Source organism: Janthinobacterium sp. SUN211 (genome assembly GCF_030587315.1).
Taxonomy (GTDB): Bacteria; Pseudomonadota; Gammaproteobacteria; order Burkholderiales; family Burkholderiaceae_D; genus Janthinobacterium; species Janthinobacterium kumbetense.
Genome location: NZ_JAPWIC010000002.1, coordinates 574,008 through 688,518, shown reverse-complemented (window position 1 = coordinate 688,518; position 114,511 = coordinate 574,008). Strand labels below are relative to the sequence as shown.

Here is a 114,511-nt window from a genome sequence, read left to right as displayed (position 1 = left end):
GCAACAGGGTCGAGGAGCGCACCACGCCATCGGCATCGGTCAGCGCCGTGAAGATGCCGGCGCCCTGCGCGGCCGCCTGCAGGGGCGCGATATTGGCTTCGTAGCCGCGCGCCACGTAGGCCGTGACGCTGCGCCCGTTCAAATCGGCAACGGTAAAAGCCGGCTTGGGCAGCACGCCCTTTCTTTGCTGCTCCGACACGCTGTAGCCCAGCACCACGGGCTGGCCGCGCATGGCCTCGGCAAACAGGCCATCGTAATCCATCGCCGGGCGCAGTTTTTCCAGCTGCGCCGGCAAGCCGGCCACGCCCGCCAGTTCGCCCCGCGCCAGGCCCTGCAGCACGGCGTAGCCGGAACTGGTGTCCGCTTCCGGAAACGAGATATCGAAGCCCAGCGCGGCCACGCCATAATGGCCGGTGAGCTGGCGCACCAGGCGCGCCTGGATATCGCGGCTCCACGGGAAGCGGCCCACCCGGGCCAGACTTTGCTCGTCGATGTCGACGATGACGATGCGGCGGTCCAGCTGCGGCGTCTCGGCACGCATGCGCCAGTCGCCCAGCATGGCGTCGAGCCGCGCGACAGTATCGTTGCCGGCCAGGCACAGGACGGCCGCCGCCAAGGTCAGCAGTATGCCCAGCAGCGACCGCGCCCCATGCTTGCGCAAGGCCAGCGACAGCTTCAAGGGGTATAGCCCGGAATGGCCGCCTCGTCGACGGCATCGATCTGGCTCGGATGCATGTGCTTTTCAGCGAAGGTCAGATAGACCTTGCTGCGGATGAAAACGTCGAACAGCTCCGGGTCGATATGCCCGTTCAGGCTGAAATTGCCAAGGATGCGCAGGGATTCGGACAGCGGCTTGCCCTTTTTGTAGGGCCGGTCGCGCGCCGTCAGCGCCTCGAAAATATCGGCAATCGCCATCAGCCGCGCCGGCACCGACATCTGCTCTTTCGTCAGCCCGCGCGGATAGCCCTTGCCATCCATGCGCTCGTGGTGGCCGCCCGCGTATTCCGGCACCTTCTGCAGGTGCTTGGGCCACGGCAGCGCTTCGAGCATGCGGATCGACACGCTGATATGGTTGTTGACGATGGCCCGCTCGGCCGCCGTCAGGGTGCCGGCGCGGATGGTCAGGTTTTCCGTCTCATCGGCGTCGAGGAAATCGCGCAGTTCGCCATCGGCCGCGCGCCAGCGGCGCCTGGCGATCTGCCGCACGCGCTCCTGGTCGGCCTGCGCCATGCTCTCGCCGCCGACGTTGACCGTGCGAATGAAGTCGCGCTCTGCGCGCAACGCCGCCTGCTCCTGCGCCAGCGCGCGGGCGATGGCGTCCTTTTGCTGCGGCTGCGCCGCCTGCTGGCGCAAGGCCGCGATCTCGGCGTCGCGCAGCAGCACTTCGTAGCGCGTGTCGATCAGGGCGATGCGATCAAAAATGGTTTCCAGCTTGGTGGCCTTGTCGACCACGTGCACGGGCGTGGTGATCTTGCCGCAGTCATGCAGCAGCCCGGCCAGCCACAGCTGCTTGCGCTCGTTGTCGCTGAGCCGGAAATCGGCCAGCGGCCCCGTTTGCGTGGCGTGCGCGGCGTCCGCCAGCAGCATCGTCAGCTCGGGCACGAACTGGCAGTGGCGACCCGTGTACGGCGACTTTTCATCGATGCCGATATTGATCAGGGTAACGAGCGATTCGAGCAGCTCTTCCAGCTGCGAAATGAGCAATTGATTCGTCAGCGCCACGCCTGCCTGGGCGGCCAGCGCCTCGATGAAGCGCTGGTCGGTGGAGGAAAAGGCGCGCACCTGGCCCGTCTCGCCATCCTTGGCATTGACCAGTTGCAGTACGCCGATCAGGTCGCCCTCGTGGTCGCTCATGGGCACCGTCAGGATCGATTGCGTGTGGTAACCGTGGTGGCGGTCGAACTCGCGCATGCCGGAAAAATTGAAGCCCTCGTCGCGATACACGTCGGCGATATTCACGCTGCGGCGCAGGTTCGCCGCATACGCGGCCACCGACGCCAGGTTCGGCTGGCCGACATCGTCAAACAGGGGCACGCCAGGCAAGCCCATGTCGGCGCCCTGCGCGATGCCCAGGCTGTCGTTGACGCTGATGTCGAACGCCAGCTGGCGGCCCCCGGCCATGGGCCGGTACAGGGTGGCGCCATCGGCGCCGCTCATGCTTTTTGCCAGCAGCACGATGCGCTGCAACAGCGCGCCGATATCGTGCCCTTCGCCGCCCAGGCCATGGCCAAGCGCGACACTGAGTTCGGTCAATTGCTCCAGTCTGTGGGCGATTTTCTCAGGGTGCAACTGAGGCATGTTGGTGGCAATCAGGTAATGGGCAAGCAAAAAAGGGGAAGTCGGCAAGCGCCAGTGTAACGGCCACCCTGCGCACTGTACATTACTTAGTTGCAACAAATTGAAATAACTTGCCGTATTGCAACACGCATAAATGTTGCCGCCAATCTCATTAATTAGAATAGAATCAACAATAATTACACCGTAACAAGGTACTGAATGAAATTCACGTTCAGGGGCGTGCGCGGCTCCATCCCCTCTCCCGGCCCGCGCACGGCGCGCTATGGCGGCAACACCACGTGCATCGAAGTACGCACCGACAACGATAGCCTGATCATCCTCGATGCGGGCAGCGGCATCTTCTCGCTGGCGCAGCAACTGCCGCCGGGCGAGCCCGTCGACGCGCACGTCTTCATTACGCACAGCCACTGGGACCACATCCACGGCCTGCCCATGTTTTCGCCCCTGTTCGTGGCCGGCAACCGCATGCGCCTGCATGGCGCCTTTGACGCCATCAGCGGGCGCGGCATCGAGCACGTGATGGCGGTGCAGCTGCAAGGCAGCTATTTTCCTGTCAGCGAAGCGGCCATGGCGGCCAGCATCGAGTACCACACCCTGGCGCCCGGCGAAGCCGTCGAGGTGGGTGGCGCGCGCGTGCGCGGCGCGGAAATGAACCACCCTGTCGTCAATCTCGGTTACCGCATCGACTGCGGCGGCGCCGCGCTGTTTTTCAGCGGCGACCATGAACCGTTCTACAACCTGCATCCGCCCGGCCATGCCGAGCACGCGGCCTGCGCGGCGCGCAATGCGCAGCGCCAGGCCGGCATCGACGCGCTGGTCGCCGGCGTCGATGCGCTGATCATGGATTGCTCGTACACGCGCGAGGAATACCCGGGCAAGCAGGGCTGGGGCCACGGCACCTTCGACGCCGCCTTCGACCTCGCCCTGCGCTGCGGCGCGCGGCGCCTGTACTGCACCCACCACGAACCGACCCGCAGCGACGAGCAGCTCGAAGCCGTGTTTGCCGACGTGATGGGGCGCTACAGCAGCCGCCTCAATGGCCTGCAAGTGTTCCTTGCCTACGAGGGGCTGACGGTGGAACTGGCCGGCGCATAAAAAAAGGGAGCCGCGAGGCTCCCTTTTTACTGGCGTTGGCTATCCATTACATGATGTGGTGGCCAATCCACCACGCGACTGCTGCGACGAAGGCCGACGCGGGAATCGTGAAGATCCAGGCCCAGACGATATTGCCCGCCACGCCCCAGCGTACGGCCGACATTTTTTGCGACGAGCCGACGCCGACGATGGCGCCCGTGATGGTGTGCGTGGTCGACACGGGAATGCCCAGCGCCGTCGAGACGAACAGGGTGATCGCGCCGCCCGTTTCGGCGCAGAAGCCGCCGACCGGTTTCAACTTGGTGATCTTCTGACCCATGGTCTTGACGATGCGCCAGCCACCGAACAGGGTGCCGAAGCTGATGGCCGTGTAGCACGAGATGATGACCCACATCGGCGGCATGGCATCGGCCGCGCTCGAGTAGCCGGCGGCGATCAGCAGCATCCAGATGATGCCGATGGTTTTTTGCGCATCGTTGCCGCCGTGACCCAGGCTGTAGGCGGCGGCCGATACCAGCTGCAGGCGGCGGAACCACTTGTCGACCTTGCGCGGCGTCGAACGCACGAAGATCCACGACACGAGCAGCATCATGATGGAACCGAATACAAAGCCCAGCACCGGTGCGATCACGATGAAGGCCACCGTTTTCCACAGGCCGGCCGCGACCAGCGCGCCCGTGCCGGACTTGGCGACGGCGGCGCCCACCAAGCCGCCGATCAGCGCGTGCGAGGACGACGAAGGAATCCCGTAGTACCAGGTAAACAAATTCCAGAAGATGGCGCCCATCAGCGCGCCGAAGATCACGTACTGGTCGATCACCGCCGGGTCAATGGTCCCCTTTCCCACCGTGGCGGCCACGGTCAGCTGGTGGAACACGAAGATGGCGACGAAGTTGAACGTGGCGGCCATGGCAACCGCGGTCTGCGGTTTCAATACGCCCGTCGAGACCACCGTGGCGATCGCGTTGGCGGCATCGTGGAAGCCGTTCATGAAGTCAAACAGCAGTGCGAGGACGATCAACAGGCCTAGCACGTAGATGCTGATTTGTATGGTCATTGTAGTTTCTTTTCTGATTCTGGTTCAGGACAGGCCCAACGCTTACGCGTTTTCGACGATGATGCCTTCGATAATATTGGACACATCTTCGCAACGGTCGGTCACGGTTTCCAGAATTTCGTAGATCGCTTTCAGCTTGATCAGGTTGCGCACGTCCGGCTCGTCGCGGAACAGCTTGGACATGGCGGCGCGCATCACGTGGTCGGCGTCCGATTCCAGGCGGTCGATCTCTTCGCAGATGGCGACGATCTTGCGCGAGTTGTCCATGTTGTGCAGCATGGCGACGGCGTCGCGCACTTTTTCGGTACAGGCCAGTACCAGTTCGGCCAAGCGCTTGGCTTCCGGCGTGACGGCCTTCAGGTCGTACAGCGAGACGGTTTGCGCCGCATCTTCCAGCAGGTCGAGGATATCGTCCTGGCGCGTGATCAGCTGATGGATGTCATCGCGGTCGATCGGCGTGATGAAGGTCTTGTGCAGCATTTCCACGGTGGCGTAGGTGACTTTGTCCGCCTGTTTCTCGATGCTTTCGATCGCATGCACGCGGTTTTCCAGGTCATCGAAATTGGTCATCAGGCCGAGCATCTCTTTGGCGCCCTTGACGCACAATTCCGCGTGCTGGTTAAACAATTCAAAAAACTTGCCCTCAGTGGGCATCAAGCGTCCAAACATGTCATTCTCCGTTAAGCATTGAGTCGTGTTATTTACTACAGAAAGCCGCCCCTTTTGATGAAGGGGCGGCCAATGGAATATCAGTGCTGCTGTGTTAGTCGCCTTGGTAAAGCGCCAGGCCACCACTGTAATTGCCAAATTTGGTGTACTGCCCCATGAAGGTGAGGCGGATGCTGCCGATTGGACCGTTACGTTGTTTACCGATGATGATTTCGGCCGTTCCCTTGTCCGGCGAGTCGGGGTTATACACCTCGTCGCGGTAAATGAACAGGATCACGTCGGCATCCTGCTCAATAGCGCCCGATTCGCGCAAGTCGGACATGACAGGACGTTTGTTCGGGCGTTGCTCCAGCGAGCGGTTCAGCTGGGACAGCGCAATCACGGGGCAACCGAGTTCTTTCGCCAGGCCTTTCAAGCCCCGTGAAATCTCGGAAATCTCCGTGGCGCGGTTGTCGCCCGGCGTATTGGCCGACATCAGCTGCAAGTAATCGACGATGATCAGGCCCAGCTTGCCGCATTGACGCGACAAACGGCGCGATCGGGCGCGCAACTCGATGGAATTCAAGGCCGGCGTTTCATCGATGTACAACTGCGCGTCGTTCATCTTCTGGATCGCATTCGTCAGGCGCGGCCAGTCTTCGTCGTTCAGGCGGCCCGTGCGCAGGCGATGCTGGTCGAGCTGTCCGACGGAGCCCAGCATACGCATGGCCAGCTGGGCGCCGCCCATCTCCATCGAGAACACGGCCACGGGCAAGCCGCTGTCGATGGCCACGTTTTCGCCGATGTTGACGGAAAACGCCGTCTTGCCCATCGACGGACGGCCCGCCACGATCACCAGGTCGCCCGGCTGCAGACCGGAGGTCATGCGGTCGAGGTCGATGAAACCCGTGGGCACGCCCGTGATTTCACTCTGATTGTCGCGGCTGTACAGTTCGTCGATGCGCTCGACCACTTGCGTCAGCAGGGGCTGGATGGCGGTCCAGCCCTGGGCGCCGCGCGCGCCCTCTTCGGCGATGGCGAAAATCTTCGATTCGGCCTCGTCAAGCATCTGCTTGACTTCCTTGCCCTGCGGGCTGAAGGCCGTGCCGGAGATATCGTCGGCGACGGTGATGAGTTTACGCAGCACGCCGCGGTCGCGCACGATCTCGGCGTAGCGCCGGATGTTCGCGGCCGATGGCGTGTTTTGCGCCATGGCGTTCAGGTAAGCGAGTCCGCCCACATCATCGGCCTTGCCGAGCTGGGTCAGGGTTTCAAAAACAGTAATGACATCGGCTGGCTTGGAAGCGTTAACCATCTTGACGATTTGCTCGAAGATGATGCGATGGTCATAGCGATAGAAATCCTCCGCATGCATGAAGTCGGCGATGCGGTCATATGCGGCATTGTCGCGCAGCAGACCACCGATAACGGATTGTTCTGCTTCGATCGAATGCGGCGGAATACGGAGGGAATCCAGTTGCGGATCAGAGGGGGCGTTCATGGCGCGAATTATACCCGCTTCGGCGTGCTGGCAAAAATAAAGGGCTGAAATTGAGCGAAAAAAAGGCCACAAAAAAGCCGGGCGAACCCGGCTTTTCATAGTGCGGCAACGCTTGCGGGCCAGGCCCGCAGACGATTACGCGTTCGCGTCTGGAACGACAGCGATAACAACTTCCACAACCACGTCGGTATGCAGAGCAACCGAAACGTTGTGCTCGCCAACGATCTTCAGCGGGCCGGTAGGCATGCGGATTTGTGCTTTTTCAACAGCAAAACCTTGCTTGGTCAGCGCTTCAGCGATGTCGAAGTTGGTGACGGAACCGAACAGACGGCCATCAACACCAGCTTTTTGAGCAACTTGAACGGTCAGGCCGCTCAGTTTTTCGCCCTGGGCTTGCGATGCGGCCAGTTTAGCGGCAGCAGCTTTTTCCAGTTCGGCGCGCTTGACTTCGAATTCAGCCACAGCGGTTGCCGTAGCACGACGTGCCAGGCGTTGCGGGATCAGGAAGTTACGTGCGTAACCGTCTTTGACTTTGACGACTTCGCCGAGGTTACCGACGTTAACAACTTTTTCTAACAGAATGATTTGCATAGTTCTTCTCCAGGAATATCTGACCGATTAAGCGTGGTGCAGATCGGTGTATGGCAGCAGCGCGAGGAAGCGAGCGCGCTTGATTGCGGTGTCAACTTGGCGCTGGTAGTGCGCTTTGGTACCGGTCAGGCGTGCTGGCATGATCTTGCCGTTTTCTTGGACGAAGTCTTTCAGCGTGTCGACGTCTTTGTAGTCGACTTGCTCAACGTGAGCTGCGGTGAAGCGGCAGAACTTCTTGCGTTTGAACAACGGGTTTTGCTGTTTGCGTTTTTCTTTAAGCTTGAGCTTATTTTTGTCGAACTTTTTACCGAATGCCATGTCAGGCTCCTGTATCTAAAATGCGCTAGTCAGAATTGACTGCACTAAAATCAATGATGTGAAACACCAAACTCTTGCTGTTGCGGCTCTTCCTGGCCAGGAAACCCGTGAACTGATACACCCCGCCCAAGTTTGCCTGACTGAACCGGCCTGAGATTTCGCCAGCGGCTAGCGCGGCAACATCAAACTCGGTCAAACGGGCAATCCCTGCTTCCATCTGCTGCGAACTGTGTTGCAATACTGCATTCACAATCGGCAACCCTGCCGGGGTATAGCGCAATATTTCGCGCTCGGCAATGATGGCGGTTACTTGTAGCTGGTTCAGCGCACGATCCTGGTCAAGAATTAAGCTGCTGCTGCGGCTGGAGCGGCTGCTGGTGCTTCGGTGCGGTGGCTTTTGGCCGCGTCTTCGCGTTGTACCGATTTCATCATCGGCGAAGGAGCTGTTTCAGCTTTCTTCATTTTAACGGTCAGGTGACGCAACACGGCATCATTGAATTTGAATGCTGTTTCCAACTCGACCAGGGTCTCGTTGTCGCATTCGATGTTCAGGCAGATGTAGTGTGCTTTAGGCAGCTTTTGGATCGAGTAAGCCATTTGACGGCGGCCCCAATCTTCCACGCGGTGAACCGAACCGCCGCGGGTGGTTACGCTGGCTTTGTAGCGTTCGATCATCGCGGGCACTTGCTCGCTTTGGTCCGGATGGACGATAAAGACTATTTCATAATGACGCATGCAAACTCCTTCAGGTCGGATTGATAATCGCCCACCCCGGCGTCAAGACGGGTGTGGGAAGGTCAGCCGAAGATTATAACCGCCTTTTGCAAACGTTTCAATCATTCCTTCCACATGGGCCCGAAAAGCCCGCGCGCCACCGTGCTTTCCGCCCGTGGACAAGTATTTCTTGCGAAATTCGCCTAAAACACGGAAATCCCCTTGCATAGTGGGCGATACTGTACAAAAATACAGACTGTTCATATAGACAGCATTTTAGTATGCACCCACCGCTCATGATCAAGCTGACAGCACGACAAGAACAAATCCTGAACCTGATCAAGGACGCGATTGAAAACACGGGCTTCCCTCCCACCCGTGCCGAAATCGCCAATGAACTGGGTTTCAAATCGGCCAACGCGGCCGAAGAGCATTTGCAGGCCCTGGCCCGCAAGGGCGCGATCGAGATTTCACCCGGCACCTCGCGCGGCATCCGCCTGATCGGCGCCGCCGCCGAAGCGCTGCCATCGAAGGTGCCGGCAGCGCTGCTGATGTCGCTGCCCCTGATCGGCCGGGTAGCAGCAGGTTCGCCCATCCTGGCGCAGGAAAACCTGGAAGCGAGCTACAACGTGGACCCGGCCCTGTTTTCGGCCAAGCCCGACTTCCTGCTGAAGGTGCGCGGCTGGTCCATGCGCGACGCCGGCATCATGGATGGCGACTTATTGGCCGTCAAGAAGGTCGACAGCGCCAAGAATGGCCAGATCGTCGTGGCCCGCATCGGCGACGAAGTCACAGTCAAGCGCTACAAGAAGACGGGTTCCGTCATCGAATTGCTGCCGGAAAACCCGGACTTCAAGGTGATTACCGTGTCGCCGGAAGATGAGTTTGCCCTGGAAGGGCTGGCTGTCGGCTTGATGCGCAGCTGGCATTGAACCACCGCATGTAAAAAGGGCCGCAACAGCATGACTGTTGCGGCCCTTTTTATATGCTGCGCGGCTGTTTAGGCGTCCAGCGCGTTTTTGAAGTCGTCCAGCAAATCGGCCTCATCCTCGATGCCGACGGAGACGCGGATCAGCGACTCGGCGATGCCCATGCTGGCGCGCCGCTCGGCACCCATTTCGTAGAAAATCGTGTGGGCGACGGGAATGACGAGGGTGCGCGTGTCGCCGAGGTTGCTGGCGGGAATGGCAAGATTGAGACGATTGAGGAAATCGAAGCAGTCGATGCCGTCCTTTAATTCAAAGCTGAACAGCGAGCCATAGCTGCGGAACAAGTCCGTCGCCAGCGCGTGCTGCGGGTGCGACGCCAGGCCCGGGTAATGCACGGCCGCCACTCTCGGGTCCGCCTGCAGCATGGTGGCCAGCGCCAGGGCGTTCGAACAGGTGCGGTCCATGCGCAAGGCCATGGTTTCCGCGCCGACGGCGATATGGTGCGCCGCTTCCGGCCCCAGGGACGCGCCGAAGTCGCGCAAGGCCTTGGCGCGGATTTGCGCGATGCCCCACTGTGCGGGCGCCGCCTTCTTGTAATTCTCGAAAATGTTCGGATACTGCGTCCAGTCGAACACGCCCGTGTCCGTCAAGCTGCCGCCTAGCGCATTGCCGTGGCCGCCGATGGATTTCGTCAAGGCATTGACCACCAGGCCCGCGCCCACGGCTTTGGGACGGAACAGGTATGGCGTCGTCATCGTATTGTCGACGATGTACAGGATGCCCTTCTCGCGGCACAAGTCACCGATCTTCTTCAGGTCGGCGATCTGCGTGCGCGGATTGGCAATAGTTTCCACGAAAACAATCCGCGTGGCCGGCGTGATTGCGGCCGCCACATTGGCCACATCGGTGGCGTCGACGAACGACACGGCGATGCCCTGCCCCGTCACCGTTTGCCACAGGCTGTTGGTGTTGCCAAACAAAAAGGCCGACGACACGACATGGTCGCCCGCGCGCAGCAAGGATTGCACCACGGCACCGATGGCGCCCATGCCGGTGGCGAAGCACAGGGTCGCCACGCCGTCTTCCATCTTGTTGACCTTGTCTTCCAGCGCGGAAACGGTCGGATTGCCCTGGCGGCCATAGCGGAAACCCGGTTCCTTGCCCTGGAACACGGAAGCGAGCTGGCGCGCATCGGCGTAACCAAAGGCAACGGAAGTGTGCACGGGCTTGTGCAGGGAGCCATGTTCGATGCCCTTGCGGCGGTCGTTATGCAGGATGGTGGTGGTAAAGCCGTAGTTTTTTTTATCGTTCATGATCGCGGAGAAAAAAATGCCCGGCATCGGCCGGGCAGCTTACTTATGCTTCTGTTGTCGCCAGGTTCAGGTTCAGCTGGGAACGCGGCGTATCTTCGGGCGCTGCCGCCTTCGGATGGTGACGCGCATATTCCAGGCGGTCCAGGTATTCCTGCGATACGTCGCCCGTCACGTACACGCCATCGAAGCACGAAGCCTCGAAGTTGGTCAGAGCCGGGTTGACGTCGGCGATAGCCTGTTTCAGCGCGCCGATATCCTGGTACACGAGGTAATCGGCCGTGATTTCACGGCACACTTCTTCCGTCGTGCGGCCGTAGGCGATCAGTTCGTCGCGCGTCGGCATGTCGATGCCGTACACGTTCGGGTAAATCACCGGTGGCGCGGCCGAAGCGAAGATGACCTTCGTCGCGCCCGCTTCGCGCGCCATCTGCACGATTTCACGGCTGGTGGTGCCGCGCACGATGGAATCGTCGACCAGCAGCACCACTTTATCCTTGAATTCGGACGGAATCGCGTTGAGCTTCTGGCGCACGGACTTCTTGCGCGCCGCCTGGCCCGGCATGATGAAGGTGCGGCCGATGTAGCGGTTCTTGATGAAGCCTTCGCGGTATTCGATGTTCAGCGCCATGGCCAGCTGGATGGCGGCCGGACGCGAGGAATCGGGAATCGGCATGACCACGTCGATATGTACGCCAGGCAATTCGGCGCGGATCTTTTCGGCCAGGTATTCGCCCATTTTCAGGCGCGTGGCGTACACGGAGGCGCCGTCGATGACGGAATCGGGACGGGCCAGGTAGACGAATTCGAATACGCACGGGTTCAGGCTGGCATTGTCGGCGCACTGGGCGCTGTGCAATTGCTTGTCAGCATCGATGAAGACGGCTTCGCCGGGACCGATATCGCGCACGAAGCGGAAGCCCATGCCTTCCAGGGCCACGGATTCGGAAGCGATCAGGTATTCGGGACCCTGCTCCGTTTCATTGATGCCCAGGCACAGCGGACGGATGCCGTGCGGGTCGCGGAAGGCCAGCAAGCCCACGCCGGCGATTTGGGCCACGGCAGCGTAGCCGCCCTTGACCCGGCGGTTCAGCACGGTGACAGCCTTGAAGATGGCTTCCGGGTCCAGGTTCAGGCCCGTCGTCGCTTCCTGGATTTCATGCGCCAGCACGTTGAGCAGCACTTCCGAATCGGAATCGGTGTTGATGTGGCGGCGGTCGTTCTTGAACATTTCCAGCTTCAACTGTTCCCAGTTGGTCAGGTTGCCGTTGTGCGCCAGGGTGATGCCGAACGGCGCATTCACATAGAACGGCTGTGCTTCCTCTTCGCTCGACGAACCGGCCGTCGGGTAGCGGCAATGGCCGATGCCCGTCGTGCCTTGCAGCGAACGCATGTTGCGCGTACGGAAGACGTCACGCACGAGGCCATTGGCCTTGTGCATGGAAAACATACTGCTGTGATTGGTCGCAATCCCTGCCGCGTCCTGACCGCGATGTTGCAGGAGCAACAATGCATCATAGAGCAATTGATTGACAGGTTGATGGGAAACGACGCCGACGATGCCACACATGGTGTGCTCCTAAACTGTGCTACTGATTTTAAAAAAATTCAAAATTTCACATGCTGCGCGTAAGCGGCAGGCAGATAAGGCTTGATGGCGCGCGCGCCCTGCTCCGCGAGCGGGCTGAGCTGCGCGTTTTTCCAGAATGGCTGCTGCGGTATGGACGTCATGCCACACAAGATGACGGCGGTCAGCACGATCACAAGGCCCCGCGCCACGCCGAACAGGCTGCCCAGGGTGCGGTCGGCCAGGCTCAGGCCCGTCACCTTGACCAGCGCGTCGACCGTCATGGACAGCAATCCCATCAAAATACGCACACCGATGAACAGCACCACGAAAGCCAGCAACAAACGGATGGCTTCGCCCGGCACGGCTTCCGGCAGGAATTTCGCCAGGGTGGCGCCATAGGCATTGGCAATGACAAAAGCCACGACCCAGCTGACCAGTGACAGTATTTCCTTGACCAGGCCGCGCATCATGCTGATCAGCACGGACGTCACCAGCACGAACAGCACCAGGTAATCGAAGATCGTCACGCCCGTTCAGCCTTGCAACATCACGCCGGTACCAGGCTGCCGCCCAGGCCCAGCTTTTGCAGCTTGGCGCGGGTCTTTTCGGCGTCTTCGCGGCTGCCGAACGGTCCCACGCGCACGCGGATACGTTCGCCCGCCGGGCTGGAGACTTTCTGCGTGTATGACTTGATGCCCGCTTCGCGCAGCTTGTCCTGCAATTCGTCAACCTTGTCCTGCGTCGCCAGCGCCGCCACCTGCACCACGAACTTGCCGCTGCCGGCGTCGTGCGCTTTCTCTTGTGGCTTGTCCTGCGGCTTGCCTTCCAGGATGGCCAGCGCGCGCGCGGCATCGTCGGCCGATTGCGCCGGCTTGGCAGGCTTAGTCTCGGGCTTGGCTTCCGGTTTTACTTCATGCTTGGGTTCAGGCTTGGACTCGTGTTTCGGCTCGGCCTTGGGTTCCGGCTTGGTTTCGTGCTTCGGTTCCGGTTTTGGTTCCACCTTGACCGGCTTGGGCTCGGGTTTCGGTTCCACGTAGGCTGGCTTGACCGGCGCAGGCTGGACGGCGGCCAGCACGGGTGCCGGTGCCTGCGTCGGCTTGGCCGCAGGCGGCAGGGGCGCGTCGACGATTTCCTCGGACTGGTCCAGGCCATTCGATGCGGCCCGGGCCGGAACGGCCGGCACGGGTGCCGGTGCAGGCGCTACGGCCTTTTCCTTCGACGGAATATCGATGGCGATATCGTTGAACGGCGCCTTCGGCTCGGAATCGAGCAGCATCGGCAAGCCGACAGCCACGCCCAGGGCCAGGGCGATGGCCCCGACCAGGCGGCGGCGTGCGCGCTTTTTTTCAGGCAAGACCGGATCCGGCGCTTCCTTGCCGCCACGGCGCGATCCGCCGCCACCGGAGGTGTTGGCGGCGCGTTTGCGGGTCGGCGACTGTGCTTCGCCAGGGACATAAAAGCCGCTGTCTTCGCCAGAGGATTCTTGCTTGTTTTTAAACAGTTTCGAGAACAAGCCCATGCGTGATTTTCAGTCGAGTGCGTTTCAGTGAAGTGAGGATTTTCGGGCCTTCATCACGCCGGCAACGGTGAGGAAAGAACCAAAGACCACAATTCTATCATTCTCACCGGCCCGGCTCATTGCATTTGCAAAAGCTTGTGCCGGATCATCGAAAATAGATACAGTATGCTCACTGCTGTCGGGCTTATCTTCCAGCATGATCTGCACCTTGGCGGCCAGCTCGGAAGCCGTGGCCGCGCGCGGCGAAGGCAAGCCCGTCAGGCACCAGTGGTCGACGTGTTCGCTCATCGCGGCCAATACGCCATCGATATCCTTGTCCAGCATGGAGCCGAACACGGCATAGGTGTACGGGTGGAAACCCATATTGCCCAGGTTCTGGTTCAGCGCCGACGCCGCGTGGGGGTTATGCGCTACATCAAGGATCACGCTGGGGCGGCCAGGCAAGACCTGGAAGCGGCCCGGCAGCTCCACCGTCACGAGGCCCGTGCGCACTTCCTGCGCGCCCACGGGCAGTTTCAGCTTCAGCACTTCCAGCGCGGCCAGCACGGCCGTCGCGTTGAGGATCTGGTTGGCGCCGCGCAAGCTTGGATACGCGAGCGAATTGCGGCGCTGCTCGCGTCCGCCGTAGTTCCACTGCTGCTTGTCGCCCGAATAATTGAAATCGCGGCCCATCAGCCACAGGTCGGCGCCGATGGCCTCGGCATGGTCGATCAGGGATTGCGGCGGCACGGGATCGCTGCAGATGGCCGCCTTGCCCGGGCGGAAGATGCCCGCCTTTTCAAAGCCGATCGCTTCGCGCGTGTCGCCCAGGTAATCCGTGTGGTCGATATCGACGCTGGTGACGATGGCCACGTCCGCATCGATCACGTTGACGGCGTCGAGGCGCCCGCCCAGGCCCACTTCCAGGATGGCCACGTCCAGCTTGGCCTGCGACAGCAGGTGCAGGATGGCCAGGGTGGTGAATTCGAAATACGTGAGCGGCGTGTCGCCCCGCACGGCCTCGACGGCGTTGAAGCTGGCGACGATCTGTTCGTCGCTGGCCATCTCGCCCAGCACGCGGGCGCGTTCGTTAAAATCGAGAAAGTGCGGCTTGATGTACAGCCCCACTTTGTAGCCGGCACGCAACAGCACGGATTCCAGCATGGCGCAGGTGGAACCCTTGCCATTCGTGCCCGCCACCATGATCACGGGGCAAGTAAACGCCAGCTGCATGCGCGCCTTGACGGCTTGCACGCGGTCCAGGCCCATGTTGATCTGGGTTTCCGAATGGCGGGCTTCCAGCATGGCGAGCCAGTCCGGCAAGGTGGTGGGGAGCTTGTGCATGGGAGACTTCTTGATGAGGAGACAGTACGCGAGGCGCGGAGATGGTGTGGCGTGGCAACCGGGCGTGTCCTGCGGACACCGCCCGGCCTGTTACGTTGGCGTTACGCCAAGACTTCGACGGCCTGGTTTTGCAACAAGGCCAGCAGACGAGCGATTTCTTCGCGCATCTTGCGGCGGTCGACGATCATGTCGACGGCGCCCTTGGTGACGAGGAACTCGGCGCGCTGGAAGCCTTCAGGCAGTTTTTCGCGCACGGTGTTTTCAATCACGCGGGGGCCGGCAAAGCCGATCAGCGCTTTCGGTTCAGCAATGACCACGTCGCCCATGAAGGCGAACGAGGCGGACACGCCGCCCATGGTCGGGTCGGTCAGCACGCTGATGAATGGCAATTTCTTTTCCGACAACTTGGTCAGCATGGCCGTGGTTTTCGCCATCTGCATCAGGGACAGCAAGCCTTCCTGCATGCGCGCGCCACCGGTGGCGGTGATGCAAATGAACGGCACTTTCTGTTCCAGCGCGATTTGCGCGCCGCGCACGAAGCGCTCGCCCACGACGGAGCCCATGGAGCCGCCCATGAATTCGAATTCGAAGCACGCCACGACCACTGGCAGGCTCATGATGGCGCCGCCCATGACGACCATCGCATCCGTCTCGCCCGTCGCTTCCATGGCGGATTTCAGGCGGTCCGGATATTTCTTGCTGTCCTTGAACTTCAGGGTATCGACAGGCAGGATTTCCTGGCCGATTTCATAGCGGCCGCCCGCGTCGAGCAGGCTGTCGAGGCGTTCACGCGCGCGGATGCGCATGTGGTGATCGCATTTCGGGCACACGTGCAAATTCGATTCCAGGTCCGTACGGTACAGCACGGCTTCGCACGACGGGCATTTGACCCACAGGCCTTCCGGCATGGTCTTGCGCGCGGCAGCATCAGAACGCTGTATGCGCGGTGGCAGCAGTTTTTCCAACCAACTCATATTTTCTCCTTGGGCCCTTGTAGGGGTAGCGTCGGTGGACGCCCCCGGCAGACGGTAAACGGCGACGTCCCGCAGGGCGCCACCAAAAATTTTATCTATTGCACAATAACAGGCAAATCAGTGGCCGAAGTGTAGCCGTTTATCGCCGGGCTGTCGAACTTTGCCGCCAACGCATATTGCGTAAACGGCAAGCTTGCTCAGGCGTCCAGTGCGGCGCGGATGCCTGCCGTAAAGCTGCGCACGGCGTCGACGGCGCCGCCTTCCGGGGCATTTTCAATCTCCTGGATGATGCGGCTGCCGATCACGACGGCATCGGCCACCTTGGCAACGGCCTTGGCCGTGGCCCCATCGCGGATGCCGAAGCCCACGCCGATAGGCAATTTTACATGCTGGCGGATGGCCGCGAGGCGCTCTGCCACCTGTTCCGTATCAATGTTGCCGGCGCCTGTGACGCCTTTCAGCGACACATAATAGCTGAAGCCGCCGCCAACCTTGGCCACTTGCGCGATGCGCTCTTCGGTCGAGGTGGGCGCCAGCAGGAAGATCAGGTCCAGGCCCGCAGCACGCATGGCGGCCGCGAATTCCTCGCATTCTTCCGGCGGATAGTCGACGACGATGGCGCCATCGGCGCCGGCCGCTTGCGCTGCATCAATAAATGCGGCGCTGCCGATGCGCTCGATGGGATTCGCATAGCCCATCAGCACCACGGGCGTCGTCTGGTTCGTTTCGCGGAACTGGCGCACATAGCCGAACACGTCGTGGATGCCGACATTGAATTTCAAGGCCCGTTCGCAGGCGCGCTGGATGACGGGGCCTTCGGCCATGGGGTCGGAAAACGGCACGCCCAGTTCCAGCACGTCGGCGCCGCCCTCGACGAGCGCGTGCATCAGGGGCACGGTGGCGTCAGGGCCGGGGTCGCCGGCGGTGATGAAAGTGACCAGGGCGGTCTTGTTGTTGGATTTTAAGTTGGCAAAGGTGGCGGAGATACGGGACATGGCGAGCTTTCGTGTTATCGGTGAGAGATGTCGGATGGCGCGCTATGCGCTCATCCGACCTGCGCGGGATTTTTCAGCTGTTTAGCTGAAATTGAGTCCCATGCGTTCCGCCACGGTATGCATGTCCTTGTCGCCGCGGCCCGACAGGTTGGCCAATACAATTTTATCTTTCGGCAAGGTGGCCGCCAGCTTGGCCGCGTAAGCCAGCGCGTGCGACGATTCCAGGGCCGGGATGATGCCTTCGATATGGCAGCAATCGTGGAACGCCTGCAGCGCCTCTTCATCCGTGATCGACACATACTGCGCGCGGCCCGAATCCTTCAGCCACGCATGTTCCGGGCCTACGCCGGGATAGTCGAGGCCGGCCGAGACGGAATGCGTCTCGATGATCTGGCCGTTTTCATCCTGCAGCAGGTAGGTGCGGTTGCCGTGCAGCACGCCCGGGAAACCGGCCGTCAGCGAGGCCGAGTGCTTGCCCGTGTCCAGGCCTTCGCCGGCCGCTTCCACGCCGATCAGTTTCACGTCTTTCTGGTCGATATACGGGTAAAAGATGCCCATGGCGTTCGAGCCGCCGCCGATGCAGGCCAGCACGTAGTCGGGCTGGCGGCCCGTCATTTCAGGCATCTGCACCAGGCATTCCTCGCCGATCACGGACTGGAAGTCGCGCACCATCATCGGATACGGATGAGGGCCGGCCACGGTGCCGATGATATAAAAGGTGTTTTCGATATTCGTGACCCAGTCGCGCATGGCTTCGTTCAGCGCATCCTTGAGGGTCTTGGAGCCGGATTCGACGGGCACGACGGTGGCGCCCAGCAATTTCATGCGGTACACGTTCTGCGCCTGGCGCTTGACGTCTTCGCTGCCCATGTAGACCACGCATTCGAGGCCGAAGCGGGCGCAGATGGTGGCCGTGGCCACGCCGTGCTGGCCGGCGCCCGTCTCGGCGATGATGCGCGGCTTGCCCATGCGCTTAGCCAGCAGGGCCTGGCCGATGACGTTATTGATCTTGTGCGCGCCCGTGTGGTTCAAGTCTTCGCGCTTGAAATAGATTTGCGCGCCACCCGCCAGTTCGGACCAGCGCTTGGCGTGGTAGATCGGCGACGGACGGCCGACGAAATGCTTGAGCTCGTAGCGGAATTCTTCGAGGAATTCCGGATCGACGCTGTAGCGTGCATACGCTTCCTTCAGTTCGGCCAGCGCATGCGTGAGCGTTTCGGCAACGAAGGAACCGCCGTACGGGCCGAAGTGGCCGCGCAGGTCGGGAAACGGGTAATCGGTGGCGTGGAACAATGCGGCGGCTGCGCCGGGCGCGGTGGTGTGGTCATTCATGGTTGTTTCCTCTGGCAATGATGGCATCGGCATCCTGCACCGCGGCGATAAACGCGCGGACACGGGACGCGTCCTTGATGCCCTTGGACGCTTCGACACCACTGCTGATGTCGACGGCGTAAGGGCGCACGCGCACCACTGCGTCAGTCGCGTTTTGTACGCTCAAGCCACCACTTAAAACGACCCGAGGCGCGAGTTCTTTTGGAATGAGGGACCAATCAAATACCTTTCCTGCGCCACCGTAGGCATCCACATAGGTATCGAGCAAAAGACTCGAAAACAAGGGACTGGCGGCGCGATAGCGCTGTTCGTATTCTAGCAAATCTTCAAAGGAGGTGTCGGGTTTGACGCGGAACACTTGCGTAAACGGCGTATTCACGGCGCCAGCGAGCGCGGCGCTGTGTTCGGGCGTCTCGTCGCCATGAAATTGCAGCAGAGACAATGGCGCCACGGCCCTGGTGGCCCTCACCTCGTCCACGGTGGCATTGACGAACAGGCCCACCGTCGTCACGTACGGCGGCATGGCCGCGATCAGGCTGGCCGCCTGCTGCGGCGTGACGTAACGGGGGCTTTTCGGATAAAACACGAAGCCGATGGCGTCGGCGCCCGCCGCCACGACGGCCTGGATGTCTTCGGCGCGGGTCAGGCCGCAGATCTTGATGCGTGTGCGAGGCATGGCTATCCTTTGTTGATGCAGATCAAAACCAAGGCAATGCGCTGCTGCTGTCTTGCGGCAAGGCCCATTTCGGATCGTAATCGATCTGCGCCAGGTACAAGCCGTCCGGCATGAACGTGGGCGCAGCCGCATGACGATCCTTGCTTTCAAGCAAGTGCCCGAGCCAGTCCGGTTTTTCGCGTCCCGTGCCGATGTAGACGAGCGAACCGACCAGGTTGCGCACCATGTGGTGCAGGAAGGCATTGGCTGTAATCGTAAAAATCACGCAATCGCCGCGCCGCTCGATGCGGATGTCATGCATCAGCTTGACAGGCGACTTGGCCTGGCATTGCGCGGCACGGAAGGCCGTGAAATCGTGCCAGCCCAGCAGCGGCTGCACGGCTTGCCGCATCAGTTCCACGTCCAGCGGACGGAAAAAGAAACCGGCACGCCCTTCCACCAGCGGCGAACGGGTAGCGTTGTTATACAACACATAATGATAGGTGCGCGCGCGCGCGCTGAAACGGGCGTGGAAGAAGTCATTGACCGTCGGATCGCCTTCGAGTTCCTTGGCCCAGCGCACGGCGATGGATTTCGGCAGGAAGGCGTTGACGCCGCGCACCCACGAGTGCACGTCGCGGTTCAATTCCGTATCGAAATGCACGACTTGCTCGAGCGCATGCACGCCCGTGTCCGTGCGGCCGGCACAGGTGGTGGCCAGGCGCACGCGGGCAAACTGTTCCAGCGCGTTTTCCAGCTGGTCCTGCACCGTCTGCCCGTCTTCCTGCTTCTGGTATCCGTGCCAGGCCGTGCCGTCGTACTGCAGGCCGAGGACGATACGCTTCAATGGCGTTGCTGTCGTAATATTTTGCATCGAAGCATTATACCGGCGCAAAGGCGGCCCCGCCTTCCGGCCACACAAGCGCCTGAGACGGCGTTCAGGGCAAGGCGCGCGGTCGAAGACAGTACGAATAGTACGGCGAGACCGTGCAACGCAGCCATGGACGTCGTATCAGGTGCTTAGCTCAGCAAAGCTCTCATGGTATTCGCTTTCTTCACCTGCTCTTCGCTGCCACCCTTGATGACCTCATCGATCAGCTCGCGCGCGCCTTCCTTGTCGCCGATTTCCTGGTAAGCGATCGCCAGGTCCAGCTTGGTATCCATTTCCATGTGGATGGCCGACAGCGGGTCGTCCACGCCCACGCTGGCCGTCTTGCCATCGTTGAGGTCCAGGTCGATGCCGGACAGGTCGAATTCCTGCGCCGGCGGTATGGCTTCCGGCAAGGTGGCGGGCGTTTGCGCATCGTCAAACAGGCTGTCGATGGAAGGCTCGGCCGCCGCCACCGGCGCGGCAGCGGGCGCGACAGGCTCGTCGAGGTCGAAATGGGCCAGGTCGACGTCCTTCAGCGGATCAGGCAACGGCGTCAGGCCGGCACCCACGCCGTTCACGGGACCGGCTGGCGGCTCCAGGTCCAGGCCGAAATCCATGCTGGCGTCATAGTGCACATCGTGCGCATCCTGCGCGGCAGAAACAGGCTTGCTGTCCGGCCCCGGCATGACGATCGGGTCGCTGGTGGAAACGGGTTCGAAATCGAGGCTGTCGAGGTCAAAATCGAGCGGATCGCGCGCGTCGCGGGCCGCCACGGAGGACACCGGTTCGGCCGGCGCCAGGTCAGCCAGCGGCGCAGGAGTAGACAAATCGTCCGGCAAGTCCATGCTCTGGCCATGCAAGTCGTCGCCGGCAGCCTTGCTCAGACTGACGACGGCGTCGTCTTCCGTATCGCCATACAAGGGATTGGAAGGATCGAGCGCCAGGCCCAGCGCGGCCGCCTGCGGCCACTCTTCGCCCTGGCCGCGCGTCAGGCTGTACAGCTCGCTGGCCTGGTCTTCAAACGCGCGCACGTCGTTGCGGGCCGAATAGATTTCCAGCAACTTCAAGCGGGCGGCATGGCGCTCGGGGTGGATGCGCAAGGCTTCCTTGAGGATATCTTCCGCCTGGCCATCGCGGCCGTAGGCGATATACACGTCCGCTTCGGCGACGGGATCCGTTTCATTCGCGTCGAGCATGCTGGCACCCGCTGCGGCGGCCACGCCGGCAGCGGCGGCGCCCGTGCCGAACAGGTGGTTGCTCGCTTCGGACTGCTGATCTTCCGGCGCCAGGCCGGCCGGCGGCGCCACTGGCGCTTCCGGCTCGAACACGGGGGCGATATCTTCGGCGGGCGGCGGCGTCTCCTTGCGGCGGCGCGCGATCACCAGCGCGGCCACGGCGGCCAGCAGCGCGGCCAGGCCGATGCCGATGGCGCCCAGGTGGTCGCTGATCTTGTCGGCGAAGGTCGGTTCCAGCGGCGATGGCTTCTTCACCAGCGGCACGGGCTTGGCCTTCGGCACGGGCGGCTGCGCTTCGGCGGGCGCGCTGGCCACGGCACTGGCAGGGGCACTGGCCGCAGCGCTGGCAGCAGTCTCGGCCGGCTTGGCAGGTGCTGGCGCGCTCTTGTCGGCCATGGCCTTGCTCTTGACCGCCATCAACTTTTCCAGGTCGCTGACGTTCTTTTCCAGTTCCTTGACGCGGGCGGCCGCTTCATCGACCTGCTTCGCCTTGGCGATCTTGTCTTCTTCGCTGGCAACGGCGCTCTTGCCAGCCGACTTGGCTGCCGGCTCCGCTTTCGACAGTTTCAGCTTGTCTTGCGACTCGCTCACGGCCGTCGGTTTTTCCTGCACCTTGGTCGGGCCGATCTTGCCGGCCGTGCTTTGCGTCGCTTGCGCGGCCTTGGCCGGCTTGCTTTGCGACACCTGGCCTGCCAGCTTGTTGCGGTAGGCGTCGAAATCGATGGCGTGCGCCGTCACGATGCCCTTCGCTTCAGCCGCGCCGGTGGCGCGCACGGTATCCGCACCCGGCACGGCCAGGATGCGCCCGGCCTGCATGCGGTTCATGTTCTCGCCCTTGAAGGCGTCGGGATTGGCACGGTACAGGGCGACGAGCATCATGTCGAGCGACACGCCCGACGGTTTCAGTTCGCTGGCGATGCGGCTCAGTGTGTCGCCCGCCTTGACCTTGTATTCGCCTGCCGCCTTCTTCGGCGCGGGCGCTTCGGCGGCGGCCGGCTTGGCCTTGCCTGGCTCGACCGGCGCCGTCACTTGCGCGCCGCGCGTCTGGCGCGCTTCGGGCGTGTCGAGCACGAACGCATATTCGCGCACCTGGCGGCCGCTCTTGCTGCTCAGCTCCAGCAGCAGGTCGACCATGGGTTCGGCCACCGGTTGCGCCGAGCTGATGCGGATGAAGGACTTGCCGTTGCGGTTTTCCACGGCAAACGTCAACGCGTTCAGGGCGGGATTGAATTCCACGTTGGCCTGGCGGTAGGCGTCCGGCGGCGCCAGCTTGGCCAGCAGGCTCGAAGCCTCACCTGGCTTGACGGCCGATAATTCGACCTCGGCGCGCAGCGGCTGGCCGGCGGCGGACAGCACCGTGATCTTGCCCAGCTCGGCTGCGGATACCGCCGGTGACAATAACACCGCACAGGCGACAGCGCTGCTGAGTGTTTTAATGGCAAGGGAGGCGACCCGGGGACGAGTGTGTACAGGCATAGTTGGCGGCATCTTAGTTGACATGGGAAAACTGTTACTTTTCCAGAGGTATCAACATATCATCATGCCCAGAGCTATGCAAGCTCCGCATGGTTGAGCCTTGACGGGCTCAGGACGAAAAAAAAGCCGGTAAAACAGCCCCGGCTTGATCTGGATCAGCAATTAATTGCCGTTATGCGTCCAACAAAATACGCAGCATGCGGCGCAGCGGCTCGGCCGCGCCCCACAGCAATTGGTCGCCCACGGTGAACGCGGACAGGTATTCGCCGCCCATGCTCATCTTGCGCACGCGGCCGACGGGAATCGTCAGGCTGCCCGTGACGGCTGCCGGCGACAGGTCGCGCACGGACGCTTCGCGCGTGTTCGGCACGAATTTCACCCATTGGTTGTTGCTGGCGATGATGTCGTTGATTTCATCGAGCGGCACGTCTTTTTTCAGCTTGATGGTCAAGGCTTGCGAATGGCAGCGCATGGCGCCGATGCGCACGCACAGGCCGTCGACCGGGATTTCCTTCGTGCCGAAATCGATGCCGCGGCCCAGGATCTTGTTGGTTTCCGCGCCGGCCTTCCACTCTTCCTTGGACTGGCCGTTGCCCAGGTCCTTGTCGATCCACGGGATCAGGTTGCCGGCCAGCGGCGCGCCGAATTGCTTGATTTCATCCGGGGAGTAGCTGTGCTGGGTGGCCAGCACCTGGCGGTCGATTTCCAGGATGGCGGAAGCGGGGTTGTCCAGCAGCGCCTTGACGGAACCGTTGATGGTGCCGAATTGCGTCAGCAGTTCGCGCATGTGCTGCGCGCCGCCGCCCGATGCCGCCTGGTACGTCATCGACGTCATCCAGTCGATCAGGTCGTGCTGGAACAGGCCACCCAGGCCCATCATCATGCACGACACGGTGCAATTGCCGCCGATATAGTTCTTGACGCCCTTGCCCAGCGCATCCTTGATGACGTGCAGGTTGACGGGGTCGAGCACGATGACGGCGTCTTTTTCCATGCGCAAGGTCGAGGCCGCATCGATCCAGTAGCCATTCCAGCCCGCTGCGCGCAGCTGCGGGAAGACGGCGCTCGTGTAGTCGCCGCCCTGGCAGGAAATGATGATGTCGCACTTGGACAGTTCGGCGATGTTGTTGGCATCCTTGAGGATGGTTTCATTCTTCGCCATGGCCGGCGCCGCGCCGCCCGTGTTCGAGGTGGTGAAAAACACCGGTTCGATGTGGGCGAAATCGCCCTCTTCCTGCATGCGCTGCATCAGGACCGAACCGACCATACCGCGCCAACCTACCAAGCCAACTAATTTCATTACCATTCCTCAAGATGAGACGGCGACTGCCGTCATTAGACTATTTTATCCCAGTGCTTTTACAACTGCATCACCCATGGCCTCGGTACCGACCAAAGTCGTGCCCGCTTCATGGATATCGGCCGTGCGCAAGCCCTGCGCCAGCACCTGCTTCACGGCCGTTTCGATGCGGTTTGCCTGCTCTTCGCGGTTGAGCGAATAGCGCAGCATCATGGCGGCCGACAAGATCGTCGCCAGCGGATTGGCGATGCCCTTGCCCGCGATATCGGGCGCCGAACCGTGCGATGGCTCGTACAGGCCCTTGTTGTTGGCGTCCAGCGAGGCCGACGGCAGCATGCCGATCGAACCCGTCAGCATGGCGGCCGCGTCCGACAAGATGTCGCCGAACATGTTGCCGGTCACCATGACGTCGAATTTCTTCGGCGCCCGCACCAGCTGCATGGCCGCGTTATCGACATACATATGATCGAGCGCAACATCCGGGTATTCCTTGTGCACGTCGATGACGATGTCTTTCCAGAACTGGAACGTTTCCAGCACGTTCGCCTTGTCCACGCTGGTGAGGCGCTTGTCGCGCTTTTGCGCCGCCTGGAAAGCCACGTGGGCGATGCGGCGGATTTCGCCTTCCGCATAGCGCATGGTGTCGTAACCTTCGCGCTGGCCCTTGAACGGGCCGTCCGGGCACTCGCGCACGCCGCGGGGCTGGCCAAAATAAATGTCGCCCGTCAATTCGCGGATGATCAAAATGTCCAGGCCCGACACCACTTCCGGCTTCAGGGTCGAGGCACCCGCCAGTTCCGGGTACAGAATGGCCGGACGCAGGTTGGCGAACAGGCCCAGGTTCTTGCGCAGGCCCAAAATCGCCTGCTCGGGACGGAACTGACGCTCCAGATTGTCGTACTGGTAGTCGCCCACGGCACCGAACAGCACGGCATCGGCCGCCTTGGCCAGCGCCAGCGTGCCTTCCGGCAGCGGGTGGCCATGGGCCGCATAGCCGGCGCCGCCCACGGGCGCGCTTTCCAGCTCGAACGATTCGCCCAGCACATTCAAGACCTTGACGGCTTGCGCGACGATTTCAGGACCGATGCCGTCGCCGGGTAAGATTGCAATTTTCATATTTTTATCGATTAGATGACGTTGGCGAGCCAGGGCTGATTGTTCAAATGACGCTCTTCGAAGGCGCGGATATCGTCCGCGTGGCGCAGGGTCAGGCCGATATCGTCGAGCCCATTCATCAGGCAATATTTGCGGAAGGCGTCGATCTCGAACGGGTACGACACGGAACCGTTGCTGGTGCGCACGCATTGCTGCTCCAGGTCCACCACCAGCTTGAAGCCGGGGAAAGCCTTGACTTCATTGAACAGGTGCTCGACCTGGCTTTCCGACAGCACGATGGGCAGCAAGCCGTTCTTGTAGCAATTATTGAAGAAGATGTCGGCGAACGAGGGCGCGATGATGGCGCGGAAGCCATATTGATCGAGCGCCCACGGCGCGTGTTCGCGCGAAGAACCGCAGCCGAAATTCTTGCGCGTGAGCAAGATCGAGGCGCCCTGGTAGCGCGGCTCGTTGAGCACGAACTCCGGGTTCAGCGGACGGCGGCTGTTGTCCTGGCCCGGTTCGCCATGGTCGAGGTAGCGCCATTCGTCGAACAGGTTGGGGCCGAAGCCGCTGCGGTGGATCGATTTCAGGAATTGCTTCGGGATAATCGCGTCGGTGTCGACGTTGGCGCGGTCCAGCGGGGCGACCAGGCCTTCGTAAATCGTAAATTTATCCATGCTGTTTCTACTCGGTAAGACGCGCGGCGCAGGGCGCCGGCACGTCGCGGTTTATTTTCCGCCGGCGCCAGTGACAACCTGGCCGACTTTCTGCACATCGCGGCCGATGCCGGAGACGGTGTTGCAGCCAGACAAGATGACGGTGGCGATGAGGAGGGCGAAGAGTTTTTTCATGATGATTTCTTGATAGTAAGTAAGGGACTGGGAACGCTAGTGTAAACCAGCGGCACCAGTCCCTGCCGTCATCGCAAGCCCCGCACGTCGACAAAGTGGCCGGCGATACCCGCCGCGGCCGCCATCGCGGGCGACACCAGGTGGGTACGCCCGCCCTGCCCTTGCCGGCCTTCGAAGTTGCGGTTCGACGTGGACGCGCAGCGTTCGCCCGGCTCCAGACGGTCCGCATTCATGGCCAGGCACATGGAGCAGCCCGGCTCGCGCCATTCGAAACCGGCATCCTTGAAGATGCGGTCGAGTCCCTCGCGCTCCGCCTGGTCTTTCACCAGGCCGGAACCGGGCACCACCAGCGCCAGCGAGACGTTCGAGGCGCGGTACTTGCCGCGCACCACGGCCGCGGCCGCGCGCAAATCCTCAATGCGCGAATTGGTGCAGGAACCGATGAAGACCTTGTCGATGCGGATGTCTTCGATGGCCGTGTTCGGCTTGAGGTTCATGTAGACGAGCGCCTTTTCCATCGCATCGCGCTTGACGCTGTCTTTTTCCTGGTCGGGGTCCGGCACGCGGCCATCGACGCCGATCACCATCTCGGGCGACGTGCCCCAGGTCACCTGCGGCACGATGTCTTGCGCGTTCAGGGTGACGACGAGGTCGAAGCGGGCGCCCGGGTCGGAATGCAGGGTGCGCCAGTAGGCCACGGCGCGTTCCCAGTGGGGGCCGGCCGGCGAAAACGGGCGGCCCTTGACATAATTGATGGTGGTGTCGTCCACGCCGATGATGCCGGCGCGCGCGCCCGCCTCAATGGCCATGTTGCACACGGTCATGCGGCCTTCCATCGACAGCGCGCGGATGGCCGAGCCGCCGAACTCGATACAGTAGCCCGTGCCGCCGGCCGTGCCGATCTTGCCGATGATGGCCAGCACGATATCTTTCGCCGTCACGCCGGCCGGCAAGGCGCCGTCGACCTGCACCAGCATGGATTTGGATTTCTTTTGCAACAAGGTTTGCGTGGCCAGCACGTGTTCCACTTCGGACGTGCCGATGCCGTGCGCCAGCGCGCCGAACGCGCCGTGCGTGGACGTGTGCGAATCGCCGCAGACGACCGTCATGCCGGGCAGGGTCGCGCCCTGCTCGGGGCCGATCACATGCACGATACCCTGACGCTTGTCGTTCATGTTGAAGTAGGTCAAGCCATAGTGCCGGGCGTTCTTGTCCAGGGTTTCCACCTGCAGGCGCGAGACCGGGTCGGCAATGCCGTCGACCCGGCTGGTGGTGGGCACGTTATGGTCGGCCACGGCCAGGTTGGCGGAAATGCGCCACGGCTGGCGGCCCGCCACGCTGAGGCCATCGAAGGCTTGCGGGCTGGTGACTTCGTGCAGCAGGTGCCGGTCGATGTACAGAATTGTCGTGCCATCATCTTCGGCCCGAACAACGTGGGATTCCCAAAGTTTGTCGTAAAGCGTCTTCATCATGATTTATGCAGCGTTGCCACAGCCTGTTTAAGTGATCAAGTGATACCAAGTCATACGGTGATCCACAAGGATTATGCCATATATCGGGGAATACAGAACCGAAACAGGCAAAAGCGTGGGATTGGCGATACAAAGTTTGGCCGCATTGTTGGATATGAGCTGGAAATTGCCGATATCGGCATATTGGCGGCATACCGGCCCCATCCGCAGGCGGGCTGCCGAACGAGCCACGGCGCCACCCGAAATGGATATTTTTTCCTCAATCTTTCGTGTATTGTATTTCGACAATAATGACCGGTGCACACGCGCTGGCCCACTTGGAGACCTCGATGAAACTGAACTTGTTGGCACTGGCCGCCCTCACCCTGGCCGCCAGCCATGCGGCGGCTACTACGCCGGGAGACACCTGCGTGCAGGACTTGCGCGCCATAGCACCCTTCCTGCTGGAAAACGACACGGGCGCGCGCCAGCACCTGGAGCAAAAGGGCCAGGCATATTTCGACCTGGCGCTGGCCACGGCCACCACGGCGGCGGCCGGCGCGGCCGACGGCAAGGCCTGCGATGCAATCCTGGAAAACTATGCACGCATGTGGCGCAAGGGCCACCTGCATATCAAGCCAGGCAGCGCGCTCGACATCGCCAAACCGGCGCCGGCGCGCCCCGCCGCGCCGGGACAGGCAGCACTAACGAAGGAGCCGGCGCTGCAGATATTATCGGACTCGACCGTGCTCCTGACCTTACCCAGCTTTCACGGCAGCTACCGCGCCGCCGTGGCCAAGCTGCTCGACACGCACCGCACGGCGCTGGCGGCCCGTCCCAACTGGATCCTCGACGTGCGCCGCAACGGCGGCGGCAGCGACAGCACGTATACGCCGCTGTTGTCCTGGATCATTTCGGACGAAATAGTCACGATGGGTGCCGAATGGCTGTCCACGCCGGCCAATATCGACGGCCAGGAAAAAGTCTGCGCGCTGCTGGCGCCCGGCGACCAGGCGTGCGCCGCCTTTGCGACCCAGGCCGTGACGCAGATGCGCACCGTCAAGCCGGGCCAATACGCGCCGCAGCAAAGCAGCGGCACCGTCAGCTATACGCGCGTGGAAACGCCGGAGCCGCGCCGGCCGGCACGCGTGGCGGTGCTGGTCGACCGCGACTGCGCCAGTTCCTGCGAAGAATTTCTGCTGGCGGCGCGGCAAAGTTTTCATGTGAAATTGATCGGACGCAACAGTTACGGCGCGCTCGATTATTCGAACATGCGCCTGCACATCCTGCCGTCGGGCCAGCGCCACCTGCAATACGCTACCTCCCGCTCTGCCCGCTTGCCGCAGCTGCAGGTGGACCTGGGCGGCATCATGCCCGACATCTATTTGCCGCCGCCGAAGGACGAGGCGGGCCGCGCCCAGGAAATCGTGCGCGTGCAGCGCTGGCTGGAAGGCGGGACTTTGCGCCCGGACAACATTTGACGCCGCTGGCGCCATAAAAAAAGCCCGCTACACATAGCGGGCTTTTTAATGAATAAAGCAATACTTACGACGCCTGACAAAACCGTCGCGAGCGGAAGGGAGAGGTGGCTAAGAAGCGCAACCGTACCCTGGTACGGTGAGCATCGCAGGCCGCCTATGCCGACGCGCAGCAGGTTTGGTCAGGTGTCCTCAGGCCGCAAGACGGACGCTGCTGCGGCAACCGTCCATCAGGAACGACAGGCCGACGACCAGCACCAGCTCGCCTTCGGCCGAGCGGGCCGTGCCCGTGATGCCTTCCACGGTGATGGCCGTCATCGGCTTGATCACGAGGTCGGCCGTGCCATCGACGGCTTCCACGGCGAGAATGTACGGCTGTGGCGCAGCGACAACAATGCCGACGCGCTCGCTGCACGATTCGTAGCCCAGCGAACCGGCCAGCGACCGCACGGGCAATGGACGACCCTGGTCTTTCAGCACGGGCGCGCCGCCCACTTCCATGAAGGTTTCCGGCAATTCGACGACGCGCTGCACCACGGCCATCGGCAGCGCCAGCGCGGCGCCCGAGGTCGACACGAGCATGGTCGGCACGATCGACAGTTCGATCGGCAGGCGGATGGCGAATTTCGTGCCCTTGCCCAGCGCCGACTCGATGTGGATGGCGCCGCGGTTTTTCTCCACGGCCGTTTTCACCACGTCCATGCCGACGCCGCGCCCGGAGACGCTGGAGGCGACTTCCTTGGTCGAGAAGCCCGGCAGGAACACCAGCTGGAAGCATTCGTCGTTGCTCAACTGCGCGTTTTCGCTGATCAAGCCCTTTTGCTGGGCCTTGCTGCGCAGGAAGGCCGGGTCCATGCCCTTGCCGTCATCCTGCAGCACGATCATGACACTGTTGGCTTCCTGCCATGCCTTCAGTGAAATATACGATTTGGCGGGCTTGCCGGCAGCCAGGCGCGCTTCCGGCGATTCGACGCCATGGTCGAGCGAGTTGCGCAGCATGTGCACGAGCGGATCGTACAGGCTGTCGACCACCACGCGGTCGACTTCCGTCTCCGCGCCTTCGATGGTCAGTTCGACATCCTTGCCCAGGTCCTTGGCCAGTTCGCGCACCAGGCGCGGGAATTTCTGGAACAGGCGGCCGACGGGCTGCATGCGCGTGGCCAGGGTGGCCCGCTGCAGTTCCGTCGAGTAACGCGAAGCGCGTTCCAGGGTTTCCGCCAGGGTCGCCATCAAGGTGGCGGCCTGGCCTTCGAATTTGAATTGCAGCAAGCGCTCAAGCAGCACGGCAGCCTGGTTGGCGGCCTGCACGGATTCGCCGGCCACTTCCAGCAATGCGTCGAGCTTGACGGCGTCGACGCGGATGCTGTCTTCCTTGACGGGCGCGGCATGGCGCACTTCCGGACGCTCTTCGCGGCGTTCGGCGCCATCCCAGGCCTTGGCGGCCGGTTTGGCGGCGGCAGCAGCGGCAGGCGCGGCGGCCACGACGGCAGGCGCAGCGGCGACGGCAGACACCGGTGCGGCAGCCACGCGGCTGCCCTCGGGCACGACGGCGTTATACATGCCTTCCCAGTCCAGGCCATCGGCGCTGGCAGTGGCCGCGACAGCGGCAGGCGCGGCTGCAAGCACTTCAGCGACCTCGGCAACAGGTGCGGCCGCTTCCGCCACCACGGCGGCGGCAGGCGCAGGCGCGTCCATGCCCTTGCCTTCGATGGCGTTCGTCAGGATGTGTTCCAGCTCTTCCGGCATGGCCGGCAAGCTTTCCGGTGCGGCGCCGTTCGCCAGTTCCGTCAGCTGGTCGGCCACGAAACCGGACGCTTGCAGCGCCGCCTCGATGGCGATCGGCGTCACGGGCGCGGCGCCCGTGCGCAAGGCGTCGAACAGGTTTTCCGTCAGATGGCAGGCCGCCACCAGCGCAGGCAGGCCCATGAAACCGGCGCCACCCTTGATGGTGTGGAAGGAACGAAACACGGCATTCAGTGTTTCCTTGTTGTCAGGATCACGCTCGAGGCGCAATAAGTGCTCTTCAACATTAACCGCAAGATCCATCGCCTCAACGACGAAATCCTTGAGCATATCGTCCATTAGAATCCCAAATCCGCAAGAAGGTCGTCTACATTATCCTGGTCCAGCGCCACCGACGGCACGGACGGGCCCTGCATCAGCGGCACCGGCTTTTGCGCCAGTTTTTCGCGCACCTCGGCCGGCGCGTTGTCGCGCAGCAGCTGAGCCAGCTCGTTTTCCACCGTCTTGGTGATGTTGACCACTTTTTTGATCAGCTGGCCCGTGATGTCCTGGAAGTCCTGGGCCATCATGATTTCCAGCAAGCGGGCTTTTTCCGCTTCCGTCGCTTCGGCAACGGCTTGCGCGAACTGGCGCGAATCGCCGGCCAGGGCCTTGAATTCTTCCAGGCTCAGCTTGCCGTCGAACAGCGCCGTCCAGCGGCCGTCCATGTCCTTGGCTTTCTTCGACAGCACGTCCTGTGCCGGCATGCCTTCATCGAGCGTGTTCAAGACCTTGTTGGCGGCCTGTTCCGTCAGGGTGGCGACATATTCCAGGCGGTCCTGGGCGTCGACGATCTGCGACGACGCTTCCGTCAACGCCTTGTCGTAGCCCAGTTCGCGCAGCGAATCGTGCAGCAGGCGCACGATGCCGCCCAGGCGCTCGAACATCGGCTTGTCGGACTGGTCGACCGGGTCGGCCGCTTCGCCAGGCGCGTCGGCGCCGGCCACGGGGGCCGCTTCCGCTGCGGCAGCCACCGGCGCCGCTGCGGCCGCCGGTACGGCGGCGCTGGCCGACACGGAGTCGAACAGCGCGTCAAAATCGTCATCCGCGATCACGGCGGGAGCGGGCGCGGCGGCAGGCGCCGGCGTGGCTGCGGCCGCGCTTTGCGCGGATACTTCATCGAATAATGCATCGAAATCATCAGCGGCGTTGGTCATATCCCTGCTTCTCCATAATTTGTCAAAATTCCGCCTGAACTGTGCGTTTTACAGACTGATACCCACAATTTCTCGATTAAGATGATTTGAGGCAATACCGCTGCGATGGTGCGAGTGTAGCAGGGCGCCGCCCTGTTGGTAAATCTCAAAACGCGCTTCCTGGTGCAAAGCGGGTCCGCAAGAGCTTTTCCGCCAGGAAATAAGTGTTCCTGCTGTTGTATTTTGAAATACTACCATTGGCGTGCGTGCAAGACCACGCGCGACACAAGAAATCCTGCTCTCAAGCGCCTGTACAACGGCGCCAGGCGGACCCTGCCGCAGCTAAACACGATCTTTCTGCCAATGTTGTCTATACTGAAGGTGCAGTAGTATTGATAATTATCAAGTCTTTACATGAATACAATGCTGCCGCGACGTCTACAATAAGAGGCGTTGCGCGCGCTGAGTCACTGCCAAAGGACCTGCCATGTATAAGAAAATTCTGATCGCCACGGACGGCTCCACCGTCTCCAACTTGACGGCCTGTGCCGGCGTTGCCTTTGCCGAACAAATGCACGCCGACATCCTTGCCGTGTATGTGGCGCCCGAGTACCAGTACCCGGTGTACATCGAAATCATTCCGCCGAGCTATCCCAGCGAAGAGGAATACCGCGTCGCCATGCGCAAGGCGGGCGCCGACCACTGGCAACCCGTGCTCGACGCGGCTGCCAAGCGGGGCTTGCAAGCGACGGGATTGACGGCCTTTTCCGACAGTCCCGCCCTGAAAATCGTGGAAGTGGCGCAATTGCAGCAATGCGACCTGATTTTCATGGGTTCGCATGGCCGCAGCGGCTGGGGTCAGCTGCTGCTGGGCAGCGTGACCAACAAGGTGCTGTCGCACTCGAAATTGCCCGTACTGGTGCATAGGCTGATCAAGGAACCCCTGACGAAATAAGGGGTCACATGGCCACGGGGGCCGCCGCACCGGCACATCGCAAGAAAAGGCACAGTGCGGCCGCTTCAGTTAAAATGACAACGTTTCTCGTTTCTCAACATTTGATTGTCCGGTGACGGACAGAGCAGATTACACGCCACCAGATTGCCCGCCTATGATACGTATTGTGATTGCCGACGACCACACCATCATGCGTGAAGGATTGAAGCGCATCCTTGACGGCGCGCCGGATATCGACATCGTGGGTGAAGCCATCGACGGTTTTGAAGTACTCAACCATGTGCGCCAGGGCGGCTTCGACCTGTTGCTGCTCGACCTGTCGATGCCGGGCCGCAGCGGCGTCGACCTGATCCGGCAAATCCGCAGCGAGGCGCCCAAGCTGTCCATCCTGATCCTCACCATGCACGAGGAAGAGCAATATGCGGTGCGCGCCATCCGTGCCGGCGCGCAAGGCTATCTGACCAAGGAAAGCGCGGGCACCCAGCTCGTGGGCGCCATCCACAAGGTGGCGTCGGGACGTCCCTACATCAGCGCCGAGGTAGCGGAGCAGCTCGTGCTCAACATCATGATGCCGAATGAAAGCTTGCTGCATAAACAGTTGTCGGACCGCGAATTCGAAGTCTTTTCCCTGCTGGTGGCAGGCAAGTCGATCACGGAAATTGCCAACAACCTGCATCTGAGCGTCAAGACGGTGAGTACGCACAAGACGCGCATCATGCAAAAGATGGGCATGAGTTCGCTGTCTGAAATGGTCCAGTATGCCGTGGCGCACCGCCTGCTCTCCCCCTTCAAGACCTGAATACGGCGGCGCGCGCCCGCGCGTCGACTGTAGGAACAATCCTACTTCATCTACCACAGCTCCTACTGCCATATTCAGCCACTGCTGATATTAATTGCATACGCTTGTTGGCATACTGAAACCAGTAATCAAGTTGCTGGAAAGTTATTTCATCACACAGCAAGTCTTCAGCGAATTGAGCATTACCTGCCCGAACGCGCGCCGCCGGCCCACGCCTGCCCGCCGTCCCGTGCACCCCGTCATTCAACTCTGAACTACCTGTCACCAGGAGATGAACATGCTGTCCACGCAAATGCCCGACACCCGCGCCGCCTCACCATCGCTGGCCCCCTCCGCTCCGATGGAAGCGGGACGCCAGCGCCAGGGCCGGCTCTGGTCGAACCTGAAGGAGGTGTGCGACCTGCTGCATATCTCCAGCGCCTGCACCATCGCCGCCGACGAACTGCTGTTCCAGCACGTGCAATTCAAGACGGGCCAGCGCGTGCATACGATCGGCCAGCCGTTCGACACCCTGTACATCGTCAATTCGGGCTTCCTGAAAACCGTGCTCATCGATGAATTCGGCAATGAGCAGGTGCTCAGCTTTCCCATGAAGGGCGACATGCTGGGCGTCGACGGCATCCACTCGCGCCACTATTCCTCGGAAGCGGTGGCCCTGTCCGACTGCGACCTGATCCTGCTGCCGTTCAAGAAACTCACGGCGCTGGGCCGTGTCCACCTGGAACTGGAAAATGTCATGTACGGCGTGATGAGCCGCGAACTGGTGCGCGAGCAAGCCATGATCGGCATGCTGGGCGCCCTCAGCGCCGAAGCCCGCGTGGCGCGCTTCCTCGTCTCGCTGGCCGACCGCTTTGCGCAGATGGGCTATTCGAGCAAGCTGTTCAACCTGCGCATGACGCGCCATGAAATCGGCAGCTACCTGGGCCTGACCCTGGAAACGGTCAGCCGCACCCTTTCCGCCTTCAATGAAATCGGCCTGATCACGGTTGACCAACGCACCATCGGCATCAAGGATCCGGACGCCCTGAAAACCCTGCGCCGCCTGCCGCCGTCGCGTTCGCGCGCCAAGCAGCTGGCCGCCGCCAAGCTCAAGGCCGATACCACCGCGGCCGCCAGCGCCTCGGCGCAATTGCTGGCCACTATCTAGCCTCATCCCGATTTCCTCAAGCTTGGCACAGGCTTGACCCGGCCAAGGCGCACTGCCTTACCGGGTCTTTTTTTGCTGCCGCCCCCTTCCGCGCCGCGCCAGCGGCCGCCTTTGCGCAGCACTCGCTCCCACGCTGCCGTCCCACCGTAAAAAAGCGCGGATTCCGCACAAATAAGCCTTGCTTTTCGGGCCACATTCAACAATAATGCAAATACGAATCATTCTCAACTGAGACAAAGAAAGCCCAACATGCAAAGCTCAAAACCAGCCTTGATCCAGGATGCCGCTACCGCCCACGTCCGTCCTCCCGTCAGCATGGCCCAGCCGGCGCGCCGCATCACCAGCGAAGCGCTGCTGCAGCAGGGCCGCGAAGTGGAGATTGAGCACAGCGGCAAGATCTATCGCCTGCGCGTCACCCAATTGAACAAGCTGATCCTGACTGCCTGAAGCAGCACGGCAGCCAGTCACCACACTCGCCAGCCAGTCGCGCCCCGTGCGCGCAGCCAGCCAAACCACCGCACAGGAGTGTTTGATGGCGAACGACCGACCTTCCCCGATGTTTCCTCCTCCGCAAGGCCAACAGCCTGAACTGCTGCTGTCGGCCGTGCTGCACCTGATGTCGCACTACCATGCGGGCAGTCCCTGCGAGAAACTGGCGGGTGTCATCGAACGCCATCTGCAAGTGCTGTCAAACTCGCCCGGCCTGGGCCCCGTGCTGCAAGCGACCTGCCAGCAACTGTCGCAGCAATGGGCCGCCCTGGTGGCGCTGCACCGGCCCGCGCCTCCCAGGACCAGCTGGCTTGAGCGCGTGGCACGCATGCTGAGCGCCAAGCGCCCCGCCTCGCCCCTGCCGCAATAATTTCTTTTCCATCCCCATCGTCCAACAGGATATCGCCATGTGTGACAAAGACCAGTCCCTGCCCGTCATCAGCAATTGTTCCAGCGGCGGGGCCGAACCGGCCGCGCTCGCTTCCCGCCGCCGCCGGCTGTGGGAACTGTCGCATACCTGTCATTGCCCGCTGGTCGGCGTGGGCTTGCCTCTGGGATACTTGCGCAAGCTGGTGGGCAAGATGACGGGCGGGCGCGTGCTGGCCGACGATTACGAAGTGCACGTGGGCGCCGTGACGGAATGCGGCGCGCGCAACCGCCTGTCCGAAGCGCTGCAAAAGGAACTCGAACGCCGCTACGCCCCCGTGATCCTGCGCTTTCGCGGCGCCAAGACGACGGAGCAAGTGGCCGAACTGTGGCGCACGGCCGTCGCCAACGGCGACGTGTCGGGCGCTTTCTGGGCCGGCCTGACGCACCCGCGCTGCGACGCCGAGCTGGAAGAGCAGATGTGCAGAGACTTGCACATGATCCAGCACCAGGCCGGCGCCTGCGTGCGCGCCGACATGGGCAAGTTTACGGCCTTGCAGGAAGAAAATGCGCGCCTGACGCACGAACTGGCCAAGCTGCAGCAGCGCAGCCAGGCCGCACTGATGGAAAAAACGGGCGAACTGGAACGCCAGGAAGCCGTGCTGCTGCGCACGCGTGCCGAGGCGATCGGCAAGGACAGCGTGATCGACGGTTTGCGCGCGGAACTGGCGCAATTGCAGGCGGCCATCCCGGCGCTGGAATCGCGCACGCGCCTGGTCGAACGCTTGGCGCAAATGGATGAGCGCGAAAAGGAATTGCGCCAGCAAATCGCGGATTTGAAGCAAGCCCAGCCTCGTCCGGGCACGGCCGTGCCGCCACCGGCGCCGAAGCTGGAAGTGCCGACGGGCGGCAAGCTGAAAATGCCGATCCGTCTCGTCGATCAAAGCGTCCTGTGCGTGGGCGGACGCAGCGGCAATGTCGCCACCTACCGCGCCCTGATCGAGCGGGTCGGCGCGCAATTCGCCCACCACGACGGCGGCCTGGAAGACAATGCCAACCTGCTCGATTCGAGCCTGGCGGCGGCCGACCTGGTGATTTGCCAGACGGGCTGCATCAGCCACAGCGCCTACTGGCGCGTGAAGGATTATTGCAAGCGCACGGGCAAGCGCTGCGTCTTCATCGACAACCCCAGCATCTCCAGCCTGGCACGGGGCTTGCAGGAAGTCAGTGGCGAGATGGAGCCGGCCGCGCTGGACGCCGCCGACTAAGCCGGGCCTAAACTTAGGCCTGCAACTTTAGGCCTGCAACTCGCGCGCGATCGCTTCGCGCAAGAGCGCATCATCGACCGTGGTGTCGGGCGCGAAACGCCCCACCACCTTGCCGTCCTTGCTGATCAAAAATTTCTCGAAATTCCACAGCACGTCGCTCGGCTGCTCCTGCGTGATGCCGTAGCCGGCCAGCTTGGCGCGGAAATCGCTGCCCGGCTTTTCCTGCGCCCGCGGCTGCTCTTGCACCAGGCGCTGGTACAGCGGATGCTGGCCCGGCCCCTTGACGACGATCTTTTCAAACAGGGGAAATTGCACGCCAAAGGTGCCGCGGCAAAAGTCGGCGATCTCGGCATTGCTGCCCGGCTCCTGCGCGCCGAATTCATTCGCGGGAAAACCGGCCACCACCAGGCCCTCGGCCTGCTTGTCGGCGTAGAGCTTTTCCAGTCCTTCGTACTGCGGCGTCAAGCCGCAGGCGGAGGCGACATTGACCACCAGCACGACCTTGCCGCGATAGGCGTCCAGGCTGGTGGGTTCGCCATTGATGCGGCGCAAGGGAATGTCGTAAATACTGTCGCTCATGATGTGTCTCCTCTGCGGATAAAACAATCATGATAGCCGTGTGTGCGCGAACGCGCTGGCGGCGTCAACAACTCAGTAGACGTCGCGCCGGTAGCGCCCTTCCGCTGCCAGCGCGTCGAGCGCGGGCCGTCCCAGCATCTCTTGCAGGGCCTGGTCGACGCCGCCCGCCATGCCGGCCAGGCTGCCGCAAATGTAGATGGCCGCGCCCTGCTGCAGCCACAATTTGATTTCATCGGCATTGCCGCGCAAGCGGTCCTGCACGTAGGTCCGCTCGGCCTGGTCGCGCGAAAACGCCAGGTCCAGGTGCGGCAAGTCGCCGCTGGCATGCCAGCCTTCAATCTCTTCTCGGTAATGGAAATCATGGGCAAGGTTGCGTTCGCCAAAGATCAGCCAATTGCGCCGCTGCCCTGCCAGCACGCGGCTTTTCAAATGGCCGCGCAAGCCGGCGATGCCGCTGCCGTTGCCAATTAAAATCAGGGGCCGCTGGGCATTGTCTTCCAGGCGGAAACGCCGGTGCTGGCGCAAGCGCAGTTGCACCACGTCGCCGACAGCGGCCTGCGCCGTGAGCCAGCCAGAGGCCAGGCCCAGGCTGCCGTCGGGATGCGCATGCTGGCGCACCAGCAAGTGCACGCCGCCGTCGCGCGGAATCGAGGCGATCGAATATTCGCGCGGTTGCGCAGGATCAAGCGGCGCGGCCACCTGCACCAGGTCGCCCGACTGCCAGTCAGGCAGGCTGCCCGCCACGGGCGCCAATTCCACGTGATAGATGGGGCCGCCGGCGCTGCCAGGATTGAGCAACTGCCGACGCGTCAGGCGCCAGTCGCCGAATGCGGGCGCGCTCCAGTCGGGTGCGTCGCTGGTGCCGGCCAGGTGGCTCAGGTGCTGGAACCATTGCTCGATGGTGGCGCTGGCGCTGCGGTCGACTTCGATGCGCTCGAACAGGCGCGAGGCGCCCTGCTCCGCCAGCCAAGCATCGAGCGCGCGGCCGAAGCCGCAGAACTGGCCATAGCTGCGGTCGCCCAGGGCCAGCACGGCGTAGTGCAATTGCGGCAGCGCCAGTTCGCCCGTCATCAAACGGCCCATGAAGGCGGCCGCATTGTCGGGCGCATCGCCTTCGCCATACGTGCTGACCAAAAACAAGGCCCGTTCCGCTTGTTGCAGATCAATGGCCGTGAGGTCGGCCAGCGCGCACAGGCGCACGGGAATGCCCGCCAGTTGCAGGCTCTGCGCCGTTTGCGTGGCCAGTTCCTCGGCATTGCCCGTCTGGCTCGCATACGCCACCAGCCAGGCGGGACTGTTGGCCAGCGCCGCCTTCGCGGCATCGGACGCGCGGCGCCTGGCGCGCGCGCGCAGCCAGGGCGCCAGGCACACGCCCGCATAACTGAGGGACAGGGCGGCCAGCAAGGCCAGCCGCGTCGTATCGTGCGTAAAAATCATGGAATCAATCGTTCATTCGTCGAGCATGGCCAGCATGTGGCTGCTCAGCGTTTCATGGTAGCCATCGCCGTCGCGCTGCAGGAAGCGCGAGGCCAGGCCCTGCTCTTCGGCCAGCGCCATGCCGGCTTCCGGGCCCAGCACCGTCAAGGCCGTCGACCAGGCATCGGCCGCCATGCATTCGGCGTGCACGACGGTGACGGAGGCGAGTTGATTGGCGATCGGCATGCCGCTGCGCGGGTCGATGGTGTGCGAGAAACGCACCGTGCCATCCTCGAAGAAACGCCGGTAATCGCCCGACGTCGCCACGGACAAGCCGTGCAGCGCCAACAGCATTTCCGGCGGATGCTGTGCATTATCGGCAACGCCATCGACCTGTTCCAGCATCACCCACCACGGCTGGCCGTCGGGCTTGCTGCCGGCGCCGCGCAGCTCGCCGCCCACTTCGACCAGGTAATGATGGATGCCTTGGCTGTCCAGGTAGCGGGCCAGGCGGTCCACGCCATAGCCCTTGGCCACGGCGGACAAATCCAGCTGCAAGCCGCCCGGCTGGCGCGCGCGGCGGGCCGGCAAGTCCAGTTCCAGGCGGCGGCGCTGGCGCTGCGCCAGCAGCAGCGCCACGGTATCGTCTTTCGGCGGCAGGAAGCCGGGCTCGTCGTAGCGGTTGCGGGGGCCGAAGCCCCACAGGTTGACGAGGGTACCGGCGCACGGGTCATACGCGCCGCCGGACGCCTGCGACACGTGCATGGCAAAGCCCAGCACCTCGCAAAAGGCGGCGGGCAGGCTGTGCCAGCTGCCGGGCTCGGCCCGGTTGAAGCGGCCCAGGTCCGAGTCCTCGTCCCAGTGGCTCATTTGCGCTACAACAAGATCCAGCTGCTGCTGCAAGCCCTGCTGCAGGTCGGCGCTGCCCGCGCGTCCCGGCATGGCGGACTCCAGCAAGCGCACCGACCAGCTGGTGCCCATCGACAGGCCGCGCAAGTCCCGGATCGCGGCGCCGGGCGGCGCGACCTGATCGGAAATATGCTGCGGCAGCAGGACCCGGCGCATCGGCGCTCTCGCTCGCGAAGATGCCGCCGCTTACTGCGGCAGCACTTCCACGGAAGCCGCGTAGGTGGCGCGGCGCTCCGGCATCACGGGCGGCTGGCCGGCCACGGCTGGCGCGGCCGCTGGCCAGGTGCTGCTCAGGTAATACATGCCGGCGGCCGGCACGGTGAACGTGATCTCGCCCTTGGCATCCGTGCTCTGGCGGATTTCACCCAGCACGCCACGATAGCGCACGCCGCCTGGCACCAGGCTGAACGCCTGGTTCGCCGCCGGCTTGCCGTCGATCAAGAAACGCCAGGTGGCTTTCTCGCCCGCGCGCAAGTCGTTCGGGTGCGTCACCGGCACGAATTCCAAGCCCACGCCCGTCGGCTTGAACACTTCCGTGCTGGTTTCGCCATTGCTGAAGAAAGTTTCCAGGCGCGCTGCCGTGCGCGTGATTTTCACGTCTTTCGCGTCGGCCGGCACGTCTTTCTTGAAGGTTTCCTCGTTGCCGCGGAAACGCTTCTGCTCGCCGTTCACGGTGTAGCTGCCCATCACGTTTTGCGACACGATGGCCGCTTTATACGTGCCCGGCTTTTCCATTTTCACGTCGAAGACGCTGCGCAAACGGCCCGTCAGCGTATTTGCTGGCGTGACTTTCGCGCCGTCCGGGCCGATAACTTGCAGCGCGTCCAGGCGCAGCGGCTGGTGGTCGATCTCGAACAGGCCGTCGGAGACGGCGGCATCCACCGTCACCCAGGCGTCCTTGCTTTCCACCATCGTGCTCGATGGCACCATCCAGCCGCGGTGGGCGTGGGCGTTCATGGCCAGGCCAGCCAGGGCCAGGGCGATCAGGGGTTTGTTGAATTGCTTGAACATGGGGTGCGCCTTATGGTTTGAGTTGGACGACGACATTACCGAGTTCTTCCTTGCCTTTGGCTGGCACGGACTGGGCCGATTTCAGCGGCCACTGGAACGGCACGCGCACCAGTTCGCGTCCGCCCGCTTCGCGCGCCGCTTCCACCACCACCTGGTATTCGCCGGCCGGCAACTTGTCGAGCAAGGCCTTGGCGCCAGGGAAGGTCAAGGTATGTTCGCCCGGCGCACGCGTGGCGCCGCTGACGCCGTCAACCGGCATGGCCAGGTCGCGGCCGCTCTTGCGCCACCATTGGCGCATGTCCTTCAGCCACTTCTCGCCGACCTTGTCTTTCTTTTTCACGTCATACAGCACGGCCAGGTTGCCAACCACCTTCTGGTCCGCCGTTTCCAGCCACGCCGCCACGTAGGGACGGTGGTATTCCGCCACGTTCAATTGCGGGAGTTCAAGCTTGAGGGACAGGTCGGCCGCCATCGCCGACGTACCGATCAGGGGAAGGCCAAGCGCCAGGGTGTAGCGTAATTTCATGGTGTGCCTGTAAAAAAGTAAGAATAAAAACGATCAGTGAATAAACAGCAAGGCGATCGCGCAGGGTATCAAGATACCGAGGCCAACCATCGGCCAGGTAAATGGCCGGTTGGCCGCGTGGAACTTCAAAATCAATAAGCCCGTCAGGCAAAACACGATGCAGGCGCCGGCAAAGATGTCGATGAACCAGCTCCACGCCACGCCCGTGTTGCGGCCCTTGTGGACATCGTTGAGCCAGGACACCCAGCCCCGGTCCGTCAATTCGTATTCGGCGGCCCCGTCTTCCAGGCCGATGCGCACCCAGGCGTCGCCACCCGCCCTCGGCAGCGGCAGGTAGACTTCGTCGATCGACCATTCGGCGGGACGGCCGCCCGCATTGAGCGACCACTGCTGCTTGAGCCAGGCTTCGGCGTCGGCCGGCATGGGCGCATTGGCGCCATCGTGCTTGGCGGCATACGCGGCCAGTTGCGTGACGAGGGGTACCGGCAACGCCGCCTTCTGGCGCGTGATCGCCGGCTTGGCTTCGATCTGGCCGGCGTGGTTCAAGGTGATGCCGGTAATGGCGAACAGAAACATGCCCAGCAGGCAAAGCGCTGAGCTGATCCAGTGCCATTGATGCAAGTTCTTCAGCCAGACGGCGCGGCTGGCGTTGTTCTTGGCCTTGTCTGCTGCGCCCGCATTACCCATCGAGCGCTCCCGGCAAGGAGCGGGCCAGGTGGCGCGACAAGTCAGTGTGCTTCATTCCCATCCTTCAATCAAAGTTCATGCCTCATTTTCAAACAAATGATAATGATTATCATTTATTAAGTCAATACATGGGGTGCCCCGCCGGGCCAGCGTTTTGTAACAGCTTTGAAACATGGCGCGAGGCAAGCAGTCGCCACTACGTAAGCTGCCGTACAGAGCCGCCTGCCGCGCCCGCCTATGCTGTTGTTCAGGACAACCATCAAGGGAGCACCCATGCAAGCATATTCCAGCGAACAACTGGCCAGCATCGCGGCCAGGATCAAGGACGTCAAATTCGGCATGCTGACCACCAGCGATGACATGCGCACCCTCACCAGCCGGCCACTGACGCAGCAGCAGGTGGACAGCGAAGGGCACATCTGGTTCTTTGTCTCGGACGAGGCCGCCTACACGCGCGACTTGCTGAACAATCCACAAGTCAACGTCAGCTTTGTCGATACGGGCGACAGCCTGTATGTGTCCGTCTGCGGTCACGCGCAGTTGCTGAAGGACCGCGCCAAGGCGGAAGAATTGTGGAACCCGCTGCTAAAAGCCTGGTTCCCTGGCGGTGTCGACGATCCGAAGCTGTCGCTGATCAAGGTGACGATACAGTCAGCCGAATACTGGGATAGCAGCGCCAGCAAGATGATGCAATTCTATGAAATGGCCAAGGCCGCCATCACGGGCGAACCGCCAAAGGATCTGGGCGAACACGGACGGGTCGACCTGTAGCCGGGTCGCCAGTCTCCCCCCCCGGCGGCAAGCAGGCGAGATTGTCCACGCGCAAGGGGAAACGGCCAGCCGCCGTGCGCGAACACGCCCGGCGGCTGGCCCTGCGGAAATTATCAGACAGTCAGGAAGGGAAGCTCAGACGCCCGTACTGCCCGTGGTGTCGGGCGCATCGTCGGCGCTCTGCCGGCTTTGCCCAGCGGAGCCGGACTGGTGATGCGGCAAGCGGTCGGCGCGCCGCACTTCGCCGATGGAAAACAGATCGTCGCCGATATCGAGACCTTGCTCGCTATCGACCAGTACAAAGTTTTCGGCCGAGTCGGCCGTGCTTTGCTTGCTGCCCGCCGTGGATGGCGTGCCGCCCTGGCTATTGCCCGGTTGCGGCGTATTCGCGTTGCCCATTATCTTCTCCCTGATCATCAATGCAAGTTGACTGCGCGGCGATTGCCAGGCGATTACACCTTGCCAGCGCAGCTATTTCATCATAGTCCATGCCTGCTGCATTGCATCAAAATTTTGCGGCGACCGGACAGATGCGGCCATGGCCAGCGGCGTGCCTGCCGCTGGCCATGGTCACCGCTACCGCTCATTACCACTTGCTGCTACTTGTTGCGCGACCCCGCGGAACCCGAACCCGACCCCGAGCCGCCGCTTTGCTTGTTGCCACTGTCGCGGTTGCCCTCCTGGTTCATGCTGGCATTGTCGCGCGTGCCGCTGGAGCTGGAGCTGGAGCTGGAGGCGCTTTGCCGGCTGGCATCGTTCTTGTGGCTTTGGCTGCCTGCGCGGCGCGCCTCTTCCGACGTGAATTCATGCGCCGTGCCCTTTTCATGCGCGGCACGTCCCCCTTCGCTGGCGATTTCGCGCTGCTGGGCGGGGTCCATGGAAGCGAAACCCCGTTTGCTGGTATCGCTTTGCTTGTTGCCGCTGCCGCCGCTACTGCTGCTACTGGTTTTACTACCTTGCTGTTTATTGTCGCTCGATGTGGCCATGATGATCTCCTTGATCGATGGAATCAGAAACAGTGCAAACCATGCAATTCTTTCCCCTCGCATGGCAAGGGAACCGTCATCTTAGTGCGCGCATGGGGTGCAAGAAATAGGAGGATGCCAAGAGCGCATGTAGGATGAGTCCCGCCCGTGGTGGCGTAGTTACTTTCAGTTTTCCACCAAAAGTACCAGATACTCAGCAGTTAGCCGGGCAAGTGCCGCACGCGAGGCAGCGCGCGCGGCCACGGGACGCCAGCGGCGGGGAGTTCAGGAAGCGAAGAGGATGGCCCAGAACAGCATCAGCAAGCCGGCAATCGATACGCACCACACGAACGTGCGCACGACGGGCACGCCAAACGCATACAGGGGCAAGTACAGCACGCGCGCGGCCAAGTACAGGGCGGCGCCATACAGGGTCAGCGCGCTTTCCTGCGCCGTCACGTGGGCGATCAGCACGGCGGCGGCGAACAGGGGCAGGGTTTCGAACAGGTTCGCCTGGGCCCGCTGCAAGCGGCCCGTGATCTTGCCTACGGGCGGGCCTTCGCCATCGCGCGCGCTCACGTTATACGCCGTGCCTGTCTCGCGCGTGCGAAACAGCGCGGGCAGCAGGATTTGCACCAGCGCCAGCACGAGGGTACAGGCCAGCATCGTCAGTTCAGGAGTCATGCCTTACCTCTGCAGGGTGGGACAGGCTGGCCGTGCCGGCGCATGCCCGTCAGGGTTGGTCGAGTGCCGCTTGCAACTCCATCAAATCATAGGGCTTGCGCAAGACGCTGGCGGAAAAGCCCAGCTCATCCATCGATTCCTTGCCATAGCCGGTGGAAAAGATGATGCGCATGTCCGGTTTATCTCGCAGCACCATGCGTGCCAGCGCGATGCCGGACATGCCGGGCAGGCTGACATCCGTAAACAGGATATCGAAGTCTTGCTCGTTGAGCAACTCCCACGCCGCCTCGCCATCGGACACGCCGCTGACCGTGTGGCCCAGCATGCCCACAAGCTCGCACACCATCAGCTGGGAATCGAGATTGTCTTCCACCACGAGTATCTTCATCGAAGTCGGCATGTCCCCCTGCGGCACCAAGGCATGGCCCGTCAAGTCCAGCCCCGGTGTGCCGCCTCCCAGCACGCTGGCCGCCGTGCTGCCGCTTGCCAGCGTGCCGGCCACGGGTGCGCCGGACCGTTCAAACTGGCGCGCGCGCATTTGCTGCTGGCGGTTGGCCAGCACATGGCGCAGCTTGCGCGCCAACTCTTCGCGCCGGTATGGCTTGCTGAGCAACTCCACCCCCGCATCGAGCCGGCCTTCGTGCACGATGACATCCTGCGCGTAGCCCGAGGTAAACAAGACGGCGATATCGGGCTGCAACTCGCGCGCCTGGCGCGCCATCTCCGTGCTGCTGACGGGACCGGGCATGATCACGTCCGTAAACAGCACATCGATCTGCGCGCCGCTGTGCAGCACGGCCAGCGCGCTTTCGCCATCCTCGGCCTTGAGCACCTTGTAACCGAGCGCGCCCAGCATGTCGACCACGGTGGTGCGCACGCCCACGTCGTCCTCCACCACCAGCACCGTTTCCGTGCCCCCCGTGACGACGCCGCTCAACTCCAGTTCCTCGTCCGCTTCCGCCATCAGGGAGCGGGGCAAATAGATTTTGACTCCCGTGCCCACGCCAGGTTCACTGTAGATGCGGATATGGCCGCGGCTTTGCGTGACAAAGCCGTACGCCATCGACAAGCCCAGACCCGTGCCCGCGCCTTCCGGCTTGGTCGTGAAGAACGGTTCGAAGGCGCGCTGCAGCACGGGCCCGCTCATGCCGCGGCCCGTATCGGTCACCGACAGCATCACGTACTGGCCCGCCGGCACGTCGACCAGGTTGTGCACATACTGTTCGTCGAGCACGACATTCCCCAGCTCGATGGTCAGCTTGCCCACGCCATCCATGGCGTCGCGCGCATTGATGGCCAGGTTGAGGATGACGTTCTCGATCTGGCTGCGGTCGACCAGGGTATTCCACAGTCCGCCGCCGCCCACCAGCACGATGTCGATCGCTTCGCCCAGGGCGCGCCGCAGCAACGCATCCATGTTGCGCACCACGCGCGTCAAGTCGGCCACCACCGGTTGCAAGGGCTGGCGCCGCGCAAACGCCAGCAGGTGCGACGACAGCTTGGCGCCCCGCTCGACGGCGGCGATCGCCGTGTCCAGGCGCTGGCGCATGAGGCCATCCGTGCCCGCCAGGTGCTGCAACAAATGCAAATTACCGGAAATGATTTGCAGCACATTATTAAAGTCGTGTGCGATGCCGCCCGTCAACTGGCCCACGGCTTCCATCTTTTGCGCCTGGCGCAAGGCGTCTTCGGCCTTGGTGCGCTCATTCACTTCCTGTTCGACCCGGTGCTCCAGCGTTTCGTTCAATTCATGCAGCGCCTTTTCCACGCGGCGCCGGTCCGTGATGTCCGTCTTGACGGCGATCAAGGAACGCGTATGACCCTGCTCATCGACCAGGCGACTGACATTGCTCGACACCCATACTTGCGAGCCATCGGGCTTCAGGTAGCGTTTTTCCAGCGAGAACGATTCGCCCGTTTCCACCAGGCGCTGGAACAGCACGCCGTTGCCAGGCACGTCCGCCGGATGCATGATGTCGTTCATATTCAGGCTCAGCAGTTCTTCGGCGGAACGCCCCAGCATGCGGCACAGGGCGCCGTTGACACGCTGGAAACGACCATCGAGGCCCAGCTCGGACAAGCCCACGGAAGCCTGGCCGAAAATGGCGGCCATGCGCTCCTGGCTGGCGTTCAGTTCATCCTCGATCTGACGCCGCTCCGTCACGTCGAACGACACGCCCACGTAGCGGCGCTGGCCCGGCACGCGGCCGGCCACCACCTCGCCCTGGCGCGCGATCCAGCGCAGCGCGCCATCGGCGGGACGGCGGATGCGGTATTCCACGTATTCGAGGGGATTGGGCGCCAGATCCAGCTTGCTCGGTCCGACCTTTTGCTGATCGCGCGCATCGACCAGGCTCACCAGCAGGCGCTCCGTCACTTCTGTCTCGTCGGCAATGCCCCACAGGCGGCGGAAGGTGGGCGACACCAGCATCGCGCCCGTCTCGGGGAACCATTCGAAGGTGCCGATGCCGCCCGCCTGCTGAGCCAGGCGCAGCCGCTCCTCGCCTTCCATGCGCTCGGTGACGTCGATGCCTTCGACGAGAATGCCCGTGACCGCGCCCTCGTCATCCTTGATGGGCTGGTAGACGAAATCGATGTGGCGCTGGCCCGTCTGCCCGTCCGCCGTCTGCAAATCCACTTTGACCTGGCGCCCCTCGTAAGGTTCGCCCGTGCGGTAGACCTGGTCGAGCAGCGCGATGAAACCTTGCGCCTTGACTTCGGGCAAGGCCACTTCGACTGTCTTGCCCAGCAGCTCAAGTTCGGGGCGTCCCACCAGGCGCAGATAATGTTCATTCGCCAATTCGAACACGTGCTGCGGCCCGCGCAGCATGGCCATGAAGCTGGGCGCCTGCTGGAACAGGGCGCGCAGCAGCGCGCGTTCCTCGCCCAGGCGGCGGTTGGCCGCGCGCACGGCCTCGCTCTCGGCTTGCAAGGTGGTGTTGAGTTCGCCCAGTTCAGCCGTGGCCAGTTTCAGCTGGCGCCCCTCCTCCATGCGCGCCGTCAATTCCAGCGCCGTGCACAGCACGCCATCGACCTGGCCGCCGGCGCCATGCACGGGCGTGTAAAACAGGTCGAAGCAGACATCCGCGTGCTGTCCGCCGCGCAACAGCGGCAGGCAGCATTCGCGGTGCACCTGCGTCTCGCCGCGCAATCCCGCCTCGAGGATGCGCGCGTTCCAATCCCAGATTTCGGGCCAGACGGCCGGCACCGTGCCGCCCAGCGCCGCAGGATGGCGCGCCCCGGCGATCTGGATGTAGTCGTCGTTGTAAATCATCACATGCTGCGGGCCCCACATCAGCACCATCGCCATCGGCGAATTGAGCACGATGTCGACGCTGGTGCGCAAATTGGCGGGCCAGCCATCGAGGTCGCCCAGGCTGGTGGCGGACCAGTCGCGCTGGCGCACCAGTTCGCCCATATTGCCGCCGCCGCGCGGCCAGGCTGGCGCGCTCATGTGGCCAATCCCGCTTGCACGCGCACCTGGCACTGGCGTGGGATGCGCACCGTCGCCAGCGTGCCCTGCGCGTCCGTCGAACTGAGCTCGACCGTGCCGCCATGGGCCTTGACGAACATGTTCACCGTGTACAAACCCAGCCCCAGGCCCTGCCCCGTCCTGCGCTTTTCGCCCGCCTGCTGGAACGGCTCGAACAGGGTCGGCAGCAAGGCGGCGGGAATGACGCCGCGATTGGCGATGCGCAATTCAATGCTGTCGGCGTCGCGTCCGTCCAGGGCCAGCTGCACCGGCGCGCCCGCCTCGCCATGCGTGAGGGCGTTGCATAGCAAATTCGAGATGACTTGCGACAGCAAGCCCGCGTCGCATTGCCCGTGCAGCTCGCCAACACTGCTGAGTTCGACAAGGGGCGCCTGGCCGGCCGTCTCGAATTCCTCGACGATGGCACGCGCCAGCGCCAGGTAGTCGTGCCTGCTGCTGCGCAACTCCATCGTGCCGGAACGGATGCGCGCCAGATCCAGCAACTGGTCGACCATGCGCGCCATGCGCTTGGCGCTGCTTTCGATGCGCTGCGCCGTGACGATCACCTTCGGGTGGTCGCTCATCATCGGCAACAGCATGGCGCCGTTCATCACCACCGACAGGGGCGTGCGCAAGTCGTGGCCCAGCACGGCCGTGAACAGTTCATTCAGGTGCAGCGCATGCTTGAGCTCGTCGAGCTGGGCCGACAACTCGCGTTTCTGCTGGTACAGCTGGACCAGCACGGCCACCTTGCTTTGCAAGGCTTTCACGTCGATGGGTTTGTACAGGAAATCGACGGCGCCCGCCTCGTAGCCACGGAAACTGTAGCTCGGTTCGCGCGACGCGGCCGTGAGAAAAATCAAGGGAATGCTGCGCGTGCGCTCGCTGCCGCGTATCAGCTCGGCCAGCTCGAAACCATCCATCTGCGGCATCTGCACGTCGATCAGGGCCAGCGCCACGTCATGCGTCAACAGTAATTCCAGCGCCTCGGCGCCCGAGCCGGCCTTCAGGATGACAATACCGGGCCGCGCCAGCACGGCTTCGGCGGCGACCAGGTTTTGCGCGATGTCGTCAACGACGAGGATATGGATAGGGGCGGTCACGGAATCATCTTCAGGCATCGCAACGGCAAGATGCCATCGTGTTTCGATATGGACATAAACATTGTTTCAATTCTCACATATATTACACGCACTACACCATTCCCATTCACTTGTGTTCACCATCGCCGAGCAAGGCCAGGCTGGCAGCCATCTGCGGCAAATCGAGCACGCGGTCGGCGCCGGCCCGCTTGAGCGCGGCGGCCGGCATGATGCCACAACTGGCCAGCTGCGGGTCTTGCACCCAGGCACTACCGCCCAGCTGCCGCACGCGCGCCAGGCCCGCCGCGCCGTCGGCCGAGGCGCCAGTCAGGATGATGGCCAGCATGGCGCGCCGGTAAGCGTACGCGGCTGTTTCCAGCAAGACATCGATGGACGGACGCGAAAAATACACGGGCGCTTCCTGCGACAGGGAAAAGCTGCCATCGGGTTCGACTTGCAAATGGTAATCGGGCGGCGCGAAATACACGGTGCCGCCCTGCAAGGGTTCCTTGTCCTGCGCTTCGCGCAAGGGCAGCTGGCAACGTTCCGCGTACAGCTGCGGCAACTGGCTCGAGCGGCCCGGCGCCAGGTGCAGCACCACGACCACGGCCGCACGGCAGGTGGCGGGCAAGGCGCGCAGCACGATGCCCAGCGCTTCCACGCCGCCGGCCGAGGCGCCGATGGCGATCAGGCGCAGGCCGGCAGGCGGTGGCGCGACGTCGCAGGTCGGCAACATGTCAGGCACGCTGGAAGATGCGTTCAGCCGGGCTCAGCTCATTGAAGCTGGCCGCATGGCGGCTGAAATGCAGGCTTTCCTTCATGCCCAGGCCCAGGAAGCCCCGGTTCACCAGCGCTTCGTGGAACAGGCCCAGGCTGCGGTCTTGCAAGTCTTTATTGAAGTAAATCATGACGTTACGGCAGGAAACCATGTGCACCTCCGAAAACACGCTGTCCGTCGCCAGGCTGTGGTCGGCGAAGACGAACTGGCGCCGCAAGCGCCGTTCAAAGATGGCGCCCTTGTAGGCGGCCGTGTAATAGTCGGACAGCGAGCGCTTGCCGCCCGCCAACTGGTAATTCTCGCTGAACTGGGCGATGCGCTCGATCGGATAGATGCCCGCTTCGGCGGCGGCCAGCGCTTCCACATTGATGTCGGTCGCGTAAATCATGCTACGTTCAAGCAAGCCTTCCTCTTCCAGCAAGATGGCCAGCGACCACACCTCTTCGCCGCTGCTGCAGCCGGCCACCCAGATCTTGATGGAAGGATAGGTGTGCAGGATGGGCACGACTTTTTCGCGCAAGGCGCGGAAATATGCGGGATCGCGGAACATCTCGCTCACTTGCACCGTGAAAAACTGCAGCATCTGCGCGAACATGGCCGGCTCGTGCAAGATGCGGTCCTGCAATTGCGACAGGCTGGCGCAGCCGAAGCGCTCCATGGCCTGGCGCATGCGCCGGCGCAGCGACGCCACCGAATAATCGCGAAAATCGTGCTGATATCTCAACAAGATTCCCTCAAGCAACAATTTCAGTTCTATATCGAAAATATCGTCATCTAACAACATCCACCTCATCGGATACCTGACCGTTGAACACAGTGCAACACACACCATGCAGTCACTGCCAAATGCTAGCAGATCGCCGGCGATTATCCCGCAAGGAAAGTGTCAGTTAGGTACGCTGGCGTACACTGCGCCATCTTTTTCAGGCATCCACGCCCTTCATGCCTTCCTCCGTATAACGCGCGCCCGCCGCCATGCCCAAGGGAAAGGCGGCATTCATCGCCGCCAGTTCCGCGCCGTCCAGCCGCACGGCCAGCGCACCCAGGTTGTCATGCAAATACGCGATGCGCTTGGTGCCTGGGATGGGAATGAGGTCATCCCCTTGCGCCAGCAGCCAGGCCAGCGCCAGCTGGGCCGGCGTGCAGCCTTTTGCGCGCGCGAGGTCCCGGACCTGCGCGACGATGGCCTGGTTGCGCGCCAGGTTGTCGGATGAAAAGCGAGGATTGAACTGGCGGAAATCCCCCGCGTCGAGGTTGGCCGCATCGGCGATGGCGCCCGTCAGGAAACCGCGCCCCAGTGGGCTGTAGGCAAAGAAGCTGGCGCCCACGTCGCGGCAGGCGGCCAGCACGCCCTGCTCCGGTTCGCGCGTCCACAGCGAATACTCGCTCTGCACGGCCGCCACGGGGCAAAGCGCCGCCGCGCGCCGCAAGGTGGCGGCGCTCACTTCGCACAGGCCCACGGCGCGGATCTTGCCCTCTTGCCGCAGCTGCGCCAGCGCGCCCATCGATTCCTCCAGCGGCGTCTCCAGGTTCAGGCGGTGCAGGTAGAACAGGTCGATGGCGTCCACGCCCAGGCGCGCCAGCGACGCTTCGCACGCCTGGCGGATGTAGGCGGGGGAATTGTCGACGCGGCGCGCATAATTGCCCGCCTCGCGCGCCAGGCCGCACTTGGTGGCGACCAGGAGCTGGCCGCGATGGTTGCTCAGAAAACGTCCCAGCAATTGCTCGTTGTGGCCGAAACCGTAGGCGTCGGCCGTGTCGAACAGGGTCACGCCTGCCGCCAAGGCCGCTTCCAGGGTGGCCAGCGATTGCGCCTCGTCCGTGGCGCCATAAAATTCCGACATGCCCATGCAGCCCAGGCCCAATGCCGAGCTGGTCAAGCCGCTATTGCCGATGCGTCGTTGTTGCATGCTGCTCTCCTCACGTGTTGACTCGATGCAGCCAGTCTAGGCCGTGCCGGCCGGCGGGGGAATGCGCGATTTCGTGATACCTTTCTGGTATGAGAGCCCTCGATACCCATGCCTTGAGCCTGTTTTGCGCCGTCGCCCGCTGCCTGAACTTCCGCCAGGCGGCGGAGCAATTGCACATGACCCAGCCGCCCCTGTCGCGCGCCATCAAGGCGCTGGAAGAGCGGCTGGGCGCGCGATTGTTCGAGCGCGACACGCAGGGCGTGGCCTTGACGCAGGCAGGGCATACCTTGCTGCCGCAGGCGCTGCACATCCTCGATTTGCTTGATATTGCGCAAACGTCGCTGCGGCAAGACAGCGCACCCGCGCGCCTGCGCCTGGGCTTGACCAGTTCCGTGGCGGCCGGCCTGTTCCGGCCCTTGCTGGCGGCCCTGGAAGGGCAACTGGGCAGTATCCGCCTGGAACTGACGTCCGCTCCCTCGCCGCGCCTGGTGGCTGGCGTGCGCAAGGGCCAGCTCGATGCGGCCCTGCTGGCCTTGCCCAGTGCCACCTTCGAGCTGGCCGTGCAGCCGCTGGCGCGCCAGCCCATGATGCTGGCCCTGCCCGCCGGGCACCGGCTGGCGAAAAAGCGCAAGCTCAGCCTGTTTGACATCGCCCAGGAATCCGTCTACTGGTTCGAACGGGCGCGCCAGCCCGCCTTCTTCGACCATTGCCAGGTAGTTTTCCGCCGGCATGGTTTCGCGCCGATTTTCCTGCGCGAAGCGCCCGACCACCATGTGTTGCTCGGCGACGTGGCGGCCGGCAAGGGCATGGCCCTGCTGGCCGACTCGTTCCGCGCGCTGCGCCTGGCTGGCGTGGCCTACCGGCCATTGGTGGAGGGCGAGGAATTGGCGGCCGGCATCGGCCTGGCCTGGCGGGCAGACCACGGCCATGCGGCCATGCCCCTGCTGCGCCGGCTGGCGCAAGAACATCTGAAAAAGTGAACGCCGCGCGCGGATGCGCCAGACGCGCTACCATGGCGCCTTCCCCATTTTTCAGCGCCACCACGACCATGACGTTTACCATCAGCGACGCCGCCTACGGCACCGACACCCCCGCAGCCAAGCACGCCATGTATGCGGACCTGCGTTCGCAGCTGCAAGGCTTGCTGGCCGGCGAGAGCGATTTCATCGCCAATACGGCCAACTTCAGTTCGCTGGTCTTCAATACGATGCCGGGCCTCAACTGGGCCGGCTTTTACTTCCTGAAAGGCGAGGAACTGGTGCTGGGTCCATTCCAGGGCAAGCCAGCCTGCATCCGCATCAAGAAGGGTCGCGGGGTGTGCGGCACCACCGTGGTCGAAGGCAAGTCCATCGTCGTGCAGGATGTGCACGCGTTTCCCGGTCACATCGCCTGCGACGTTAATTCCCGCTCGGAACTGGTGGTGCCCGTGTTTGCGCAGGGTCAAATCATCGGCGTGTTCGACCTCGACAGCCCCTTGCCCGGCCGCTTCGACGACGTCGACGCGCAAGGCGTCGAATCGCTGGTGCGCGTACTGGAAGAAACTATCGTCGCCGGGTAACTAAGTAATTAGTTCCCCGCCTTGACGGCGATGAATTCGCCCTTGCCGACCGTCGCCAGGCACGCCGTGTAGCGGCTGTCGGCGCGGATGGCGTCGATAAAACCGGCCATGTCCGCGTAGTGCGAACTGGCGTTGTCGACCACCAGCACGCCGCCCGCCGCCAGCACGCGGTCCAGCTGCGGCCACCAGGACTCATATTGCTGGCGCGCGGAATCGAGGAAGATGAAATCGTAGGCACCGTCAGCCGCATCGCGCAGCACGTCGCCCGCGTCCGCCAGCAACTGGCCAATCACGCCTTGCAGTTGCGCGCGCACAAAGTTGGCATGCGCCATGTCGAACTTGTCCTGCGCCTTTTCCACCGTCACCACGCTGCCGCCCAGCGGCTGTACCGCGCGCGCCAGCCACAGGGTGGAATAGCCGTTCGAGGTGCCGATTTCCAGCACCCGCCGCGCACCGCGCGCGTGCACCAGCACGGCCAGCAATTCGCCCGTATCGCGCGTGATATTGAGCATGCGCCTGGCACGCTCCGTATGCGCCGCGTCATTGGTGTTACCGAATGCTTCCAGTTCGCTTAACAGGGTATCGAGGGTATCGATGCTGTGCATGCCGCCTCCTTGTGCAAAACATCAGCATAGCAAAAATACTACGCTTGTGCGCGCTTCAATGGGCGTTTCAGGTACTGCACCATCACCACGCCCAGCAGGGTCACGCCGCCGCCGATCACATCGTAGCTGTGCAAGGTTTCACCGAGGAACAGCATGGCGATGATTACCGTAAACACGGGCAGCAGATTCATCAAGGTCGTGGCGCGGCTCGGGCCCAGCTTGGCCAGGCCATGCATCCACAAGAACGGCGCGATGATGGACGCGGGGATGCCGGCAAACAGCACCAGCGGCAAGCCGGCGCCGGTGACGGGCGGCGCCGACTGGCTCAGGTAATACACGAACAGCACGGGCACGGCGCACCACACCTGGATCAGCAGGGAGTGCCAGTTATTCAGGGGAATCTTCCAGCGCTTGAGCAGCACGCCATAGCCCGCATACGACAGGCACGCCAGCAGCATCAGGGCGTCGCCCACGGCCGCGCCATGGGCGATCAGGGCGGCCGGGTCGCCATGGCTGAGCAAGTAGCCGAGTCCCAGCAAGGACACGAAGCCGCCGAACACGCCGCCCACGGTGGGCGCCTCTTTCAACAACAAGACGGACAGGCCCACGGCCAGCAGCGGCATCAGCGAAGCGAGGATGCCCATGTTGGTGGCCGTCGTCGTTTGCGCCGCGATGTACGCGAGGCATTGGTACATGACCATGCCCAACATGCCCAGCACAAACAGTTTCCCAAGATATGGTTTCACCACGGCACGCTGCTTCCACACGGCGCGGCCAAACACGAGCGCCAGCAGGACGCCGGCCAGCAGCCAGCGGTAGAACGAGATGGCGGCCGGATCGATCACGCCCACGGCCATCTTGCTGACGATGGTATTGATGGCCCAGATCAGCACAGCGATCACGGGAAACAGATAATGCTTGGCTTTCATGCAGGAACTCCACTATTCAACGAGCACCATTTTCGCATGGTCCGATTCCATGGATATAATGCATATCGGACAAACGATGCAAAAAACAGGACAAAACAGGAGATCCGATGGCCAGCAACCAGCACTTTCCCGCCGTTTCCGACGCCCTGCCCTATCCCGTGTACTTTCGCCTCGACGACTATCACGCGCACCAGCAATTCGATTACCAGAGCCATCCGTGGGGCCAGCTCACGTATTGTTCCACGGGCGTGATGGAAATCATGGTGGCGGGCCAGCGCTATCTGTCGCCGCCCCAGTACGCCGTGTGGATACCGCCCGAAACCTTGCACGACGGCTATATCCGCCAGGATGTCGTGTTTCACTCCGCCTACATCGATGCCAGCCTGTGCGCGCAGTTGCCGGCGCAGCCGTGCGCGCTGGTGCTCAGTCCACTGCTCAAGGCCATCCTCGGCGACTTTGCCGAACGGGGCGTCACCACGCCCGCCACGGCAGCCGACCAGCGCCTGGCGCAAGTACTGATCGACCAGTTGCAGCTGGCGCCGTGCAGCCGCAACTATTTGCCCGGCAGCGACGAACCCGTCATCGCGGCGCTGCTGGCCGCCCTGCAGCTTGATCCCGGCAGTAACCGCTCACTGGCCGAGTGGGCCGCGCAATTGCATGTGACCGAGCGCACGCTGGCCCGGCGCTGCCAGCGCGAACTGGGCATGCCGTTCGGCGAATGGCGCCAGCGCCAGCGCTTCCTGGCCGCCCTGCCCCTGCTGGAACAGGGAGCAACCGTGCAGGCGATCGCGCTGGAACTGGGCTACAGCACGGCCTCGGCCTTCATCGCCATGTTCCGCCGTCAAGGCGGCGGCACGCCGGACCAGTTCCGCCGCGGCCTGCGCTGAAAAAGGGAGCCAGGGGTAGCCGCCTTGTCATATGGGGATGCTAAAATTCAAACATCTTTCCAGAGAGCAAAAGGACGCGCATGAACCCCAGCACCGACACGGCCACCGATACCCAAGGCAGCGAGGACATGCCCCAGGCATCAGCAACGGCCGTGACGGCGCCCGCGCCCATCAAGCTCGACAAGGAAGACATACCCACCGTGCTGGGCAAGCTGCGCACCCTGGTGCAGGACAAGACGCGCTTCGAGCCGCACGACATCACGCCGCTGGGCGAGGAAGACGTGCTGCAGGATTTTTCCCTGCAAGCCAATTACGCGCTTGAGGCGCGCTTCGAGCAGCGCGTCATCAATGGCTACTTCGCGCCGGCGGGCAATGACTGCCGCTGTGGCTCGCACGAAGTGGGAGCGCTCGCTCACGCGCAGGAAAAGGAGCGGCTGCGCCGCGCGGCGGGCAAGCTCGACAATGCCTTGCGCCAGGCGGGCCAGGCCTACAACGGCGTCGAGGCGGGCGTCTACCTGCCGCACGCCGTCAAGTACTGGCACCTCGATACCTGCAGCAACTGTTCCGGCAAAGGTCGCATCGGCTGCCACACCTGTTATGGCGCGACGACGGAAACGTGCTGGAATTGCCACGGCGGGCGCACCGTCAGCTGCGACGCGTATGGCTGCTACGGCAGCGGCAAGGTGTCGTGCTCGTATTGCAGCGGCAGCGGCACGATGTCCGAGCAAGTCACCGATTACGTCACGGTGCAAGTGCCCACTACCACCTACAGCAACGGCAGCTCGCACACCAGCTACCACAGCGAAACGCGCACGCAATACCGCACGGAATATCGCTCTTGCTACCATTGCAGCTTCGGCAAGGTCAGCTGCAACACGTGCCACGGTTCCGGCAACATCAATTGCGGCACCTGCCGCGCCAGCGGCAAGGTTACGTGCCGCACGTGCAGCGGCGTGGGCGACTTGCGCTGCAACCCCTGCGACGGTTCCGGCAAGGTGGGCAAGGCGGCCTGGGTCGACGTGCACGTGGCGCCCGGCTACAGCGTCAGCCTACCCAAGCAGGCGCCGGACGACGCGCGCCGCATCCGCGACAAGGAGAGCGTGCACTCACTGGCAGCCATCTCCAGCAGCCTGGCCCTGGCGAAAGTGAGCATTTACAATGAAGACCAGCCGCAGGAAGTCGACGCCCTGTATGGCGGCAAGCTGCGCATCGTGCGTCTGGACGCATCGTGCAACGCGGAAAAACATCACCTGGTGGCGTACGGCACGGACTTGCGCTGGCTGACGCTCGATGACATCGTGGAAAAACTGCTGCGCGGCGACCTCAAGGCGCTCAGCGATGCGCTGGCCGGCAGCGCCGACGACGGCCTGTTCTCGGCCCACGTCCAGGGTTTATTGACGCCGCTGCGCGACGTGGCCGCCTCGGAACTGAATGCGGACGTGATCGAGTCCGTCCTCAGCGGCGACGCGGACCACGCGCACGTCGATGTCGTTTCCGCCGACTATGCGCAGAACGTGCGCACCTGCGTGCTGGGCGCCCTGCGCCAGGTCTACACGCGGCTGGCCAAGCAATTCTGGTGGAAAAGCGCGCTGGCCGCGCTGGCCGCCGCCATCGCCGCCTGGTTCTTCGCCGGCCGCGGTGCCGCCGCCGTGGCCGGCCTGCTCGTCACGGGCGCCGGCTACTGGCTGTTCAACCGCAAGGTCAAGACGGTACTCAGCGAGGCGCTGGGCGGCGAACGGCAGGCCGAACGGGCCATCGGCATCGCCGGCAAGGGCCGCCGCAACCAGCTGGCGCAAGTGCTGATCCTCGCCCCCGCCAGCCTGGCCGTGCTGGCCGCCAGCTATGGCTTGCCCGTGCGCGTGCGCCCGGTTTCCGCGCCACAGCAAACGGCCATGGCGTCGGCGCCCGTCGCGCCCCATGCGCCGGCCGCCGTGCCGCAGGATGCGAGCAGCGCCAAGGCCGTCAAGCTGTATGAAAATGGCGACAAGGCGCAGGCGCTGGCCATGCTGGAAAGCCTGGTCGGCAAGGGCGACGCGGGCGCGTATGGCCTGTATGGCTGGATGCTGCTGATGGGCGAAGGCAAGCCCGGCCCAATCACCGCGCCAACGGCGCAGCAGCGCGAAGCGCGCCAGGTGGCCGCCAAGCCCCTGATCGGCAAGGGCCTGGTGAAGAACGACAGCTATGCGCTGACGGCGAAGGGCGTGATGCTGGCGGAAGGCTGGCAGGAGCCGCGCAACATGGCGCGCGGCCTGGACCTGCTGAAACAGGCCGCGAACAAGGGCAACGCGCAAGCCATGCACCTATTGGGACTGTATAACGTGCGCGGCTACCAGATTCCCGTCAACCACAAGGAAGCGCGCAAATGGTTCACCCTGGCCGCCGACAAGGGCAGCGCGGGCGACATCTACAACCTGGGCCTGATGGACTGGGAAGGCGCGGGCTTGAAACGCCCGGACCGCGCCAGCGCCATGCAGCGCTGGAAGATCGCCGCCGCCATGGGCGAGGAGCGCGCGATCAAGGCCGTGGCCCAGGGACAGCCTTAAGGAGCACCTGAGAAAAAGCCCATGGCGTTGTTGCGTTGCCTAGCCGTACGTTCGTACTGCCTGCGGCAACGCGCCTAGCCCTGAGCATTTTTCAGGCGCTCCAGCAGAGCGGCGGAAAAAGTCGCCGCTTTTTGATTTTTACACCGCCGCCAGCGCCTGCAGGGCCATCGGGTTCGGCGTCGGTTCGCCGACCTTGGTCAGCAGGTTGCGGTCCGTGTGGTGGAACGGCTCGTCCTTGCCGCGGATCAACATGACCGTGTCCTCGTCATAGCCCCACGTGCCATCGGTGTGGATATCGACCTTGATGCGGTATTCGACGGTGGTGAATGCGTGTTCGAGGAAGGGGTTCGAGCAGATGCCGTACGCCGTCGAATCGCGCTTGGCCACCAATTCGAAACTGGTGGCGTCCGCTGTCGTCGTGCCGGACGCCATGGCGATCTGGCCGCGCGGGATGGCCAGGGTCTGGATCACGGCGCCCGTGGCCGGTTCCCACAGCCAGTAGCCCACCTGCTCATGATACGTTTTGACCTGATCCGGCTTGGTGATGTGGATGTAGTAGCGCAAGCCGTAGAACAGTTGCGGGCCATTGGTGACGGGGTCGATCGGCTGCAGTTCGATGCGCTCGACGAATGCCTGCTTGCGCGGGCCATCCGCTTTCGGCTTGACGTCCAGGCCGCGCGTGCCCGTCCAGATGCCGGCCATGCCGGTCAGGGGACCCAGGTTGTTCAGGGTGTGCACGTCGGCGGACGGCTCGGTGTAGATATCTTCGGGAAAATCGCTCATGCGGAAGTCTTCAAAATGGGGCAACAGTGCTTGCCGCCATTGTAAGACGCCCGCCCGCCGGCGGCAAAGCGCCAGCCGTCAGGGAAACTGCGTAGTGTGGCGCTCGATGAACAGCAGGGCCGCGGCAGCCAGCGCCGGGCGCCGCGTTTCAAACACGGCTGCATCGCGCGCTTGCAGCAGGTTGGCGGCCACCTCGGGCAAGTCCAGTGCACCGCCGATGAACGCCGCCACCGCGTCGATATTCGCGTACAGGGCGCTGTCGAAGCCCTCCCAGTCCACGTAGGCCAGCCACTCGGCCAGCATCACCACGCCGGCGACGGGCGGCGCCAGGGCCGCGATGCGCTCCAGGCGCAGCACGCTGTCGCTGCGGATATCTTCATGCTGCAGCACGGCCAGCGCCACGTGCTGCAGCGCGTCTTCCGGATCGCGCCGGTACTTGTTCAGCAGGCGCTGCGTGAGCGTAAAACGTTCGATGTCGATGCCGCGCAGCGCGGCCGCCACGTCGTCGTCATGCAGCGCCAGGTGGCGCGCCGCGCAAGCGACATCCACGCCCGCTTTCGCGGCGACGATATCGGTGAGCTGCCGCCGGCGCGCGTCATCCATGCTTACACCAGCGGGTCGGTCGAGCCGGTCAGGGTGAAAATCTCGAAACCCGTTTCCGTCACGGCCAGCGAGTGCTCGAACTGCGCCGACAGCGAACGGTCTTTCGTCACCGTCGTCCATTTGTCCGGCAAGACCTTGACCTGGTAGCTGCCCACGTTGAGCATCGGTTCGATCGTGAAGATCATGCCCGGTTCGAGCACGATGCCCGTGCCGGCGCGACCATAGTGCAGCACTTGCGGCGTGTCGTGGAAGACCTGGCCCACGCCGTGGCCGCAGAAGTCGCGCACGGAGGAAAAGCCCTGCGCCTTGGCCACCGCCTCGATGGCGGCGCCCACGTCGCCCAGGGTGGCGCCCGGACGCACGGTGTGGATGCCGGCCATCATGGCCTCATACGCCGTGTTGACGAGGCGGTTGGCCAGGATGGAGACGGCGCCCACCTTGAAGGTGCGGCTGGTGTCGCCGAACCAGCCCTGGAACTTCGGCGTCACGTCGATATTGAGGATGTCGCCCACTTTCAGGATCTTGGTCTCGGACGGGATGCCGTGCGTGACCACGTGATTGACGGAGATGCAGCTGGCGTGCTTGTAGCCGTGGTAATCGATGGTGCCGGGGATAGCGCCGGCGGCGCGCATGAATTCTTCGCACAGGGCGTCAAGCTTGGCCGTCGAGACGCCAGGCTTGACGAAGGGCGCGATGTAGTCGAGCGTGTCGGCGGCGATGCGGCCGGCCGCGCGCATGCCGATGAAGCCTTCTTCGTCGTGCAGGGGGATTTTCTTGCCGTGTTCAAGCTGGGTGGAATAGCGCATGGTTTTCTTCTTGGTTAGTGTGTGGTGTGGGCGGCCCAGCCGCGCACGGCGTCGTGCGAGGCGCGCAGCATGGCGTCGACGCTGGCGGGGATCGGCCGCTCCTGGGTCAGGTAAGGCTTGACGACGGCCACGGGGGCGTCGATCAGGACGAATTTGAGCAGCATGTGATCCAGGTCAAGCTCCGTGGTCCCTGGCATGGCTTCGGCGCAGCGGACGAAGCAGGCATCGAGTGCCGCTTGCTCCTCTTCGACGGCGGCCAGCAATTCCTCGCTGAGGCCACTGCTGAAATCGGGGCTGTCCGCGCATTGCAGCAGGAAGCGTGCATACACGGGCTTGCGCCGGCACCAGTCCAGCAAGCCGTGCACACCGGCCCACGTATCGCCGCCGAGCCAGCGGCTGGCCACTTCCTCGCGGAAGTCGCTCTTCACGCGCAGCCAGGCGCGCGCCAGGATGGCGTTGCGCGAATCGAAGCGGTGATACACGGAGCCGATGGGCGCACCGGCCTTCACGGCGATGGCGGCCATCGAGACGGCGCCCACGCCGCACTGGGCGGCGACGGCAATCGCGCTGTCGATGAAGTTGTTTTCGTTGAATTTGGCTAGTCTGACCATTCAAATAGAATACAGATTCTATTTGAATCCGTCAAGCGGCCCCGTTCGCTGAAAAACGCGTCCAACGCGACTTGCCTTGCTGCCTTACAATGGTATGCACGAACCGCTACAAGGAGAATCCGCTTGCTTACGCCCCCCTTCATCGCCTCCTCCCGCTTCGATGATCCACGCCTGGCTTTGGCCCAAGTGCAAGCCATCTACCGCAGCAGCATCGAACACTTGCGCGATGCGCTGCAGCGCTTTGTCGCCGGCGAAGACATGCACGAGCGCGTGCGCGCCTGCTACCCCTTCGTGCGCATCCAGACGGACACCGTGGCGCGCGCCGACTCGCCGCTGGCCTACGGCTTCGTCGCCGGCCCCGGCGTGTTCGAGACCACCCTGACGCGCCCCGACCTGTTCGGCGACTATTACCTCGACCAGTTCACGCTGCTGCTGAAAAACCATAACAGCGGCCAGAAGGTGCACCTGGAAGTGGGCGTGAGTGCCCAGCCCATCCCCGTGCATTTCTCGTTCGCCGAGCATGACCATATCGAAGGCAATATGGATGCGGGCCGCCGCCTGGCCATGCGCGACCTGTTCGACCTGCCCGACCTGTCGGCCATGGACGACGGCATCGCCAACGGCACGCACGAACCGGCGCATGGCGAAGCGCAGCCGCTGTCGCTGTTCACGGGGCCGCGCGTGGATTACTCGCTGCAACGCCTGCGCCACTACAGCGGCACCTCGCCGCAGCATTTCCAGAATTTCGTCCTGTTTACCAATTACCAGTTCTACATCGACGAATTCATCCGCCTGGGCCACGCCCTGATGGACCGCGCGCCCGACGCCGCCGCGCCCTCGGACGACGACGGCTACATCGCCTTCGTCGAACCGGGCAACGTGGTCACGCGCCGGGTGGGACAGACGGTGGAAAGCGAGGATGCGCTGGGTGCCGCCCCGCCGCGCCTGCCGCAGATGCCCGCCTACCACCTGCTGCGCGCGGACGGCAGCGGCATCACCATGGTCAATATCGGCGTGGGACCGGCGAATGCGAAGACAATCACCGACCATATCGCCGTGCTGCGCCCGCACGCCTGGCTGATGCTGGGCCATTGCGCCGGCCTGCGCACCACGCAAAGCCTGGGCGACTACGTGCTGGCGCATGCGTACGTGCGCGAAGACCATGTGCTCGACGAAGACTTGCCGCTGTGGGTACCGATCCCGCCCCTGGCGGAAATCCAGCAGGCGCTGCAAACGGCGGTGGCGGAAATCACCCAGCTGACAGGGCATGATCTGAAACACATCATGCGCACGGGGACCGTGGCCAGCACGGACAACCGCAACTGGGAACTGCTGCCGCAGCGTACGCCGGAGCGCCGTTTCAGCCAGAGCCGCGCCATCGCGCTGGACATGGAAAGCGCGACGATCGCCGCCAACGGCTTCCGCTTCCGCGTCCCGTACGGCACCCTGCTGTGCGTGAGCGACAAGCCGCTGCACGGCGAAATCAAGCTGCCCGGCATGGCCAACCACTTCTACCGCGAACGCGTCGACCAGCACCTGCGCATCGGTATCCGCGCCGTGGAACTGCTGCGCCGCCAGGGCGTGGACCGGCTGCATAGCCGCAAATTGCGCAGCTTTGCGGAAGTGGCCTTCCAATAAAAAAAACGGCGCCTTCAAGGCGCCGTTTTTTATTGTTGCATCGCTTACAGGAAGCGGTCGAGGATCTTGCGCGTCGTCTTGTCGATATTGAACATGTCGCGGATCAAAAAGTGAATGCCGTGGTTGTCGGCGATCAAGAGCGACGCGGCGCCGATGCGGCGGATGTCTTCCTCGCCCTTCAGCACGAACTGCGTCTCGCCCCGGTCCGTGTCGACGTACCAGGTGCACGGCGTGGCGAAACTGGAGACGCTTTTCACGCGCGCGATTTCAGGCATGAATTCGCGCCCTTCCAGCTCTTCCTGCAGCAGGCTGCGCGCCGGCTCGGGCAAGGTGTCGACATGGTCGATCCACGCCACTTCCTTGCCATTGCCCAGCACCAGCGAAATGCCTTCGTCGGGCGACTGGATGGGAAAGGCGCGCACGGGCGCCACGCCTTCAAAGACCTGGCCGTCCGCGTCCGTCATCACCAGCTTGCCGAAGGTGTCGCGGTGTAATGTAAAAGTTGTACTGGCCATGCTTATTCCTTGTCATCCAGGGCGAGTTCATTGTTGCGCGCCTGTGCTTCGTAGAGGCGGAAATAGGCGCCCTCTTTCGCCATCAATTCATCGTGGCTGCCCACTTCGACGACCTGGCCGCGGTCCAGCACCACCAGGCGGTCGGCGCGGTGCAGGGTCGACAGCCTGTGCGCGATGGCGATCGTCGTGCGGCCCTGCACCAGGTTGTCCAGCGCCTTCTGGATTTCTTTTTCCGTTTCCGAGTCCACCGACGACGTGGCTTCATCCATGATCAGGATGCGCGGGTCGATCAGCAGCGCGCGGGCGATCGAGATGCGCTGGCGTTCGCCGCCGGACAGGCCCTGGCCACGCTCGCCCACCATCGAATCGTAGCCCTGCGGCAGGCGCAGGATGAATTCGTGCGCATGCGCGGCGCGCGCGGCGGCGATGATTTCCTGGCGCGTCGCGTGCGGCTTGCCGTAGGCGATATTTTCCGCGATGGTGCCGAAGAACAGGAACGGCTCCTGCAGCACCAGGCCGATATTGCGGCGGTAGTCGGACACGGCGAACGAGCGGATATCGACGCCGTCGAGCAAAATCGCCCCTTCCGACACGTCATAGAAACGGCAGATCAGGTTGACCAGGGTGCTCTTGCCCGAACCGCTGTGGCCGACCAGGCCGATCATCTCGCCCGCCTTGATGTTCAGGGTGATGCCGCGGTTGACGGCGCGGTTGCCGTAACGGAAACCGACTTCGCGCAAGTCGATCCTGCCTTCGATCTTCTCCAGCTTGACCGGTTGCGCCGGCTCCGGCACGCTCGACACGTGGTCGAGGATGTCGAAGATGCGCTTGGCGGCGGACGCCGATTTCTGCGTCACGGAGACGATGCGGCTCATGGAATCGAGGCGGCCATAGAAGCGCGTGCTGTAGGCGATGAAGGCGGTCAGCACGCCGACGGTGATTTCGCCGCGCGACAGCTGCCAGATGCCGAAGCACCAGATGACCAGCAAGCCCATCTCCGTCAGGAAGGACACGGTGGGCGAGAACAGCGACCAGACCTTGTTCAATTTATCGTTGACGGCCAGGTTGTGCGCGTTGGCGTCGCGGAAGCGGGCCGCCTCGCGTTTTTCCTGCGCAAACGCCTTCACCACGCGGATGCCGGGAATCGTATCAGCCAGCACGTTGGTCACTTCGCTCCACACGCGATCGATCTTTTCAAAGCCCGTGCGCAGGCGGTCGCGCACCAGGTGGATCATCCAGGCGATGAAGGGCAATGGCGCCAGGGTCATGATGGCCAGCCACGGGTTCATCGACCACAAAATGACACCGGTCATGATAATCATCAACACGTCGGACGCGAAGTCGAGCAAATGCAGCGACAGGAAGACGCAGATGCGGTCGCTGCCGCTGCCGATACGCGCCATCAGGTCGCCCGTGCGCTTGCCGCCAAAGAATTCCAGCGACAGCTTCATCAGGTGTTCATACGTGGCCGAGCGCAAATCGGCGCCCATGCGTTCGGACACCAGGGCCAGCACATACGTCTTGCCCCAGCCCAACAGCCAGGCCAGCAGGGCCGAACCGAGCAAGCCGCTCATGTAGTACACCACCAGCCACGGGTCGATATGCTTGCCGTTCTGATACGGGATCAGCACATTGTCCATCAGCGGCGCCGTCAGGTAGGGCGGAATCATGTGCGCGGCCGTACTCAGCAGCATCAGCAGGAAGCCCAGGGCCAACTGGCCGCGGTAGGGGTGGGCGAAGCGCCACAGGCGGAACAGGGTCCAGGTGGACGGCGGCGTGTACAGCACCTTGGCGCAGATCGGGCATTCTTCCTGCTCCGGCTCCAGCGGGGCCTTGCAGCTAGGACACACTTCCTGCTCCGCTTCCAGCACGGGCTGGCCCGTCAGGTGGCTGTCGAGGCGCTCGACGAACTGTTCCAGCACGCGGATGGCGTGCAGGTTCTGGCCCAGGGTGAAACGCCACGAAGCCAGGCGGCCGTGGTCGTCGAACAGTTCCAGGTGGCCGACACCGGCGTGGTCATGGTGCGTCAGGCGCAATCCAGGACGGAAAGACCAGCTTTTCCAGGCAGTATCGCCGGGCGAACGGGCCAGTAAACGCTTCTCGGTGACAACAATTATGCCTTTTGTGAAACGTAATCGCGCATCGAGGTCAACCTCAACGCTACTTAAAACGTTCTCCCCTGGAGAAAGGTTGCTCTCGACTTCCGCCAGCCAGTGTTCAGGCAGCGAGGTGAGGGGAATAGTTGTTGCAGGAACACTCAGTTCAGTTGTCATCGTAAAGCATACTCCGGCTCGAGGCCAAGCCCTTCAGGGCGGGATTTGGGGGATGGGGCAGACGCCCGATCAATGTTTGTGTACTGCGCGATGGCGAGGTGGATGCACCAGTGGCAATTTCCTGTATTGTATCGAATGGATGCCTGCCGGTAAGGAATGATGGCAAAACGGCGCAAAAAAATGCGCGGCTGTCGCAGGAAGTGCCAGGCAGGCGCGGCGCTTTTGCAACGCGGCCGCGATACGGGAGCAAGTATACAACAGCCCGCTGTTGCGCAAATGCTCCAGCTTAGCCCAGAGTCGGTATCTTTATAACAAGTATGGCAACAATTAGTAACAATTAGAATGACAACACCAGCAGAATACGAGAAGCAAACGCGACAAGAGGCCTCTAAAAGTGGCACACTGCGCATACCCGGGATAAAGAACCAAGCACGAGCCTGAAAAGACTCTGTAGAGCCAACATAAAGTATCTGGCGCCCAGACGCCTGGCTTGTTATCAAGAAACCACTTACATGATCAAGAAGAAGAACATCGAATTTGCCCGCGTCACCCACTTGCGCGGCCCCAACATCTGGACTTACCGCCCGGTGATTGAAGCCTGGGTCGACATCGGCGAACTGGAAGACTATCCATCCAATACCCTGCCCGGCCTGTACGAACGCCTGGTGGCGTGGCTGCCCGGCATGATCGAGCACCGCTGCGGCGTGGGCGAACGGGGCGGCTTTTTCGAGCGCCTGCGCGAAGGCACGTGGTCGGCCCACATCCTCGAACACGTGGTACTGGAGCTGCAAAACCTGGCAGGCATGCGCACGGGCTTCGGCCAGACGCGCTCGACCAGCCAGCGCGGCGTCTACAAGATGGCCTTCCGCACGCGCGAAGAGCACGTGGGCCGCGCCGCCCTGGCCGCCGCGCGCGAACTGCTGATGGCCGCCATCAACGATGAAGCCTACGACCTGGAAGCGGCCCTGGCGCCCCTGCGCGACATGGTCGATTCGCGCTGCCTGGGCCCGAGCACGGCCAGCATCGTCGATGCCGCCACCGAGCGCCGCATCCCTTCCTTGCGCCTGAACGACGGCAACCTGGTGCAGCTGGGCCACGGCGCCGCGCAGCGCCGCATCTGGACGGCCGAAACGGACCGCACCAGCGCGATTGCCGAAGGCATCGCCAGCGACAAGGATCTCACCAAATTCCTGCTCAAATCGTGCGGCGTGCGCGTGCCCGAGGGCAGCCTGGTGCGCAGCGCCGAAGCGGCCTGGGAAGAAGCACAGGACATCGGCGTGCCCGTCGTCGTCAAGCCGTATGACGGCAACCATGGCCGCGGCGTGTCGCTCAACCTGATGACGGAAGCGGACGTGAAGGCAGCCTACGACCTGGCCGCGCGCAAGGGCGACAGCTCGGCCGTGCTGGTGGAAAGCTTCATCACGGGCGACGAACACCGTCTGCTCGTCGTCGGCAACAAGCTGATCGCAGCCGCCAAGGGCGAATCGCTGTGGGTCGACGGCGACGGCGTCTCCACCGTGCTGGAACTGGTGAACACGCAGATCAATACCGACCCGCGCCGCGGCGAAGGCGAAGATTTCCCATTGGGTACCGTCAAGCCGCACGAATCGGGCGAAATCGTGCTGGAACTGCAGCGCCAAGGCATGACCGCCCTGTCCGTGCCGCAGGCGGGCCAGAAAGTGCTGATCCAGCCGAACGGCAACGTGGCCATCGACGTCACGGACGACGTGCACCCGTCCGTCGTGCATGCGGCCCTGCTGGCCGCCCGCGTCGTGGGCCTGGATATCGCCGGCATCGACCTGGTCACCACCGACATCACGCGTCCGCTGGAAGAGCAGCGCGGCGCCATCATCGAAGTCAATGCCAGCCCCGGCCTGCTGGCGCACATCAAGCCGGGTGTGGGCCAGCCCCGCCCTGTTGGCGCGGCCATCGTCGACCACCTGTTCGCCGCCGAGGAAACGGGCCGCATTCCGCTGATCGGCGTGACGGGCACGCGCGGCGCCAGCCTGATCGTGCGCATGCTGTGCAAGCTGCTCAACCTGTCGGGCCTGCACACGGGCGCCGTCTGCAGCGAAGGCATGTACCTGGACCAGCGCCGCGTCGTCAGCAGCGATTGCGTGAACTGGGACGCGGGCCAGCGCCTGCTGCTCAACCGCACCGTGCAGACGGCCCTGTTCGAAAGCAATCCGCGCATGATCCTGGCCGAAGGCCTGGCCTACGACAAGTGCCAGATCGGCGTCGTCACGGACATGGGCAGCCTCGATAGCGTCAAGGATTTCGACGTGCTGGACGAAGCGGGCCTGTACAAGGCCGTGCGCAGCCAGGTCGACGTGGTGGTGCCGACGGGCGTGGCCGTGCTGAACGCCGCCAACGCGCACGTGCTGGAACTGGCCGAGCTGTGCGACGGCAGCGTGATCCTGTATGCGCAGGACGGCAGCCTGGCCGCCATCGCGGCGCAACTGGCCGCCGGCCAGCGCGCCGTGTTCGTGCGCGGCAACCACATCGTGCTGGCCGAAGGCGGCATCGAAACGGTCTTGCTGTGCCTCGACTTGCTGAAACCGGCCACGGCCGGCAATGTCGACAGCGTGCTGGCCGTGGCGGCGGCCGCCTGGGCCCTGAACCTGCCCGTCGACCTCATTTGCGCGGGATTACGCACCTTCGACGCGGCCCCCGGCTGCATCGGGAACTGACAGCACAGGCAAAGCAGCACTCAAGCCCGGCCATGACGGCCGGGCCCACAAGAACACAACAGGATTACGGTTTAATTATGGAAGTATCTCGCGTACGGGCCTTGCGGGGCCCTAACCTCTGGAGCCACGACACCGCCGTGGAAGCCATTGTTTCCTGCACCACGCAGGAACTCGACATCGCCCAGCTGCCCGGCTTCGAAGCCCGCCTGCGCGCGCTCTTCCCGCAACTGAGCCCGCTGCAACCGCTGGGCAACTACAACGCCGCGCCGATGGCGCAGGTGCTGGAACTGGCGGCGCTGGGCCTGCAGGCGCAAGCCGGCTGCCCCGTCACCTTCAGCCGCACCACGCCGACCCTGGAAACGGGCATCTTCCAGGTCGTCGTCGAATATTCGGAAGAAGCCGTCGGCCGCCTGGCCCTGGAACTGGCGCAGCAGCTGTGCCAGGCCGCCCTGGCCGATGCGCCGTTCGACCTGGCCGGCGCCCTGCACCAGCTGCAGGAACTCGATGAAGACGTGCGCCTGGGCCCCTCGACGGGCGCCATCGTCAACGCCGCCGTGGCCCGCAACATCCCGTTCCGCCGCCTGACCGAAGGCAGCCTGGTGACGTTCGGCTGGGGCAGCAAGCAGCGCAAGATCCAGGCCGCCGAAATGGACGGCACCAGCGCCATCGCGGAAGCCATCGCGCAAGACAAGGAACTGACGAAAAAACTGCTCGATTCTGCCGGCGTGCCGGTGCCGCACGGCCGTGTCGCCATCGACGCGGACGACGCCTGGGCCGCCGCCTGCGAGATCGGCCTGCCCGTCGTCGTCAAGCCGAAGGATGGCAACCAGGGCAAGGGCGTGACCGTCAACGTCACCACGCGCGAACAGCTGACGGCCGGCTTCCTCGCGGCGCAGGAATTCCGCGACGACATCCTCGTCGAACGCTACCTGCCGGGCCACGATTTCCGTTTGCTCGTCATCGGCAACAAGATGGTGGCGGCGGCCCGCCGCGACCCGCCGCAAGTGGTGGGCGACGGCCAGCACACGGTGCGCGAACTGGTCGACCAGGTCAACCTGGACCCGCGCCGCGGCAGCGGCCACGCCACCTCGCTGACGAAAATCCGCTTCGACGACATCGCCCTGGCCAGCCTGGCCAAGCAGGGCTACGTGGCCGAATCCGTGCCGCCCGTGGGCCAGCGCGTGATCTTGCGCAATAACGCCAACCTGTCGACGGGCGGCTCGGCCACCGACGTCACCGTCGACGTGCACCCGGAAGTGGCGGCGCGCGCCGTCGCCGCCGCGCACATGGTGGGCCTGGACATCTGCGGCGTGGACGTCGTCTCCGAAAGCATTTTGAAACCGCTGGAAGAGCAGAACGCCGGCATCGTGGAAGTGAACGCCGCGCCGGGCTTGCGCATGCACCTGGCGCCGTCGTTCGGCAAGCCGCGTCCCGTGGGCGAGGCCATCATCGCCGCCATGTTCGCCGAAGGCGACGATGGCCGCATTCCCGTGGTCGCCGTCACGGGCACCAACGGCAAGACCACCACTGTGCGCCTGATCGCCCACCTGCTGACGGCTTCCGGCCTGCGCACGGGCATGACGAACACGGATGGCGTGTACATCGAAGGACGCCAGATCGACAGCGGCGACTGCAGCGGCCCGCGCAGCGCGCGCAACGTGCTGCTGCACCCGGACGTGGACGCCGCCGTGTTCGAGACGGCGCGCGGCGGCATGCTGCGCGAAGGCCTGGCCTTCGACCGCTGCCAGGTCGCCGTGGTGACGAATATCGGCGCGGGCGACCACCTGGGCCTGAACTACATCACCACCGTGGAAGACCTCGCGGTCCTGAAACGCGTGATCGTGCAGAACGTGTCCGACAGCGGCGTGGCCGTGCTGAACGCCACCGACCCTGCCGTGGCGCGCATGGCCAAGAATTGCAGTGGCACGGTGACCTTCTTCGCCGCCGACAAGACGCATCCCGTGATGGCCACGCACCGCGCGCAAGGCAACCGCGTGGTGTACGTGGAAGACGGCAAGCTGGTCGCGGCGCAAGGCAACGAGCGCCACGAAATCGCCCTGTCGCAAGTGCCGATCACGCGCAACGGCGCCATCGGCTTCCAGGTCGACAACGTCATGGCGTCGCTGGCCGCCGCCTGGGCCGTGGGCCTGGACTGGAAAACCATCGCGCTGGGCCTGAAAACCTTCGCCAATGAAGCCGACAACGCACCGGGCCGCTTCAACGTCTTCGATTATCGTGGAGCCACCCTGATCGCCGACTACGGCCACAATCCGGACGCCATCCTGGCGCTGGTGCAGGCCGTGGAAAGCATGCCGGCCAAGCGCCGCTCGGTGGTCATCAGCGGCGCCGGCGACCGCCGCGACGAAGACATCCGCCAGCAGACGGAAATCCTCGGCGCCGCGTTTGACGACGTGCTGCTGTACCAGGACCAGTGCCAGCGCGGCCGCGCCGACGGCGAAGTGGTGGCATTGCTGCGCCAGGGCCTGGACGGCGCCAAGCGCGCCAGCCATATCGATGAAATCAACGGCGAATTCGTCGCCATCGACAAGGCCCTGGCGCGCCTCGGTGAAGGCGATTTGTGTCTGATCCTGATCGACCAGGTGGAAGAAGCGCTGGCGCACATTGCCAAGCGCGTCGCCGAAGCCTGAGCGCTGTAACAGTGCACACAAGGGCGGCCTGCGGGCCGCCCTTTTTTTATCGTCCGCCGTCTCCCGCCGCGCACCTGCATGGTGCAAAAGTCCCCTTGCAAGCTTGTAAATTCAGGCATGAAAATTGCTCATAAGAAAACATAAATGGGCTGACGAGAAGGTGGGGCACGCATGGTGGGCAGAATCTCGCGCATGATCGGGAAATTGACGGTGGGGCGCAAACTGGCGCTGATCTATTTGCTCGACCTGTCCGCCGTCATCTTCATTTCCGGCATCCTCATCAACGAAAAATACATCGCCATCGATTTCTCGCGCAAGGAGATGGCGGGCAATGACTATATCGCCACGATCCGCGATGCACTGCTGCCCCTGGCGCGCAGCACGGCGCAGCCGGACGCACAGACAGCGGCCGTGGAGCAGGCCGAAAGCCGCTTCGGCGCCGGCATGCGCAGCGCCGAACTGAATGCGCAATTTGCCGCCCTGCTGCGCCAGGCCGACAGCATTTCCGCTGCGCCGGACGACAGCATCGCGCCCTCGCCCGCCTTCGTGGCCGGGCGCGCACTGCTCACGCGCGTGGGCAACCAATCGAACCTGATCCTCGACCCGGACCTGGACAGCTACTACACGATGTCGCTGGTGATCCTGCGCTTCCCCGAACTGCTGGAAGTGATCAACAGCACGCGCGCCCTGGCCCTGCAACTGGCGACGGCCGAAGGCGCGCAGCGCCAGCGCCTGCAGACCCAGTTCCTGATACTGGAGGGACGCATGGACGCCACCATGGCCGGCATCGGCAGCGACTACACGGAGGCGTTCGCGGCCAGCACGCCGCTGCTGCGCCAGCACCTGGATGGCTCGCGCGCGGCCCTGCGGCAAGCCGTGGCGCAGTTACGCGCCAGTACCCAGGCGCTGGCCGGCGCGCAAGCCAACCCCGCAGGCACGCAGGAACTGCTGCGCCGCGATGCGGTGGCCGCCGCGGCCCTGCAGCGTGCCTGGCGCGCGGCGGAAGGCCAATTGCACCGTTTGATCCAGCTGCGCGTGGACGGCTTCTTCACGCGCATGTGGCTGCACCTGGGCACGGCCGTGCTGCTGCTGGTGATGATACTGGGCCTGGTGTTTTTCGTCGCGCGCCAGATCGCCCTGCCCATCCGCCGCCTGGCGCGCGTGGCGCAGGAAGTGCGCGAAACGGGCGACCATAGCCTGCGCGCCATCTGGGACAGCGAGGATGAAACGGGCCGCCTGGTCAGCGCCTTCAATACCATGCTGCAGCAGCTCGACTTCCAGCGCATGGCGCAGCAGGAGCTGGTGGCGCGCGCCAGCGCGGCCGATGCGCAGCGCCAGCTGGTCGACGCCATTCCCATCCCGCTGATGGTCACTTCGATTCCGCATCACCAGGTGCTGCACGCGAACCAGGCCGCGCACGCGTGGCAGGGCGGCCTGGAACTGGACCCGTGGGTGGGCGGCATGCATCCGCAAGCCCGTTCGCGCTTCTTCCAGCGCTTGAGCGACCTGGGCGCCGTCGATGAATTCGAGGTGTGCTGGAGCGGCGGCGGCACGCCCACGTGGGCCTTGATTTCCGCGCGCCTGATCGACTACCAGGGCCAGCGCGCCGTGCTGTCGACCTTCACGCCGATCAACAAGATGAAGCTGATGGAGTCGCGCCTGGAACTGTGGGCCAAGGTATTCGAGGCATCGGCCGAAAGCCTGATCGTGATGGACGCCGGCATGCGCATCATCACCGTCAACCAGGCCTTCCGCCGCCATTCGCTGTACGACATGGTGGAGCTGATCGGCAAGCGCCCGGCCTTCCTGCTCGCGCCGGAGAACCCGCCCGAGCAGCTCGACAGCCTGCGCCAGACCCTGGCGCGGCGCGGTTACTGGCAGGGCGAAATCCGGGTGCAGCGCAAGTCGCTGGAAAGCTATCCCGCCTGGCTGGTGATGAACGCCGTGCGCGACCTCGACGGCGTCACCACGCATTTCATCGCCAGCTCGCTCGACATCAGCGAACGCAAGGCCAGCGAGCGGCAGATCGAGCACATGGCCCACCACGATGCGCTGACGGGACTGGCGAACCGCCACGTGTCGAAAGTGCGCCTGGCGGCCGCCATCGCGCAGGCGCGCCGCAGCGGCGAAAAGGTGGGCGTGCTGTTCGTCGACCTGGACCGCTTCAAGCACGTCAACGACGCGCTGGGCCACCACGTGGGCGACGCGCTGCTGCAATCGGTCTCAAAGCGCCTGCTGCAGCTGGTGCGCGAAGGCGATACCGTCAGCCGCCTGGGCGGCGATGAATTCGTCGTCATCCTCAACGGCGTCGGCGATGCCGCATCCATCGCCGCGCTGCTCGACACGCGGCTGATCCCCGCCATGCGCGAGCCGCACCAGGTGGAAGGCAACGAGCTGTATGTCTCGTGCAGCGTGGGCGTGGCCATCTACCCGGACCACGGCGGCGACATGGATACCCTGATGCGCCACGCCGATGCGGCCATGTACCAGGCCAAGAGCGGCGGGCGCGATCACGCGCGCATGTTCACGCCGCAGATGCAGGAACAGCAGCTGCAGCAGCTGCACCTGGAAAGCGATCTGCGCCACGCCATCGAGCGGCAGGAACTGGTGCTGTACTACCAGCCGCGCATCGATGCGAAAAGCAGCCGCCTGAATGGCGTGGAAAGCCTGATCCGCTGGCTGCACCCGCAGCACGGCCTGATCGCGCCCGACAGCTTCATTCCCGCCGCCGAGGAATCGGGCCTGATCGTCGCCATCGGCGCGTGGGTCATCCGCGAGGCGTGCCGCCAGCAGCTGGCCTGGCGCGAGGCGGGCGCGGGCGACATCGCCGTGTCGATCAACCTGTCGGCCATCCAACTGAAAAGCGGCGGCCTGGTGGCCACCTTGCGCGAGGTGCTGCGCGAGTTTCCCGTCACGCCGGGACAGATCGAATTCGAACTGACGGAATCGATCCTGATGGACAACGTGGACGACACCATCGCCACCCTGCACGCCATCAAGGCGCTGGGTTTCGCGCTGTCGATCGACGATTTCGGCACCGGCTATTCGAGCTTGAACTACCTGTGCCGCTTCCCGCTCGACAAGCTGAAAATCGACATGAGCTTCGTGCAGGACATCCACGGCTCGCCGCAAAACCTGGCGGTGACGAAAACCATCATCGGCCTGGGCCATACCCTGGGCTTGACGGTGACCGCCGAGGGCGTGGAAAGCGCGGCCGATGCCGACGTGCTGCGCCACGCCGGCTGCGATGAATTACAGGGCTACTATTTTGCCCGCCCCATGCCGCAGGCGCACTTCATGGCCTGGCTGGCGCACAGCGCCGCGCCCTGCGCCGCCTGACACCTGCTGTGGAGCGTCCGCAACGCGCCCGCGTGAGGTTCGACAACGCGCGGCGCACCGCCAGGGCGCATGAATGCAGCAGGGATACCGGAATTGGTATTGACATCGCAAAAGAAGTCATTTGTGGGGCAAAGTCATTCCCACCTACCATGTTTCTGAGCAAGTTCCAGCTCTGGCGGCGACTGCCGCGGCGTTCTCAACATAACTAAAATACAGGTGGAGACAAGATGAAGCAATCGATGGCAACGGGCACCCGCACGCCCAAGCAAAACACACGGCTGACCTTGAAGGCCACGGTGGCCGCCCTGGCCGGCGCCGGCCTCCTGAGCAGCGCGTCCGTCTGGGCGCAACAGGCGCCCGCCGTGGAAGCGGTAGCAACGGTGGAAACGGCAGCACCGGCGCCAGCCGACAATGCCGGCATCGCCGTCGTCGCCGTCACGGGCGTGCGCAGGGCGGCACAAAGCGCGCAAACGATCAAGAAGAACAACGACCAGGTGGTCGACTCCATCGTCGCCGATGAAATCGGCAAATTCCCCGACAAGAACGTGGCCGAAATCCTCGGCCGCGTGACGGGCGTGCAAATCCGCCGCGAAGGCGGCGAAGCGGGTTCCGTCATCATCCGCGGCCTGCCCGGCGTGGTGACCCTGCTCAACGGCCGTGAAATGTTCACCTCCGTGGGCCGCAGCCTGTACCTGGCCGACATCCCGACGGCCATGCTGCAGCGCGTGGACGTGTACAAATCGCAGGGCGCGGACATGGTCGAAGGCGGCACGGCCGGCGTGATCGACGTGCGCACCAACCGCCCGTTCGACTTCAAGGGCTTCACGGCGTCGGGCAACGTGCGCGCCGAGCACCGCGACAAGTCCGGCTCGACGGACCCGAACGTCAGCGGCATGGTCTCGAACCGCTGGAAGACCGCATACGGCGAATTCGGCGCCCTGCTCGGCCTGTCCTACCAGCGCAGCAAATACTATGACGAGACGATCTGGAACGCCGAACCCGTCAAGCGCCCCGACGCGGGCAACATCACGGGCCCCGATTCCGTCGGCATGATCCCCACCGTGGGCGACCGCAAGCGCTACGCGGCAAATGCCGCCTTCCAGTGGCGCCCGAACTCGCAGGTGGAAGTGTATGCGGAAGGCATGTCGACCCTGATCAAGCACGCGTTCGACAGCCAGTTCTTCGTCGGTTCGCTGCCCTGGGGCCAGAATCCGGACATCACCCTGATCCCCGGCACCAATCAGGCGGCCACGGTGGGCAAGATCGACGGCCCCTGGTCGCCGTTCACGCTCGGTTCGACCCAGGCGCGGCGCGACCGCTCGATCGGTTCGCAAGGCGCCATCGGCGCGCGCTGGGACATCACGCCGCAGCTGCGCGCCACGACGGAACTGGCGCGCACGGTCAGCAACTTCGAGCGCGAATTTCCCATCCTCGACTTCCTCGCCCATCCGACCAGCGTGATCGGCAGCACGAACGTCAACGGCGGCGCGCAAATCAGCTACCCCGGCTACAACATGCTGGATCCGAAGAACTACACGCTGCTGGGCTTCTACGATAACCACAGCCACGACGAAGGCAGCTCGACCGACTGGCGCGGCGACGTCACCTACGACATGGACAGCACGGGCTTCTTCCGTGAATTTTCGGGCGGCGTGCGCCTGGCCAAGCGCAAGGCCGAATCGATCCGCGAAAAGAACGTGCAAGGCGGGCTGACGTCGATCATGACCGCGGACGCCCTGCCCGGCCTCGCGTGCACCTCGCACAAGAACACGGGCAACTTCGGCCTGCAAAGCTGGCTCACGCCGTGCCGCGACTACATGCTCAACAACACGGACACCTTGCGCCAGTTGTTTACGGGCAGCAGCGAGCGCAGCCCGGACGATCCGATGACCCACTTCAAGGATGTGGAAAAAACCAATGCCGTCTACGGCAAGGCGCGCATCGGCTTTGATCTGGCGCAAGTGCCGGTCGATGGCACCGTGGGCGTGCGCGTGGTGCAGACCAAGCAGGACTTGCAAGGCAATTCTTCGCAAGACGGCATCGTCACGCCCGTGCGCGTGAAAACGTCCGATACGGACGTGCTGCCCAGCCTGACCCTGAAAGCCATGCTGCGCCAGGACCTGGTCGCCCGCCTGACGGCCGGCAAGGCGGTGCAGCGCCCGAACTTCGCCGACTTCAACCCCGGCGTGACCCTGGGCAAGAGCCTGGAAATGGTGCGTCCGACGGGCAGCGGCGGCAATCCCGACCTCAAACCCGTGGAAGGCAAGAACCTCGATGCGGCGCTGGAATGGTATTTCGCGCAGACGGGTTCCGTCACGGCCACCGTATTCCGCCACAATTTCAAGAATTACATCCTGTCCGGTTCGGCCAAGGAAACGTATGACGGCATCGAGTACGACATCACGCGTCCGCGCAACACCTCGAAGGGCCATCTGCAAGGCGTGGAAATGGCTTACCAGCAGTTCTACGACAAGCTGCCCGGCTGGATGAGCGGCCTGGGCCTGCAGGCGAACGCCACCTATATGACGGGCGAGCTGGAAGAATTGAATGGCAGCGCGCATCCGTTCACGGGCATGTCGAAATGGTCTGCCAATATCGTCGGCCTGTACGAACAGGGACCGTGGTCGGCGCGCCTGGCCTACAGCTGGCGCGACAAGTACGTCGACGACTACAACTACCGCGGCAAGGGCATCCACCTGACCGTGGCGCCCACCAAGACCCTGGACGCGTCGGTCTCGTACAAGCTCAACCCGAATACCACGGTGACGCTGGACGCGAACAACCTGCTCGACTCGACCTACCGCGACTATCACGACACGCCGGACTATGTGCGCGATGTGCGGCGCTATGACAAGGTTGTAGGTATCTCAGTCCGCTGGAGCTACTAGCCCGTCCCCCACCCTTTCTTCCTTCGAGGGTTTTCAGCGCCAGCCGGCAACGGTTGGCGTTTTTTTGCCTTGTGGAATCTATCCGACAGTGGAATTGATCTGGCGCAAAGTGGTGGCGCCGGGGCGCTTTTATGCTGGCAGCTTGACTAGCGAACCCGGCGGGGGACAGCATGCGCAATGCACGGCCCATCGACACACAGTTATTCCAACCCGACATCCCGGTACGGCTCGACATGCGCACGGCGGCGCTGGTCGAGCATGCGCTGGCCTTGCAGGAAATGGCCGGCACGGGCGCCGCCGCCCTGTTCCTGCACTGCCACGACGTGCCGCTGCCCACCGCCCTGCGCGTGCTGACGACGGGACCGCGCCGCAAACCGGCCGGGCCGCACCTGTTTGCCCGCCTGCGTCCACGCACGGCCGCCCGGGTGCAAGGCGCGCCGCTACCGGCGCGCTGACGAATCCTGTACCATCGCCGCAACCTATCAACTGAGGCACGGCGATGCAGGCAGCGACACCCCACGATTCCTATGCGGCACTGATGGACCTGATCAAGGCGCGCCATGCGCAGCTGAGTCCGCAATTCCAGGCCGGCGCCCGCTACCTGGCCGACCACCCGGACGAAGTGGCCGTCTCATCGATGCGCAGCATCGCCGCGCGCGCGCAGGTGCAATCGGCCGCCCTCGTGCGCCTGGCGCAGCAGCTGGGCTTTGCCGGCTGGCCCGAACTCAAGGCCATCTTCGTCGAACGCCTGCGCGCGGGACCAAGCGGCTACGCGGCAAAAGCCGGCGCGCTGGCCGGCAAAGAGGGAAAAGAGCGCGACCTGGTCACCGAAGTGTTCACGGTGCAGCAGCGCAACCTGGCCGCCACGGAAAGCACCAACCACGCGGCCCTGGACGGGGCCGCCAATCTGCTGCAGGCGGCGCCCCGCGTACACGTGGCCGGCTTTCGCGCCGCCCACCCGATAGCCTATACCCTGCACTACCTGTACCGGCTGCTGCGCCCCAGCGTGCAGCTGCTGAGCGGCCAGGGCGGCACCCTGGAAATGGACTTGCGCGCCCTGCAGGCGGGCGAAGCCGTCGTCGTCGTCAGCTTCGCGCCGTATTCGAGCGAAGCGCTGCTGGTGGCGCAGGCGGCGCGCCAGGCCGGCTGCCGGGTGGTCGCCATCAGCGACAGCGCCATGTCGCCGCTGGCCCTGCAGGCCGACGCCAGCATCGTCATCGCCGTCGACAGCCCCTCGTTCTTCCCCTCCATCGTGGCCGGCGTCGCGGCCGTGGAAAGCCTGGTGGAACTGCTGGTGGCGCGCGCGGGGCCCGATGCCGTCACGGCCATCGGCGCGGCGGAACAGCAATTGCGGGCGCTGGGCGCCTACGCAAAAACATCAAACGATGCAAATTAAAAACAAATACATCAAACGTTGCAATGCGACGCAACGCATCCTATAATCGGCTTCCCCCTTGCCGATAAGAAAGCGATGCCATGAGCCATGTCTTCCACCGCAGCTTGACCGCCGGCTATCCCGTCGCCACGGGCGGCGACGGCCCGTACCTGATCGATGCGGATGGCAAGCGCTACCTGGACGCCTGCGGCGGCGCGGCCGTCTCCTGCCTCGGCCATTCGGATGCGGCCGTGATCGCCGCCGTGCAACGGCAGGTTGCCAGCATGGCGTATGCGCACAGCTCATTTTTTACCACCGAGCCGATGGAGCAGCTGGCCGATTTCCTCGTCGCCCGCGCCCCTGCCGGCATCGACAGCGTGTATTTCGTCTCGGGCGGTTCGGAAGCGGTGGAAAGCGCGTTGAAAATGGCGCGCCAGTATTTCGTCGAACGGGGCCAGCCGCAGCGCCGCCACGTCATCGCGCGCCGCCAGAGCTACCACGGCAACACCCTGGGCGCACTGGCCACGGGCGGCAACGCCTGGCGCCGCCAGCAGTTCGAGCCGCTGCTGATTGGCGTCACCCACGTGTCGCCCTGCTATGCCTGGCGCGACCAGGCAGCCCATGAAACGGACAGCGACTACGTGGCGCGCCTGGGCAGGGAACTGGAAGAGCATATCGCCACGCTGGGAGCGGACAAGGTCATGGCCTTCATCGCCGAACCCGTCGTCGGCGCCACGGCCGGCGCCCTGCCCGCCGTCGCCGGCTACTTCCAGCGCATGCGCGCCATTTGCCAGCGCCACGGCATCCTCCTGATCCTCGACGAAGTCATGTGCGGCATGGGGCGCACGGGCAGCCTGTTCGCCTGCGAGCAGGAAGGCGTCACGGCCGACCTCATCTGCATCGCCAAGGGCCTGGGCGCCGGCTACCAGCCGATCGGCGCCGTGATGGTGTCGCAAGACATCCGCGACACGATTCGCGCCGGCACGGGTTTCTTCCAGCATGGCCACACGTATATCGGCCACGCCACGGCCTGCGCCGCCGCGCTGGCCGTACAGCGGCAGATCGAGGAACGCGATCTGCTGGCCAACGTGCGCGCCATGGGCGCCTTGCTGCAAGAGCGGCTGCACCAGCGCTTCGGCAGCCATGTGCACGTGGGCGACATCCGCGGCCGCGGCCTGTTCCTGGGCCTGGAACTGGTGCAGGACCGCAATACCAAGCAGCCGTTCGACCCCGCTCGCCGCCTGCACGCGCGCATCAAGGCGCACGCCATGCAGAACGGGCTGATGTGCTACCCCATGGGCGGCACCATCGACGGCCTGCACGGCGACCACATCCTGCTGGCGCCGCCCTACATCATCGACGCCAGCCATGTCGATGAGATCGTCGACAAGCTGGGCGCGGCCATCGACGCCTGCGTGGGCTAAGCGCGCCCGCTGTTGCCCACGGTAGACATCAGGCTGGCGCCGCAGCTGGTCTTGTGACCGTCAAACGCCACGGGCACGCCATCGATCAGCACCTGCGGATCGCCCTCGGCGATCACGCAGCGCACGTGGCCCTTGATCGGGCAAACGCAAGGGTCGCCCTTGCGCGCCACGGCCACGCCCAGCACGGTACTCTTCGGCGCCGCGCCCACCACCTTGCCGCCATGGCTGGTGGGGTCGTTCAAGCGGATCACGCCACGCATGCTCTTCTCCCCGGATGTATCAAGCGTCTCATTGCGAAAACCCCTGGTAATACTCGGGTGCATCATGGCGCAAGCCCCACCACGGCAAATATGCATGGTTGCCGCCACGCGCGCGGAACCACGGCTTGTCGGGCCGGATCGGCCGCACGACGGCGGGCGGCGCCACCACCAGCGCCACGGGCGCCGACAGGTCGCTGGTGCCGGCCACCAGCACGGGCTTGCCAAAGTGATGCGCGTAGGCGATGCCCAGCGCCACGTTCGTCAAGGCCGTGCCCGCGCCCGTCTCGCCCAGCACGGCGGTCAGATTGAAGCTTTGCTTGAGAAGGTCGAATTCCGGCAATTGCAGAGTGAGCGTCTGCGCCAGCGCGCCCAGCCGTGCTGAAGAGTCCTGGTGTGTATTGCCCGCATCATGGATCAGATAGCCAATCTCCGTATCTTGCCGGTTGGCCTTCGCGGCGGCCTCTTCGATGGCAGCCGTCCACGCCTGCACCAGGCGCGGCGGTTCGCCCTTTTTGACGTCAAAATCCGCCGCCTGTTTCGTGCTCGGATAGCCGAGCCACGCCAACGGCGCCCGCTCCGTTTTAAAGTCGGGACCGGCAAGCACCAGCAGCACCAGGTTTTCGTTGATTTGCCGGTCCAGGGGTCGGCTAGGCGCATCCCAGTTCATGGCCCAGACGGTTTCCTTGGGATGGCTTTGCAGGTAGTCGAGCGCGGCGGAAAGTGAAGTAAAACCGGCGTTGGGGCCGCCCATGGTGACGCGGACGTCGGGCGGGGTGGAGCGGGTCCACAGTGTAGGGAAGTTCGGATTGCCAATATCAAAGATATCACCAATATACTCGCGCACAAAAGCCGTCGCATCCGCAATATCCAGCTTTCCTTCAGGAATAGCATACTCAACATGGATGCCGGCCAACTCACGCCAGCGCGACCTGTCCTTGGCTGAGTGTACGTTATAGAAATACTCGGGATCTGAAAAATATGGACTACGAAACAAATTCATGACTTCACGAATGTATTTTCGATGATAGCCACGAAACGTTTCCTGACCTTCATTTCCAGCGACGACAGGTGAAACAGCCTGCAAGCTTGAATACTTTTTCGGATTTTCCTTGACCATATCGTCGCCTGGATTCCGCTGCACCAGCCCCAAGGCCCATAGCAATTGCCATTGCGTGGGGTAATCCCGACGCTGCAAAGGATTCAACCATTGCAGCCCCACCACCTGCGCCATCAACGGGCCGCTGCGCGGCACCGTCGCTTCCTGCAAGGGCGGCGTCGCGCACGCGCCAAGCAAAAGCGACATGAGAACACTCATCAGCGCCCTCATTGCGAAAACCCCTGGTAATACTCGGGTGCGTCGTGGCGCAAGCCCCACCACGGCAAATACGCATGGTTGCCGCCACGCGCGCGGAACCACGGCTTGTCGGGCCGGATCGGCCGCGCGACGGCGGGCGGCGCCACCACCAGCGCCACGGGCGCCGACAGGTCGCTGGTGCCGGCCACCAGCACGGGCTTGCCAAAGTGATGCGCGTAGGCAATGCCCAGCGCCACGTTCGTCAAGGCCGTGCCCGCGCCCGTCTCGCCCAGCACGGCAGTCAGATTGAAGCTTTGCTTGAGAAGGTCGAACTCCGGCAATTGCACGGTAAGCGTCTGCGCCAGGGCGCCCAGCCGTGCGGACGCATCCTGGTGTGTATTGCCCGCATCATGGATCAGATAGCCGATCTCCGTATCTTGCCTGTTGGCCTTCGCCGCCGCCTCCTCGATGGCTGCCGTCCACGCCTGCACCAGCCGCGGCGGTTCGCCCTTTTTAGCTTCAAAATCCGCCGCCTGTTTCGTGCTTGGATAGCCAAGCCACGCCAGCGGCGCCCGCTCCGTCTTGTAGTCCGGACCGGCCAGCACCAGCAGCACCAGGTTTTCGTTGATCTGTCGGTCCAGAGGCCGGCTGGGCGCATCCCAGTTCATGGCCCAGACGGTTTCCTTGGGATGGCTCTGCAGGTAGTCGAGCGCGGCGGAAAGTGAAGTAAAGCCGGCGTTGGGGCCGCCCATGGTGACGCGAACTTCGGGCAGGATGGAGCGGGTCCACAGTGTAGGGAAGTTTGGGTTGCCGATGGTAAAGGTGCGGCGCACATAGTCTTGCACGAAAGCACCAGCATCTACCGGGTCGAGTTTTCCTTCAGGGATAGCATATTCGATATGGATGCCGGCCAGCTCACGCCAGCGTGATCTGTCTTCAGCAGAATGGACGTTGTAAAAATACTCGGGGTCGGAATAATAAATATCATGGAACAAATTAAATACTTTCCGAATGTACTTACGATGATATCCATCAAACGTTTCCGCACCGTCACTTCCCCCTGCGACTGGTGAAATAGCCTGCAAGCTGGAATACTTTTTCGGATTTTCTTTGACCATATCGTCGCCTGGATTCGGCTGCACCAGTCCCATAGTCCACAGTAGTTGCCATTGCGTGGGGTAATCCCGACGCTGCAGCGGATTCAACCATTGCACAGCGACGACCTGTGCCATATAGCGGCGTTTGTCAGTGTCAGGTACCTCGGTAACAGCATTTTCCGACGCAGGCGGCGATGAACGAAGACGTACACAGGCCGTCAGGGAAATCAACGCCAGAAAAACCATCAAAGCATAAATAAAAAAGGATTTCGTCATATTGAATTCTCCATTTTTAAGACACTGCAATGTCACCCATGGGCGCACTCTCCTGACGTTGGCTTGACGGCAGGTGGTGGATTTTCACGCTTATCGACTATCAAACTAGGCATACTGGCCGGTCCGCCTTCGCTACCTGCCCAAACGGTTATCTTTAATTCATCAATGGTGGCACTTGCGAAATATTGCTCAAAAGTCTTTGCAAAATCGGGCTCGTCCACCCACTCCAACAACCTCCAATCCGCCGCCACCCGCAACTTGCGCAACTGCTCAGCCTTGATGCGGCACACGCCCACCGCCACGTCATACGCAAGCGCCCGCTCCGCATGCATGGGGTTGGTCAGGATGGAGGAATGGTCGGTGGCGTAGGCGCCTGCCTGGCTGGACATCATTTCCCCGATGCGCGTGCTGCGCCATTGCTGGTAGTCGACGTCGGGCGTGGCGTTGGGCATTTCCTGCTGCACTTTTTTGCCCGCAGGACTTTTCCCTTCCCGTACAGCCTGGGCGCGTATCACCGCGCGCTGCTCGAATCGCAGGCGCGCCTCGTCGTCGGCCGTGCCCTTCGCGCTGTCCACGCGTTTGGCCTCGTCTTTTCCCGCCTGCCCCTGCAGGCCGCCGGGCGGGATGGCATGATCGGCAAGATAATCGTCGCCGGCAGCGCGCTGCTTGCCCGCCTGACGCGATTCGCCGGGCGGATCATAGCCTTCGTCGAATTCCTCGCTGGTCTGGCCAAAGCGCAAGGACTGCGGCGTGAAGGGCGGCAACAAGTCGGGCGCGTTCAGTTCGATTTTCCAATCCTTGTGGGGCGAGGCATTGCAGGGGCTGCGGGCCAGGCCCGTCATCACAATGAACAGGGGCGCAAACCCGACAGTCAGGATGGTGGACAAGCGGCTCTCCTGGCTGGCCTCGACGCCCTGCTTGACGGAATAAGACGCATATTTCTGTGCCGGAAACCAAAAATCGTTGCCGCCCGGCGCAGGCTTGCGCCAGTGATCGGTCCAGTAGTGATAGCTGCCTTGCTTGCCCACCTCGAAACCCTGGGCAAACACGCGCTGCACGCACACGCCTGCCGCGTCGGTGGCGGCCAGTTCGCCGCCGTCCTTGCTGTCCTTGGCCAGCGAGCCCGACAGGCCGCGCCAGCCGATGCCCTCGATGGCCACGGACGACACCACCACGTCGTGCGGATTGCAATAGATGGTCACCCGGCCATACGATGACTTCTTGCCGCCGCGCGCGGCGCCGGCAATCCCGTATCGTTCACGGTCTTTGGCGGCGGAAAAACCGTGCTGCAGGTTGGCCATGCAGCGGTCGATTTCCTCGTCTGTCTGCAGTTCGCCCAGGGTGGCGCGCTGGCGGATGATGGCAAAGAAGTTTTTCAAGGTATCCAGGCGCGCCTGCACCGTCACCCTGCCCGTGCTGCCGTCCGCAGCGCGCAGATTACCGGCTACCCAGTTCTCGGCGCTATTGCGTTTCGCCAAACTGTACGGCGAATTGCAGATGACATAGTTATCGGCCACGCAAGGAACGCCATCCACCTTGGGCAGGCGGGCGCCGAGAAAGGCGGCCGCCATCGCCACCATCGTGCCCTGGCTGTGGCACACGATGGTGACCGGCACGTCGGCCTGCTGCTGGCGGATGGCTTCGACCAGCCTGGCCAGGCGATAGGCGGCCAGCACGAAATACGGGCGCGGCGGGCAACTGTACACTTGCCGCTCCGAAAAGGGATTCATGTGCTGGATCTTGTTCCACAAAAACAAATCCTCGCTCAGCCCCTCCTTCCACAGGTCGGCCAGCGCGCTGCAGCCATTGGCAAATGGGCCGCCGCCCCAGTAATCCTGTTCGTTCAGGTAGATGCCCTTGCCGTATTTCTGCAGTTCTTCGCCGGAAGCCTTGTAGCCCCAGCGAAAGCGGAGCACGGGAGAAAACGTGCCGGCATCGCGGATCAGGGTATCGGCCGACATCTCCGGATGGAGAAAGCCTTCCGCCGTGATCTCGGCGCCATAATTGACCGCCTTCAGTTCGCCGCCTTCCACGCCACGGTGCTGCAGGTGATGACAGGAACGCTTGAGGCGCTCGTTGAGGCCGTTGCACAGGCCTTCTTCCGCGGCCGCGTACCACTCGCCGTCGGAATTGACGCCGTGCACGAAGATGATGATGCCGGGCAGCGGCAACTGTTGCAGCGTGTCCCGGTCGCTGCTCTGGAAATTGGCGTTGCAGGAAAACTGGCCGAGGATATCGATTTTGGGATCGTCGCACAACGGCGGGTGGGGATCGAACTGCATGGCGTGTCTCCGATGTCGGGGTTCAGGAACGGCGGCGGAAGAAGAATCCCTTCAGCCGCTGCAGGTGGTCGGTCGCCACCTTCGGCCCGCGCCCATCGCCATCGCTGACGCCCGTCAACGGGCTGTCGCCTTCGCGCTCGATGTGCACTTCCACGCCTTCGACGGGCAAGCCGTCGGTGGGACGCAGCAAGCGCGGCACGCGGCCCAGCTCGCCTTCGCCGGAGGTGGGCAGTTCGCCTTTCATGCTGGCCGGACCGCTCCAGTGGTGGCCGTCGGTCTTCACCGTCAGCGCGCCCGGCCCGCCCAGCTCCACGGCGCCACCGGACAGTTTCAGGTAGGCGCCACCCGCCGTCATGAAGGTGATCTCGTCCTGCGCCACGCCGACCAGGCGCGTGCCCGCCGTCAGGCGGATGTCCTTGGCGGCGTCCGCCTGCAGCAAGTCGTGCTGGCTTTGCAGCAGGAACTTGCCGAAGTGGGCCACCTGCACGATGCCATCCTGGTGCGCGAACAGGGAAATGCCCTTGCCCGCGTTGACGTTGCAGCGCTGGGCCGCGCTCAGCTGCAGATGCTGTTGTGCCACCAGGTCGATATTCGCGCCCGCATTGCCGGCGATGGTCCTGGGCGTGCTCAGCGCCACGCCCTCGGGCGCCGCGATGCTGACGGCGGGCTGGTCGGCGGCAATGGCGGCCCCCAGCGCCTTGCTGCCGGCCGCGTCCAGCGCCAGCGCCTGGTGCTGGGCGGCAAACTCGCCCAGGGACGTGAACAATTCCAGGCATTCCTTCATCACGGCGGCATGCTCGCTGCTGTCGAGCTGCTTGCCGCTGGCGCCCAGCTGTTTCCAGGCCGAAATCAGCAGCGAGCGGGCCGTGCGCACGCTGCCGCTGGCGTCGCTGCGCAATTCAAAGCCGTCGCCGCGCTGCCGCCCTGCCCCGTCGCTGCGCGGCTCGGTCAGGTAGCCGAGGTTCAGTTGCGAGGCCGCCTGGTCGCTGGCCAGCTGTGCGCTGATCTGCGACGGCGTGTCGTCAAAACACAGCTGATTGCCGCGCCCGCCCCGCACTTCGCGGCTGCGCATGCCGGACAGGTAGCGGTTGCCGGGCAAGGCGCCGCGCGCACTCAAGCCCGGCGGCGCGCCCACGGCGTTGTACAGCTGGCCGACGATGATGGGCCGGTCCGGGTCGCCGCCGAGAAAATCGATCAGCACTTCCGCGCCGATGCGCGGCAAGGTCAGCGTGCCGCATTGCCTGCCGTTGCCCGATCCATTGCCCGTCCAGCTCGATGCCACGCGCACCCAGGCCGAATCGCGCTCCGTATCGGACGCGCCGCTGCCGTTGGCATGCGCGTGGTCCGGCGCGCGCGTGGCGTCAAAACGCACCTTGACGCGCCCCAGCGCATCGCAATGCACCTCTTCGCCGGCAGGCCCCACGACCAGCGCGCTTTGCAGGCGCACGACGGGAAAATCGCTGCGCGGGTCAAAGGCAGGGACGATGGCAATGCCGCGCCGCACGCAAGTAAAACGGTTGCGGTAACGCAAGACCGCCCGGCCATCGGCACCCGCCCCTTGCGGCTGGCCAGCGTCACACTGCCAGCCGCTCTGCGCAAACAGGCGCTCGACACGGGCGTCCAGACCTGTCGGCAAGTTATTGCTGGCCGCCACGCTCAAGGCCGTGATGACGAAACTGCGCTCGGCCACCGGGTGGCTGTCGATGTCCGCATGCCCTTCCAGGCTGAACCACTGGCCCGCGCAAAAGTCGCGCACGCAGCCTTCTCCCTGGAAACACTTGCTGTCCAAATCGTGACGCGCCATCGCCAGCTGGCCCAGTTGCCGCAAGTCGTCATTGCTGGCGGCGGCCAGCGGCGGCTCCACGATATAGTCGTCAAGACTGGCTGCGAAGCGATTGCCATTGCTGCCCTGATCCACGCCGCCCTGCGACTGCGTTGCCATGAACTGCGGGCTGTGCGGGTGACCATCGTCCCAGCTGTAGCGCTCGGACTTTCCCGGCTGCAAGCGGCGCACGGCGCTCCAGGCCGTCACGGCATCCCTTTCCTCGGTGGCGTCATCGCGGTGATAGCGCACCGTGCCGGCCGCGTTGTGCGCCAGGCGGCTGGCGTCGTCGAACAGCAGCAGGGTATGCACGGGCGTGGTGGCGGCGTTCGAACTGGCCGGCGCTCCCGCCTGGAAGCACCAGGCGATGCCGCGGCGCCGGAGCAGGCGGCGGATAAAGGCGGCATCGGATTCATTGTGCTGCATCGTGAATTCGCGCGCGGGCAAGCTGCGCGCCGCCAGCGCCCCGTCGATGGAAAGATCCAGGCTGGCCGCGAGCAAGCTATTGCCCTGTCGCCACTCATCAAACAGAAGCTGCACGATCTGCAATTCATGCTTGTTGCGGAACACGCGCGTATTGATGCGTTTCTCCATCAAGGCCAGGCCGTCGCGCAGCACCAGCTGATAGGTGGCCAGGCCGCCATCGCTCTGCCCCGCGCACGCTTCGGCGACGATGCCGCACACCTTGCGCAGCTGTCCCTGGTCGTTCACGATCTGTAGCTCGGCCGGCACGGCGATGAACTGCTTCAGCGGCAGCTGTGCCTCCGTGGCCACGCACAGGATGCGGTATTCCAGACCGCCGCAGATGGCCTCGCTGCCGCTGATGCGCTGCGGCAGCAAGACATCGTCATTGACGCCCTGCGGGTAGGCGAGGCGCAGCCGCAAGGCGCGATTGCCTGCAGTCAAGACCTTGTCCACGGCCAGCCATTGCGCGAAGTCTTCCATGGTTTTCTTCCTTCCAACAGTCAGCGGTATCCATCATTCACGGCGGTCTCAGGCGGAGCCATCGAATCGCAGGTCGTAATGCATGTCATCACGGTCACGGGCCGACAACTTGCCGGCCAGAAAGGCATCCTCCGCCAGGCAGGCGCCCCTGCCCAGGACGCAGCCACGCACGTCTTCGCGCCGCAAGACCAGGCGGATCTCGAAGCTCACGCCAGGCAAGCCGAACAGCGCCAGCATCTGGCGCAGGGCCAGCGCGCCTGGCCGGCCGGGCAAGAAATCCTCGTAGGCGCGGCGGCTTAGCGGCCCCAGCACCAGGCGCACGCGCAAGTCGGCGCGCCGGCAGCGTTCGCCCAGCATGGTTCCCTGCCCCAGCCGAGCATGGGCGGCGGCCAGCAAGGTGCGCTCCTGCGCTGCGCGCCGGAACCAGGCGCCGACAAAACGCTGCAAGCGCACGGGCACGCCGAAATACTCGGCCAGCACCGCCTGCATCGCGTCGGCCGACACGGGCCGGTGGCGCAGCAAGGCCGCGTAATGGGCCAGCACGTGCGCAGGCAAACCATCTTCCTGCCTGGCCACCTCGGCAGGCCAGGCGCCCGCCAACGCCAGCTGCAGCGGAAGGAACTCGCCGCCGTCGGCGTCCTGCTGGCATTCGATGCGGTAGCGGGCCCAGGCCTGGTAAAACAGGGGCAGCGCCCGGTGCGACAGCGCATCGAGCCAGTCGCGGGGAGCACCGTCGCCCGTCTGCCGCTCATGGCGGACCAGCGTTTCCGTGTAATGCAGCGGCAAGCTGCCATGCACGCCCAAAAAACCCAGCATGGCCGCCTGCACATGCACCTGCGTCTCGCCGTCCGCCTGCGGCTCCAGCCACAGTTGTTCGATTTCCCCTGGAGCAAACGACAGCGAGGCACTGCCATGCAGACGCAGGCAATCGCGAAACACTTGCTCCTGTGAAATGCCTTGCTGCATCATCCAGGCACACAACAAACGCACGGCCTGAAAGAAACCGGTGCCGGACGGATCGGCCAGCAGGCGCGCGACTACGCCAGCGTCTGGTTTCCATTGCGTGGCAGGCAGCACAGCAACTCCTTTCCATTCTTCTGCGACAAGACGATCAGGCGGGTAAACGAACCCAGGTGCACGTACAGCCCGAGAAAGCGTTCGATGACCTGGGCAAACGCATGCAAGCCGCTGCCGACAAAGGCTTCCTCGTCGACGGACAGCAGGACGTCGATGCCGAAGACCAGGCTGCCGCCCGCCTCGTCGTGCAGCCAGGTGCTGGCAGCGCGCTGGCGCAGTCCGGTCATGCCCGCGATCTGGCGCGCGGCACTGGCCGAACCGGGCAAGTTGTACAACTCGAGTATCTGCTTGAAGAGCGGCAAGCCCTGCTCGCTCAGCGACTGATGATTCAGGGACAATTGCGCGATCAGCCGCCAGTGCGACGCCGCACCCGCAGGGAAGCGACAGGGCGCGCCGGGCTTGCGCAGCAGGCGCACCGGCAAGGCGCTGGCCGCGCCGTCATGGTGCAAGTCGCCTGCGGCATGGCCGAACACCAGGCGGCTGGGCAAGTCGCGGTTGCTGCAGGTGAGCATGATGGACACCGTTTGCGTCGTGTCGTGCAGCGGCTGCATGGCGCCGTCGACAAAGGAGATGCGCATGTCATAGCCGGGATGGCTCAGCGCCATATCCTCGTCGCGCCGCGTCACCCAATAACGCCCCTGGCGCCCGCCCGCCTCGCCATGGCGCATCGAATAAAACGGGTGAAACGTGTCCAGCGCGGCGCCTTGCTCCGCTTCACCGAGAACCTGCACACTGTCGACGCTGTGGATGTCGTAGCAATGCGCCTGCCTGACCGAGGGCAGCAGCACATAATCGGCGCTCGCGTGCGTCAGGCGGATGGGATTGGCGGCCTGGCGGAACAGGTTGACGACAGGCGTGCACCCCGGCACCAGATGCCTTGCGGACAGGGGCCGCAAGATGCGTGCGATATCCGCGTCGGCCTGCACGTCGGCCAGCAGCAAGTGCACGGTGCAACGCCGGCAGGCCGGCGGCAACAATGGGCGCAGCGCGGCCAGGTCGAGGTCGACGAAATTGAATTTATCCGGAAAGGCAAACCATTCGCCCAACAGAAGGTAAGCGGGATGCGAGGCGGCCTTGGCCGGTATCAATGCGTCCTCGGCGGCAAAGCCGACCGGATGCACAGGCACCGCGTCCAGCGCCTGCCACGCGCCATCGACTTCCACATAGGCGCGGCGGGCACGCAGGAACAGGCTGTCGCGCAGGGTGGCGCAGAACGCAGGTTCGCCGTCGAGGAACAGGCGCAGCATCGGCAGCGCCAGCCCGTCCAGCGTGGACGTGGCGTCCGCCGCTTCGAGCGTGATGCTGATCGCCGCCCCCAGATCCGGCGTCAGGCGCACCGCGGGCGGCGCCGCCACGATGGATTGGAAGCGCACGTCGGACAGGCGCAGCGGCGCCACGGCAACATCGTAGGTGGTGGTGAACTTGCAGGTGACGCCCTGATGCTCGGCAGCATGCATGACCGTGCCGCGCGGAATGGTGGCCAGCTCGGTCACCGTCGCCGCGTCGTTATCGATGCGCGCAATGGCGCAGGCGGGAAACGGGCGCAAATAATGGGGGAAGTTCACTTCCAGCAAGGTTTCGCTGAAGGCGCCGAAGCCGTCGGCCAGGCGCTTGGCCGTGCGCGCGTTGAACATGGCAAACGCCTGCAGCATGCGCGCCAGGTGCGGGTCGCCCATGTCGCCGCTCAGGATGCCCAGTGCGCCGGCGATGGCCGGATAGCGTCGGGCAAACGCCTGATTGTGCGCATGCAAGGTGCCCAGTTCGCGCTCGTAGTATTGCAGCAACTCGTCCATGCCCGCCCCCATCGCCTGATCGGCACATGCCGGTATAGCCCCGTCTGCATTATTGATGAAGCGGGAGGGAGGAAAATTGAGTTTGAACAAGATTGCGCGCATGCGTCAGCAAGGAGTGCCTTCCTGGCGCAGGTAAAGCAGCTTTTGTTCACTCCTTGTCAATATTAATTGACTTATTCGAAACAATCGTTTTAAATCAGGAAGTTACTCAAAATCAATCATCTTGAGCATTCCAACATCGCATTGACCCTTTTCAATGCTGGATGTCCACGTTGATGCACTCTGAAGCCAAGGTATATGGAACTGCTCGACTCCCTGCGTCAGACCCCGCCGCAAGACGACACGATCAGCGGGCACTATGAAGTGCGCCGCTTGCTGGGCGAAGGCGGTTTCGGCCATGTGTTCGAAGCCTGGGATGCCAAGCTGTGCCGTAGCGTGGCGCTCAAGCGCCTGAAACCGCAAGCCGACGTGCTGCATCCGGAAAAACTCATCAATGAAGCACGCCTGGCCGCCTCGCTCAGGCATGCGGCCTTCGTGCGCATCTTCGCCATCGAGGGCCAGGGCACGAGCCAATCCATCGTCATGGAACTGGTCGAAGGCCAGACCTTGGGCCAGTTCATGCACAGCGGCAAGGCGGACTTGCAAGCCGCGCTCGACATCGCCTACCAGATCGCCGACGCCATGGACGAGGCGCATGCCATGGACCTCGTCCACGGCGACCTGAAACCGTCGAACCTGATGCTGGAAGCAAGCGGCAAGGTGCGCATCCTCGACTTCGGCCTGGCGCGCCACATCGACCCGCAAGCCACGCAAACGACCACCCTGTGCGACTTGCAGGGCACCATCGCCTACATGGCGCCCGAACGCCTGATGGGCCGCCTGCCCGACACACGCGGCGACGTGTATGCCTTGGGCGCCATGCTGTACGAAATGCTGGCCGGCCAGCGCCACTTCGCCCACCTGAACGGCCTGGCCCTGGCCGCCGCCCACATGCAGGCGACGGAACCGTGGCCCGACCTGCCCGATTCCGTCCCGCCCGCCATCAATGCCCTCGTGCGCGCAATGACGGCGCACGACCCGGCCGAACGGCCACGCACGATGCGCGATGTGCGCGAGGCTATCGGGGCGCAGCGCGGCGAACCGCTCACCCTGGCCACGCCCCTTGCCGACGAGATACCCGCGAAGGAAGAACCACCCGCCAGCGTCTCCATCCGCCTGCCCTTGCCTAGAAAACGCACATTAAAACTGGCCGCCGGGGCTATGCTGCTGGCATTTGCGGCATGGCAACTACCCAGGTCGCTGTCCACGGAACCCCGGGATGCCGCATATTCAGAAATCCAGGCCATGCAGAATGGCATGGAAAAACTCCGTCTATTCGATCACCAGGCCAGTCAACAACAGGCGATTGACTTGTTCAACAAAGTGCTGGAACACAATCCACGCAATGCAGCGGCGGCGGCCGGACTATCGTTGGCATATAGCCTACGTTATGTCGGTGATGGCCGGGATCCGACTTGGTTGCAACGCGCCGACGCGAGTGCACAGCAAGCCTTAGCTGTGGATGGCCAACTAGCCTTGGCGCATGTGGCCCAGGCATGGGTCTTGGAATTCCAAGGCAAACGCGTGACGGCATTACAGGCCGCGACGACGGCATTGAATCTGGATCCGCAAAACTTGCTGGGACTGTACGGCAAGATACGCAATCTAATTTATATGAAGCAGTTCGAACAAGCACTTCCACTGCTCGAAAACGCTACTAGTATTTATCCGCGGGAGAGATTATTCAGTTTGCAGCGAGGCATCATGCAGTTCCAGCAGGGTAACTACAAAAAAGCTGAACAGTCGTTCCGATACAGCATTCAACTGGATCCGCAGGCGGCAAACTCGTATGCCTACCTAAATGCGGCCCTGCTCCGCCAGGATCGCGGCGATGAGGCGCTGCGTGTATTGCAGCAGGGTTTGCAGATCCAACCGCACTGGGAGCTTTACACCAACTTGGGCACTTCGCTGTTTGCCCGTGGAGACTATATCGGTGCCGCCAATGCATTTGAAGATGCCGTTTCCAGCAGCAAAGGCAGCCCTGGAAATTATCTGCTCTGGGCTAACTTGGCAGATGCACAAAGGTGGATTCCAGCCCAAAAGGAAAAATCGCGGCGCTCCTACCAACGTGCAATTGATTTGCTGGCACCTCTATTAGAGGCAGCCCCGGATGAAATCACCTATAACTCGCGCATGGCGCTATACAGCGCGTATACCGGAGCACGTGAACAAGCACTGGCGATCATGCGAAAGGCGATCGCCTTGGCACCTGATACAGCCGATGTGCAGTTTCGTGCTGCCATGACACACGAACTCCTTGGAAACCGTGAACAAGCCTTAGCTGCGCTACGTCTTGCCGACAAGCGAGGCTATCCACTCAATCTGATTGAATCAGAACCGGAACTTTTAAACCTGCGACGAGATCCTCAGTACTTCAACTTCCTAACTGAAAGAGATAGTAAAAAATGACGCCTGTAAGCCCTTGGATGAAGTTATCCGTGCATTTTGATGCAGACCAGATCACCAATCAGCTCGACTACAGCTTCACCTCCTGTGACGGCACAGCAGACCCACGCCACGGCCCCTACATGGGCGGCGTGCACTTCCAGAAAGGCCAGCATGTGTACCTGGATGTCACTTGCTGCGGCTCCAGCGAGAGCGGCTTCACCTCATTCCAAATTGTCGACTGCTGCATTATCACCGTACCGCAACTGACGCAGATCGGCCCGAAAGTACCAACCATTTATTCGCCGCCATCGCCATTTTTGCAAGCTGTAGGCGCTACTTATCATTTGCCGCTGGACTTCGAGATCCAGCAGTTGTTGGGCGAACCCGATCAGACACCTCTGCACCGCATCCGCCAGGAGTGGAAACACAATTTGGACGTAGGCTATGCAGCAGGCCGTTGGGAATTGTCGTTCGTCATGACGGTACGCATCATGCGCGGCGAGGACGTCCAACCGGAACTACGCGTCTTCTCCTTCGATCCGGAAAGCTCGGTCGGCGGCTCTTCTGGCATGTAAGAACATTGGTGCGCAAATCCGTAGCGCACTTCCTCCTTCCATTGCCGCTGCATGCTTCCTGATACAGGCAATGGAAGGTACTCTACCGTCCCTGCACAATGCCCGCGCCACAGTCCCTTTGTTGATCATGAGCGGCTGTATCCATGGCAGATATTGCTCCAAGCCCTCACCCACTGCCCTATCGCTTGCGCCAACACTAGCACTCTAGATAGGAAGCAGCGTACCTCCGGTCGATGCGGCTTTTTCACACCCGCACGCAATACGCCGCCCCGCCCGCCGAAAGCGGTAAAATGATGGCCTTAACCCAAGCTGCGCCCACTGGCGCGGCCTTGAACGCACACAGCACCACCCACAGCCCGGCAGGCACGCATTTTCCGGCCGCCGGACCAACGACAAAGAACACATGACCACCGTCCCAAAAGAAATCAACGCCGCCGCGGCAAAGAAGAATTCCGCTGAAAAGCTTACGCCAATGATGCAGCAATATTTTTCACCTATGACGACGGACATAGCACCGAAGAAAGTTACGCCAAAAGTTACGCCATGAATTGCTCTAGCGACATTTATTTGTAATGGACACTTGACCAAACTGCTTGCACCCTCATCACATTCTGATATGATCGAATGATACCGTTGAATATTTGCCGAAAAAACAAGCCATGACTCTCACAAGAACGCCCTACCTTTCGACAGTGGTTTATGTTGTCAATTTCACGGAACCTGACGCAAAAATTCGTTTCAAGCAAGCCGAGATCGAGTCGGCTTTTTCGGATTTTGTAAGCGGACAGTCGCATCAAACCAACGTGCCAGACCATGAAAATCCGTCCCACGCGCGCATCGTATTCGGAAATAACAGCAAATCAATTCTGTTCTCACAAGTCAGCTGTCAACTGCAAATGAGCTTCTCCCCCACGGCCATCTCAATGGGAGAGCAGTTGCGTGCTGTCGTTAAAAACGTCTTGGAGTTTAGCCGTAGAGTTGAGAAGGTTGTCCCGAAAGATTCGCTGAGTCATAGCGGCCTTGTCTACGACATAACTTTCCCATCAGATTCATCGGTCCAATCACTACAAGACTATTTGTTTGAACGTTTCTTCAAGATAGAGAAATTGGGCCGAACCGCGTCCTCTCAATTTAATGTGGGTTTTGAAATTGATGATCTTTATCTGACTTTAACGGCCTCGGCCTATGAGAATCGAAAGATGGAAGTGCCGGTTGCTGGTGGTGCGCATCCGGCATTGGTAAATATTCTTTCAATTCCGGTTGTCGCTTACGGACTGCAATTTAAGGTTGACATAAATGATCGGCCACGCCACATAGATGGGCCCGGTTCGCTCACTCCGCCGCAACATTTGCTTGATGCGGGAGAGAGATTCATAAAAACACAATTTGAGAAATTCAGCGGCTTAGAACTTGGAGTTACATCATGACCGACACGATGTCCAATTCTTTCCTCACGCTTCCTCAAGCGACAGCAACCGAGGATATTTTAGACTTAAATCTAGATCCATGGGTTAAGTGGGACTACGATATGATTCATAGGACCGTGGTGGATAACTCCACTAAATCCATGTTTATACAGTCGAAGCCTACGCGAGAGTTCGCAAAACAATTATATGGTTACTTTGATGGCGCAGCTGCCGATCTTCAAAGAGTGAAAAAATTTGCACGTTGGCAGCGAAAGTATATAGACTTCCAGGCAACATATAGCGCCTACCTGTTGGGTGCGCTCACCGAAGAGGAGTTCGAAGCCGACTCAGAGCAATATGCGCCGCGGCTACGTGAAATTGATCCTGAATTGCTTGCTCCCGAAATTGCACGCCTTACTGAACTGCTGGAATTTGGAGTTGCTCCTGCACAGTTGGCAGAATACTTCGAAACAGATCAAACGGTCGTGCAAGCTGCACTGGAAAAATTACATTACGCTATGATTGACCATTCTTTTGCTCATCAAGCCCCAACACTCTCGATACAGGATTAGTAGGTACAACTATGGCTGAATCAGCAAGTATCGGCAGTTCGGTGGAAGGCGAGAAGTTAGAACTCCAGACCCGTAAATTTTATCCTTATCCAATGAGGCGTTGTCCGCGAACCAATAAGTGGCAACATCCCTTTAGTCTAGCGATTTTCGGCTCAGCGGAAATACACCAAGCTTATAATGCTCCTCAAAATGAAGCTTATTTGCAAACTTCGATGGTCGCTGCGGGTGATTCCATACATGGATCTGCTGTTTCCGGTTGGGCATCGAAAACTTTAAAAGAACCGAATATAGTGAAGGCGACTGGCACTCATAGCGCCAACTCGCTATTAGTGAAGGGGGGGTGTTTCGCACAGGTTGATGCGCCGCCGCGCGAACACTCGGACAGCGCGGATATCCAGAAGCGACATCCGCCAGTTACACAAATACCCTTTCCGCAGAAGTAGCCAGGATTGTGATTCCTGTTGTCGTGGGTTCGAGCCCCATCAGCCACCCCACAGAATGAGTAGGAAAATCAAAGGGTTACATGCTTCGGCTTGTAACCCTTTTTTTGCATTTTCCAACGGTTTTTAAAATTTTCCAACGCGATTTAATTTCAGCGCTTCCACTGCGCAGGGCCAGTTCCGGCCGCGACCACTTTTTCCAGATCCGCTTGAGTGGTAATCACTGAAATTTCTGTTTCTCCTTCAAGAGGCAGCAATACTCGTCCAGGCCGTTGATCTGCCACAATCTCCGCGCTCCAGGCCATTGCCACATGAGCCTTGGTCATAGGGTTGATTTCAAATCCACGGACCCGCAACTTCCCATCCCCCACCCACACTATGGCAGCGTCATACAATGGCGGAAGGATGAAGTCTCTCCCGCCGCCGATTGGGCTCAAGTGCGCCACACGCACTGTGCGCCCAAAATCCTTTTCGAATCGCTCGATCATAGTAAACACCCCTATACCCGTACAGCGTAACGTAACCTCCCTGTGACGAGGCAAGGGCACGCCTTGATCGGAATATAATTTTGCTGCTATTACAAGCACGGCACCACCTCAATATACTGTATATTCATACAGTATATCCGAACATTGAGAGCTGTAAAGTAAACATCGGCCGAGCGTGCAGAACCGCACCAGGGCGCGGTGCAGCGCGAAAACAGCGTCGTTCCCACGTCGCCACACCACCCGCACGAAAAACCTCTCAAAGTGCGTCAAAATGCGTCAAAACGCACGCCCCCTCTTCGCCCCGCCGCGCCAGTCCTCATGCGCCTTCGGCCATGGCGCACATTTGAGTCAAAAGAGCCCTATATAGCGGGCAGGTGTGGAGGGGGGACAACTGCGCGCGGCGGGCCGAAATGGGCTTTTTTATTGCATCTAGAGCAACACCCATCATCAGGACGTGAAAAAGCCGCCTCGGGGGCGGCTTGGGTGGTGGCTGGGGCGCTCTGGCGCGGCTGGGCTATCGGCCGCCCTGCCCTGCCGGTCATCGCGGCGTGGCGGTCATTCTGGATGGCCGGCGCGGATCATCGCCGCCTGCTCCTTCTGGTAATCGTCGCGGCAATCGACGTTGCAGAACGGCAGGCCGGGCACCAGCACCTCGTCGCAGTAGTGGCAGGCGCCGTGCGCCACCAGGCCCGGCCGGCGCCGCACGGCGGCCAGGCCACGCGCCACCTCGGCAAAGATGATCGTGTCGGTGTTGTCGATGTGGTCGCTCATGCTGCGCCCTCCCCGCCTGTGGCCAGGTCATACGGGGCGAACTTCACCACTTCCACGCCGGCCCATTCGTTAATCGCCATGAACTGCGACTGCAGCGGCACCAGCTCATTGCGCGCGAAGACGCGCGCGGCCGGTTCGACGGCGCCAAAGCCGCCTGCATTGTTCGGCAGGATGCCCATGAGCTGGGGCGGCACGCGGTGCGCGGCCAGTTGGTCGTCGCGCGTGACGCTCTTGATGTTGAAAAACTCGTCCTTGGCGGCCACGTCCGACACCGGCAGTATCTGGATGCCGTCCTTCTTGCCGTTCGGCGCGTACATGAACAGGTTGCGGAAATTGCCCGGCCCCTTGCTGTCGCGCATGGCCTGGCGCAAGTTGTCCACATCCTGCGTGTTCGCCGCCGCATCCGTCATGTAGAAGACGAAACCGGCATGCGAGCCGTTCTTGTAATACTTGCGACGGAACAACGTGGCCGCCTCGTTGAGCCAGGCCGACTGCAACGCGCTCAGGTACTGCGGCACACCGTACAGCTCCTGGTTCACATCCGGTTCCATCAAGTGAAACACTCGGCCCTTGTCGAACTGGTGAGCCGTGCCGTGATTGGTGACAAAGAAATACGTGTCCCAGTCGACGCCGCGGCGCATGTACTTGGCCAGCGCATGCGCATAGCTCAACGGGCGCCCGCTGCGGCTGGGGCGGTCTTCCAGGTAGCAGTTGCCGAACGTGAGGAAGTCGAGCGCCAGGCGTTTAAATGCATCGCGCGACAAATACTTGCTGGGCACCAGGGTAGACGCCAGCACGTTGGCCTTGAAGTGAATGGCGCTTGAGTGATGCACGCCGGCATTGAATGACTTGGCCAGGCCGGCCAGGTTGATGGGCGGCTCATACCATTGGCCGTTCTTCCAGCATTCGAAACAATCGAGAATGTCGGCGTGCTCGAGCACAGGCGTCGGGTCGCCGAAGGAAAACGCCTGGATGCCGGCGGCGTCCGGCGCCGCTGGCGTGGCTGCGTTCGTGTTGGCGCCGGGCGCGGAAGGCACGCTGGCGCGCTGATGTCGTTTGCTCAAGAGTAAATCTCCATGATGGATTGGTTGTTGTCGGTACTACCTTCGAAGGGTTCGTGGTCGAGCGCGTGCATGCAGGCCCATGCCAGGTCGGCATGGCCTGTCTCGTCGCTGCGCCCGGCCACATAGGTGACGTGCCGCCCGCTGGGCGTAAGGGTCTTGCGGATCGCCATGAACGATTGCGCGATGTCGATCCAGCCGGCGTCGAATTCCAGCCGGCCCTTACTGATGATGTTTTTCGCCTTCAAGACCATGCGCGTCTTGACTTCCGGCGAATAGTTGATGGCCGTGACGGCCGGGAAGAAGCCGCGCACGATGGGCAGCACGCCGATGCCCATGCCGGTCGTGTCGATGCCGATGTATTCAACGTTGTAGCGCTGCGTCATCTGGCGGATGGCTTCGGCGTGGTCTTTAAAATCCTGGCCGCGCCACTGGTGACGCTCGAGGATGCGGAACTTGCCGCCGGCCGTCATCGGCGGCGCCAGCACCACGCAGCCGGCGCTGTCGCCGTTCAAGGCCGGGTCGTAGCCGATCCATACGGCGCGGTTGCCGAATGGGCGCAGGCCCAGCAGCGGCTTGTAGTCTTCCCACTCCACCCAGGAATCAACCATGCAGCGCTGCAGCTCGTTCAAGGGGAAGACGCTGGCCGAGTCGTCGATAAAATTGCACATCAACAGGTTTTCGAACTGGTCGGGGCTGTATTCGAAGTTGCGCAGCTCATCGATGTCGAACAGGTTGCAGCCACCCCGTTCAGCGTCCAGGATGGTGACGATCTGGCGCCAGAGCTTGTCCTCGCCCGTGTAGCCCGAGGCCAGGCGCTGGTGGCTCACGTCGATGTTGAATTGCTCGGCCTTGGCGCGGCGCTTGTTGAACAGCTCGCCCGTCCAGAACGGGTAAGCCTGGTGCGTGGTCGACGACGGCGTGGAAAAGTAGGTCTTGCGCCACTTCTTGTGGATGGCCATACCCGAGGCCACCTTGTTGAGTTCCTGGAAATTCTGCGTCCAGAAGAATTCATCGAAGTAAAAATTGCCGTGGTAGCCCTGCGCCGTGCGCGCGTTCGTGCCCAGGAAGTACAGATGCGCACCGTTCGGCAGCACGATGGGATCCCCCGTCAGCTCGATGCCGGCCGCCTCGCGCGCGAATTGCACGATGTATTGCTTGAAGACGTGGGCCTGGCTCTTGGAAGCGGACAGGAAAATCTGGTTGCGCCCCGTCTGCATGGCGTCGGCCAGCGCCTCGCGGGCGAAGTACCACGTGGCGCCGATCTGGCGCGACTTGAGGATGGCGCGCGTGCGCTGGTCGCCGTTGCGATACCAGACCTTTTGATAATCGAAGAGCGAGTCCTGGAAGGCGTCGAGTAGCTGGATTTTCTGCTCTTCGCTGAAGTCGTTGCGCGTCGGCTTCTTCTTCGGCCCGGCATTGCGGTTCGCCAGCTTGGGGTTGAGATCGACCTCGTTGCCGCCCGGTTGCTCATAGCGGCGCACGCGCGCCGCTTGCACAATTGCGCGCATCAGCAGATCGATTTCCTTGTAGTCGCTGCCGCTCTTGACCTCTTTTTCGATCAATTTCACTAACCGCAGCTCGGCCGCTGCCTCGACGTGCTCGATGGCCTGCGCTTTGTCCCACTCGTCGCGCAGCTTCCAGCTATTGATCGTGCTGCGCTTGATTCCCAGGTGGCGGGCGATGGACGAAATGCGCCAGCCCTTCCAGTACAGGGCGCGCGCGGCACGGCGCGGCTCGGATTCGGGCACGGCCAGTTCGGCGATTCTCTCGTCGGGGGTTTGTTCGCTTGTTTTCTCGATTGTCAGCATGCCGCCAGCGTAGGCCGCGCGCGCGCGGAGCGGGGAAAGGCAGAAGTCGCTATGGCCCATAGCAACCCGCACCGCATTGAATCGCGGCGCCAAGACGTTGACCATGGCGTTATCCGATCAACCGAGAACGCCCACCATGTCCAAATCGAAATTTTTCCGCGTCGCCACCGAAGGCGCCACCACGGACGGCCGCAACATCGACCGCGCCACCATCGAGCAAATCGCCGCCTCCTACAACCCGAAGACCTACGGCGCGCGCATCTGGCTGGAACACATCCGGGGCATCCTGCCCGACGGCCCGTTTAAAGCCTACGGCGACGTGATCGCCGTGAAAGCCGAAGAGGTGGACACGGACAGCGGCAAGAAGCTGGCCCTGTTCGCGCAGATCGAACCCACTCCGGAGCTGATCGCCATCAACAAGGCGAAACAAAAGCTGTACACCAGCCTGGAAATTCAGCCCGACTTTGCCGACTCGTCGCAGCCCTACCTGGTCGGCCTGGGCGTCACCGACAGCCCCGCCAGCCTGGGCACCGAAGCGCTGCAATTCTCGGCCAGCCGCAAGCTGCAAAGCACCAACCTGTTTACTTCCGCCGTCGAGGTGACGCTGGAGTTTGAAGAGCAGGGCACCAAGCTGGCCGACGCCGTGAAAAACCTGTTGTCGCGCTTCTCCCATAAATCCGGCGCCGACGCGGCGCAGTTCGCCGACATCAGCGAGGCCGTGCAGGCGCTGGCCGGCCACGTCGTCACCGTCAACGACAACTATGCCGACACCCTCAAACGCCTCGATGCTGCGGAAAAGGCGCAGAAAGCGACGCAGGACGAGCTTGCGACCTTCATGGCGCAGATGGACGAAGCGCCCGGCAACGGCCCGCGCCGCCCGGCCGCCACCGGCAACGACGGCGCCGTGCAGACCGAGTTTTAAGCGCGCGCCATCCACCAACACCCCATTCAACAACGGAGCACTGATTTATGAAAAAGCAAACGCGCCAGGTCTTTGGCCAGTATGAAACCCGCCTGGGCCAACTGAACGACACGGACAACGTGGCCAAGACCTTCAGCGTCACGCCCAGCGTGCAGCAAAAGCTGGAAAACAAGATGCAGGAATCGAGCGAGTTCCTCTCAAAAGTGAACATCATCGGCGTGGCCGAGCAAGAAGGCGAAAAGCTGGGCCTGGGCGTGTCCGGCCCGATTGCCGGCCGCACCAACACCAAGGACAAGGAACGCAAGACGCGCGACCTGTCCACCCTGGACGGCACCAAATACCGCTGCGAACAAACCAACTTCGACACGCATTTGAACTATGCCAAGCTGGACGCCTGGGCCAAGTTTCCCGACTTCCAGTCGCGCGTGGCCAATGCCATCCTCACGCGCCAGGCGCTGGACCGCATCGTCATCGGCTTCAATGGCGTGAAAGCCATGGCCGACACCGATCTGGACGCCAACCCGCTGCTGCAGGACGTCAACAAGGGCTGGCTGCAGCACCTGCGCGAGCTGGCGCCCGAGCGCGTGCTGGGCCTGGTGGCCAGCGGCATGCCGGGCAAGGTCATCATCGGCGACGCGGCCGATGCGGACTATGCCAACCTGGACGCGGCCGTCACCGATGCCGTCAACCTACTGGACCCGTGGTATCAGGAAGACACCAATCTGGTAGCCATCGTCGGGCGCAAGCTGCTGAACGACAAGTATTTTCCATTGGTCAACACCAAGCAGGCGCCCACTGAAACCCTGGCGGCCGACATCATCATCAGCCAGAAACGCATCGGCGGCTTGCCGGCCGCGCGCGTGCCGTACTTCCCGGACAACGCCATCCTCATCACGCGTTTCGACAATCTGTCGATCTACTTCCAGGAAGGTGCGCGCCGTCGCCGCGTCGAGGACGTGCCGAAACGCGACCGCATCGAAAATTACGAGTCGTCGAACGACGCCTATGTGATCGAAGACCTGGGCCTGGCCGCGCTGGTGGAAAACATCGAGCTGAAAGACAAGTGATGGCCAACCAATCCCCCGCCCTGCGCCACCGCGCGCGCATGCTGGCCGAGCGCACGGCCGGCGCCGCCGCGCCGCAAGGCGTCACCACCGGCACGGCCTACGAAATGATGCTCTACAAGCTGGCCGACGACCGCCGGCGCCTGAAAGGCATTCAGTCCGTCGAGCGCAAGATTGAGGTCAAGGCCATTTTGCTGCCTGAGTATGCGCAATGGATCGACGGCGTGCTGGCTGGCGGCAAGGGTGCGCAGGATGATGTCTTTGCCACCCTGCTGGTGTGGCACATCGACACGGGCGAGTACGCGCGCGCCCTGGTCATGGCCGAATACGCCCTGGCGCACAAATTCACCCTGCCCGAGACTTACAGCCGCGACATCGCCACCCTGATGCTGGACGAGTTTGCTGAAGGGTACTTGCACGGCAAGCTGGCCAGCGACCCGCAGCATGCGGTCCAGGTGCTGGGCCAGGTGGAACAGTTGACGGCCGCCAGCGACGCGCCCGACCAGGCGCGCGCCAAGCTGCACAAGGCCATCGGCCTGGCCATGATCGCCGTGCTCGATCAAGCCGACGACAATGACATCGCCCCGGCACTGGTAGCGCAGGCGGAAACGGCCATGGGTCATTTAAAACGCGCGCGCTCCCTGTCGGAGTCGTGCGGCGTCAAGAAAGATATGGAACGGCTGGAACGGCGCCTCAAGCGCGCGGCCGGTTCCACGTAAAGAGCATCCCCCGCAGCACGGCGGCACGGGGGGATTCTGGCTAAACCATCGGCCTGATGAACCCCGTCCACCGCCCTATTATTGAAAGCGCCCCGTATGTCCTTCATGGCCCTTCCCCCGTCAAACCAGCCAGGCACCGCCCCTGCGCCGCCAGCGGTTGCCCCCGGCGTCATCGAGAACGACGGCTGGTTTCCCGATATTGCGCTGACCGATATGCGCGACGCCATGCGTCTGGACGGCACCGTCACCGACGCGCGCCTGGTACAAGCCGTGGTCGATGCCATCCTGCACGTCAACCGCGAGCTGGCCGACTGGCAAGCCACGCATGCGCAAGCCGGTATTGCCGCCCTGGTGGACGTGCCGGCCACGCGCATCAACCGCGAATCCCGCCTGCTGGCGCAGTACCGGCGCGCCGTCTACAGCACGGCGAAAGCCGACCTGATCGAGCGCTACCGCGACTACGACAGCACAGCCACCTCCGTCAGCGACAAGAAAAGCATGGAGTGGCTGGACGAGGCGCCCGGCGCGCAGCGGCGCAATGCGCAATGGGCCATCGCCGATATCGTCGGCCGCACGCACCTGACCGTGGAACTGATCTGATGCAGGTGCGCACGCAACAGCACGACACGGTAGACGCCCTGGTGTGGCGCTACCTGGGCGACGGCGCGGGATACGTCGAGCACACCCTGGAAATCAATCCCGCACTGGCGCGCCACGGCGCCGTGCTGCCGGCCGGCCTGGTCGTCACCCTGCCCGAGCCGGCGCCAAGCACAGGCCAGGTGGCTGCAGCCGATCTTGTGCAGCTATGGGATTAACGCAGCAATCCACCTTTTATCCATCATGAAAAATCTCTCACCCCTAACCCCGGAGTATCAAGCAATGTCCGCAGAATCGTTTGGTGGTTTCGCCACCCTGGTCAAACTGTACGGCTTCAAGGCGGCGCTGGGCATGGTCGGCGCGGCCATGCTGTACATCGTGCTGCCACCACTGAATGCCGACGGCACCTTCAACAAGGGCGAATTCGTCGCCCGCCTGGCCTGTGCAGGTGTGTTCTCGTGCCTGCTGGGCGGCACCGTGTATCAGCTGCTGTGCGCCCAGCTCCCCGCCATCGGCGCCATGGTCAACGCCTCCGCCATCGACCTGATCGTGGGCGCGCCCGGCTGGTGGGTATCGCGTGCCGTGGCCCTGTGGTTCCAGCGCCGCAGCGACAAGGACATCGCCGAGCTGGTCAAAGACGCGAAGGAGCATTGATGGCCACCATGGACAATCCCCTGGTCGCACGCGTCATCGACGCCATCCTGCGCGCCGAAGGCGGCTATGTGAACGACCCGCAAGACAAAGGCGGCGAAACCAATTACGGCATCACTGTGGCCGTGGCGCGCGCCAACGGCTACACGGGACCGATGCGCGATCTGCCCGTGGCGGTGGCGCGCGCCATCTACACGGCCCGCTACATCACGGAACCGAAGTTCGACCAGGTGCTGGCCACCCATGCCGGCATCGGCGCGGAGCTGATCGACACGGGCGTGAACATGGGGCCACACCGCGCGGCCGAGTTCCTGCAGCGCTGGCTGAACGGTTTCAATGACACGGGCGCGCGCTACCCCGCGCTGTTCGTTGACGGCCGCCTGGGCACGCAGTCGCTGGGCGCGCTGGCCGCTTTCCTGAAATGGCGCGGCCAGGACGGCGCCGCCGTGCTGCTGCGCGCCCTGAACGGTCTGCAGGCGGCGCGCTACCTGGACATCACCGAGGCCAACAAGACCCAGCGCCGTTTTCTGTTCGGCTGGATCAAGGAACGGGTGGCCATGTGACCGCGACCACCTGGCGCCCGCTGGTCGCCGTTCTCCTGTGCGGCGCCCTGGTCGGCTGGACGGCGCAGGGCTGGCGCAAGGATGCCAGCATCGCCGCACTGCAGCGGGCGGCGGCCACTGCCAAGACCACCGCCGCCACCGCGCTGGCCCAGGCCACCACCCGCGTGCTGACGCTGGAGCGCGCCGCCGGCACCGCCCTGGCGCAGCGCGCCGACCACCTCACCCAGGAACAAACCCATGCGAAAACTGAACGTGACCGTTTCAATGCTGACGTGCGCAGCGGCGCTGTGCGCCTGTCAATCCCCGTTGCCAGCGGCCAGTGCACCGCAACTGCAGATTCCGCCCCTGCCGCAAGCCATCGGATTGAGGCGCGCGCCGAACTTGACGCAGCGACTGCGGCAGCTCTTGATGCCATTGCCGGCGACGGCGACGACGCCACCCGCCAACTGAACGCCTGCATCGACGCCTACAACACCGTGCGAGATACCTACCATGTACAAACCGAATAGCCTGCGCCAGCACCTGGCCGCCGCCATCCCCGACCTGCAGCGCGACCCCGACCGCCTGCTAGTCTTCGCCGACGAGGGCAACGTGGTGGCGTCGGCCACCGCCTCGCTCTCCTTTGAATACCGCTTCAAGCTCAACCTGATCGTCACCGATTACGCGGGCGATGCCGACGCTATCATGGTGGCCCTGATTGCCTGGCTCAAAGTGCACCAGCTCGACCTGATGGCCAACGAGGAAACCCGCAAGCACGGCATCGCCTTCGAGGTGGATTTTAATAACCATGAAACGGTCGACATTTCCATCAAGCTGGACCTGACCGAGCGCGTGGCAGTCAAGACCGGCGAGGCAGGCCGCCTCGACATCAAGCACCTGGCCGAAATACAGCACATGCCCGCCTACGCGGACGAGTTCTGGAAACTGTATGACGGCGACACCCTGCTGGCCGAATGGCGCACGCCAGAGGCCACGCCATGAGCGACGACCTGCACGCGCTGGAAGCCTGGGCCGGCGCCCTGCTGGCCAAGCTGCAGCCGGCCCAGCGCCGCGCCATCAATCACAAGGTGGCCATCGACCTGCGCCGCAACCAGGCGCAGCGCATCAAGGCGCAGCAAGGGCCGGATGGCGCAGCCTATCCGGCGCGCAAGCGGCGCAAGGAATTCAAGGGAAAGAGTGGACGGATCAAGCGGCAGAAGGCGGCGATGTTTGGCAAACTCCGCACAGCAAAGTACTTTATGATTAGCGCTGACGCCAACCAACTCAACATCGGCTTTGTAGGGAAGGTGGCTCAAATTGCACTCGTACATCAAAAAGGGCTGACGGATAAGATTACAAAAAAGGGGGCCAACTATCGTTATCCTGCTCGGCCTTTGTTAGGAATGAATGTACTTGATCGGACGTTGATACGTGAATCTTTGCTGAAGCACATCGGACAAGTTTGAGTGCTACAACCAAACGAAACTACTACCGCATCAGTTTGGTATACGCGCAATATTTTATGGAATTTGGTATCCTGTGTAGTTGATCTTAGTCCTTAAAAGATTGAAGGCAATATTGATTATCTGAAAATATTCGCCGCATCTTTGACGAAATGATCTAAACCCTACCTCCAGAGAATAAAGATGAATAAATCTGTCGTTATAGAACTTCAAGAACTGGCTTCCGATGGCAACAATGATATTGGGGATTTGCTTCGCAAAACATTGATGGTAGCGACAAAATTAAAACTCACCGATTTTCGACAATGGGTGCTATCAGAACTCAATGGTTATAAAGGTGAGGGTCGTAAAAACCTCCCTGACTATCGCATCATTCGTGGTGAACTCAAAGCACACAATCCTATTCGAGGGTTAATACCATTTCAAGTGCCACATCAAATGCACGACATTCTTGCTGAAGTTAAAATAACAGAATCTTTGCATTCTCTATCGCAACTTCTTAGCATTGAGGGCGGCGGCTGTATAGTTTACAACTTCCCCCCCGAGACCGAAGCAACCCTGATGTCTGGTCAGCATAGCTATGCGCAGCTTCGGCCCACTCGAAGCGTGGGAGTGAATCAAGTAATGGCTATCTTGGGTGCTGTGAGAACAACAATTTTAGAATGGTCCCTCGCACTCGAGGCAGATGGTATCCTAGGAGAGGGTCTATTATTTTCTGAAAGCGAAAGGCAAGCAGCCATGCATAACATCAACATTCAAAATTTCCAAGGTGTCTTAGGTAATATCGATAGGGGCTCTTCTGTCAATCAAACCAATTCTCAGCAAATCACAGCTGCCGATTTCTCAACTCTGGCACGTCATTTGACAAAGAACGGAGTAAGTCAAGAAGACGTTCAAGAATTAGAGCATGCCGTGCGCGACGACCCTAAGCCCAGGTCAGCTACGGAATTTGGGCCAAATGTAAGTACATGGTTTGGTAAGATGATGGGGAAAGCTGCTGGTGGCGGCTGGCAAATTAGCGTCGCGGCCGCAGGCGGATTTCTTGCAAATGCGCTGGGGAAATTCTACGGTGTCGTCTAATCATCGGTAATTTTCTCCCGATAAAATTTGTGACCTGAAACACTAGTCAGTCGCAGCGTTAGTCAGTAAGCCGTATAACAACCCGCCCCCGCGTGCATCCGCACGCGGACTTCGGCAACATGCACTGCATGAACGCCGACCAGTCCGACCTCCTCCGCTTGCTGCAAAACCTGATCCGCCTGGGCACCATTGCTGAGGTCAAAGGGGCCAAGGCGCAAGTGCGGCTCGGGCCGACACTCACCACGGAATGGCTGAACTGGGCCACACGGCGTGCAGGGAGTACCCGCACCTGGTCGGCTCCTACCGTGGGCGAACAGGTCATTGTCTTTTCCCCCGGTGGCGAGCTGACGCGCGGCATCATTCTGCCGGCGCTGTACTCGCAGGCGTTTGACGCGCCCGAAACCAGCGACACGATCCACACCACGCACTACACCGACGGTGCCGTGGTGCAATACGACCACGCGGCCCACGCCCTAACGGCGACGCTGCCCGGCGGCACGGCCACCATCACCGCCGATAAGGTCACGTCGAACGCACCGAGCACCATTTGCACGGGTGACCTGACTGTCATGAAAAACCTCATCGTCATGGAGGCGGCCACCGTCAACGGCGCCACCGCGCTGAACGGCGGCGTAAACGCCAAGGCCGGCACCGCTGGCGGCGTGGCCATGGCCGTGCAAGGGACGATCAAGGCCAGCGAGGACGTGCTGGCCGGCGCCATCAGCCTGGCCAAGCATCCACACGGCGGCGTCAAGGCCGGCGGCGACCAGTCGGGCGAGCCGCAATCATGATGGGCATGCACGCCGCCACCGGGCGCAGCCTGACGGGCCTGGGCCACCTGCGCCAGTCGGTCACCGACATCCTCACGACGCCCATCGGCTCGCGCATCCGGCGCCGCCGCTATGGCTCCGAAGTGCCCGAGCTGATCGACCAGCCCCTGAACAGCGCCACGCAATTGCGCATCTATGCGAGCACCGCCTTTGCCCTGCGCCGCTGGGAGCCGCGCATGCAGCTCGCCAGCGTACAGCTCACGCGAGACACGGACGGCGCCATCGCGTTGCTGCTCGATGGCACGGCGAATGGCCAGGCCATCACCATGGCCGTGCCCGTCAAGCAAGGGGGCATCGTATGAGCACGCCTATCGACCTGACCCAATTGCCGGCGCCCAGCGTGGTCGAGGCGCTGGACTTTGAGGCCATCCTCGCCAACCGCAAAGCCCACCTGGTGAGCCTGCTGCCGGAAGCTGAGCGCGCGGCCGTCACGGCTCTGCTGGAGCTGGAATCGGAACCGGCGACCAAGCTGCTGGAAGAGAACGCATATCAGGAAACCATCCTGCGCAACCGCGTCAACGAGGCCGGCAAGGCCGTCATGCTGGCGTTTGCCCTCGATGGCGACCTGGATCAGCTGGGCGCCAACGTCAACGTGGCGCGCCTGACCATCACGCCGGCCAATCCGAACGCCCTGCCGCCCGTGGCCGCCGTCATGGAAGACAACGACGCCTACCGCCTGCGCATCCAGGAAGCGCCGGACGGCCTGTCCGTGGCCGGCCCGAAAGCGTCCTACGAATTCCACGCCCGCAGCAGCGACGGCCTCGTCAAGGACGCGAGCGCCACCAGCCCCGCACCGGCCAGCGTCACCGTCACGGTGCTGGCCAACAACGACACAGGCATCGCCGACGCCGCGCTGCTGGCCACCGTAGCGCGCGCGCTCAACGCCGAGGAAGTGCGCCCCCTGGGCGACCGCCTGACGGTACAGGCCGCCCAGGTCATCGATTACCAGATCGAGGCCACCTTGTTTATCGGCGTCGGCCCGGAGGTGCCGATCCTGCTCGATGCCGCGCGCGCCAACGCCGTGCGCGTGTCGCAGCCGCGCCGCCCGCTGGGCCACAGCATCTACCGCTCCGCCTGCAGCGCCGCCGTCCACGTCGAAGGCGTGCGCAAGGTCGTCTTGAGCAGCCCGGTGGCGGACATCGAACTGGACGCCACCCAGGCCGCGCGCTGCACCGCCATCAAATTGAATGTGGTGGTGCTCGATGAATAGGACCGTGCCGACCCTGCCGCCCAACACCACGGCGCTGGAACGCGCCATTGCCGTGGCCTGCGCCGAACTGGTCAACGTGCCCGTGCCGCTGCGCGACCTGTGGAGCGCCGACCGCTGCCCCGTCAATCTGCTGCCGTTTCTGGCCTGGGCGTGTTCCGTCGACCGCTGGGACGACGCCTGGCCCGAGTCGATCAAGCGCGGCGCCATCAAGGCGTCCTATTTCATCCACAAGCACAAGGGCACGATTGCCGCCGTGCGCCGCGTGGTGGAGTCCCTGGGCTACCTGATCCGCATCACCGAATGGTGGCAGACCACGCCGCCGGGCGTGCCGGGCACCTTCCGCCTCGATGTCGGCGTGCTGGACACGGGCATCACGGACGCCATGTTTCAGGAAATGGAACGCCTGATTGCCGACGCCAAGCCCGTCAGCCGCCACATGACGGGCCTAGCGCTTTATCTGGAAAGTCGCGGCACGGTTTACACCGGCATTGCCGCGTACCACGGCGACGTTATGACCGTCTATCCCTGGATTGCGGAAACCATCGAAGTGCGCGGCACGCTGTTGCAGGCCGGCGCATCCCATACCATCGACACCATGACCATCTATCCATGAGCACATATTTCGCTATCCTGACGCAAGTGGGCGAGGCCAAGCTGGCCAACGCCATCGCCCTGGGGCAAACCCTGAAACTGAAAAAAATGGCCGTGGGCGACGGCAACGGCACCCTGCCGACTCCCGACCGAGGACAAAAGGCGCTGGTGCGCGAGGTGCACCGCGCCGACCTGAACAAGTTGGACAAAGACCCGGACAACGCCAGCCAGATCATCGTCGAGCAGGTGCTGCCCGAGGACGTGGGCGGCTGGTGGATCCGCGAGATTGGCATCTACGACGAAGCCGGCGACTTGTGCGCGGTGGCCAACTGCCCGCCCAGCTACAAGCCGCTGATGACCGAGGGCAGCGGCCGCACGCAAGTGGTGCGCATCGTGCTGATCGTCGCCAGCACGGCCGCCATCGAGCTGAAAATCGACCCATCCATCATCCTGGCCACGCGCCAGTATGTCGATGAACAGATCATTACCGTGCGCGCCTACAGCGATGCGCAACTGGCCAAGCACCTGGCCGCCGCTGACCCGCACCCGCTGCTGGCCAAGGTCGCCTATGTCGATCAGCAGAGCACCAGCGCACGCGCCTATGGCGATCAGCAGCTGGGAAAACACCTGAGCGCTGACGACCCCCATCCGCAGCTGGCCCAGCGCAGCCATGTGGATCAACAGGACAGCAGTATCGTTGCCTACGGTGAACAGCAACTGGCCAAGCACGCAGCGGCGGCCGATCCGCATCCGCAATACAGCATGAAGGAAGTGGCGACACTGCCGAAGTTTGACGCGTCTAAAAAACTGGCCAATGCCGAGTTTGTGCAGCAATCGCAAGGCAATATTATTGGGCATGATGCTGTGGGAATGGACCGCAGCCTGACTCCTGACGACATCGGTAAAGCGCTGTATTTTTCGGCGCCAAACGTGATTTTTACATTGCCTAAGCCTCGCGATCTTGGTTTATCAACAAATTCAGGCAAGTGCATTCACTTCTTTGGCTTTGGTGGCAATACGGCAAAAATCGTCCCAGGAGCGGGTGCCAATATCAGCTTCATTGTGGGTGGCGTCCCTTTCATCGAATTGAAAACGGGGCAATACCTCACGCTCACTGCAGCGTCCGATGTTGTATGGCAGGTCATCGACTCGACCGCCGAGCTGTGGCGCAATGCCGACTTTGCGGCAATGGTGTCTTCGAGCGGCTACCAGAGATTACCCAGCGGCACGATTCAGCAGGTGGGCAGCGGAGCGCAGACACCGGAATCTGGCTATGTCGACGTGATCTTCCCGATTCCGTTTCCGAACGAGTGTTTTCACGTCTTCACTGGGTATGAAGGGCAAAGCGGAAGCGGGGCCAGTCTGCCCAGCAACGTCAACGCCGGTATGAAGACAAAAACGGGCTGCCGCCTGTACACCTACAACGGGAATGCGCTTTCGGGCGGCATCACCCCATCCTATTTTGCGATTGGAAAATAATCATGGCCGTCAGATATTCACCGAGCACCGGATTCTTTTACCCTACGTGCATCGAGTACCAGGACATCCCATCCGATGTGTTTGAGGTATCCGAGGCTGACCACCTGGCCGCCCATACCGTCCGCGCATCCGGCGGATCGTTCAAGTTTGTCAAAGGAACGCTGCGCATCACGCCGCCGGCACCCACTCCCTATGGCCAAGTATGCGCCGTCTACCTCAACACCGTTCGCGCGCGCCGTGACGGCATCCTCAACCGCCTGGCCGGTATCGGCTTTGCCGCCATGGCCAGCGGCGACGCGGAAACCGCGCAAGCCATCGCCACGGCGCGCACCTGCCTGCTCGACATCACCATCTGCCCGACGGTCGCCGCAGCACAGGATATGGCTGCCCTGCAAGCGGCCGTCAGCGCCGAATTCCAGCGCATCGCCGACGCCTTGCCGCAAGAGGCCCGGCGCGCCTTCGATGATGCAGGCAGCCCCCAGTAACACCCCCGACATTTACCACCTACCAGGAGAGCAACATGGCCACCGACTACCACCATGGCGTGCGCGTCATTGAAATCAACGAGGGTTCGCGCCCCATCCGCACCGTTTCCACGGCCGTGCTGGGCCTGATCGCCACGGCCGACGATGCCGACCCGGCGGCCTTCCCACTCGACACGCCCGTGCTCGTTACTAACGTGCTGGCCGCCATGGGCAAGGCCGGCAAGACGGGCACCTTGTACCGCAGCCTGCAGGCCATCGCCGCGCAGACCAAACCCCTGACCATCGTTGTACGCGTGGCCGAAGGCGAGACGGAAGCGGAAACCACCAGCAATGCCGTGGGCGGCGTGTCGCCCGACGGCAAGTACTTGGGCGCCCAGGCGCTGCTGGCCGCGCAAAGCAGGCTCGGCGTGAAACCGCGCATCCTGGGCGCGCCGGGGCTGGACACCCAGGCGGTCACCAACGCCCTGGCCAGCGTGGCACAGCGCTTGCGCGCCTTCGTGTATGCGTCCGCCTATGGCTGCGCCACCGTCACCGCTGCCACCGCCTATCGCGGCCAGTTCGGCCAGCGTGAAGTGATGATGATCTGGCCCGACTTCGTGAACTGGAACACCGCCACCGACGAAGAAGCCAGTATTTCCGCCGTGGCCTACGCCATGGGCCTGCGCGCCAAGATCGACGAGGAAACGGGCTGGCACAAGACGCTGTCCAACGTCGTCATCAACGGCCCGACCGGCATCACCAAGGACGTGTTTTTCGACCTGCAAGACCCGGCCACCGATGCCGGCGTGCTCAACGCCAAGGAAGTCACGACCCTGATTAACATGGGCGGCTACCGCTTCTGGGGTTCGCGCACCTGCGAGGCGCCGGGCGGCTTCTTCTATTTCGAAAGCTACACGCGCACGGCCCAGGTGCTGGCCGACACCATCGCCGAGGCGCATTTCGCCTACGTCGATGTGCCCTTGCACCCGTCCCTGGTGCGCGACCTGCTGGAAAGCATCAACGCCAAGTTCCGCGACCTGAAATTGCAGGGCTACATCATCGACGGCCATGCCTGGTATGACGAGCAATACAACGACAAGGCCGGGCTGAAAGACGGCAAGCTGGCAATCGATTACGACTACACGCCCGTGCCGCCGCTGGAAAATCTGAAATTCCAGCAGCGCATTACCGACCGCTATCTGGCCGACTTCGCCTCGCGCATCGCGGCTTAACCATCCCCGTGCCCGCCGCGTGCGGGTGCAACTGACCACTGGAGAACACTATGGGCATGCCCCACAAACTCAAGCAATTCAACGTATTTCAAAACGGCGTCCTGTTCATGGGCATGGTGCCCGAAGTCACCTTGCCGAAACTCAGCCGCAAGATGGAGGAGTACCGCGCGGGCGGCATGAGCGGCCCTGTGTCCGTGGACTTCGGCAACGAGGCTCTGTCGCTGGAATGGAGCGCTGGCGGCCTGATCGCCGAAGCGCTGAAACAGTACGGCGCGCACACGCACGGCGCCGTGCAACTGCGCTTTGCCGGCGCCTACCAGAACGACGATGACGGCAGCGTCGCCGCCGTCGAGGTCGTCGTGCGTGGTCGCTACAAGGAAATCGATATGGGCGGCGCCAAGATGGGCGACGACACCACGCACAAATACACCATGGCTTGTAGCTATTACAAGCTGATGATCGACGGGGCCACCGTCATCGAACTGGACTTCATGAGCGGCACCGAGAACTTCGGCGGCGGCGACACGAATGCTGCCATCCGCAAGGCCATCGGCCTGTAATCCCCATTTTATTCACCACCACACCACAAGGAACACAGCATGAACAACGAAAACACAAACCAAGCCGTCATCGAGCTGGACGAGCCGATCAAGCGCGGCGACGGCTTCATCACGTCGCTGACCGTGCGCAAGCCCAAGGCGGGCGCCCTGCGCGGCATTTCCCTGATCGAGCTGGCCAACCTGAACGTGTCGGCCCTGCAAATCGTGCTGCCGCGCATCACCGAGCCGACCTTGACCGCGCACGACGTGGCCAACATGGACCCGGCCGACCTGCTGGCCGTGGGCGCCGAGGTTGCCGGTTTTTTGGCGAGCAAAGCCGATCGCCTTTCGGTATCCCCGGCGAAGTAGAAGACGCCATGGCCGACATTGCCGGCGTCTTCCACTGGACGCCGGCAGCGATGGACGGCTTTACGATTGATGAACTGATGGCTTGGCGCGAACGCGCCAGGCAACGAAGCGGAGCGGAATAGATGGCTGGTCGGGATTTGAAGTTACAGGTGGTATTTGCGGCACTGGACAAGATTACCGGCCCGCTCAAAAAAATCACGGGCGGTTCCAGCGAGACGGCCAAGGCGCTGAAAGCGACCAGCGACCGCTTGCGCGACCTGAATGCCCAGCAGAAAAACATCAGCAAGTTCCGCGAGCTGCACGGCGGACTGGACGCCACTCGCGCCAAGCTGGAAGCGGCCCAGCAAAAGGTGGCCAGCCTGGCCACCAAGATGAAACAGGCGGAGGCGCCGACGCGTGCCATGACGCGCGAGTTTAATGCCGCCGTCAAAGCGGCCGGCGCCTTGAAGACGGCAGGCCAAGAGCAGGCCCAGCAACTGCAGATCATGCGCGAGCGCCTGGCCGGCGCCGGCATCGGCACCAAAGACCTGGCCAACCATGAACGCACCTTGCGCCGCGAGATCGAGGCGACAAATAAAACCATGACGCTGCAGCAGCAGAAGCTGGCCAACGCGACCGCCAAGCAGCAGCGCGTCACCAACGCCACCCAGCATGCGGACAAGCTGCGCAGCAAGGCGGGCAGTATTGCCATGGCCGGCGCGGGCGCGACAGCGGCCGGCGCGGTCATGGCCATGCCTATCGCCAAGGGGCTACACGAGGCGAAGCACTACCAGCTGGAAAAGGCCCGCGTCAATGCCCTGGGCCTGGGGCCGGAAACCAGCCAGCAGGCGATCACCTTCGCCAAGAACATGAAGACCTACGGCACC

110 protein-coding genes (2 of these 110 only partly in view) are annotated in these 114,511 nt (G+C 62.9%); 50 read left to right on the top strand and 60 right to left on the bottom strand.

The window, feature by feature from the left end:
- Together O3301_RS08865 and O3301_RS08860 are read right to left on the bottom strand one after the other, a co-directional pair.
- Positions 1-679: the beginning of a CHASE2 domain-containing protein gene (locus O3301_RS08865; RefSeq protein ID WP_305056156.1), read on the bottom strand. 1,577 nt of this gene lie to the left of the window's left edge; only the first 679 of its 2,256 coding nucleotides appear in the window; it begins with the start codon at positions 677-679; the stop codon falls past the left edge of the window.
- Positions 676-2,298: an HD family phosphohydrolase gene (locus O3301_RS08860; protein WP_305056155.1), complete on the bottom strand. Its 1,623-nt coding sequence runs from the start codon at positions 2,296-2,298 to the stop codon at positions 676-678. The genes O3301_RS08865 and O3301_RS08860 overlap by 4 nt, the downstream gene beginning before the upstream one ends.
- A 198-nt stretch (positions 2,299-2,496) precedes the next feature.
- On the opposite strand from O3301_RS08860, the gene O3301_RS08855 reads away from it, so the two are divergent.
- A complete protein-coding gene (locus O3301_RS08855; RefSeq protein WP_305056154.1) occupies positions 2,497-3,393 on the top strand; it encodes an MBL fold metallo-hydrolase in 897 nt (298 codons plus the stop codon).
- Positions 3,394-3,439: 46 nt separating this feature from the next.
- On the opposite strand, the gene O3301_RS08850 is transcribed toward O3301_RS08855, so the two are convergent.
- From O3301_RS08850 to rpsF, 7 genes are all read right to left on the bottom strand, one after another.
- On the bottom strand, positions 3,440-4,450 hold the full coding sequence (locus tag O3301_RS08850; RefSeq protein ID WP_034783457.1) for an inorganic phosphate transporter: 1,011 nt from the start codon (positions 4,448-4,450) through the stop codon (positions 3,440-3,442).
- 42 nt (positions 4,451-4,492) lie between these two features.
- Positions 4,493-5,119, bottom strand: a complete 627-nt coding sequence (locus tag O3301_RS08845; RefSeq protein ID WP_010400015.1) for a DUF47 domain-containing protein — start codon at positions 5,117-5,119, stop codon at positions 4,493-4,495.
- A 94-nt stretch (positions 5,120-5,213) separates the two neighbouring features.
- A complete protein-coding gene (locus tag O3301_RS08840; protein WP_034750488.1) occupies positions 5,214-6,599 on the bottom strand; it encodes a replicative DNA helicase in 1,386 nt (461 codons plus the stop codon).
- 135 nt (positions 6,600-6,734) lie between these two features.
- Positions 6,735-7,190, bottom strand: coding sequence for a 50S ribosomal protein L9 (gene rplI, locus O3301_RS08835; protein WP_034783456.1), 456 nt, complete (start codon positions 7,188-7,190; stop codon positions 6,735-6,737).
- 27 nt (positions 7,191-7,217) lie between these two features.
- On the bottom strand, positions 7,218-7,508 hold the full coding sequence (gene rpsR / locus O3301_RS08830; protein WP_010400024.1) for a 30S ribosomal protein S18: 291 nt from the start codon (positions 7,506-7,508) through the stop codon (positions 7,218-7,220).
- Between the two features lie 25 nt (positions 7,509-7,533).
- Complete coding sequence (gene priB, locus O3301_RS08825) at positions 7,534-7,833, bottom strand: primosomal replication protein N (RefSeq protein ID WP_034750494.1); 300 nt, start codon at positions 7,831-7,833, stop codon at positions 7,534-7,536.
- A gap of 20 nt (positions 7,834-7,853) precedes the next feature.
- Entirely contained in the window at positions 7,854-8,243 is a 390-nt protein-coding gene (gene rpsF, locus O3301_RS08820; protein WP_034750499.1) for a 30S ribosomal protein S6, read from the bottom strand.
- Positions 8,244-8,518: 275 nt separating this feature from the next.
- On the opposite strand from rpsF, the gene lexA reads away from it, so the two are divergent.
- Complete coding sequence (gene lexA, locus O3301_RS08815; protein WP_034783454.1) at positions 8,519-9,154, top strand: transcriptional repressor LexA; 636 nt, start codon at positions 8,519-8,521, stop codon at positions 9,152-9,154.
- Positions 9,155-9,222: 68 nt separating this feature from the next.
- On the opposite strand, the gene O3301_RS08810 is transcribed toward lexA, so the two are convergent.
- From O3301_RS08810 to leuC, 16 genes are all read right to left on the bottom strand, one after another.
- Positions 9,223-10,464: a cystathionine gamma-synthase family protein gene (locus O3301_RS08810; RefSeq protein WP_289916660.1), complete on the bottom strand. Its 1,242-nt coding sequence runs from the start codon at positions 10,462-10,464 to the stop codon at positions 9,223-9,225.
- A gap of 43 nt (positions 10,465-10,507) precedes the next feature.
- A complete protein-coding gene (gene purF / locus O3301_RS08805; protein ID WP_034783451.1) occupies positions 10,508-12,031 on the bottom strand; it encodes an amidophosphoribosyltransferase in 1,524 nt (507 codons plus the stop codon).
- A gap of 38 nt (positions 12,032-12,069) precedes the next feature.
- Positions 12,070-12,558: a CvpA family protein gene (locus tag O3301_RS08800; RefSeq protein ID WP_251350435.1), complete on the bottom strand. Its 489-nt coding sequence runs from the start codon at positions 12,556-12,558 to the stop codon at positions 12,070-12,072.
- Between the two features lie 20 nt (positions 12,559-12,578).
- A complete protein-coding gene (locus tag O3301_RS08795) occupies positions 12,579-13,550 on the bottom strand; it encodes an SPOR domain-containing protein (protein WP_305056153.1) in 972 nt (323 codons plus the stop codon).
- A gap of 24 nt (positions 13,551-13,574) precedes the next feature.
- Positions 13,575-14,873 (bottom strand): bifunctional tetrahydrofolate synthase/dihydrofolate synthase, encoded by a 1,299-nt coding sequence (folC, locus tag O3301_RS08790; RefSeq protein ID WP_305056152.1) that lies wholly within the window; start codon positions 14,871-14,873, stop codon positions 13,575-13,577.
- Positions 14,874-14,974: 101 nt separating this feature from the next.
- Positions 14,975-15,847, bottom strand: a complete 873-nt coding sequence (gene accD / locus O3301_RS08785; protein WP_010400390.1) for an acetyl-CoA carboxylase, carboxyltransferase subunit beta — start codon at positions 15,845-15,847, stop codon at positions 14,975-14,977.
- 197 nt (positions 15,848-16,044) lie between these two features.
- A complete protein-coding gene (gene trpA, locus O3301_RS08780; protein WP_251350432.1) occupies positions 16,045-16,842 on the bottom strand; it encodes a tryptophan synthase subunit alpha in 798 nt (265 codons plus the stop codon).
- Between the two features lie 81 nt (positions 16,843-16,923).
- On the bottom strand, positions 16,924-18,174 hold the full coding sequence (trpB, locus tag O3301_RS08775; protein ID WP_289898564.1) for a tryptophan synthase subunit beta: 1,251 nt from the start codon (positions 18,172-18,174) through the stop codon (positions 16,924-16,926).
- Complete coding sequence (locus tag O3301_RS08770; protein WP_305056151.1) at positions 18,167-18,850, bottom strand: phosphoribosylanthranilate isomerase; 684 nt, start codon at positions 18,848-18,850, stop codon at positions 18,167-18,169. The genes trpB and O3301_RS08770 overlap by 8 nt, the downstream gene beginning before the upstream one ends.
- 22 nt (positions 18,851-18,872) lie before the next feature.
- Positions 18,873-19,676, bottom strand: coding sequence for a tRNA pseudouridine(38-40) synthase TruA (truA, locus tag O3301_RS08765; RefSeq protein WP_070260513.1), 804 nt, complete (start codon positions 19,674-19,676; stop codon positions 18,873-18,875).
- 173 nt (positions 19,677-19,849) lie between these two features.
- Positions 19,850-22,339 (bottom strand): FimV/HubP family polar landmark protein, encoded by a 2,490-nt coding sequence (locus O3301_RS08760; RefSeq protein WP_305056150.1) that lies wholly within the window; start codon positions 22,337-22,339, stop codon positions 19,850-19,852.
- 244 nt (positions 22,340-22,583) lie between these two features.
- A complete protein-coding gene (gene asd / locus O3301_RS08755; protein WP_305056149.1) occupies positions 22,584-23,711 on the bottom strand; it encodes an aspartate-semialdehyde dehydrogenase in 1,128 nt (375 codons plus the stop codon).
- A gap of 45 nt (positions 23,712-23,756) precedes the next feature.
- Positions 23,757-24,827 carry a 3-isopropylmalate dehydrogenase gene (gene leuB / locus O3301_RS08750; RefSeq protein WP_305056148.1) on the bottom strand — a complete coding sequence of 357 codons (1,071 nt, stop codon included), beginning with the start codon at positions 24,825-24,827 and terminating at the stop codon, positions 23,757-23,759.
- An 11-nt stretch (positions 24,828-24,838) separates the two neighbouring features.
- Positions 24,839-25,486 (bottom strand): 3-isopropylmalate dehydratase small subunit, encoded by a 648-nt coding sequence (gene leuD / locus O3301_RS08745; RefSeq protein ID WP_251350427.1) that lies wholly within the window; start codon positions 25,484-25,486, stop codon positions 24,839-24,841.
- A gap of 51 nt (positions 25,487-25,537) precedes the next feature.
- Positions 25,538-25,660 (bottom strand): entericidin A/B family lipoprotein, encoded by a 123-nt coding sequence (locus O3301_RS08740; protein ID WP_010400408.1) that lies wholly within the window; start codon positions 25,658-25,660, stop codon positions 25,538-25,540.
- Between the two features lie 68 nt (positions 25,661-25,728).
- Positions 25,729-27,132 carry a 3-isopropylmalate dehydratase large subunit gene (gene leuC / locus O3301_RS08735; RefSeq protein WP_289904070.1) on the bottom strand — a complete coding sequence of 468 codons (1,404 nt, stop codon included), beginning with the start codon at positions 27,130-27,132 and terminating at the stop codon, positions 25,729-25,731.
- A 329-nt stretch (positions 27,133-27,461) separates the two neighbouring features.
- Here leuC and O3301_RS08730 point away from each other — a divergent pair, with 329 nt between their 5' ends.
- The gene (locus O3301_RS08730) at positions 27,462-28,592 is read left to right on the top strand and encodes a S41 family peptidase (RefSeq protein WP_305056147.1); all 1,131 of its coding nucleotides are present in this window, start codon (positions 27,462-27,464) and stop codon (positions 28,590-28,592) included.
- A gap of 189 nt (positions 28,593-28,781) precedes the next feature.
- On the opposite strand, the gene O3301_RS08725 is transcribed toward O3301_RS08730, so the two are convergent.
- Together O3301_RS08725 and O3301_RS08720 are read right to left on the bottom strand one after the other, a co-directional pair.
- Positions 28,782-30,671 carry a chemotaxis protein CheA gene (locus O3301_RS08725; RefSeq protein ID WP_289916670.1) on the bottom strand — a complete coding sequence of 630 codons (1,890 nt, stop codon included), beginning with the start codon at positions 30,669-30,671 and terminating at the stop codon, positions 28,782-28,784.
- Entirely contained in the window at positions 30,671-31,528 is an 858-nt protein-coding gene (locus O3301_RS08720; protein ID WP_305056146.1) for a protein phosphatase CheZ, read from the bottom strand. The genes O3301_RS08725 and O3301_RS08720 overlap by 1 nt, the downstream gene beginning before the upstream one ends.
- 466 nt (positions 31,529-31,994) lie before the next feature.
- Between O3301_RS08720 and O3301_RS08715 the strand changes: the two genes are divergently transcribed.
- From O3301_RS08715 to O3301_RS08690, 6 genes are all read left to right on the top strand, one after another.
- Positions 31,995-32,462: a universal stress protein gene (locus O3301_RS08715; protein WP_289904066.1), complete on the top strand. Its 468-nt coding sequence runs from the start codon at positions 31,995-31,997 to the stop codon at positions 32,460-32,462.
- Positions 32,463-32,616: 154 nt separating this feature from the next.
- The gene (locus tag O3301_RS08710) at positions 32,617-33,261 is read left to right on the top strand and encodes a response regulator transcription factor (RefSeq protein ID WP_034783426.1); all 645 of its coding nucleotides are present in this window, start codon (positions 32,617-32,619) and stop codon (positions 33,259-33,261) included.
- A 340-nt stretch (positions 33,262-33,601) separates the two neighbouring features.
- Positions 33,602-34,408 (top strand): Crp/Fnr family transcriptional regulator, encoded by an 807-nt coding sequence (locus O3301_RS08705; protein WP_035821063.1) that lies wholly within the window; start codon positions 33,602-33,604, stop codon positions 34,406-34,408.
- 249 nt (positions 34,409-34,657) lie between these two features.
- Positions 34,658-34,855, top strand: coding sequence for a hemin uptake protein HemP (gene hemP, locus O3301_RS08700; RefSeq protein ID WP_034750559.1), 198 nt, complete (start codon positions 34,658-34,660; stop codon positions 34,853-34,855).
- An 85-nt stretch (positions 34,856-34,940) separates the two neighbouring features.
- Positions 34,941-35,267, top strand: a complete 327-nt coding sequence (locus O3301_RS08695; protein WP_289916675.1) for a hypothetical protein — start codon at positions 34,941-34,943, stop codon at positions 35,265-35,267.
- Between the two features lie 37 nt (positions 35,268-35,304).
- Complete coding sequence (locus O3301_RS08690) at positions 35,305-36,531, top strand: DUF2325 domain-containing protein (RefSeq protein ID WP_289904064.1); 1,227 nt, start codon at positions 35,305-35,307, stop codon at positions 36,529-36,531.
- A 27-nt stretch (positions 36,532-36,558) separates the two neighbouring features.
- On the opposite strand, the gene O3301_RS08685 is transcribed toward O3301_RS08690, so the two are convergent.
- From O3301_RS08685 to O3301_RS08660, 6 genes are all read right to left on the bottom strand, one after another.
- Complete coding sequence (locus tag O3301_RS08685) at positions 36,559-37,110, bottom strand: glutathione peroxidase (protein WP_305052834.1); 552 nt, start codon at positions 37,108-37,110, stop codon at positions 36,559-36,561.
- A gap of 72 nt (positions 37,111-37,182) precedes the next feature.
- Entirely contained in the window at positions 37,183-38,547 is a 1,365-nt protein-coding gene (locus tag O3301_RS08680) for a sulfite reductase subunit alpha (protein WP_305056145.1), read from the bottom strand.
- Positions 38,548-38,559: 12 nt separating this feature from the next.
- Positions 38,560-39,591 (bottom strand): FAD:protein FMN transferase, encoded by a 1,032-nt coding sequence (locus O3301_RS08675; protein ID WP_305056144.1) that lies wholly within the window; start codon positions 39,589-39,591, stop codon positions 38,560-38,562.
- Positions 39,592-39,621: 30 nt separating this feature from the next.
- Positions 39,622-40,446: a DUF4198 domain-containing protein gene (locus O3301_RS08670; RefSeq protein WP_305052837.1), complete on the bottom strand. Its 825-nt coding sequence runs from the start codon at positions 40,444-40,446 to the stop codon at positions 39,622-39,624.
- 10 nt (positions 40,447-40,456) lie between these two features.
- The gene (locus O3301_RS08665; protein ID WP_077407565.1) at positions 40,457-40,972 is read right to left on the bottom strand and encodes a DUF2271 domain-containing protein; all 516 of its coding nucleotides are present in this window, start codon (positions 40,970-40,972) and stop codon (positions 40,457-40,459) included.
- Between the two features lie 33 nt (positions 40,973-41,005).
- Positions 41,006-41,659: a PepSY-associated TM helix domain-containing protein gene (locus O3301_RS08660; RefSeq protein ID WP_305056143.1), complete on the bottom strand. Its 654-nt coding sequence runs from the start codon at positions 41,657-41,659 to the stop codon at positions 41,006-41,008.
- Positions 41,660-41,932: 273 nt separating this feature from the next.
- Here O3301_RS08660 and O3301_RS08655 point away from each other — a divergent pair, with 273 nt between their 5' ends.
- Positions 41,933-42,430, top strand: coding sequence for a pyridoxamine 5'-phosphate oxidase family protein (locus O3301_RS08655; RefSeq protein ID WP_305056142.1), 498 nt, complete (start codon positions 41,933-41,935; stop codon positions 42,428-42,430).
- A gap of 135 nt (positions 42,431-42,565) precedes the next feature.
- On the opposite strand, the gene O3301_RS08650 is transcribed toward O3301_RS08655, so the two are convergent.
- From O3301_RS08650 to O3301_RS08615, 8 genes are all read right to left on the bottom strand, one after another.
- Positions 42,566-42,829: a hypothetical protein gene (locus tag O3301_RS08650; RefSeq protein ID WP_077407571.1), complete on the bottom strand. Its 264-nt coding sequence runs from the start codon at positions 42,827-42,829 to the stop codon at positions 42,566-42,568.
- 200 nt (positions 42,830-43,029) lie between these two features.
- Entirely contained in the window at positions 43,030-43,416 is a 387-nt protein-coding gene (locus O3301_RS08645) for a KGG domain-containing protein (RefSeq protein WP_305056141.1), read from the bottom strand.
- A gap of 264 nt (positions 43,417-43,680) precedes the next feature.
- A complete protein-coding gene (locus tag O3301_RS08640) occupies positions 43,681-44,079 on the bottom strand; it encodes an MAPEG family protein (protein ID WP_305056140.1) in 399 nt (132 codons plus the stop codon).
- Between the two features lie 49 nt (positions 44,080-44,128).
- Positions 44,129-47,533 (bottom strand): PAS domain S-box protein, encoded by a 3,405-nt coding sequence (locus O3301_RS08635; RefSeq protein ID WP_305056139.1) that lies wholly within the window; start codon positions 47,531-47,533, stop codon positions 44,129-44,131.
- Entirely contained in the window at positions 47,530-48,654 is a 1,125-nt protein-coding gene (locus tag O3301_RS08630; RefSeq protein WP_305056138.1) for a hybrid sensor histidine kinase/response regulator, read from the bottom strand. Before O3301_RS08630 ends, O3301_RS08635 begins: the two co-directional genes overlap by 4 nt.
- A 106-nt stretch (positions 48,655-48,760) precedes the next feature.
- Positions 48,761-49,369, bottom strand: a complete 609-nt coding sequence (locus O3301_RS08625; protein ID WP_099666975.1) for a chemotaxis protein CheB — start codon at positions 49,367-49,369, stop codon at positions 48,761-48,763.
- Between the two features lies 1 nt (position 49,370).
- Positions 49,371-50,204: a protein-glutamate O-methyltransferase CheR gene (locus O3301_RS08620; RefSeq protein WP_034783398.1), complete on the bottom strand. Its 834-nt coding sequence runs from the start codon at positions 50,202-50,204 to the stop codon at positions 49,371-49,373.
- 130 nt (positions 50,205-50,334) lie between these two features.
- Complete coding sequence (locus tag O3301_RS08615; protein ID WP_305056137.1) at positions 50,335-51,321, bottom strand: aldo/keto reductase; 987 nt, start codon at positions 51,319-51,321, stop codon at positions 50,335-50,337.
- Positions 51,322-51,410: 89 nt separating this feature from the next.
- Here O3301_RS08615 and O3301_RS08610 point away from each other — a divergent pair, with 89 nt between their 5' ends.
- Both O3301_RS08610 and O3301_RS08605 read left to right on the top strand, forming a co-directional pair.
- On the top strand, positions 51,411-52,301 hold the full coding sequence (locus O3301_RS08610) for a LysR family transcriptional regulator (protein ID WP_305056136.1): 891 nt from the start codon (positions 51,411-51,413) through the stop codon (positions 52,299-52,301).
- Between the two features lie 68 nt (positions 52,302-52,369).
- Positions 52,370-52,879 (top strand): GAF domain-containing protein, encoded by a 510-nt coding sequence (locus O3301_RS08605; RefSeq protein ID WP_369812191.1) that lies wholly within the window; start codon positions 52,370-52,372, stop codon positions 52,877-52,879.
- Between the two features lie 8 nt (positions 52,880-52,887).
- On the opposite strand, the gene O3301_RS08600 is transcribed toward O3301_RS08605, so the two are convergent.
- Together O3301_RS08600 and O3301_RS08595 are read right to left on the bottom strand one after the other, a co-directional pair.
- Positions 52,888-53,484 carry an O-methyltransferase gene (locus O3301_RS08600; protein WP_305056135.1) on the bottom strand — a complete coding sequence of 199 codons (597 nt, stop codon included), beginning with the start codon at positions 53,482-53,484 and terminating at the stop codon, positions 52,888-52,890.
- 38 nt (positions 53,485-53,522) lie between these two features.
- Positions 53,523-54,413, bottom strand: a complete 891-nt coding sequence (locus O3301_RS08595; RefSeq protein WP_305056134.1) for a DMT family transporter — start codon at positions 54,411-54,413, stop codon at positions 53,523-53,525.
- Between the two features lie 107 nt (positions 54,414-54,520).
- On the opposite strand from O3301_RS08595, the gene O3301_RS08590 reads away from it, so the two are divergent.
- Both O3301_RS08590 and O3301_RS08585 read left to right on the top strand, forming a co-directional pair.
- Positions 54,521-55,300, top strand: coding sequence for a helix-turn-helix transcriptional regulator (locus O3301_RS08590; RefSeq protein WP_305056133.1), 780 nt, complete (start codon positions 54,521-54,523; stop codon positions 55,298-55,300).
- Between the two features lie 80 nt (positions 55,301-55,380).
- Positions 55,381-57,843 (top strand): hypothetical protein, encoded by a 2,463-nt coding sequence (locus O3301_RS08585; RefSeq protein ID WP_305056132.1) that lies wholly within the window; start codon positions 55,381-55,383, stop codon positions 57,841-57,843.
- A 138-nt stretch (positions 57,844-57,981) separates the two neighbouring features.
- Here the strand turns inward: O3301_RS08585 and O3301_RS08580 are convergent, their stop codons facing one another.
- From O3301_RS08580 to O3301_RS08565, 4 genes are all read right to left on the bottom strand, one after another.
- Complete coding sequence (locus tag O3301_RS08580) at positions 57,982-58,626, bottom strand: FABP family protein (protein ID WP_305056131.1); 645 nt, start codon at positions 58,624-58,626, stop codon at positions 57,982-57,984.
- 78 nt (positions 58,627-58,704) lie between these two features.
- Positions 58,705-59,229, bottom strand: coding sequence for a hypothetical protein (locus O3301_RS08575; RefSeq protein WP_305056130.1), 525 nt, complete (start codon positions 59,227-59,229; stop codon positions 58,705-58,707).
- A gap of 2 nt (positions 59,230-59,231) precedes the next feature.
- Positions 59,232-60,035 carry a type I methionyl aminopeptidase gene (map, locus tag O3301_RS08570; protein ID WP_099666967.1) on the bottom strand — a complete coding sequence of 268 codons (804 nt, stop codon included), beginning with the start codon at positions 60,033-60,035 and terminating at the stop codon, positions 59,232-59,234.
- A 14-nt stretch (positions 60,036-60,049) separates the two neighbouring features.
- Positions 60,050-60,646, bottom strand: coding sequence for a TetR/AcrR family transcriptional regulator (locus tag O3301_RS08565; RefSeq protein ID WP_305056129.1), 597 nt, complete (start codon positions 60,644-60,646; stop codon positions 60,050-60,052).
- A gap of 123 nt (positions 60,647-60,769) precedes the next feature.
- Here O3301_RS08565 and O3301_RS08560 point away from each other — a divergent pair, with 123 nt between their 5' ends.
- Positions 60,770-62,284, top strand: coding sequence for an AMP nucleosidase (locus O3301_RS08560; protein WP_251350403.1), 1,515 nt, complete (start codon positions 60,770-60,772; stop codon positions 62,282-62,284).
- Positions 62,285-62,328: 44 nt separating this feature from the next.
- Here the strand turns inward: O3301_RS08560 and O3301_RS08555 are convergent, their stop codons facing one another.
- Complete coding sequence (locus O3301_RS08555; protein WP_099666965.1) at positions 62,329-62,799, bottom strand: DUF1854 domain-containing protein; 471 nt, start codon at positions 62,797-62,799, stop codon at positions 62,329-62,331.
- Positions 62,800-62,801: 2 nt separating this feature from the next.
- Complete coding sequence (locus O3301_RS08550; RefSeq protein WP_289911065.1) at positions 62,802-65,072, bottom strand: ABC transporter ATP-binding protein; 2,271 nt, start codon at positions 65,070-65,072, stop codon at positions 62,802-62,804.
- A 512-nt stretch (positions 65,073-65,584) separates the two neighbouring features.
- On the opposite strand from O3301_RS08550, the gene cphA (O3301_RS08545) reads away from it, so the two are divergent.
- From cphA (O3301_RS08545) to O3301_RS08515, 7 genes are all read left to right on the top strand, one after another.
- The gene (cphA, locus tag O3301_RS08545; RefSeq protein ID WP_305052849.1) at positions 65,585-67,762 is read left to right on the top strand and encodes a cyanophycin synthetase; all 2,178 of its coding nucleotides are present in this window, start codon (positions 65,585-65,587) and stop codon (positions 67,760-67,762) included.
- A gap of 77 nt (positions 67,763-67,839) precedes the next feature.
- Positions 67,840-70,410, top strand: a complete 2,571-nt coding sequence (cphA, locus tag O3301_RS08540) for a cyanophycin synthetase (protein ID WP_305056128.1) — start codon at positions 67,840-67,842, stop codon at positions 70,408-70,410.
- Between the two features lie 192 nt (positions 70,411-70,602).
- On the top strand, positions 70,603-73,749 hold the full coding sequence (locus tag O3301_RS08535) for an EAL domain-containing protein (protein ID WP_305056127.1): 3,147 nt from the start codon (positions 70,603-70,605) through the stop codon (positions 73,747-73,749).
- Positions 73,750-73,976: 227 nt separating this feature from the next.
- Entirely contained in the window at positions 73,977-76,637 is a 2,661-nt protein-coding gene (locus O3301_RS08530; RefSeq protein ID WP_305056126.1) for a TonB-dependent receptor, read from the top strand.
- Positions 76,638-76,807: 170 nt separating this feature from the next.
- On the top strand, positions 76,808-77,092 hold the full coding sequence (locus O3301_RS08525; RefSeq protein WP_077407612.1) for a hypothetical protein: 285 nt from the start codon (positions 76,808-76,810) through the stop codon (positions 77,090-77,092).
- A 44-nt stretch (positions 77,093-77,136) separates the two neighbouring features.
- Positions 77,137-78,033, top strand: a complete 897-nt coding sequence (locus O3301_RS08520) for a MurR/RpiR family transcriptional regulator (RefSeq protein WP_305056125.1) — start codon at positions 77,137-77,139, stop codon at positions 78,031-78,033.
- An 80-nt stretch (positions 78,034-78,113) separates the two neighbouring features.
- On the top strand, positions 78,114-79,436 hold the full coding sequence (locus O3301_RS08515) for an aspartate aminotransferase family protein (protein WP_305056124.1): 1,323 nt from the start codon (positions 78,114-78,116) through the stop codon (positions 79,434-79,436).
- Here the strand turns inward: O3301_RS08515 and O3301_RS08510 are convergent.
- From O3301_RS08510 to tssF, 7 genes are read right to left on the bottom strand one after another with little or no spacing between them, the layout of a single operon-like run.
- Entirely contained in the window at positions 79,433-79,696 is a 264-nt protein-coding gene (locus O3301_RS08510; protein ID WP_289904035.1) for a PAAR domain-containing protein, read from the bottom strand. The two genes, O3301_RS08515 and O3301_RS08510, sit on opposite strands and share 4 nt — an antisense overlap.
- 28 nt (positions 79,697-79,724) lie before the next feature.
- On the bottom strand, positions 79,725-81,023 hold the full coding sequence (locus tag O3301_RS08505) for a hypothetical protein (RefSeq protein ID WP_305056123.1): 1,299 nt from the start codon (positions 81,021-81,023) through the stop codon (positions 79,725-79,727).
- Positions 81,020-82,363 carry a hypothetical protein gene (locus O3301_RS08500; RefSeq protein WP_305056122.1) on the bottom strand — a complete coding sequence of 448 codons (1,344 nt, stop codon included), beginning with the start codon at positions 82,361-82,363 and terminating at the stop codon, positions 81,020-81,022. The genes O3301_RS08505 and O3301_RS08500 overlap by 4 nt, the downstream gene beginning before the upstream one ends.
- 32 nt (positions 82,364-82,395) lie before the next feature.
- Complete coding sequence (locus tag O3301_RS08495) at positions 82,396-84,645, bottom strand: hypothetical protein (protein WP_305056121.1); 2,250 nt, start codon at positions 84,643-84,645, stop codon at positions 82,396-82,398.
- Between the two features lie 22 nt (positions 84,646-84,667).
- On the bottom strand, positions 84,668-87,412 hold the full coding sequence (locus O3301_RS08490; RefSeq protein ID WP_305056120.1) for a type VI secretion system Vgr family protein: 2,745 nt from the start codon (positions 87,410-87,412) through the stop codon (positions 84,668-84,670).
- Positions 87,413-87,460: 48 nt separating this feature from the next.
- On the bottom strand, positions 87,461-88,489 hold the full coding sequence (tssG, locus tag O3301_RS08485) for a type VI secretion system baseplate subunit TssG (RefSeq protein ID WP_305056119.1): 1,029 nt from the start codon (positions 88,487-88,489) through the stop codon (positions 87,461-87,463).
- The gene (tssF, locus tag O3301_RS08480; RefSeq protein WP_305056118.1) at positions 88,450-90,282 is read right to left on the bottom strand and encodes a type VI secretion system baseplate subunit TssF; all 1,833 of its coding nucleotides are present in this window, start codon (positions 90,280-90,282) and stop codon (positions 88,450-88,452) included. The genes tssG and tssF overlap by 40 nt, the downstream gene beginning before the upstream one ends.
- A 297-nt stretch (positions 90,283-90,579) precedes the next feature.
- Between tssF and O3301_RS08475 the strand changes: the two genes are divergently transcribed.
- From O3301_RS08475 to O3301_RS08450, 6 genes are all read left to right on the top strand, one after another.
- Positions 90,580-92,790: a serine/threonine-protein kinase gene (locus O3301_RS08475; protein WP_305056117.1), complete on the top strand. Its 2,211-nt coding sequence runs from the start codon at positions 90,580-90,582 to the stop codon at positions 92,788-92,790.
- Between the two features lie 29 nt (positions 92,791-92,819).
- The gene (locus tag O3301_RS08470; protein WP_289911074.1) at positions 92,820-93,344 is read left to right on the top strand and encodes a hypothetical protein; all 525 of its coding nucleotides are present in this window, start codon (positions 92,820-92,822) and stop codon (positions 93,342-93,344) included.
- Between the two features lie 403 nt (positions 93,345-93,747).
- Positions 93,748-93,891: a hypothetical protein gene (locus O3301_RS08465; protein ID WP_305056116.1), complete on the top strand. Its 144-nt coding sequence runs from the start codon at positions 93,748-93,750 to the stop codon at positions 93,889-93,891.
- Between the two features lie 112 nt (positions 93,892-94,003).
- Positions 94,004-94,771 (top strand): hypothetical protein, encoded by a 768-nt coding sequence (locus O3301_RS08460; protein ID WP_305056115.1) that lies wholly within the window; start codon positions 94,004-94,006, stop codon positions 94,769-94,771.
- Entirely contained in the window at positions 94,768-95,322 is a 555-nt protein-coding gene (locus O3301_RS08455) for a hypothetical protein (RefSeq protein ID WP_305056114.1), read from the top strand. Before O3301_RS08460 ends, O3301_RS08455 begins: the two co-directional genes overlap by 4 nt.
- A gap of 11 nt (positions 95,323-95,333) precedes the next feature.
- Entirely contained in the window at positions 95,334-95,765 is a 432-nt protein-coding gene (locus tag O3301_RS08450; protein WP_305056113.1) for a hypothetical protein, read from the top strand.
- A 149-nt stretch (positions 95,766-95,914) separates the two neighbouring features.
- Here O3301_RS08450 and O3301_RS08445 read toward each other — a convergent pair whose 3' ends face one another.
- The 4 genes from O3301_RS08445 to O3301_RS08430 form a co-directional block, all read right to left on the bottom strand.
- A complete protein-coding gene (locus tag O3301_RS08445; RefSeq protein ID WP_305056112.1) occupies positions 95,915-96,250 on the bottom strand; it encodes a hypothetical protein in 336 nt (111 codons plus the stop codon).
- Between the two features lie 555 nt (positions 96,251-96,805).
- A complete protein-coding gene (locus O3301_RS08440) occupies positions 96,806-97,021 on the bottom strand; it encodes a hypothetical protein (RefSeq protein ID WP_305056111.1) in 216 nt (71 codons plus the stop codon).
- Entirely contained in the window at positions 97,018-98,085 is a 1,068-nt protein-coding gene (locus O3301_RS08435; protein WP_369812182.1) for a phage portal protein, read from the bottom strand. The genes O3301_RS08440 and O3301_RS08435 overlap by 4 nt, the downstream gene beginning before the upstream one ends.
- Positions 98,082-99,893 (bottom strand): terminase ATPase subunit family protein, encoded by a 1,812-nt coding sequence (locus O3301_RS08430; protein ID WP_305056110.1) that lies wholly within the window; start codon positions 99,891-99,893, stop codon positions 98,082-98,084. The genes O3301_RS08435 and O3301_RS08430 overlap by 4 nt, the downstream gene beginning before the upstream one ends.
- A 136-nt stretch (positions 99,894-100,029) precedes the next feature.
- On the opposite strand from O3301_RS08430, the gene O3301_RS08425 reads away from it, so the two are divergent.
- From O3301_RS08425 to O3301_RS08320, 22 genes are all read left to right on the top strand, one after another.
- Entirely contained in the window at positions 100,030-100,815 is a 786-nt protein-coding gene (locus tag O3301_RS08425; protein WP_305056109.1) for a GPO family capsid scaffolding protein, read from the top strand.
- 47 nt (positions 100,816-100,862) lie between these two features.
- Positions 100,863-101,882, top strand: coding sequence for a phage major capsid protein, P2 family (locus O3301_RS08420; protein WP_305056108.1), 1,020 nt, complete (start codon positions 100,863-100,865; stop codon positions 101,880-101,882).
- Complete coding sequence (gpM, locus tag O3301_RS08415; RefSeq protein ID WP_305056107.1) at positions 101,882-102,598, top strand: phage terminase small subunit; 717 nt, start codon at positions 101,882-101,884, stop codon at positions 102,596-102,598. Before O3301_RS08420 ends, gpM begins: the two co-directional genes overlap by 1 nt.
- A gap of 96 nt (positions 102,599-102,694) precedes the next feature.
- Complete coding sequence (locus O3301_RS08410; protein WP_369812181.1) at positions 102,695-103,198, top strand: head completion/stabilization protein; 504 nt, start codon at positions 102,695-102,697, stop codon at positions 103,196-103,198.
- A complete protein-coding gene (locus tag O3301_RS08405) occupies positions 103,198-103,413 on the top strand; it encodes a tail protein X (RefSeq protein ID WP_305056106.1) in 216 nt (71 codons plus the stop codon). The genes O3301_RS08410 and O3301_RS08405 overlap by 1 nt, the downstream gene beginning before the upstream one ends.
- A 64-nt stretch (positions 103,414-103,477) precedes the next feature.
- Positions 103,478-103,849: a hypothetical protein gene (locus O3301_RS08400; RefSeq protein ID WP_070224671.1), complete on the top strand. Its 372-nt coding sequence runs from the start codon at positions 103,478-103,480 to the stop codon at positions 103,847-103,849.
- Positions 103,849-104,409, top strand: coding sequence for a glycoside hydrolase family 108 protein (locus tag O3301_RS08395; RefSeq protein ID WP_305056105.1), 561 nt, complete (start codon positions 103,849-103,851; stop codon positions 104,407-104,409). The genes O3301_RS08400 and O3301_RS08395 overlap by 1 nt, the downstream gene beginning before the upstream one ends.
- Positions 104,406-104,918 carry a lysis system i-spanin subunit Rz gene (locus tag O3301_RS08390; protein ID WP_305056104.1) on the top strand — a complete coding sequence of 171 codons (513 nt, stop codon included), beginning with the start codon at positions 104,406-104,408 and terminating at the stop codon, positions 104,916-104,918. Before O3301_RS08395 ends, O3301_RS08390 begins: the two co-directional genes overlap by 4 nt.
- On the top strand, positions 104,902-105,390 hold the full coding sequence (locus tag O3301_RS08385; RefSeq protein WP_070224674.1) for a phage tail protein: 489 nt from the start codon (positions 104,902-104,904) through the stop codon (positions 105,388-105,390). Before O3301_RS08390 ends, O3301_RS08385 begins: the two co-directional genes overlap by 17 nt.
- The gene (locus O3301_RS08380) at positions 105,387-105,854 is read left to right on the top strand and encodes a phage virion morphogenesis protein (RefSeq protein WP_305056103.1); all 468 of its coding nucleotides are present in this window, start codon (positions 105,387-105,389) and stop codon (positions 105,852-105,854) included. The genes O3301_RS08385 and O3301_RS08380 overlap by 4 nt, the downstream gene beginning before the upstream one ends.
- 180 nt (positions 105,855-106,034) lie before the next feature.
- Positions 106,035-106,931: a hypothetical protein gene (locus tag O3301_RS08375; protein WP_305056102.1), complete on the top strand. Its 897-nt coding sequence runs from the start codon at positions 106,035-106,037 to the stop codon at positions 106,929-106,931.
- 128 nt (positions 106,932-107,059) lie between these two features.
- Positions 107,060-107,722 (top strand): phage baseplate assembly protein V, encoded by a 663-nt coding sequence (locus O3301_RS08370; RefSeq protein WP_305056101.1) that lies wholly within the window; start codon positions 107,060-107,062, stop codon positions 107,720-107,722.
- Positions 107,719-108,063, top strand: a complete 345-nt coding sequence (locus O3301_RS08365) for a GPW/gp25 family protein (protein ID WP_305056100.1) — start codon at positions 107,719-107,721, stop codon at positions 108,061-108,063. The genes O3301_RS08370 and O3301_RS08365 overlap by 4 nt, the downstream gene beginning before the upstream one ends.
- The gene (locus O3301_RS08360; protein ID WP_305056099.1) at positions 108,060-108,971 is read left to right on the top strand and encodes a baseplate J/gp47 family protein; all 912 of its coding nucleotides are present in this window, start codon (positions 108,060-108,062) and stop codon (positions 108,969-108,971) included. The genes O3301_RS08365 and O3301_RS08360 overlap by 4 nt, the downstream gene beginning before the upstream one ends.
- Positions 108,964-109,584: a phage tail protein I gene (locus O3301_RS08355; RefSeq protein ID WP_305056098.1), complete on the top strand. Its 621-nt coding sequence runs from the start codon at positions 108,964-108,966 to the stop codon at positions 109,582-109,584. Before O3301_RS08360 ends, O3301_RS08355 begins: the two co-directional genes overlap by 8 nt.
- 26 nt (positions 109,585-109,610) lie before the next feature.
- On the top strand, positions 109,611-111,041 hold the full coding sequence (locus O3301_RS08350; RefSeq protein WP_305056097.1) for a phage tail protein: 1,431 nt from the start codon (positions 109,611-109,613) through the stop codon (positions 111,039-111,041).
- A gap of 2 nt (positions 111,042-111,043) precedes the next feature.
- Complete coding sequence (locus O3301_RS08345; protein ID WP_305056096.1) at positions 111,044-111,526, top strand: hypothetical protein; 483 nt, start codon at positions 111,044-111,046, stop codon at positions 111,524-111,526.
- A 35-nt stretch (positions 111,527-111,561) separates the two neighbouring features.
- The gene (locus tag O3301_RS08340; protein WP_305056095.1) at positions 111,562-112,737 is read left to right on the top strand and encodes a phage tail sheath protein; all 1,176 of its coding nucleotides are present in this window, start codon (positions 111,562-111,564) and stop codon (positions 112,735-112,737) included.
- Positions 112,738-112,787: 50 nt separating this feature from the next.
- Positions 112,788-113,297 carry a phage major tail tube protein gene (locus O3301_RS08335; protein ID WP_225243363.1) on the top strand — a complete coding sequence of 170 codons (510 nt, stop codon included), beginning with the start codon at positions 112,788-112,790 and terminating at the stop codon, positions 113,295-113,297.
- A gap of 39 nt (positions 113,298-113,336) precedes the next feature.
- The gene (locus tag O3301_RS08330) at positions 113,337-113,645 is read left to right on the top strand and encodes a phage tail assembly protein (protein WP_305056094.1); all 309 of its coding nucleotides are present in this window, start codon (positions 113,337-113,339) and stop codon (positions 113,643-113,645) included.
- 8 nt (positions 113,646-113,653) lie between these two features.
- Positions 113,654-113,767 (top strand): GpE family phage tail protein, encoded by a 114-nt coding sequence (locus tag O3301_RS08325; protein ID WP_071650284.1) that lies wholly within the window; start codon positions 113,654-113,656, stop codon positions 113,765-113,767.
- Positions 113,768-114,511, top strand: the 5' portion of a protein-coding gene (locus tag O3301_RS08320) for a phage tail protein (RefSeq protein WP_305056093.1). It continues 2,127 nt past the right edge of the window; 744 of the gene's 2,871 nt are visible here — the first part of the coding sequence; it begins with the start codon at positions 113,768-113,770; its stop codon lies off the right edge, out of view.

What these genes read in the sequence shown, in the direction of transcription:
- O3301_RS08860 (WP_305056155.1), bottom strand. Translation starts at nt 2,298, where the DNA reads ATGCCTCAGTTGCACCCTGAGAAAATCGCCCACAGACTGGAGCAATTG.
- O3301_RS08855 (WP_305056154.1), top strand. Translation starts at nt 2,497, where the DNA reads ATGAAATTCACGTTCAGGGGCGTGCGCGGCTCCATCCCCTCTCCCGGC.
- O3301_RS08850 (WP_034783457.1), bottom strand. Translation starts at nt 4,450, where the DNA reads ATGACCATACAAATCAGCATCTACGTGCTAGGCCTGTTGATCGTCCTC.
- O3301_RS08845 (WP_010400015.1), bottom strand. Translation starts at nt 5,119, where the DNA reads ATGTTTGGACGCTTGATGCCCACTGAGGGCAAGTTTTTTGAATTGTTT.
- O3301_RS08840 (WP_034750488.1), bottom strand. Translation starts at nt 6,599, where the DNA reads ATGAACGCCCCCTCTGATCCGCAACTGGATTCCCTCCGTATTCCGCCG.
- rplI (WP_034783456.1), bottom strand. Translation starts at nt 7,190, where the DNA reads ATGCAAATCATTCTGTTAGAAAAAGTTGTTAACGTCGGTAACCTCGGC.
- rpsR (WP_010400024.1), bottom strand. Translation starts at nt 7,508, where the DNA reads ATGGCATTCGGTAAAAAGTTCGACAAAAATAAGCTCAAGCTTAAAGAA.
- rpsF (WP_034750499.1), bottom strand. Translation starts at nt 8,243, where the DNA reads ATGCGTCATTATGAAATAGTCTTTATCGTCCATCCGGACCAAAGCGAG.
- lexA (WP_034783454.1), top strand. Translation starts at nt 8,519, where the DNA reads ATGATCAAGCTGACAGCACGACAAGAACAAATCCTGAACCTGATCAAG.
- O3301_RS08810 (WP_289916660.1), bottom strand. Translation starts at nt 10,464, where the DNA reads ATGAACGATAAAAAAAACTACGGCTTTACCACCACCATCCTGCATAAC.
- purF (WP_034783451.1), bottom strand. Translation starts at nt 12,031, where the DNA reads ATGTGTGGCATCGTCGGCGTCGTTTCCCATCAACCTGTCAATCAATTG.
- O3301_RS08795 (WP_305056153.1), bottom strand. Translation starts at nt 13,550, where the DNA reads ATGGGCTTGTTCTCGAAACTGTTTAAAAACAAGCAAGAATCCTCTGGC.
- folC (WP_305056152.1), bottom strand. Translation starts at nt 14,873, where the DNA reads ATGCACAAGCTCCCCACCACCTTGCCGGACTGGCTCGCCATGCTGGAA.
- accD (WP_010400390.1), bottom strand. Translation starts at nt 15,847, where the DNA reads ATGAGTTGGTTGGAAAAACTGCTGCCACCGCGCATACAGCGTTCTGAT.
- trpA (WP_251350432.1), bottom strand. Translation starts at nt 16,842, where the DNA reads ATGTCCCGTATCTCCGCCACCTTTGCCAACTTAAAATCCAACAACAAG.
- trpB (WP_289898564.1), bottom strand. Translation starts at nt 18,174, where the DNA reads ATGAATGACCACACCACCGCGCCCGGCGCAGCCGCCGCATTGTTCCAC.
- O3301_RS08770 (WP_305056151.1), bottom strand. Translation starts at nt 18,850, where the DNA reads ATGCCTCGCACACGCATCAAGATCTGCGGCCTGACCCGCGCCGAAGAC.
- asd (WP_305056149.1), bottom strand. Translation starts at nt 23,711, where the DNA reads ATGAAATTAGTTGGCTTGGTAGGTTGGCGCGGTATGGTCGGTTCGGTC.
- leuB (WP_305056148.1), bottom strand. Translation starts at nt 24,827, where the DNA reads ATGAAAATTGCAATCTTACCCGGCGACGGCATCGGTCCTGAAATCGTC.
- leuD (WP_251350427.1), bottom strand. Translation starts at nt 25,486, where the DNA reads ATGGATAAATTTACGATTTACGAAGGCCTGGTCGCCCCGCTGGACCGC.
- O3301_RS08740 (WP_010400408.1), bottom strand. Translation starts at nt 25,660, where the DNA reads ATGAAAAAACTCTTCGCCCTCCTCATCGCCACCGTCATCTTGTCTGGC.
- leuC (WP_289904070.1), bottom strand. Translation starts at nt 27,132, where the DNA reads ATGATGAAGACGCTTTACGACAAACTTTGGGAATCCCACGTTGTTCGG.
- O3301_RS08730 (WP_305056147.1), top strand. Translation starts at nt 27,462, where the DNA reads ATGAAACTGAACTTGTTGGCACTGGCCGCCCTCACCCTGGCCGCCAGC.
- O3301_RS08725 (WP_289916670.1), bottom strand. Translation starts at nt 30,671, where the DNA reads ATGGACGATATGCTCAAGGATTTCGTCGTTGAGGCGATGGATCTTGCG.
- O3301_RS08720 (WP_305056146.1), bottom strand. Translation starts at nt 31,528, where the DNA reads ATGACCAACGCCGCTGATGATTTCGATGCATTATTCGATGAAGTATCC.
- O3301_RS08715 (WP_289904066.1), top strand. Translation starts at nt 31,995, where the DNA reads ATGTATAAGAAAATTCTGATCGCCACGGACGGCTCCACCGTCTCCAAC.
- O3301_RS08710 (WP_034783426.1), top strand. Translation starts at nt 32,617, where the DNA reads ATGATACGTATTGTGATTGCCGACGACCACACCATCATGCGTGAAGGA.
- O3301_RS08705 (WP_035821063.1), top strand. Translation starts at nt 33,602, where the DNA reads ATGGAAGCGGGACGCCAGCGCCAGGGCCGGCTCTGGTCGAACCTGAAG.
- hemP (WP_034750559.1), top strand. Translation starts at nt 34,658, where the DNA reads ATGCAAAGCTCAAAACCAGCCTTGATCCAGGATGCCGCTACCGCCCAC.
- O3301_RS08695 (WP_289916675.1), top strand. Translation starts at nt 34,941, where the DNA reads ATGGCGAACGACCGACCTTCCCCGATGTTTCCTCCTCCGCAAGGCCAA.
- O3301_RS08690 (WP_289904064.1), top strand. Translation starts at nt 35,305, where the DNA reads ATGTGTGACAAAGACCAGTCCCTGCCCGTCATCAGCAATTGTTCCAGC.
- O3301_RS08685 (WP_305052834.1), bottom strand. Translation starts at nt 37,110, where the DNA reads ATGAGCGACAGTATTTACGACATTCCCTTGCGCCGCATCAATGGCGAA.
- O3301_RS08680 (WP_305056145.1), bottom strand. Translation starts at nt 38,547, where the DNA reads ATGATTTTTACGCACGATACGACGCGGCTGGCCTTGCTGGCCGCCCTG.
- O3301_RS08675 (WP_305056144.1), bottom strand. Translation starts at nt 39,591, where the DNA reads ATGCGCCGGGTCCTGCTGCCGCAGCATATTTCCGATCAGGTCGCGCCG.
- O3301_RS08670 (WP_305052837.1), bottom strand. Translation starts at nt 40,446, where the DNA reads ATGTTCAAGCAATTCAACAAACCCCTGATCGCCCTGGCCCTGGCTGGC.
- O3301_RS08665 (WP_077407565.1), bottom strand. Translation starts at nt 40,972, where the DNA reads ATGAAATTACGCTACACCCTGGCGCTTGGCCTTCCCCTGATCGGTACG.
- O3301_RS08660 (WP_305056143.1), bottom strand. Translation starts at nt 41,659, where the DNA reads ATGGGTAATGCGGGCGCAGCAGACAAGGCCAAGAACAACGCCAGCCGC.
- O3301_RS08655 (WP_305056142.1), top strand. Translation starts at nt 41,933, where the DNA reads ATGCAAGCATATTCCAGCGAACAACTGGCCAGCATCGCGGCCAGGATC.
- O3301_RS08650 (WP_077407571.1), bottom strand. Translation starts at nt 42,829, where the DNA reads ATGGGCAACGCGAATACGCCGCAACCGGGCAATAGCCAGGGCGGCACG.
- O3301_RS08645 (WP_305056141.1), bottom strand. Translation starts at nt 43,416, where the DNA reads ATGGCCACATCGAGCGACAATAAACAGCAAGGTAGTAAAACCAGTAGC.
- O3301_RS08640 (WP_305056140.1), bottom strand. Translation starts at nt 44,079, where the DNA reads ATGACTCCTGAACTGACGATGCTGGCCTGTACCCTCGTGCTGGCGCTG.
- O3301_RS08635 (WP_305056139.1), bottom strand. Translation starts at nt 47,533, where the DNA reads ATGAGCGCGCCAGCCTGGCCGCGCGGCGGCGGCAATATGGGCGAACTG.
- O3301_RS08625 (WP_099666975.1), bottom strand. Translation starts at nt 49,369, where the DNA reads ATGTTGCCGACCTGCGACGTCGCGCCACCGCCTGCCGGCCTGCGCCTG.
- O3301_RS08620 (WP_034783398.1), bottom strand. Translation starts at nt 50,204, where the DNA reads ATGAGGTGGATGTTGTTAGATGACGATATTTTCGATATAGAACTGAAA.
- O3301_RS08615 (WP_305056137.1), bottom strand. Translation starts at nt 51,321, where the DNA reads ATGCAACAACGACGCATCGGCAATAGCGGCTTGACCAGCTCGGCATTG.
- O3301_RS08610 (WP_305056136.1), top strand. Translation starts at nt 51,411, where the DNA reads ATGAGAGCCCTCGATACCCATGCCTTGAGCCTGTTTTGCGCCGTCGCC.
- O3301_RS08605 (WP_369812191.1), top strand. Translation starts at nt 52,370, where the DNA reads ATGACGTTTACCATCAGCGACGCCGCCTACGGCACCGACACCCCCGCA.
- O3301_RS08600 (WP_305056135.1), bottom strand. Translation starts at nt 53,484, where the DNA reads ATGCACAGCATCGATACCCTCGATACCCTGTTAAGCGAACTGGAAGCA.
- O3301_RS08595 (WP_305056134.1), bottom strand. Translation starts at nt 54,413, where the DNA reads ATGAAAGCCAAGCATTATCTGTTTCCCGTGATCGCTGTGCTGATCTGG.
- O3301_RS08590 (WP_305056133.1), top strand. Translation starts at nt 54,521, where the DNA reads ATGGCCAGCAACCAGCACTTTCCCGCCGTTTCCGACGCCCTGCCCTAT.
- O3301_RS08585 (WP_305056132.1), top strand. Translation starts at nt 55,381, where the DNA reads ATGAACCCCAGCACCGACACGGCCACCGATACCCAAGGCAGCGAGGAC.
- O3301_RS08580 (WP_305056131.1), bottom strand. Translation starts at nt 58,626, where the DNA reads ATGAGCGATTTTCCCGAAGATATCTACACCGAGCCGTCCGCCGACGTG.
- O3301_RS08575 (WP_305056130.1), bottom strand. Translation starts at nt 59,229, where the DNA reads ATGGATGACGCGCGCCGGCGGCAGCTCACCGATATCGTCGCCGCGAAA.
- map (WP_099666967.1), bottom strand. Translation starts at nt 60,035, where the DNA reads ATGCGCTATTCCACCCAGCTTGAACACGGCAAGAAAATCCCCCTGCAC.
- O3301_RS08565 (WP_305056129.1), bottom strand. Translation starts at nt 60,646, where the DNA reads ATGGTCAGACTAGCCAAATTCAACGAAAACAACTTCATCGACAGCGCG.
- O3301_RS08555 (WP_099666965.1), bottom strand. Translation starts at nt 62,799, where the DNA reads ATGGCCAGTACAACTTTTACATTACACCGCGACACCTTCGGCAAGCTG.
- O3301_RS08550 (WP_289911065.1), bottom strand. Translation starts at nt 65,072, where the DNA reads ATGACAACTGAACTGAGTGTTCCTGCAACAACTATTCCCCTCACCTCG.
- cphA (WP_305052849.1), top strand. Translation starts at nt 65,585, where the DNA reads ATGATCAAGAAGAAGAACATCGAATTTGCCCGCGTCACCCACTTGCGC.
- cphA (WP_305056128.1), top strand. Translation starts at nt 67,840, where the DNA reads ATGGAAGTATCTCGCGTACGGGCCTTGCGGGGCCCTAACCTCTGGAGC.
- O3301_RS08535 (WP_305056127.1), top strand. Translation starts at nt 70,603, where the DNA reads ATGATCGGGAAATTGACGGTGGGGCGCAAACTGGCGCTGATCTATTTG.
- O3301_RS08530 (WP_305056126.1), top strand. Translation starts at nt 73,977, where the DNA reads ATGAAGCAATCGATGGCAACGGGCACCCGCACGCCCAAGCAAAACACA.
- O3301_RS08525 (WP_077407612.1), top strand. Translation starts at nt 76,808, where the DNA reads ATGCGCAATGCACGGCCCATCGACACACAGTTATTCCAACCCGACATC.
- O3301_RS08520 (WP_305056125.1), top strand. Translation starts at nt 77,137, where the DNA reads ATGCAGGCAGCGACACCCCACGATTCCTATGCGGCACTGATGGACCTG.
- O3301_RS08515 (WP_305056124.1), top strand. Translation starts at nt 78,114, where the DNA reads ATGAGCCATGTCTTCCACCGCAGCTTGACCGCCGGCTATCCCGTCGCC.
- O3301_RS08510 (WP_289904035.1), bottom strand. Translation starts at nt 79,696, where the DNA reads ATGCGTGGCGTGATCCGCTTGAACGACCCCACCAGCCATGGCGGCAAG.
- O3301_RS08505 (WP_305056123.1), bottom strand. Translation starts at nt 81,023, where the DNA reads ATGAGGGCGCTGATGAGTGTTCTCATGTCGCTTTTGCTTGGCGCGTGC.
- O3301_RS08500 (WP_305056122.1), bottom strand. Translation starts at nt 82,363, where the DNA reads ATGACGAAATCCTTTTTTATTTATGCTTTGATGGTTTTTCTGGCGTTG.
- O3301_RS08495 (WP_305056121.1), bottom strand. Translation starts at nt 84,645, where the DNA reads ATGCAGTTCGATCCCCACCCGCCGTTGTGCGACGATCCCAAAATCGAT.
- O3301_RS08490 (WP_305056120.1), bottom strand. Translation starts at nt 87,412, where the DNA reads ATGGAAGACTTCGCGCAATGGCTGGCCGTGGACAAGGTCTTGACTGCA.
- tssF (WP_305056118.1), bottom strand. Translation starts at nt 90,282, where the DNA reads ATGGACGAGTTGCTGCAATACTACGAGCGCGAACTGGGCACCTTGCAT.
- O3301_RS08475 (WP_305056117.1), top strand. Translation starts at nt 90,580, where the DNA reads ATGGAACTGCTCGACTCCCTGCGTCAGACCCCGCCGCAAGACGACACG.
- O3301_RS08465 (WP_305056116.1), top strand. Translation starts at nt 93,748, where the DNA reads ATGACCACCGTCCCAAAAGAAATCAACGCCGCCGCGGCAAAGAAGAAT.
- O3301_RS08460 (WP_305056115.1), top strand. Translation starts at nt 94,004, where the DNA reads ATGACTCTCACAAGAACGCCCTACCTTTCGACAGTGGTTTATGTTGTC.
- O3301_RS08455 (WP_305056114.1), top strand. Translation starts at nt 94,768, where the DNA reads ATGACCGACACGATGTCCAATTCTTTCCTCACGCTTCCTCAAGCGACA.
- O3301_RS08450 (WP_305056113.1), top strand. Translation starts at nt 95,334, where the DNA reads ATGGCTGAATCAGCAAGTATCGGCAGTTCGGTGGAAGGCGAGAAGTTA.
- O3301_RS08445 (WP_305056112.1), bottom strand. Translation starts at nt 96,250, where the DNA reads ATGATCGAGCGATTCGAAAAGGATTTTGGGCGCACAGTGCGTGTGGCG.
- O3301_RS08440 (WP_305056111.1), bottom strand. Translation starts at nt 97,021, where the DNA reads ATGAGCGACCACATCGACAACACCGACACGATCATCTTTGCCGAGGTG.
- O3301_RS08430 (WP_305056110.1), bottom strand. Translation starts at nt 99,893, where the DNA reads ATGCTGACAATCGAGAAAACAAGCGAACAAACCCCCGACGAGAGAATC.
- O3301_RS08425 (WP_305056109.1), top strand. Translation starts at nt 100,030, where the DNA reads ATGTCCAAATCGAAATTTTTCCGCGTCGCCACCGAAGGCGCCACCACG.
- O3301_RS08420 (WP_305056108.1), top strand. Translation starts at nt 100,863, where the DNA reads ATGAAAAAGCAAACGCGCCAGGTCTTTGGCCAGTATGAAACCCGCCTG.
- gpM (WP_305056107.1), top strand. Translation starts at nt 101,882, where the DNA reads ATGGCCAACCAATCCCCCGCCCTGCGCCACCGCGCGCGCATGCTGGCC.
- O3301_RS08410 (WP_369812181.1), top strand. Translation starts at nt 102,695, where the DNA reads ATGTCCTTCATGGCCCTTCCCCCGTCAAACCAGCCAGGCACCGCCCCT.
- O3301_RS08405 (WP_305056106.1), top strand. Translation starts at nt 103,198, where the DNA reads ATGCAGGTGCGCACGCAACAGCACGACACGGTAGACGCCCTGGTGTGG.
- O3301_RS08400 (WP_070224671.1), top strand. Translation starts at nt 103,478, where the DNA reads ATGTCCGCAGAATCGTTTGGTGGTTTCGCCACCCTGGTCAAACTGTAC.
- O3301_RS08395 (WP_305056105.1), top strand. Translation starts at nt 103,849, where the DNA reads ATGGCCACCATGGACAATCCCCTGGTCGCACGCGTCATCGACGCCATC.
- O3301_RS08385 (WP_070224674.1), top strand. Translation starts at nt 104,902, where the DNA reads ATGTACAAACCGAATAGCCTGCGCCAGCACCTGGCCGCCGCCATCCCC.
- O3301_RS08380 (WP_305056103.1), top strand. Translation starts at nt 105,387, where the DNA reads ATGAGCGACGACCTGCACGCGCTGGAAGCCTGGGCCGGCGCCCTGCTG.
- O3301_RS08375 (WP_305056102.1), top strand. Translation starts at nt 106,035, where the DNA reads ATGAATAAATCTGTCGTTATAGAACTTCAAGAACTGGCTTCCGATGGC.
- O3301_RS08370 (WP_305056101.1), top strand. Translation starts at nt 107,060, where the DNA reads ATGAACGCCGACCAGTCCGACCTCCTCCGCTTGCTGCAAAACCTGATC.
- O3301_RS08365 (WP_305056100.1), top strand. Translation starts at nt 107,719, where the DNA reads ATGATGGGCATGCACGCCGCCACCGGGCGCAGCCTGACGGGCCTGGGC.
- O3301_RS08360 (WP_305056099.1), top strand. Translation starts at nt 108,060, where the DNA reads ATGAGCACGCCTATCGACCTGACCCAATTGCCGGCGCCCAGCGTGGTC.
- O3301_RS08355 (WP_305056098.1), top strand. Translation starts at nt 108,964, where the DNA reads ATGAATAGGACCGTGCCGACCCTGCCGCCCAACACCACGGCGCTGGAA.
- O3301_RS08345 (WP_305056096.1), top strand. Translation starts at nt 111,044, where the DNA reads ATGGCCGTCAGATATTCACCGAGCACCGGATTCTTTTACCCTACGTGC.
- O3301_RS08340 (WP_305056095.1), top strand. Translation starts at nt 111,562, where the DNA reads ATGGCCACCGACTACCACCATGGCGTGCGCGTCATTGAAATCAACGAG.
- O3301_RS08335 (WP_225243363.1), top strand. Translation starts at nt 112,788, where the DNA reads ATGGGCATGCCCCACAAACTCAAGCAATTCAACGTATTTCAAAACGGC.
- O3301_RS08330 (WP_305056094.1), top strand. Translation starts at nt 113,337, where the DNA reads ATGAACAACGAAAACACAAACCAAGCCGTCATCGAGCTGGACGAGCCG.
- O3301_RS08325 (WP_071650284.1), top strand. Translation starts at nt 113,654, where the DNA reads ATGGCCGACATTGCCGGCGTCTTCCACTGGACGCCGGCAGCGATGGAC.